General features: G+C 63.6%; 88 protein-coding genes, 1 tRNA gene and 6 pseudogenes (2 of these 95 cut by a window edge). 36 read left to right on the top strand and 59 right to left on the bottom strand.

All coding sequences use genetic code 11. The features are described from left to right. The 4 genes from IT549_RS05680 to IT549_RS05665 all read left to right on the top strand — a co-directional run. A protein-coding gene (locus tag IT549_RS05680) for a hypothetical protein (RefSeq protein WP_292970675.1) crosses the window boundary here: on the top strand, positions 1-68 show its end. It extends 1,321 nt beyond the left edge of the window; 68 of the gene's 1,389 nt are visible here — the last part of the coding sequence; its start codon lies beyond the left edge, outside the window; its stop codon occupies positions 66-68. A 34-nt stretch (positions 69-102) separates the two neighbouring features. Continuing rightward, positions 103-249 carry a hypothetical protein gene (locus IT549_RS05675; RefSeq protein WP_292970673.1) on the top strand — a complete coding sequence of 49 codons (147 nt, stop codon included), beginning with the start codon at positions 103-105 and terminating at the stop codon, positions 247-249. A gap of 135 nt (positions 250-384) precedes the next feature. Further along, positions 385-2,412, top strand: a complete 2,028-nt coding sequence (locus tag IT549_RS05670) for a M13 family metallopeptidase (protein ID WP_292970670.1) — start codon at positions 385-387, stop codon at positions 2,410-2,412. Positions 2,413-2,481: 69 nt separating this feature from the next. Further along, the gene (locus IT549_RS05665; RefSeq protein WP_292970667.1) at positions 2,482-4,659 is read left to right on the top strand and encodes a M3 family metallopeptidase; all 2,178 of its coding nucleotides are present in this window, start codon (positions 2,482-2,484) and stop codon (positions 4,657-4,659) included. A gap of 64 nt (positions 4,660-4,723) precedes the next feature. On the opposite strand, the gene IT549_RS05660 is transcribed toward IT549_RS05665, so the two are convergent. After that, positions 4,724-5,065: a hypothetical protein gene (locus tag IT549_RS05660; protein WP_292970664.1), complete on the bottom strand. Its 342-nt coding sequence runs from the start codon at positions 5,063-5,065 to the stop codon at positions 4,724-4,726. A gap of 66 nt (positions 5,066-5,131) precedes the next feature. Between IT549_RS05660 and IT549_RS05655 the strand changes: the two genes are divergently transcribed. Further along, positions 5,132-5,683 carry a TetR/AcrR family transcriptional regulator gene (locus tag IT549_RS05655; protein ID WP_292970662.1) on the top strand — a complete coding sequence of 184 codons (552 nt, stop codon included), beginning with the start codon at positions 5,132-5,134 and terminating at the stop codon, positions 5,681-5,683. Here the strand turns inward: IT549_RS05655 and IT549_RS05650 are convergent. The 15 genes from IT549_RS05650 to IT549_RS05580 form a co-directional block, all read right to left on the bottom strand. Further along, a complete protein-coding gene (locus IT549_RS05650) occupies positions 5,680-6,468 on the bottom strand; it encodes an enoyl-CoA hydratase-related protein (RefSeq protein ID WP_292970660.1) in 789 nt (262 codons plus the stop codon). The genes IT549_RS05655 and IT549_RS05650 overlap by 4 nt on opposite strands. Continuing rightward, on the bottom strand, positions 6,465-7,850 hold the full coding sequence (locus IT549_RS05645) for an FAD-binding oxidoreductase (protein ID WP_292970657.1): 1,386 nt from the start codon (positions 7,848-7,850) through the stop codon (positions 6,465-6,467). The genes IT549_RS05650 and IT549_RS05645 overlap by 4 nt, the downstream gene beginning before the upstream one ends. 190 nt (positions 7,851-8,040) lie before the next feature. After that, positions 8,041-9,297, bottom strand: a complete 1,257-nt coding sequence (locus IT549_RS05640; protein WP_292970654.1) for an acetyl-CoA C-acetyltransferase — start codon at positions 9,295-9,297, stop codon at positions 8,041-8,043. Between the two features lie 21 nt (positions 9,298-9,318). After that, positions 9,319-10,296, bottom strand: coding sequence for a nitronate monooxygenase family protein (locus IT549_RS05635; RefSeq protein WP_292970651.1), 978 nt, complete (start codon positions 10,294-10,296; stop codon positions 9,319-9,321). A 68-nt stretch (positions 10,297-10,364) separates the two neighbouring features. Continuing rightward, complete coding sequence (locus IT549_RS05630; RefSeq protein WP_292970649.1) at positions 10,365-11,414, bottom strand: hypothetical protein; 1,050 nt, start codon at positions 11,412-11,414, stop codon at positions 10,365-10,367. A 2-nt stretch (positions 11,415-11,416) separates the two neighbouring features. After that, complete coding sequence (locus tag IT549_RS05625; protein WP_292970646.1) at positions 11,417-11,572, bottom strand: hypothetical protein; 156 nt, start codon at positions 11,570-11,572, stop codon at positions 11,417-11,419. Further along, the gene (locus IT549_RS05620) at positions 11,569-12,642 is read right to left on the bottom strand and encodes an MBOAT family O-acyltransferase (protein ID WP_292970644.1); all 1,074 of its coding nucleotides are present in this window, start codon (positions 12,640-12,642) and stop codon (positions 11,569-11,571) included. Before IT549_RS05620 ends, IT549_RS05625 begins: the two co-directional genes overlap by 4 nt. Next, on the bottom strand, positions 12,639-13,451 hold the full coding sequence (locus tag IT549_RS05615) for an SGNH/GDSL hydrolase family protein (protein ID WP_292970641.1): 813 nt from the start codon (positions 13,449-13,451) through the stop codon (positions 12,639-12,641). Before IT549_RS05615 ends, IT549_RS05620 begins: the two co-directional genes overlap by 4 nt. Beyond that, on the bottom strand, positions 13,448-15,196 hold the full coding sequence (locus IT549_RS05610) for an AMP-binding protein (RefSeq protein ID WP_292970638.1): 1,749 nt from the start codon (positions 15,194-15,196) through the stop codon (positions 13,448-13,450). The genes IT549_RS05615 and IT549_RS05610 overlap by 4 nt, the downstream gene beginning before the upstream one ends. Continuing rightward, on the bottom strand, positions 15,193-15,840 hold the full coding sequence (locus IT549_RS05605) for an acetyltransferase (protein WP_292970636.1): 648 nt from the start codon (positions 15,838-15,840) through the stop codon (positions 15,193-15,195). The genes IT549_RS05610 and IT549_RS05605 overlap by 4 nt, the downstream gene beginning before the upstream one ends. 79 nt (positions 15,841-15,919) lie before the next feature. Beyond that, a complete protein-coding gene (locus tag IT549_RS05600; RefSeq protein WP_292970633.1) occupies positions 15,920-16,372 on the bottom strand; it encodes a MaoC family dehydratase in 453 nt (150 codons plus the stop codon). 1 nt (position 16,373) lies between these two features. Then, positions 16,374-18,293 carry an acetyl/propionyl/methylcrotonyl-CoA carboxylase subunit alpha gene (locus tag IT549_RS05595; protein WP_292970630.1) on the bottom strand — a complete coding sequence of 640 codons (1,920 nt, stop codon included), beginning with the start codon at positions 18,291-18,293 and terminating at the stop codon, positions 16,374-16,376. Further along, positions 18,290-18,775 carry a DUF559 domain-containing protein gene (locus IT549_RS05590; protein WP_292970627.1) on the bottom strand — a complete coding sequence of 162 codons (486 nt, stop codon included), beginning with the start codon at positions 18,773-18,775 and terminating at the stop codon, positions 18,290-18,292. The genes IT549_RS05595 and IT549_RS05590 overlap by 4 nt, the downstream gene beginning before the upstream one ends. Before the next feature lie 131 nt (positions 18,776-18,906). Further along, positions 18,907-20,508: a carboxyl transferase domain-containing protein gene (locus tag IT549_RS05585; protein ID WP_292970624.1), complete on the bottom strand. Its 1,602-nt coding sequence runs from the start codon at positions 20,506-20,508 to the stop codon at positions 18,907-18,909. Beyond that, positions 20,505-21,671: an isovaleryl-CoA dehydrogenase gene (locus IT549_RS05580; protein ID WP_292970622.1), complete on the bottom strand. Its 1,167-nt coding sequence runs from the start codon at positions 21,669-21,671 to the stop codon at positions 20,505-20,507. Before IT549_RS05580 ends, IT549_RS05585 begins: the two co-directional genes overlap by 4 nt. 118 nt (positions 21,672-21,789) lie before the next feature. Here IT549_RS05580 and IT549_RS05575 point away from each other — a divergent pair, with 118 nt between their 5' ends. The 4 genes from IT549_RS05575 to IT549_RS05560 all read left to right on the top strand — a co-directional run bounded on the left by IT549_RS05575 (position 21,790) and on the right by IT549_RS05560 (position 25,838). After that, positions 21,790-22,641 carry a LysR family transcriptional regulator gene (locus tag IT549_RS05575; RefSeq protein ID WP_292970620.1) on the top strand — a complete coding sequence of 284 codons (852 nt, stop codon included), beginning with the start codon at positions 21,790-21,792 and terminating at the stop codon, positions 22,639-22,641. A 66-nt stretch (positions 22,642-22,707) separates the two neighbouring features. Then, on the top strand, positions 22,708-23,151 hold the full coding sequence (locus IT549_RS05570; RefSeq protein WP_292970618.1) for a MarR family transcriptional regulator: 444 nt from the start codon (positions 22,708-22,710) through the stop codon (positions 23,149-23,151). After that, entirely contained in the window at positions 23,144-24,208 is a 1,065-nt protein-coding gene (locus IT549_RS05565) for an HlyD family secretion protein (RefSeq protein WP_292970616.1), read from the top strand. Before IT549_RS05570 ends, IT549_RS05565 begins: the two co-directional genes overlap by 8 nt. A gap of 10 nt (positions 24,209-24,218) precedes the next feature. Beyond that, complete coding sequence (locus IT549_RS05560) at positions 24,219-25,838, top strand: DHA2 family efflux MFS transporter permease subunit (RefSeq protein WP_292970614.1); 1,620 nt, start codon at positions 24,219-24,221, stop codon at positions 25,836-25,838. Positions 25,839-25,845: 7 nt separating this feature from the next. Here IT549_RS05560 and IT549_RS05555 read toward each other — a convergent pair whose 3' ends face one another. From IT549_RS05555 to IT549_RS05525, 7 genes are all read right to left on the bottom strand, one after another. Further along, positions 25,846-27,165 carry an ectonucleotide pyrophosphatase/phosphodiesterase gene (locus IT549_RS05555; protein ID WP_292970612.1) on the bottom strand — a complete coding sequence of 440 codons (1,320 nt, stop codon included), beginning with the start codon at positions 27,163-27,165 and terminating at the stop codon, positions 25,846-25,848. Positions 27,166-27,169: 4 nt separating this feature from the next. Next, positions 27,170-28,294 carry a heparan-alpha-glucosaminide N-acetyltransferase domain-containing protein gene (locus tag IT549_RS05550; protein ID WP_292970610.1) on the bottom strand — a complete coding sequence of 375 codons (1,125 nt, stop codon included), beginning with the start codon at positions 28,292-28,294 and terminating at the stop codon, positions 27,170-27,172. Then, positions 28,294-30,744 carry a family 20 glycosylhydrolase gene (locus tag IT549_RS05545; protein ID WP_292970608.1) on the bottom strand — a complete coding sequence of 817 codons (2,451 nt, stop codon included), beginning with the start codon at positions 30,742-30,744 and terminating at the stop codon, positions 28,294-28,296. The genes IT549_RS05550 and IT549_RS05545 overlap by 1 nt, the downstream gene beginning before the upstream one ends. Positions 30,745-30,746: 2 nt before the next feature. Further along, on the bottom strand, positions 30,747-33,407 hold the full coding sequence (locus tag IT549_RS05540; RefSeq protein ID WP_292970606.1) for a TonB-dependent receptor: 2,661 nt from the start codon (positions 33,405-33,407) through the stop codon (positions 30,747-30,749). Positions 33,408-33,589: 182 nt separating this feature from the next. Then, positions 33,590-34,759 carry an N-acetylglucosamine-6-phosphate deacetylase gene (nagA, locus tag IT549_RS05535; protein WP_292970604.1) on the bottom strand — a complete coding sequence of 390 codons (1,170 nt, stop codon included), beginning with the start codon at positions 34,757-34,759 and terminating at the stop codon, positions 33,590-33,592. Next, a complete protein-coding gene (locus IT549_RS05530) occupies positions 34,756-35,781 on the bottom strand; it encodes an SIS domain-containing protein (RefSeq protein WP_292970602.1) in 1,026 nt (341 codons plus the stop codon). Before IT549_RS05530 ends, nagA begins: the two co-directional genes overlap by 4 nt. Continuing rightward, entirely contained in the window at positions 35,782-36,519 is a 738-nt protein-coding gene (locus IT549_RS05525; RefSeq protein ID WP_292970600.1) for a GntR family transcriptional regulator, read from the bottom strand. A gap of 84 nt (positions 36,520-36,603) precedes the next feature. On the opposite strand from IT549_RS05525, the gene ptsP reads away from it, so the two are divergent. Both ptsP and nagE read left to right on the top strand, forming a co-directional pair. Beyond that, positions 36,604-39,180 (top strand): phosphoenolpyruvate--protein phosphotransferase, encoded by a 2,577-nt coding sequence (gene ptsP / locus IT549_RS05520; RefSeq protein ID WP_292970598.1) that lies wholly within the window; start codon positions 36,604-36,606, stop codon positions 39,178-39,180. Continuing rightward, on the top strand, positions 39,177-40,919 hold the full coding sequence (gene nagE, locus IT549_RS05515) for an N-acetylglucosamine-specific PTS transporter subunit IIBC (RefSeq protein ID WP_292970596.1): 1,743 nt from the start codon (positions 39,177-39,179) through the stop codon (positions 40,917-40,919). The genes ptsP and nagE overlap by 4 nt, the downstream gene beginning before the upstream one ends. A gap of 67 nt (positions 40,920-40,986) precedes the next feature. Here the strand turns inward: nagE and IT549_RS05510 are convergent, their stop codons facing one another. Further along, entirely contained in the window at positions 40,987-54,957 is a 13,971-nt protein-coding gene (locus IT549_RS05510; RefSeq protein WP_292970594.1) for an autotransporter outer membrane beta-barrel domain-containing protein, read from the bottom strand. 435 nt (positions 54,958-55,392) lie between these two features. After that, positions 55,393-55,743, bottom strand: coding sequence for a hypothetical protein (locus IT549_RS05505; RefSeq protein ID WP_292970592.1), 351 nt, complete (start codon positions 55,741-55,743; stop codon positions 55,393-55,395). 473 nt (positions 55,744-56,216) lie between these two features. On the opposite strand from IT549_RS05505, the gene IT549_RS05500 reads away from it, so the two are divergent. After that, positions 56,217-57,403, top strand: a protein-coding gene (locus IT549_RS05500; protein ID WP_292970590.1) for an IS3 family transposase whose coding sequence is annotated in 2 segments (ribosomal slippage) — positions 56,217-56,478 and positions 56,478-57,403 — 1,188 coding nt in all. Because the reading frame shifts where the segments join, the coding sequence is not laid out codon by codon here. A gap of 23 nt (positions 57,404-57,426) precedes the next feature. Here IT549_RS05500 and IT549_RS05495 read toward each other — a convergent pair. The 4 genes and pseudogenes from IT549_RS05495 to IT549_RS05480 form a co-directional block, all read right to left on the bottom strand. Further along, positions 57,427-57,621 (bottom strand): annotated as a pseudogene (locus tag IT549_RS05495) (transposase); the annotation flags it as partial. 633 nt (positions 57,622-58,254) lie between these two features. Next, positions 58,255-59,784, bottom strand: coding sequence for a DHA2 family efflux MFS transporter permease subunit (locus IT549_RS05490; protein ID WP_292970588.1), 1,530 nt, complete (start codon positions 59,782-59,784; stop codon positions 58,255-58,257). 6 nt (positions 59,785-59,790) lie between these two features. Continuing rightward, a complete protein-coding gene (locus tag IT549_RS05485; RefSeq protein ID WP_292970586.1) occupies positions 59,791-60,936 on the bottom strand; it encodes an EmrA/EmrK family multidrug efflux transporter periplasmic adaptor subunit in 1,146 nt (381 codons plus the stop codon). Beyond that, positions 60,933-62,339, bottom strand: a complete 1,407-nt coding sequence (locus IT549_RS05480; RefSeq protein WP_292971107.1) for an efflux transporter outer membrane subunit — start codon at positions 62,337-62,339, stop codon at positions 60,933-60,935. Before IT549_RS05480 ends, IT549_RS05485 begins: the two co-directional genes overlap by 4 nt. Before the next feature lie 173 nt (positions 62,340-62,512). Here IT549_RS05480 and IT549_RS05475 point away from each other — a divergent pair, with 173 nt between their 5' ends. After that, positions 62,513-62,977 carry a MarR family transcriptional regulator gene (locus tag IT549_RS05475; RefSeq protein ID WP_169495421.1) on the top strand — a complete coding sequence of 155 codons (465 nt, stop codon included), beginning with the start codon at positions 62,513-62,515 and terminating at the stop codon, positions 62,975-62,977. 28 nt (positions 62,978-63,005) lie between these two features. Here the strand turns inward: IT549_RS05475 and IT549_RS05470 are convergent, their stop codons facing one another. The 4 genes from IT549_RS05470 to IT549_RS05455 are packed head-to-tail and all read right to left on the bottom strand — an operon-like array spanning position 63,006 to position 65,888. Beyond that, the gene (locus tag IT549_RS05470; RefSeq protein WP_169495422.1) at positions 63,006-63,398 is read right to left on the bottom strand and encodes a PaaI family thioesterase; all 393 of its coding nucleotides are present in this window, start codon (positions 63,396-63,398) and stop codon (positions 63,006-63,008) included. Continuing rightward, positions 63,395-64,252, bottom strand: coding sequence for an alpha/beta hydrolase (locus tag IT549_RS05465; RefSeq protein WP_169495423.1), 858 nt, complete (start codon positions 64,250-64,252; stop codon positions 63,395-63,397). The genes IT549_RS05470 and IT549_RS05465 overlap by 4 nt, the downstream gene beginning before the upstream one ends. 10 nt (positions 64,253-64,262) lie before the next feature. Next, complete coding sequence (locus IT549_RS05460; protein WP_100868275.1) at positions 64,263-64,589, bottom strand: 2Fe-2S iron-sulfur cluster-binding protein; 327 nt, start codon at positions 64,587-64,589, stop codon at positions 64,263-64,265. 33 nt (positions 64,590-64,622) lie between these two features. Beyond that, positions 64,623-65,888 (bottom strand): cytochrome P450, encoded by a 1,266-nt coding sequence (locus tag IT549_RS05455; protein ID WP_169495424.1) that lies wholly within the window; start codon positions 65,886-65,888, stop codon positions 64,623-64,625. 210 nt (positions 65,889-66,098) lie between these two features. On the opposite strand from IT549_RS05455, the gene IT549_RS05450 reads away from it, so the two are divergent. The 11 genes from IT549_RS05450 (at position 66,099) to IT549_RS05400 (ending at position 79,796) form a co-directional block, all read left to right on the top strand. After that, a complete protein-coding gene (locus IT549_RS05450) occupies positions 66,099-66,866 on the top strand; it encodes an FCD domain-containing protein (protein WP_206069778.1) in 768 nt (255 codons plus the stop codon). Positions 66,867-66,888: 22 nt separating this feature from the next. Further along, positions 66,889-68,028, top strand: a complete 1,140-nt coding sequence (locus IT549_RS05445; RefSeq protein WP_169495426.1) for a nitronate monooxygenase — start codon at positions 66,889-66,891, stop codon at positions 68,026-68,028. A gap of 15 nt (positions 68,029-68,043) precedes the next feature. Continuing rightward, positions 68,044-68,841, top strand: a complete 798-nt coding sequence (locus tag IT549_RS05440; protein WP_240960231.1) for a ubiquinone biosynthesis protein COQ4 — start codon at positions 68,044-68,046, stop codon at positions 68,839-68,841. Further along, complete coding sequence (locus tag IT549_RS05435; protein WP_169495427.1) at positions 68,838-70,010, top strand: transporter; 1,173 nt, start codon at positions 68,838-68,840, stop codon at positions 70,008-70,010. The genes IT549_RS05440 and IT549_RS05435 overlap by 4 nt, the downstream gene beginning before the upstream one ends. Next, the gene (locus tag IT549_RS05430; protein WP_206379278.1) at positions 70,010-70,459 is read left to right on the top strand and encodes an OB-fold domain-containing protein; all 450 of its coding nucleotides are present in this window, start codon (positions 70,010-70,012) and stop codon (positions 70,457-70,459) included. The genes IT549_RS05435 and IT549_RS05430 overlap by 1 nt, the downstream gene beginning before the upstream one ends. Positions 70,460-70,473: 14 nt before the next feature. Next, entirely contained in the window at positions 70,474-71,697 is a 1,224-nt protein-coding gene (locus IT549_RS05425; RefSeq protein ID WP_169495428.1) for an acyl-CoA dehydrogenase family protein, read from the top strand. Beyond that, positions 71,697-72,791, top strand: coding sequence for an acyl-CoA dehydrogenase family protein (locus IT549_RS05420; RefSeq protein ID WP_169495429.1), 1,095 nt, complete (start codon positions 71,697-71,699; stop codon positions 72,789-72,791). Before IT549_RS05425 ends, IT549_RS05420 begins: the two co-directional genes overlap by 1 nt. A gap of 21 nt (positions 72,792-72,812) precedes the next feature. Next, on the top strand, positions 72,813-74,426 hold the full coding sequence (locus tag IT549_RS05415) for an acyl-CoA synthetase (RefSeq protein WP_169495430.1): 1,614 nt from the start codon (positions 72,813-72,815) through the stop codon (positions 74,424-74,426). Continuing rightward, on the top strand, positions 74,423-76,030 hold the full coding sequence (locus IT549_RS05410) for an NAD(P)/FAD-dependent oxidoreductase (RefSeq protein WP_292970569.1): 1,608 nt from the start codon (positions 74,423-74,425) through the stop codon (positions 76,028-76,030). The genes IT549_RS05415 and IT549_RS05410 overlap by 4 nt, the downstream gene beginning before the upstream one ends. Positions 76,031-76,051: 21 nt before the next feature. Beyond that, positions 76,052-77,026, top strand: coding sequence for an alpha/beta hydrolase (locus IT549_RS05405; RefSeq protein WP_169495432.1), 975 nt, complete (start codon positions 76,052-76,054; stop codon positions 77,024-77,026). Positions 77,027-77,189: 163 nt separating this feature from the next. Then, a complete protein-coding gene (locus tag IT549_RS05400) occupies positions 77,190-79,796 on the top strand; it encodes a TonB-dependent receptor (RefSeq protein ID WP_324476065.1) in 2,607 nt (868 codons plus the stop codon). A 91-nt stretch (positions 79,797-79,887) separates the two neighbouring features. On the opposite strand, the gene IT549_RS05395 is transcribed toward IT549_RS05400, so the two are convergent. Next, a complete protein-coding gene (locus IT549_RS05395; protein ID WP_169495434.1) occupies positions 79,888-80,661 on the bottom strand; it encodes an NUDIX hydrolase in 774 nt (257 codons plus the stop codon). 218 nt (positions 80,662-80,879) lie between these two features. Between IT549_RS05395 and IT549_RS05390 the strand changes: the two genes are divergently transcribed. From IT549_RS05390 to IT549_RS05380, 3 genes and pseudogenes are all read left to right on the top strand, one after another. Beyond that, positions 80,880-81,059, top strand: coding sequence for a transposase (locus IT549_RS05390; RefSeq protein WP_292970561.1), 180 nt, complete (start codon positions 80,880-80,882; stop codon positions 81,057-81,059). A gap of 445 nt (positions 81,060-81,504) precedes the next feature. Continuing rightward, positions 81,505-82,451, top strand: a protein-coding gene (locus tag IT549_RS05385; protein ID WP_292970559.1) for an IS630 family transposase whose coding sequence is annotated in 2 segments (ribosomal slippage) — positions 81,505-81,853 and positions 81,853-82,451 — 948 coding nt in all. Because the reading frame shifts where the segments join, the coding sequence is not laid out codon by codon here. A 16-nt stretch (positions 82,452-82,467) separates the two neighbouring features. Then, positions 82,468-83,483, top strand: a pseudogene (locus IT549_RS05380) (IS66 family transposase); the annotation flags it as partial. 490 nt (positions 83,484-83,973) lie between these two features. Here the strand turns inward: IT549_RS05380 and IT549_RS05375 are convergent. Further along, the gene (locus IT549_RS05375; RefSeq protein ID WP_292970557.1) at positions 83,974-86,907 is read right to left on the bottom strand and encodes a TonB-dependent receptor; all 2,934 of its coding nucleotides are present in this window, start codon (positions 86,905-86,907) and stop codon (positions 83,974-83,976) included. 236 nt (positions 86,908-87,143) lie between these two features. Here IT549_RS05375 and IT549_RS05370 point away from each other — a divergent pair, with 236 nt between their 5' ends. Next, a complete protein-coding gene (locus IT549_RS05370; protein ID WP_292970555.1) occupies positions 87,144-87,593 on the top strand; it encodes a MarR family transcriptional regulator in 450 nt (149 codons plus the stop codon). A gap of 135 nt (positions 87,594-87,728) precedes the next feature. Here IT549_RS05370 and IT549_RS05365 read toward each other — a convergent pair whose 3' ends face one another. From IT549_RS05365 to IT549_RS05330, 8 genes and pseudogenes are all read right to left on the bottom strand, one after another. Further along, complete coding sequence (locus IT549_RS05365; protein ID WP_292970553.1) at positions 87,729-87,986, bottom strand: hypothetical protein; 258 nt, start codon at positions 87,984-87,986, stop codon at positions 87,729-87,731. A gap of 148 nt (positions 87,987-88,134) precedes the next feature. Continuing rightward, positions 88,135-89,221 (bottom strand): annotated as a pseudogene (locus IT549_RS05360) (IS5 family transposase). Positions 89,222-89,300: 79 nt separating this feature from the next. Further along, positions 89,301-89,789, bottom strand: a pseudogene (locus tag IT549_RS16170) (chromosome partitioning protein ParB); the annotation flags it as partial. A gap of 75 nt (positions 89,790-89,864) precedes the next feature. After that, positions 89,865-90,172: pseudogene (locus IT549_RS05350) on the bottom strand (IS3 family transposase); the annotation flags it as partial. Positions 90,173-90,276: 104 nt separating this feature from the next. Beyond that, positions 90,277-90,405, bottom strand: a complete 129-nt coding sequence (locus IT549_RS05345; protein ID WP_292970549.1) for an AlpA family phage regulatory protein — start codon at positions 90,403-90,405, stop codon at positions 90,277-90,279. A gap of 32 nt (positions 90,406-90,437) precedes the next feature. Then, a complete protein-coding gene (gene mobF, locus IT549_RS05340) occupies positions 90,438-92,450 on the bottom strand; it encodes a MobF family relaxase (RefSeq protein ID WP_292970547.1) in 2,013 nt (670 codons plus the stop codon). Positions 92,451-92,486: 36 nt separating this feature from the next. Next, on the bottom strand, positions 92,487-94,823 hold the full coding sequence (locus IT549_RS05335; protein WP_292970545.1) for a type IV secretion system DNA-binding domain-containing protein: 2,337 nt from the start codon (positions 94,821-94,823) through the stop codon (positions 92,487-92,489). Continuing rightward, positions 94,820-95,146: a hypothetical protein gene (locus IT549_RS05330; RefSeq protein WP_292970543.1), complete on the bottom strand. Its 327-nt coding sequence runs from the start codon at positions 95,144-95,146 to the stop codon at positions 94,820-94,822. Before IT549_RS05330 ends, IT549_RS05335 begins: the two co-directional genes overlap by 4 nt. A gap of 609 nt (positions 95,147-95,755) precedes the next feature. Between IT549_RS05330 and IT549_RS05325 the strand changes: the two genes are divergently transcribed. Then, complete coding sequence (locus IT549_RS05325; protein WP_213177003.1) at positions 95,756-96,880, top strand: hypothetical protein; 1,125 nt, start codon at positions 95,756-95,758, stop codon at positions 96,878-96,880. Positions 96,881-96,993: 113 nt separating this feature from the next. Here IT549_RS05325 and IT549_RS05320 read toward each other — a convergent pair whose 3' ends face one another. The 6 genes and pseudogenes from IT549_RS05320 to IT549_RS05295 all read right to left on the bottom strand — a co-directional run bounded on the left by IT549_RS05320 (position 96,994) and on the right by IT549_RS05295 (position 100,028). Further along, on the bottom strand, positions 96,994-97,566 hold the full coding sequence (locus tag IT549_RS05320; protein ID WP_213177002.1) for a DUF1643 domain-containing protein: 573 nt from the start codon (positions 97,564-97,566) through the stop codon (positions 96,994-96,996). Positions 97,567-97,620: 54 nt separating this feature from the next. Further along, positions 97,621-97,950: a DNA-binding transcriptional regulator gene (locus IT549_RS05315; RefSeq protein WP_225899988.1), complete on the bottom strand. Its 330-nt coding sequence runs from the start codon at positions 97,948-97,950 to the stop codon at positions 97,621-97,623. After that, entirely contained in the window at positions 97,937-98,356 is a 420-nt protein-coding gene (locus IT549_RS05310) for a type II toxin-antitoxin system RelE/ParE family toxin (RefSeq protein ID WP_213177001.1), read from the bottom strand. Before IT549_RS05310 ends, IT549_RS05315 begins: the two co-directional genes overlap by 14 nt. Continuing rightward, positions 98,328-99,017: a site-specific integrase gene (locus IT549_RS05305; RefSeq protein WP_292970538.1), complete on the bottom strand. Its 690-nt coding sequence runs from the start codon at positions 99,015-99,017 to the stop codon at positions 98,328-98,330. The genes IT549_RS05310 and IT549_RS05305 overlap by 29 nt, the downstream gene beginning before the upstream one ends. A 539-nt stretch (positions 99,018-99,556) precedes the next feature. Beyond that, positions 99,557-99,754: pseudogene (locus IT549_RS05300) on the bottom strand (Arm DNA-binding domain-containing protein); the annotation flags it as partial. Positions 99,755-99,938: 184 nt separating this feature from the next. Continuing rightward, positions 99,939-100,028 (bottom strand) — tRNA-Ser (locus IT549_RS05295). Positions 100,029-100,185: 157 nt separating this feature from the next. Here IT549_RS05295 and hspQ point away from each other — a divergent pair. Then, positions 100,186-100,566 (top strand): heat shock protein HspQ, encoded by a 381-nt coding sequence (gene hspQ / locus IT549_RS05290; RefSeq protein ID WP_292970536.1) that lies wholly within the window; start codon positions 100,186-100,188, stop codon positions 100,564-100,566. 39 nt (positions 100,567-100,605) lie between these two features. Here hspQ and IT549_RS05285 read toward each other — a convergent pair whose 3' ends face one another. Further along, on the bottom strand, positions 100,606-101,625 hold the full coding sequence (locus IT549_RS05285) for a 1-aminocyclopropane-1-carboxylate deaminase (RefSeq protein ID WP_292970535.1): 1,020 nt from the start codon (positions 101,623-101,625) through the stop codon (positions 100,606-100,608). A 145-nt stretch (positions 101,626-101,770) separates the two neighbouring features. Between IT549_RS05285 and IT549_RS05280 the strand changes: the two genes are divergently transcribed. Then, complete coding sequence (locus tag IT549_RS05280) at positions 101,771-102,247, top strand: Lrp/AsnC ligand binding domain-containing protein (RefSeq protein ID WP_292970534.1); 477 nt, start codon at positions 101,771-101,773, stop codon at positions 102,245-102,247. Positions 102,248-102,308: 61 nt separating this feature from the next. Continuing rightward, entirely contained in the window at positions 102,309-103,340 is a 1,032-nt protein-coding gene (locus IT549_RS05275; protein WP_292970533.1) for a cupin-like domain-containing protein, read from the top strand. A gap of 1 nt (position 103,341) precedes the next feature. Here the strand turns inward: IT549_RS05275 and IT549_RS05270 are convergent, their stop codons facing one another. The 5 genes from IT549_RS05270 to IT549_RS05250 form a co-directional block, all read right to left on the bottom strand. Next, the gene (locus IT549_RS05270) at positions 103,342-104,295 is read right to left on the bottom strand and encodes a dipeptide epimerase (protein WP_292970532.1); all 954 of its coding nucleotides are present in this window, start codon (positions 104,293-104,295) and stop codon (positions 103,342-103,344) included. After that, positions 104,292-105,290, bottom strand: coding sequence for a DUF1611 domain-containing protein (locus tag IT549_RS05265; RefSeq protein ID WP_292970530.1), 999 nt, complete (start codon positions 105,288-105,290; stop codon positions 104,292-104,294). The genes IT549_RS05270 and IT549_RS05265 overlap by 4 nt, the downstream gene beginning before the upstream one ends. Before the next feature lie 89 nt (positions 105,291-105,379). After that, a complete protein-coding gene (locus tag IT549_RS05260; RefSeq protein WP_292970528.1) occupies positions 105,380-106,273 on the bottom strand; it encodes a hypothetical protein in 894 nt (297 codons plus the stop codon). Between the two features lie 107 nt (positions 106,274-106,380). Then, the gene (locus IT549_RS05255; RefSeq protein ID WP_292970526.1) at positions 106,381-106,854 is read right to left on the bottom strand and encodes an SAM-dependent methyltransferase; all 474 of its coding nucleotides are present in this window, start codon (positions 106,852-106,854) and stop codon (positions 106,381-106,383) included. A gap of 44 nt (positions 106,855-106,898) precedes the next feature. Next, on the bottom strand, positions 106,899-107,780 hold the full coding sequence (locus tag IT549_RS05250) for an ABC transporter permease (protein WP_292970524.1): 882 nt from the start codon (positions 107,778-107,780) through the stop codon (positions 106,899-106,901). Between the two features lie 77 nt (positions 107,781-107,857). Here IT549_RS05250 and IT549_RS05245 point away from each other — a divergent pair, with 77 nt between their 5' ends. The 4 genes from IT549_RS05245 to IT549_RS05230 are packed head-to-tail and all read left to right on the top strand — an operon-like array spanning position 107,858 to position 111,149. Next, positions 107,858-108,511 carry a GcrA family cell cycle regulator gene (locus tag IT549_RS05245; protein ID WP_292970522.1) on the top strand — a complete coding sequence of 218 codons (654 nt, stop codon included), beginning with the start codon at positions 107,858-107,860 and terminating at the stop codon, positions 108,509-108,511. A 2-nt stretch (positions 108,512-108,513) separates the two neighbouring features. Beyond that, positions 108,514-109,482, top strand: a complete 969-nt coding sequence (locus IT549_RS05240) for a S1/P1 nuclease (protein ID WP_292970520.1) — start codon at positions 108,514-108,516, stop codon at positions 109,480-109,482. A gap of 54 nt (positions 109,483-109,536) precedes the next feature. Further along, positions 109,537-109,935 carry a hypothetical protein gene (locus IT549_RS05235; RefSeq protein ID WP_292970519.1) on the top strand — a complete coding sequence of 133 codons (399 nt, stop codon included), beginning with the start codon at positions 109,537-109,539 and terminating at the stop codon, positions 109,933-109,935. Between the two features lie 56 nt (positions 109,936-109,991). Beyond that, positions 109,992-111,149, top strand: coding sequence for a GGDEF domain-containing protein (locus IT549_RS05230; protein ID WP_292970517.1), 1,158 nt, complete (start codon positions 109,992-109,994; stop codon positions 111,147-111,149). 3 nt (positions 111,150-111,152) lie between these two features. On the opposite strand, the gene IT549_RS05225 is transcribed toward IT549_RS05230, so the two are convergent. From IT549_RS05225 to truB, 4 genes are all read right to left on the bottom strand, one after another. Continuing rightward, the gene (locus IT549_RS05225) at positions 111,153-112,334 is read right to left on the bottom strand and encodes a hypothetical protein (RefSeq protein ID WP_292970515.1); all 1,182 of its coding nucleotides are present in this window, start codon (positions 112,332-112,334) and stop codon (positions 111,153-111,155) included. 129 nt (positions 112,335-112,463) lie between these two features. Next, positions 112,464-114,773: a polyribonucleotide nucleotidyltransferase gene (pnp, locus tag IT549_RS05220; protein WP_292970513.1), complete on the bottom strand. Its 2,310-nt coding sequence runs from the start codon at positions 114,771-114,773 to the stop codon at positions 112,464-112,466. 160 nt (positions 114,774-114,933) lie between these two features. Next, positions 114,934-115,203: a 30S ribosomal protein S15 gene (rpsO, locus tag IT549_RS05215; protein ID WP_292970511.1), complete on the bottom strand. Its 270-nt coding sequence runs from the start codon at positions 115,201-115,203 to the stop codon at positions 114,934-114,936. Between the two features lie 18 nt (positions 115,204-115,221). After that, on the bottom strand, positions 115,222-115,343 hold the end of the coding sequence (truB, locus tag IT549_RS05210) for a tRNA pseudouridine(55) synthase TruB (RefSeq protein ID WP_292970509.1). The gene runs 892 nt beyond the window's last position; only the last 122 of its 1,014 coding nucleotides appear in the window; its start codon lies off the right edge, out of view — the gene reads right to left on this strand; the stop codon is at positions 115,222-115,224.

The following is a 115,343-nucleotide window of genomic DNA, read 5'->3' as shown; positions in this document are numbered from 1 at the left end:
ACCTGATCGCCCAAATTGCCCTGTTGGAAACCGTACCAAGCGCCAGGGCCGACCTAGTGGACGACTGATCAATTCCAAGACCTTCAATAGGAGGAAATGAGCATGCAGACTATCGTCATCCCAAACGTAAAGCAGGATCGGCTCGATCACTACATGGCATGGGCAACTGTGCTGGGCGGAAAAATCGTCAGCGTTGCCAACGAGGACGATGGAGAATTCACCGTCGTCATCCTCGTAACCGGCACCTGACCTCCATCCACCAACGCCCCATGCCAATCGGCAAACGGCATTGACCTGACCTGCCCCGGCGCGCAAGGCGACCGTTGTCTTGCGCCTGGGGCGGGTTGACCCGTTGGGCGCCAATGCCAAAGGGGTTATGCCGAGATGAAGAGAGGTTTCCTGCTTGCCGGCGCTGCTGCCGCGCTGCTTGCCGCACCGTTTTCCGCCAGCCAGCTGATCGCCCAGGGCGCAGCCGCCACCGCCCGGGCCTCGATCGGAGCCTGGGGGGTCGATCTGACGGGCCGTGATACCATGGCCAAACCGGGCGATGACTTCTTCCAGTTTGCTTCGGGCAAGTGGTACGACAGCACCGAAATCCCTTCGGATCGCCCGTCCACCGGCACCTTCTATGATCTGCGCGATCGCACCACCACCCAGCTCAAGGATCTGGTGACCGGCGCGCCCGCGGGCAGCAAGTACGGCGCGCTCTATGCCAGCTTCATGGATGAAGCGCAGGTCGAAAAGGCCGGCCTGGCCCCGCTGATGAAGGACCTGGCCACGGTCAAGGCGATCAGGACCAAGAGCCAGTTCGCACGCCACATGGGCACCACCTTTGGCGTGTTCGGGTCTTCGATCTTCGATATGGGCATTGGCGCCGATACCACTGACCCAACCATGAACGTGATGTTCCTGGGCCAGGGCGGGATCGGCCTGCCCGAACGCGAATACTACTTCGCCGATCAGTTCAAGGCCAAGCGCGAGGCCTATCGCGCCTATATCGAACGCACGTTCAAGGCGCTGGGCCATGCCGACCCCAAGGGCGCGGCCGATGCGGTCTATAACTTCGAAACCAACCTGGCCTACAAGAGCTGGAAGATCGCCGACCGCCGCGATGTCGACAAGACCAACAATCCGATGAGCTCGGCCGAGCTGGCTAAATACGCCCCCGGGTTCGACTGGACCGCCTGGCTGGCCGGCATGAAGGTGCCCGCGCAAAAGCGGATCGTTGTGGGTGAAAAGTCGGCGGTCAAGGCGATTGCCGAGATCTATGCCGAAACGCCGCTCGAAACGCTCAAGCTGTGGCAGCAGTTCCACATTGCCGATCAGGCCTCGCCCTATCTGAACAAGGCGATGGTCGACAGCCGATTTGAATACACCAGCAAGCTGTCGGGCGTTTCCACCATGCGCCCGCGCTGGAAGCGGGCGACCGATCTGGTCGATGGCTCGCTGGGCGAACTGGTTGGCCAGGACTATATCGCCAAGCATTTCCCGGCCAGTTCGAAGGCCAAGATGGAAGTGCTGGTGGCCAACCTCAAGGTCGCCATGGCCGGGCGGATCAAGGGCAACGCCTGGATGAGCGAAGCCACCAAGACGGCGGCGCTGGAAAAGCTTGACCGGATGGACGTGATGGTCGGCTATCCCTACAAGTTCCGCTCCTATGCCGCGCTGACGATCAACCCCGGCGACCTGTATGGCAATGTCGTGCGGGCAGGCCGGTTCAACGCCGAATACCAGCGCAGCCAGCTGGGCAAGAAGGTCGATCGCCGCCTGTGGGGGATGAACCCGCAGACCGTGAACGCCTATAACGGCTTCACCGAAAACAAAATCGTCTTCCCGGCGGGTATCCTGCAGGCCCCGTTCTTCGATCCGAATGCCGACGACGCGGTCAACTATGGCGCGATCGGGGTGGTGATCGGCCACGAAATCAGCCACGGCTTTGACGATCAGGGCCGCAAGGTGGATGCTTCGGGCAAGGTCCGCGACTGGTGGAGCCCCGAGGATTCGAAGCGGTTCGAGGAACAGGCCAAGATCTTCGGTTCGCAGTACGCCAAGTTCGAGGCCGCCCCGGGGGCCTTCGTCAATCCTGACCTGACCATGGGCGAGAACATCGCCGATCTGGCCGGCGTGCTGGTGGCGCTTGACGCTTACCGCACATCGCTGGGCGGCAAGGAAGCACCGGTGATCGACGGCCTGACCGGCGAACAGCGCTTTTTCCTGGCCTATGCCCAGGTCTGGCGGGTCAAGATGCGCGAAGACGCGCTGCGCCAGCAGGTAGCAACCGATCCGCACAGCCCGGGCCGGTTCCGCACCATCGGCCCGGTGCGCAATGTCGACGACTGGTACAAGGCCTGGAATGTCCAGTCCGGTGAGAAACTGTATCTTGCGCCTGAACAGCGCGCCCGGATCTGGTAACATCGGTTCAGCCGAGACTCATGGGGGCAGCGGCAACGCTGCCCTCAATTGCATTGAAGGAGTGATTTCATGCGCAAGCTTCCCCTCGTTTCGCTGACCGCGCTGGTGCTGGCCGGCTGCGCCGCATCGAGCGCGACGACCGAGGCCACCCCGGCGGTCGAAGCCACCCCGGTGGCGGCCCTGCCCTATGCCCCGGTGATTCCCAAAGGCACCGGGATCTTTGCCGAAGCATCCACCCTGCCGTTCCAGGCCCCCGATTTCAGCAAGATCAAGGAAAGCGATTACGAACCCGCGATCGAGCAGGGGATCGCGATCCAGCTGGCTGAAGTCGATGCGATCGCCAACAACCCTGAAGCGCCCACTTTCGATAACACCATCGTCGCCTACGAAAAGTCGGGCCAGATGCTGAACCGGGTGTACTATGTTTTCGGTGCGCTGACCTCGGCCAACACCAATGACAACCTTGACGCGATCGACGGTCGCACCGCGCCCAAGCTGGCGGCGATGCGGGATTCGATCACGCTCAATCCCAAGTTCTTCCAGCGCGTGAAGACGCTGTATGACAATCGCGCCACGCTCAACCTGGATGCCGACCAGCTGCAGGTGCTGACGCTGACCTACAACAACATGGTCCACAACGGCGCCCTGCTTGATGATGCCGCCAAGGAACAGCTCAAGTCGATCAACGGCGAACTTTCCAGCCTGCAGACCGAATTCGGGCAGAAGCTGACCAAGGGCACCAAGGACGGTGCGCTGGTGGTAACCGACAAGCGCAAGCTGGCCGGGCTGGACGCTGCCAGCATCGCCGCGGCGGAAAAGGCTGCCGCCGATCGCGGTCTGCCCAAGGGCAGCTATGTCGTGTCGCTACAGAACACCACCCAGCAGCCGCTGCTGCCCAGCATGACCGATCGCGGCGCCCGCCAGGCGCTGTTCGACAAGAGCTGGAACCGCAGCGAAGGCGGCGATGCCAACGACACCCGCCCGCTGATCCTCAAGATCGCGGCGCTGCGGGCCCGCAAGGCCAAGCTGCTGGGGGCCGGCAACTATGCCGAATTCCAGCTGTACGATCAGATGGCGCAGACCCCCGCGAAGGCAATCGGCTTCCTGGAACAGATGCTGCCTGCGCTGGCCGCCGCGCAGCAACGCGATGCCAACGAGATCAACGCGATGATCAAGGCCGAAGGCGGCAAGTTCACCGTCACTCCGGCCGATTGGGACTTCTACGCGGAAAAGCTGCGCAAGAAGAAGTTCGCGCTCGATGCGAACGAGGTGAAGCCCTATCTTGAAATCACCAATGTGCTGGAAAACGGCGTGTTCTATGCCGCCAACCAGCTTTACGGCCTGACCTTCAAGAAGCGCACCGATATCCCGGTCTATCACCCGGATGTGACCGTCTATACCGTCTATGATCACGACGGCAGCGAACTGGCGCTGTTCTATTTCGATCCGTGGAAGCGCGACAACAAGTCCGGCGGGGCGTGGATGTCGAACTTCGTCGATCAGTCGGGCCTGCTGGGCACCAAGCCGGTGATCTTCAATGTGTCGAACTATACCAAGCCCGCCCCTGGCCAGCCTGCGCTGGTAACCTGGGACGATGCCAACACCATGTTCCACGAATTTGGCCATGCGCTGCACGGCATGCTTTCAAACCAGCGCTATCCCTCGATCGCGGGCACCAACACTGCGCGCGACTTTGTGGAGTTCCCCAGCCAGTTCAACGAAAACTGGATGACCGATCCCAAGGTGCTGGCGAACTTTGCCAAGCACTACAAGACCGGGGCACCGATGCCCGCCGCGCTGGTGGCCAAGCTGAAGAAGGCCAGCACGTTCAACCAGGGTTATGCCCTGGGCGAAGCCGTGACCGCGGCGCTGCTTGACCTCAAGTGGCACACGCTGGGCGCCGACGCCAATGTCACTGACGTCAATGCATTCGAGAACAAGGCGCTCGCCTCGCTGGGGCTGCATGTTGACAAGGTGCCGCCGCGTTATCGCACCAGCTATTTCCGCCATATCTGGTCGAACGGCTATGCCTCGGCCTATTATGCCTACAGCTGGACCGAAATGCTCAATCACGATGCCTTCGCCTGGTTCGAAGCCAATGGCGGGATGACCCGCGCCAATGGCCAGCGCTTCCGCGACATGGTGCTGAGCCGCGGCCATTCCCGCGAATATGCCGACATGTACCGCGATTGGGCCGGGCGTGACCCCAGCATCGAACCGATGCTCAAGGCCCGCGGTCTCAAGTAACAGACAGCCCTTCCCGCTCGTGGCCCGGCGCCACGGGCGGGTGGGTTGTTTTCAAGGTCGGAAGTCAGCCGGCCCGCGCTTCGCCCAGCAGCAGCGCCTTCATGTTCCCGCCGGTCCGGTGGCTGTGGACCAGCAGATAGATCGTCAGGAACAGCATCCCGCCGTTGAAGGCGAGCACTGCCAGCGCCAGCCCGCCGGCGCTGAACTGGTGCCGCCAGGCCACCCACAGCGCCGAGAGCATCAGGAAGCCCAGGAAATCGAGGTTGAACTGCCCCGGCCAGGCCATCGCGGCCATATCGCCAAAGAACTGCGGGAACAGGTTGATCCCGTGATTGGTGATCGTGACCGAAGTGTAGGCCACCAGCGCCAGCAGGAACACTCCAAGGAACAGGCGGAACAGGGTCATGACGCTCTCCTCTTGTAGCACTTGCTACAGACTAGCCTTATGTAGCATGTGCTACAAGAGCAAATCATGAGCATCCGCAACGAACAGCGCGAACGGGTGATCGCCCTCCTTTCGCAGCACCTGCTGACGACGGGTCTTGCCCAGACCAGCCTGCGCCAGCTCGCCAGGGCTGCCGGGGTCAGCGACCGGATGCTGCTGTACTATTTCACCGACAAGGCCGAAGTGCTCGCAGCGACGATGTCGGCGATCGCCGGTCAGCTGGTCTCCGGACTGGCCGCCGCCCTGCCCGAAGGAACCCGCTTGCCACCGCGCGACCTGGCGCTGCGCGCTGCCAGCCTGACCACCGGCCCCGAAATGCGCCGCTTCATGCGGCTGTGGGTAGAGATGGTGGCCGCAGCGGCCAAGAACGAGGAACCTTACAAGGCAATCGTCGCCCAGATCATGGCTGGCTTCCGCAGCTGGGTCGATGCACGGCTCGACCTGCCCGAGGGGACCGATCGCGCCGCCGTCGCGAGCGCGCTGATCGCACTGATCGACGGGCTGGCGCTGGTCGACATCTGCAGCGAGACGGACATGGCACCGCGCATGGCCGGCGCGCTGGAAGCGATCCTGACCTAGCGCCCCGTAAACGCCGCCGGGCGCTTTTCCAGGAACGATTTGACCCCTTCACCAAAATCGTCGCTGGCGAACAGCGGCAGCAATTGCAGATAGACGTGCTGGACGTGGGTTTCGAAGGTCTCTTCCAGCCCCATCCGCATCAGCCGCTTGCTGGCCCGCACTGCCAGCGGGGCGTTGGCGGCGATTTCCAGCGCCATCGCGCGGGCCGCCTCTGCAACCTCATCAGCCGGGACCACTGTGTTGACCAGCCCTTCGGCCAGGCACTCCGCCGCGCCCAGCGTGCGGCCGGTAAAGATGATCTCGGCTGCCTTGGCCCAGCCCAGCATGCGCGGCAGGAACCAGGTGCCGCCGCTTTCGGGCACCACCCCGCGCTTGACGAAGGCGGCGGCCAGCTTGGCATTGTCGGCCATGATCCGGATGTCGCAGCCCAGCGCCAGGTCCATGCCATAGCCCGCGGCCGAGCCGTTGAGCGCGCAGATCACCGGTTTGTCCATCGCGAACAGCACGGTCGGCGGGGTGTTGCGCAGGTCGATCGTTTCGGGCGGACGCCGGTCCTTGCCGCCGATCCCCGTGCCGCTGGACGCCTCGTTGAGATCGAGCCCGGCGCAGAACGCGCGGCCGGTGCCGGTCAGCACCACCACCCGCACGTCGCGATCCTCATTGGCGCGCACCAGCGTGCGGGTCAGCTCATCAAGCATGGCCGAGGAAATTGTGTTCATCCGCTCGGGCCGGGTGAGCGTGATCGTGGCGACGTGATCGGCCACGTCATAGGTCATATCGGTCATGGCAGGACTTTCCCCGGGTTGAGAATGTTCTTGGGATCCATCGCCGCCTTGAGCGCCTTCATCAGCGCCAGCTCCTCCGGCGTGCGGCTGAGGTGCAGCCACTGGCGCTTTTCAAGGCCGATCCCGTGTTCGGCACTGATCGAGCCGCCCAGCGCCTGCAGCGGGGTGAAGACCAGTTCCTCGATCCGGTGTTTCATATCCATCGTAAAGGGTTGAGCACCCAGCAGAATGTGCAGATTGCCATCGCCCATGTGGCCGAACACCACCAGCTTGGTGCTCTCGCCCAATTCGGCCCGGGCCCGGGCTTCGAGCGCTTCGACATAGCCCCCCATGTCGCGGATCGGCAGGCTGACATCGAAGGTCACGCTGGGCATGGCATAGTGGAACAGCGCTTCGATATCGTCGCGGATCGCCCAGATCTGCGCGGCCTGGGTCTGGCTGGCGGCCACCACCGCATCGGCGGCCACACCGCTTTCCAGCAGACTTGCCAGCACTTCCTCGAACTGGCTCGCATCGCGGTCGGGATCGGTGCCGCTCTGCTCGACAATCACATAGAAGTGGTGCCCGCCGGGCAGCGGCGGGGTGTGGCGCCCGGTGCCGATCGCGATCGGTTCGTAATAGTTCGCCCACATCACCTCGAACGCGGTGAGCCCGCTGCCCAGCCGCTTGCCCGCCTCGACGAACAGCGCCTGCACGGCGGCGAAATCTTCCAGCGCGACCAGCGCGGTCTGGGTTGAGAGCGGCGCGCTTTGCAGCTTCAGCACCGCGCGGGTGACGATCCCCAGCGTCCCCTCGCTGCCGATGAACAGGTGCTTCAGATCGTAGGCGGCGTTGTTCTTGATCAGCCGGTTCATCGCGCTGATCACGGTGCCATCGGCCAGCACGGCTTCCAGCCCCAGCACCGAATCCCGCATCATGCCATAACGGACCACCGAATTGCCGCCGGCGTTGGTGGAGATACCGCCGCCGATCGTGGCCGAACCGCGCGCACCCCAATCGACCGCGAACAGCAGCCCGTGCTCCGCCGCGGCGTCCTGCACCGCCTGGACCGGACAGCCGGCACCGACGGTCACGGTGCGGCCAACCGGGTCCACTTCCTCGATAGTCCGCATGCGTTCCAGTGACACCTGGATATCACTTGGGCTGCACACCACGCCCTGGACCAGCCCGGTATAGCCGCCCGCCGGCACCACCGCCTGCCCGGCGGCATGGCACAGCTTCATCACCGCGCTCAGTTCCGCAGTCGAGGCCGGGCGGACAATCGCCTGGGCCTGGACCCGGGTCAGCCCCATGAAGTCAGCCGCGCGGCCGGACACATCCTCGCCGGTCAGCAGGCCCTGCGGTCCGACGATTTCGGCGATTTGCCGGAGAAGGTCAGTCATGGAAGCCGCCTTTCAAAAGCAAGTTTCGTCCTGAGGAGCCGCAGGACTGAGCTTGTCGAAGGCCGTAGGCGTCTCGAAGGACCGCTGACACCGCAAGTGCTTCGAGACGGGGCCTTCGACAGGCTCAGTCCCCTCCTCAGCACGAACGGAAGAGGATGGGAGAGCTGTTTGCCCTATCTCGTTCGGCCGGTCACCCCTCAATGCGTTCGATGATCACCGCCGGGGCCATGCCGCCCGCAGCGCACATGGTGACCAGGCCATAGCGGCCACCCGAGCGCTCAAGCTCGTCCAGTGCGGTGCCGATCAGGATCGAGCCGGTCGCCCCGATCGGGTGGCCCAACGCGCAGGCGCCGCCGTTGATGTTGACCTTTTCGCGGTCGAGATCGAGATCGCGGATGAACTTTTCGGCGACCACCGCGAAGGCCTCGTTGATTTCCCAGACGTCGATGTCCTCAACCTTCAGCCCGGCCTTGGCCAGCACCTTCTTGGCCGCCGGGACCGGAGCGTTGAGCATCAGCGTGGGATCATCACCCTGGTTGGCATAGGCCACGATCCGCGCGCGCGGCTTGAGGCCGTGCTTCTGCGCATATTCGGGCGAGGTGATCAGGATCGCGGCCGCACCATCGACCACGCCCGAGCTGTTGCCGGCATGGTGGAAGTGCTCGATCTTGAGATCGGGATAGCGGCGATTGATCTGTTTGCGGAAGGTAAAGCCGCCGCCCATGTCGTAGTCCGCGATGCCTGTGAAGCTGGGCTTCAGCGCGGCCAGCCCTTCGGCGGTGGTTTCGGGGCGCGGGAACTCTTCATGATCGAGCGCAACCGAGCCGTCCTCGTTATAAACGGTGACCAGCGACTTGTCGAAACGGCCTTCGCGGATCGCCCGATCGGCGCGTTCCTGGCTGACCAGCGCCAGCGCGTCGAGCTCTTCGCGCTTGATCCCTTCCATCGTGGCAATCGCATCGCCGCAGACGCCCTGGTGGCTCTGCGGGTGCAGCGCGTCGAGTGCGTCGTTGCCCGAACCCATCAGCCGCGGCGGCAGCCCGGCATTGGCCTGTTCGGCGGCGAAGGCGGCGGTATAGCTCATCATTTCGGTGCCGCCGGCGATCACGCAGTCTTCCATCCCCGACATGACCGAGGCCGCCGCGAGGTTCACCGAGGTGATCCCGCCGCCGCAGAACCGGTCCAGCGTGGTGCCGCTGGCGCTGATGTCATAGCCCGCGGCCAGCGCCGACATGCGGCCCAGGTCACCGCCCTGCTTGCCGTTCTGGCTGGAGCACGACCACACGATGTCATCGACCGTCGCGGTATCGAGGTTGTTGCGCTCCTTGATCGCCTTCAGCACGGTCGCGGCCAGATGCTGCGGATGAAGATGCGACAGCGCGCCCTTGCCGGGCTTGCCAATCCCGCGCGGGGTGCGGACGGCGTCAATGATATAGGCTTCGGCCATTTCAGGTACTCCCTTGGTTGCTCAGGCCAGCATGCCGGCAAGGCGCTGGCGGATGATGCTTTCGGCGTCGGAGACAATCCGGCTGACCAGTTCCTGGCAAGTCGGAATATCATGGATCAGGCCCTGGATCATGCCCGCCGACCAGATGCCGTGGTTGGTATCGCCGGTGGTCAGCCCTTCGCGGCCGCGCACGCCCTTGACCAGATCGGCCACGGCGGCAAAATCCTTGCCTTCGCGTTCGGCGGCCACCACCTGCTGGCTGATCTCGTTCTTGGCGACCCGCGCGGTGTTGCGGAAGGTGCGGAAGATCAGGTCGGTCGAGCGTTCGTCCCCCGCGACCATCGCATCCTTGAACGCCTGGTGGATCGGGGCTTCGACCGTGGCGGTGAAGCGGGTGCCCATGTTGATCCCGTCGGCCCCCAGCGCCAGCGCGGCGGCCAGGCCACGCCCATCGCCGAACCCGCCGCTGGCCAGCATCGGGATCTTGACCTTGTCGGCCGCGGCCGGAATCAGGATCAGGCCGGGAATATCGTCTTCACCGGGGTGTCCGGCGCATTCGAACCCGTCGATCGAGATCACATCGACCCCGGCTTTTTCGGCTGAAACCGCGTGGCGCACCGCAGTGCACTTGTGCAGAATGGTCACGCCGGCCGGCTTCAGCATTTCCCACAGTTCGCGCACGGCCGGGGTTCCGGCGGTTTCAACGATCTTCACCCCGCTGTCGATGATCGCCTGGGTATAGGCCTTGTAATCGGGCGGGTTGATCGTGGGGAACACGGTCATGTTCACACCGAACGGCTTGCTGGTCATCCCCCGGCAGCGTTCGATTTCAGCGGCGAGTGCATCGGCGCTGGGCTGGGTCAGCCCGGTCAGGATGCCAAGCCCGCCGGCATTGGACACCGCGCTGGCCATTTCGGCCACCCCTACCCACTGCATCCCGCCCTGGACGATCGGGTGTTCGATGCCCAGAAGTTCGGTGATCCTGGTCTTGATCGCCATGTGGCCTGCTCCTCGCCAAATTGCCTGTCGCGAGTCGCGTTTAACCGATCGGTTAAAATTGGCAATCGTTAAGCTGCAGTGGCGATCCGTTTGGCATTACGCGCCAGCAGCAATTCGATCCGGTCAACGATCGGTTGCAGCGGCGCGGGATCGAACCCTTGCGCGGCCAGCAGGCGCAGCACCAGGAGGTCGATCCGCTCCACCTTGACCGCGCCATTATCCAGCGCGCGCGCCAGCGACGAGGGCCGCGTCAGCCCGCGTGCGGCCTGGGCATAGGCGGCGAAAGGCACCAGATCGGCCTCACGCGCGCCCAGCGATCGGGCCAGATCATGGACCAGATCGTACAGCGCCTGGCTGGCAGCCAGATCGGTGTGAACAGCATCGGCGATCGGGCGAATCCCCTGATCGGTCAGGCAGCGGCAATTGCCGGCAATCAGCATCGGCCATTTGGCCAGCGGCACGTGCAGCGAATGCTGGGCGAGCAGCTGCACCGGCGGTCGCTGCCCCAGGTGTTTCACTCCGGCCCAGTCGCGCGCAAGCTCTTCCAGCAGCGCCTGGTCCGCCGAGCGGGCAAAAGGCGCAGCCTTGAAGTTGGAGGCCAGCGTCACGGTCAGGGTTCCGGGCCGGGCCGGATCGAGCCGCACCGCCTGGGCATCGGGGCTGGCCAGCGCCAGCTGTTCGGGCGCAAAGCGATCCCACACCGCCGCGCTGGCATAGACCCCGTCCAGCAGGCCGGTATCAATCCCCAGCCGGGCCAGGAACGGCGGCGGCGGCAGATTCATGATCGACAGGCATGGCCGGTCCGCCGCAGCGATCCGCGCCATCAGTTCGGCCACGGCGGGATCGGCATAGTGCGGTTCCTGCATCGCCAGCATCACCAGATCGGCGGCCACGGGATCGGCTAGCAAGGGAGTGGTCAGCGCAATTCCCTGCCCCGGCACGACTTCCAGCACGATCGCCTCACCCGAACGGCGGGCCTGCAGTTCCAGCCGCAAGGGCTCACGCGCCATCGCCGCCACTTCATCGGCCCGGCCGACCACCGTGACGCTGTGGCCGGCCAGCGCCAGCCGCACTGCCGGCAACAGACCATAGCTGGCACCCAGGATCAGCACCCGCATGACTATTGCCCCCTTACGTCAATATAGATGATCTGCGCGGCATCGTTGCTGCTGGCGATCAACACGCAGATCAGCATCACCGCATAGGCGCAGGCCAGCGCCGGGCCGACCAGCCAGGCCGGCATCAGCCGGGCCAGATATTGCGCCAGCGGGGTCATCCCGCCATCCCAATCAACAGGTTGATCACCGGCCGGGCCAGTGCCAGCCAGGCCAGGATCGCCAGCGGGGCTAGCACGCGCCGCAAGCCCGCCGGGATCGGCGCGGCCAGCGGGGGCAGGATCGTTCGGCTGAGTACCACGCCCAGCGACTGCCAGATCGACCAGCCGACGTAATAGAACGAAATTTCATGCCACAGCCCGATTGCCAGCATCGCGGCGGCCAGACCGGCCAGCGTGCTGCGGGTCAGCGCCATGACTGGACGATAGACATAGTCGCGGCACCACTCGGTCAGGCTCATGTGCCAGCGCGACCAGAAATCGAGCAGGTCCTTCGCCCGCCAGGGCTGGTTGAAGTTTTCCTCCAGCCGGATCCCCATCATCAGCGCGATCCCCAGCGCAATCGCGGTCATCCCGGCGAAATTGAAGAACAGCAGCACCCAGTCGGTGGCCGACAGCGCCCAGTCGAGCAGGAAGGGATCGGCATGGCTCAGCCGGAAGGCCAGGTGCGCGCGCAGGTTGGCCACCACCACGTTGCCGACGAATTCGGCCGAGAAGGCCCCGATCAGCACACGTTCGGCTCCGGCCAGGAAGTCCGCCAGATCCCAGCGCCGGCGCGCGCACTGACGCTCGAATGCCGGCAGCCGGTGAACCGGGCCAACGAACATCGCGGGCAGGAACAGCTGATAGCGCAAATGCGCCGCCACCGATGGTGCGGCGATCCGTCCCATCCACCATTCGGCGATCACGTGCAGCTGGCGCAGCGTGAAGAAAGCACCGCCGATCCAGACGATCCCCGGCGCCAGCTGGGCATAGGCGAAGACCGCCAGCACCAGCACCGCCGCCGCTGCCGCCAGCCAGGATTGCAGCCCTTGCCGTTCAGCCAGCCGCATCGCCGGTGGCAGCAAGGCCCCCAGCCCCACCACCCAGACCGCGCTGAGCGGCGAGATCCAGGCCAGCACCAGCGCCGCCAGCAGGGCGACCAGCGCGATCCCTCGGTTCCCCCGGCCCAGCCAGGCCAGCGGCACCGCCAGCAGTGCGGCGAGCACGACCAGAGTGGACAGCGCGGTCATTCGAGCCCCACCAGCCAGACATCGAGATCGCGCAAGTAGCGTTCGCGCCCGCGCGCATTGAGGTGCGCGTGATCGGTGAACTCCTCGTTGGTCCAAAGCTTGGCAGCGGGCAGCAAGGGCACGCCCAGATCCGCCGCCATGGCCTCGGTCAACTGGCCAAGCCCGTCCGACTGCACCCGGCCCAGCCGCTCTTCGCCATAGGGTGAGCGCGGCAGCGCCAGCAGTTCGATCCGGGTCCCCTGGGCCTTTGCCCGGGTCACCAGTTCGCGCAGCCGTTCGCCCTCGCACGGCGCATGCAGCGTCAGCGGGTAGAAGGTCGCCATCACGGTCGGGTCGATTTCCTGCGGCCGGTCAAGCCGGCGCGGATCGGGCAGGCCATCCAGGCTGGTGCGCTGCCCGAACAGCCGTCGCAACCGATCGACCAGATCAACCTGCGCGCGGCGCAGCCCCTGACGCAGGCCCAGCGCCGGCGCGGTGCAACCGTGCTGCGGCTCAAACGCGAAGTCGGCCACGAACGGCGCGGCTTCCAGCAGCACCACCCGGGCGCGTTCGGCGATTGCTGACTCCACCAGTGTGAGCAACTGCCGCTCGCTGGGAACCGAAATGCCGATCCGGCGTACCCGTCGTCCATCGCTCAGCGCAAAGCTGGCGGGCATCGCATGCATGGTCAGCGAGGACCCGATCGCCACCACCGGCGCGCCATCGAACCGCCGCTCGGGCCCCGGCGCGATCCGCGCCGCCAGCGCCAGCGCGCCCAGCAGCACCAGCGGCCCCAGCAGCCAGGCCAGCAGGACCTGCCGCGGGGTCATCGCTGCTGCTGCCGGATCGCCTCGACCATGTCGGCAATGGTCACGATCTGCGCGACGCGCGATGCCGGGATCGCCACGGCAAAGCGTTCCTCGGCCGCCATCAGGAAATTGAGCTGCGAGAAGCTGTCCCAGCCGGGCACCTGGCCGGGGCGCGAATCGAGCGCAATCGTGGCCGGATCGACGCGGAACACCTCGCCCGCCAGCGCCAGCACCGCGCTGTCCAGATCATCGCCCGGTGCAGCCGGTTGCGGCGCATGCTGGCCGGTCGCGGCGGCCAGCAGGTCGCGCAGCTCGGCCAGCCGGGCCTTGCCGCTGTCACCGCGCGGGATTGCATCCAGCACCACGATCCGCTTGGGCACCTTCTGCCCTTCCAGATAGGCGCGGGCGTGGGCGGTCAGCTCTTCCTCGCTGGCCGGTTCGTGGCAGACCACTGCGGTCACCGGCACCTCGTCGAACATCGCGTCTTCGATCCCCACGGTCACGCTTTCGCGGACCTTGGGGTGGCGGAGCATCGCCTCGTCGATCTCGTCGGGGCGGATCAGGAACCCGCCCATCATGATCACCGACTTGATCCGCGCCAGCACTTCGAAGCTGCCATCGTCGCGCAGCCGCGCCAGATCGCCGGTCTTGAGCCAGCCGTCATCGGTAAAGCTGGCGCGGGTGCGTTCGGCATCCTGCCAGTACCCGGGGAAGATATGCGCGCCCTTCAGCTGCAGCTCGCCTTCGCTGCCGCTGGCCAGCGGATCGATCCGCGCTTCACAATCGACCGGCTTGCCGACCGTGCCGAACGCGCCCATTTCCGCCTGCGGTCCGGCATAGAGCGCCGAGGCGACGGTTTCGGTCAGGCCATACTGGTTGAACACCGGGCGGCCAAAGCGGCTTTCCAGCCGGGTCCACAGCGCCTCGGGCAGCTTCGCCGCGACCGACATCAGGTGGGTGCATTCGCGGGCATCGAAATAGTCATCATGCGCGGCATAGGCATCGATCATCGCCCAGATCGTCGGCACGGTGATCACGTGGCTGGCGCGCGCCAGCCGGACCCGGCCCAGCCACTTTTCCATCCCCGCAATCGTGAACCCGCCCGAGCGGATCACCGCGCAGCGATTGGCCAGCGCGATCACCGGGCCCTGGATCATCCCGTCGGCATGGGCCAGGATCATGTCGTTGAAAATCCGCGACTGCGCCCCATAGCCGAACAGCCGCGACAGGGTGGCAAGATTGGCGAACAGGTTGCCGCGGGTGATCTGCACCCCGCTGGGGCTCGACGTGGTGCCCGAGGTGAACAGCACATAGGCCAGCCCATCGGGATCAAGCGGCAGGCGCGGATCGCGGCCGGTTTCGGGCAGGCCGCCCAGCGGATCCAGCTTGCGGCTGAACCAGCCGCCGCCGGCTTCGGGCCTGATCTCGATCCCGGGCTGGCCAGCGGGCAGGTGATCGGCGGCAAAGCCTTTTGCGGCGACCACCTCGGCCACCGCCAGGGCGCGCAGATCGGGCGTATCGCCGGTCATCAGCACCGGCACCACCCCGTCGAGCAGCGCGGCGATGAAGCCGCTGGCCGCCACCACATCGCTGCCGGTGCGGATCAGCACCCGCTCACCCTCGGCGATGCCCGCCGCGTCGAACCAGCCGCACCAGCGCCGGACCATCTGCGCAAAGCCGGCAAAGTCGATCCGCCCATCGGGCAGCGCAATGAATTCGGCCTTGCCCCCGGCCAGGGCATTGGCCCACAGGCTGGCAGTGTTCATTCGCCGTCCTCGACATTGAGCGAGGAGACGCGCGGATTGAAGCGGCGTTCTTCGGCCGGGTTGCCGATCACCAGCACCCCGTCGCCGACGTGCTTCCTGACCACCGCGCCCGCCGAAACGATCGAGCCCGCGCCGATCCGGACATTGGGCAGCACCACCGCGCCCGCGCCGATCACGCTGCCCGCGCCGACATGGATATTGCCCGCCAGCGTTGCGCCCGGACCAACGCTGACCAGATCGCCCAGCACGGTGTGATGCCCCAGCGAGGCCGCGCGGTTGACCAGCACCCCCTCGCCCAGCATCGACAGCGCACCGATCACCACCCCGGCGTTGATGAAGCTGCCCGCTCCGATCCGGATCGCGCGCGGCAATATCGCAGTGGGATCGACCAGCGCCCTGGCCTTGGCCAGCCCCAGCGCCTCGGCCTGGGCGATCAGCTCGGCCCGGCGCATCGGCGCAAAAGCGGGGGCCAGGAATTCGGCGCCCGGCTGCGGCGCGAAATCCTCCAGCTCGACCAGCCGCGACCGGTCGAGCAGACGCGCCGCTCCGCTGATGCTGACCGCCGCGGTTACGGCTATGCCGCACCGCGCCAGCGTCTCTTCGTAATCAACGACTAGCGGTGATCTTGCCCCAAACAGAATCATCGCCTGTCAGGTTGCGGCAAGGCGGCCAAGACCGAAAGGGCCTTGGCAAACTAATCCACGATTGGCCCGCAAGTAACTGTCAAGTATCGCGTTTCTTGACCAGGGCAGAACGCAGGCAGCGGCACACAACCTCGCCGCGCTGGTTGATCAGCTCGTGCCGGAAGGTAACGATCCCGGCATTGGGGCGGCTTTTCGACGGCTTCAGCTCCACCACCTCACTGGTCGCGCGCATGGTGTCGCCGATGAACACCGGCTTGGGCATCACCAGCTGGTCATAGCCCAGGTTGGCGACCAGCGTGCCCAGCGTGGTATCGCCCACTGACAGGCCGACCATCAGCGCGAAAGTGAAGGTCCCGTTGACCAGGATCTGCCCGAACTCGCTGGCCCTGGCCGCCTCGGCATCAAGGTGCAGCGGCTGCGGGTTGTGGGTCATCACTGTGAACAGCAGGTTGTCGGTCTCGGTGACGGTGCGGGTCACCTCGTGCGCGATCTGCTCGCCCACCTGCCATTCGTCGAAATGCTTGCCTGCCATGTCAGTCGTCCTTCGCCTCGATCCGCGCCAGCAGCGCCTCGACCTGCACCTGCGCGCCGGGCACGGCGTTGAGCTCGGCCACCGTGCCATCGAACGGCGCGGTCAGCGTGTGCTCCATCTTCATCGCTTCCAGCGTGAGCAGCTTCTGCCCCTTGGTCACCGCCTGCCCCGCCGCGACTTCGACCGCGATCACCTTGCCCGGCATGGGCGAGAGGATATCGCCATCGTGGGCGCCGTGGTGACCGGTGCCGTCGAAGCGGGCCAATTTGAAAAGCCGCGTATCACCGTCAAGCCGGGCCAGCACGCCATCAGGGTGGCGTTCGAGCCACGCCGAGCTTGATTCGGGGCTTATGGCATATTCGAATGCGCCGTCGGTCAGGTGCATCAAGAATGGGCGTTGGTTTGCGTTGACGCGGAACCCGTTGGGCTGAGCCCAGACAGGCAGCCGATCCCGCAATTCATAATCGTAGTGGCTCTTGTCGCGCTTGTCTTGAAGGAACAGTTCCTCGGCGGCATCGGCCACCAATTCATCGCTTGCCCGCTCATCTGGAAGCAGTTCGTCGAGCTTCGTTGCGATCAAGCCGGTATCAATCCGCGCGTCGATGAAATCCGTGTCACGCAACACCCGCACAAGGAATGCGGCGTTGGTCTTGACGGGCCAACAGGTGACATTCCCGCAGCGCCGACCTAGCTCACGCATGGCTTCCTCACGATTGGCACGATGGACAATCAACTTTGCGATCATCGGGTCATAGTAGGGGGTAATTGCATCGCCTTCGCCGACGCCCGTCTCAACGCGCATCGGGCTGATGTGAGAAGAACTGGGAAGATAGAAAGACTCCAACTGCCCCACACTCGGCAAAAACCCCTTCGCCGGGTCTTCGGCATAGAGCCGCGCTTCCATGGCCCAACCGTTGATGCTCAGCTGGTCCTGCCGCAGCGGGATCGGCTCGCCGCTGGCCACGCGCAGTTGCCATTCGACCAGATCGACGCCGGTGATCTCTTCGGTCACCGGGTGTTCGACCTGCAGCCGGGTGTTCATTTCCATGAACCAGATCCGGTCGGCGCGCAGGCCTTCCGAAGCATCGGCGATGAATTCGATCGTGCCCGCGCCTTCATAGTTAACCGCCCTGGCGGCGCGCACGGCGGCCTGGCAGATCGCTTCGCGCGTTTCGGCATCCATCCCCGGCGCGGGGGCTTCCTCGATCACCTTCTGGTGGCGACGCTGAAGCGAGCAATCGCGTTCGAACAGGTGGACGACATTGCCGTGGCTGTCGCCGAACACCTGCACTTCGATATGGCGGGGCGAGAGTACGTATTTCTCGATCAGCACCACAGCATTGCCGAACGAGGCCGCCGCCTCACGCTGGCAAGAGGCGAGCGCATCGGCAAAGTCCGAAGCCGCATCCACCCGCCGCATCCCCTTGCCGCCGCCCCCGGCGACCGCCTTGATCAGCACCGGATAGCCGATCTCCGCCGCCCGCTCAGCCAGGAACGCCGGGTCCTGGTTCTCGCCCAGATAGCCCGGGGTGCAGGGTACACCCGCTTCCATCATCAGCGCCTTGGCCGCATCCTTCAGCCCCATCGCCTCGATCGAAGCGGGCTTGGGGCCGACCCAGACCAGCCCGGCATCGATCACCGCCTGCGCGAATTCGGCGTTTTCGGACAGGAACCCATAGCCCGGATGCACCGCCTCCGCCCCGGTCGCCTTGGCAGCGGCGATGATCTTTGCGCCCACCAGATAGCTCTCGCGCGCCGGTGAAGGCCCGATATGCACCGCCTCGTCCGCCTGCCGCACATGCAGCGCCTTGGCATCGGCGTCCGAATAGACCGCCACGGTGCGGATGCCCATTTCACGCGCAGTGCGGATGATCCGGCAAGCGATTTCGCCGCGGTTGGCGATGAGTAATGACTTGATCATGTGGCCCCTCCACCACTGCCTTTGGCGTGGTTCCCCTCCCCATTCCGGGGAGGTGTTTGGATTGCGCCCCTTAAGACCTCCCCGGAACGGGGAGGGGGACCGCCGGACGCAGTCCGGTGGTGGAGGGGTGATTGTTCAGAACAGAACGCAACGATCCCTTCAATCGCAGCATTCAGATCCTTGAGCACAAAGCTCGCCGGAATGCGCAGCACCGCAAATCCGCGCGAATGCAGGAAGGCATCGCGGCGAATGTCGCGCTCTGGCCGCTCGCCCATATCGTGGGCCTTGCCATCAATCTCGATCACCACGCGGCGTTCAAGACAGGCGAAATCCAGCACCAGTTCGCTGAAAGGATGATGGCGGCGGAACTTGAACCCGCCGGGCCGCTTGCGCAGTTCGCGCCAGACAAGGGCTTCGGGCAGGTTGCCCGAGCGGCGCTCACGCTTTGCGGTGCGGAAGGCCTGATCCGATGCGGACAGCACCCCTCCACCACCAGCCTGCGGCTGGCGGTCCCCCTCCCCGTTCCGGGGAGGTATTTGCTTCGAGGCCAGAACCTCCCCGGAACGGGGAGGGGGACCGCCGCGAAGCGGTGGTGGAGAGGTAACCGCCACCATCACATCCGGAACACCCCAAACGCCGGCCGCTCCGGTATCGGAGCCTCCAGCGCCGCCGCCAGCGCCAGCCCCAGCACGTCGCGGGTCTGCGCCGGGTCGATCACCCCATCATCCCACAGCCGCGCGGTGGCGTGGTAGGGGTTGCCTTCGTCCTCGTACTTCTGCCGGATCGGGGCCTTGAACGCTTCCGCCTGTTCGGGGGTCCATGTCTCCGCATCGCGGTGGACGGTGGCGAGAACGCTCGCGGCCTGCTCGCCGCCCATCACCGAAATCCGGCTGTTGGGCCACGAGAACAGGAAGCGGGGCGAGTAGGCGCGGCCGCACATGCCGTAATTGCCCGCGCCAAAGCTGCCGCCGATCAGCACGGTGATCTTGGGCACCGTGGCGGTGGCCACCGCCGTCACCAGCTTGGCGCCGTGCTTGGCGATCCCTTCCGCCTCATACTTGCCGCCGACCATGAAGCCCGAAATGTTCTGCAGGAACAGCAGCGGGATCTTGCGCTGGCAGGCCAGCTCAATGAAGTGTGCGCCCTTCTGCGCGCTTTCGGAAAACAGCACGCCGTTGTTGGCCAGGATCGCCACCGGCATGCCCCACAGGTGGGCAAAGCCGCAAACCAGCGTGCTGCCGTAATGCGCCTTGAATTCGTGAAACTCGCTGCCATCGACCAGCCGGGCGATCACTTCGTGCACATCATAGGGCGCGCGGACGTCTTCGGGGACCACGGCGTAGAGCTCTTCGGGGTCGAACTTCGGCGCGCGCGGGTCCTGCAGCGGCAGGCCGTGATCGTGACGCGGACCCAGGTGCGAAACGATATCGCGGACGATGGTCAGCGCGTGTTCGTCATTCTCGGCCAGGTGATCGACCACGCCGCTCTTGCGGGCGTGAAGGTCGCCGCCACCCAGATCCTCGGCACTGATCTCCTCACCGGTCGCGGCCTTGACCAGCGGCGGGCCGGCCAGAAAGATCGTGCCCTGTTCGCGCACGATCACCGTCTCGTCGCTCATCGCCGGGACATAGGCCCCGCCGGCGGTGCAGCTGCCCATCACGCAGGCGATCTGGGGAATGCCCTTGGCGCTCATGTTCGCCTGGTTGAAGAAGATCCGGCCGAAGTGGTCGCGATCCGGGAAGACTTCGCTCTGATGCGGCAGGTTGGCCCCGCCGCTATCGACCAGATAGATGCACGGCAGGTGGTTCGCCTCGGCAATTTCCTGCGCGCGCAGATGCTTCTTGACCGTCAGCGGGTAGTAAGTGCCGCCCTTCACCGTGGCATCGTTGGCCACGATCATGCACTGGCGGCCCGAAACCCGCCCGATCGCGGTAATGATCCCGGCACCGGGAATATCTTCGCCATAGACGCCATCTGCCGCCAGCTGGCCGATCTCGAGCAAGGGCGAGCCGGGATCGAGCAGCCGCTCCACCCGCTCACGCGGCAGCAGTTTGCCGCGCGCGGTATGCCGCTCACGGCTCTTCTCGTTCCCGCCCAGCGCGGCTTCGGCCACCCGCGCGCGCAGCTCGTCAGCCAGCGCCCGGTTATGCGCCGCGCGGGCCTGCGCCTGCGGGTCATCGAGGTTGAGGGTGGTGGTGAGAGTGGGCGCGCTCATGCCCCCGCCCCGATCAGCTCGCGCCCGATCAGCATCCGGCGGATCTCATTGGTCCCCGCGCCGATATCGAGCAGCTTGGCATCGCGCAGGAAGCGTTCGACCGGCCAGTCCTTGGTATAGCCTGCCCCGCCCAGTGCCTGCACCGCCTCACCCGCGGCGCGGAAGGCGTTTTCGCTGGCCAGCAGGATCGCGCCCGCCGCGTCGAAGCGGGTGGTCTGCCCGGCATCGCAGGCCTTGGCCACGGCATAGACATAGGCCCGTGCCGATTGCATCGCGACATACATGTCGGCGACCTTGGCCTGCATCAGCTGGAAGCTGCCGATCGGCTTGCCGAACTGCTTGCGTTCCCGAACATAGGGGATGACGACGTCGAGGCAGGCCTGGATGATCCCGATCTGCATGCCGGCCAGCACCACGCGTTCATAGTCCAGCCCGCTCATCAGCACGCCGACCCCGCCGTGCATCGGCCCCATCACCTGTTCTTCGGGGACGAAGCAATCGTCGAACACCAGTTCGCAGGTCGGGCTGCCGCGCAGGCCCATCTTGTCGATCTTCTGACCGATCGAGAAACCGGGCATGCCCTTCTCGATCAGGAAGGCGGTGATCCCGCGCGATCCTGCTTCGGGCGCGGTCTTGGCATAGACCACCAGGGTATCGGCATAGGTGCCGTTGGTGATCCAGAACTTGGTGCCGTTAAGCCGAAAACCGCCCGGCACCGTATCGGCCTTGAGCTTCATCGAGACGACGTCCGATCCGGCCCCGGCTTCGGACATGGCCAGGCTGCCGACGTGCTCACCGCTGATCAGCCCCGGCAGGTACTTCGCCTTCTGCTCGTCATTGCCCCAGCGACGGATCTGGTTGACGCACAGGTTGCTGTGCGCGCCATAGGACAGCCCGACCGCGCCCGAGGCCCGGCTGACTTCCTCAACCGCGATAACATGGTCGAGATAGCCCAGCCCCAGCCCGCCCCATTCCTCTTCCACGGTGATCCCGTGCAGGCCCAGTTCGCCCATCGGCTGCCACAGTTCGCGCGGGAAGCGGTCGTTGGCGTCGATCTCTGCCGCGAGCGGCAGGATCTGTTCGTCGGCAAAGCGGCCCGCCGCCTCGCGGATCATCTGGGCGCTTTCGGTCAGGCCGAAATCAAAGTCGGGGGTGGCGCGCATCGGTATTCCTCTCTCGGGCCTTTGACAGGCCGCTCACGGATCGTGACGGTGGCACGATAACCCGGCGACTGAAATTAGAAAAACTGGATTTAAGTGCAGAGTTGTATAGGATGATCCTATGTTAAGCCGCACCCAGCTTCGCCAGTTCCTGGCCGTGGTCGATACCGGCAATTTCACCCGCGCGGCCAATGCGCTCAATGTCGCGCAGCCATCGCTGTCGGGCGGGATTGCCGAGCTTGAGCGGCAGCTGGGCACGCGCCTGTTCGTGCGTGAGCGGCGGCGGATCCGGCTGACCCCGGCGGGCAATGCGCTGCTGCCGCTGGCGCGCGGGATCGAGGCCGGGTTTCACCAGGCCGAGGTGCAGGTCGGCAGCCTGCCCGCGCCGCTGCGCCCGATCCGGCTGGGGGTGCTTGATACTGTGCCTTTGGCCTGGCTGGAGGCCGCAATCGCCGCCTACGCCGGGTCCGAGCCGCTCGAACTGAGCGAGGGCGGCGAGCGCGAGCTGAATGCCGCGCTGGCCAACGGTTCGATCGATCTGGCGCTGACCCTGCTGGCCCCCGGCACGGGCGAAGTGCTGCTGGAAGAGGACTATTGCCTGGCCCTGCCCGCCGCGCATCCGCTGGCCGGGGCAGACAGCGTCAGCGCCAGTCAGGTTGCGGGTGAGACAATGATCGCGCGGCGATCGTGCGAAGTACTGGGCGAGACCAGCCGGTTCTTCACCGAACGCGGCGTGCGTCCGCGCTTTGCGCTGCGCTCCGCCAACGATCAGCGCGCGCTGGCGATGGTCCGTGCGGGGCTGGGCGTCACGGTCGCCCCGCGTTCGCTGGGCGGGCCGGGTTTGGCCATGGTGCCGCTTGACCAGTTCACGCTCAACCGCCGGGTCGGCCTGGCCTTTGGCGCGCACTGGGCGGCGCAGTTCGGCCCGGCCCATCCGGTGCTCCAGGCCTTGCGGGCGACCCGTCCGGGCTGATCCGGCCCAAAAATTCGATACCGGCCCACTTGTATTATAAGCATGGCTATTATATGTATCGAAGCCATGTCCATGACAGCTTATTTACTCAGCGATACCGCACGCCTGCTGCGCCGCGCCTTTGACGGGCGGATGCGGCTGCTGGGCATGACCAGCGCCCAGGCGCGGCTGCTGCTCAACCTGGCGATCAACGAGGGTGAGAACCAGGGCTTCTATGCCGAGCGGCTGGAAGTGGAGCCGATCACGCTGGGCCGGCTGGTTGACCGGATGGTCGAATCCGGCCTGATCGAGCGCCGCCCCGACCCGGCCGACCGCCGCGCCTGGCGGATCCACCTGACCGACCTGAGCCGGCAGAAGATCGACGAGGCCCGCGAAAGCCTGGACGGGCTGGAGGAGCAGATGCTGCAGGGCGTCACCGCTCCCCAGCGCGAAAATCTTGCCCAGTTGCTTGAAACAATCCGGACCAATTTTGCAGGCGGGCGCAGCCCGGGGGTGGCCGTCAATGGCTGAACGTGATCCACAAATTGAAATTCCCGTCGACGAGCCGGTGGTGCCCAAGCCGAAGAAACACTGGGGCCGGCTGGCGCTGATGCTTTCGCTGCCGATCGTCATGATCATCGGCGGCGTGACCTATTGGCGCAGCCTGCAGGGCCAGGTTTCGACCGACAATGCCTATGTCCATCTCGACAAGGTTTCGGTCAGCGGCGAAGTCAGCGGCAAGATCGTCGATGTGCTGGTGAAGGAAAACCAGCACGTGAAGGCCGGTGACCTGCTGTTCCGGATCGATCCCGAACCGTTCCAGCTGCAGATGGCGCAGGCCGATGCCTCGATCGCCAATGCCCAGGCGAGCGAGACCGCACTGGCCAATTCAACCGCGCTGTCGGGCGCGGATATTTCCGCCGCGCAGGAACAGATCGCCTTTGCCCGCTCCAACCTGCAACGCCAGGAAGCGCTGTGGAAGAAGGGCTTCACCACCAAGGCTGCCTATGAAGCCGCCCAGCACCAGGTGTCGATGGCGCAGGAGCAGCTGCGCATGGCCCAGGCCAAGCGCGACGAGGCCGCCGCCAAGCTATCGACCGGCACCCAGGTTCCGGGCGTCTATCCCCAGCTGGCCGCCGCACGGGCGCAGCGCAATGTCGCCGAACTCAGCCTGCGCCGCACCGAAGTGCGCGCGCCGGTCAGCGGGCTGGTCAGCCAGGCCGGACGCCTGCAACTGGGCCAGGATCTGATCACGGGGGTCCCGGCGCTGACCCTGGTGGCCGACGGATCGGCCTATATCGAGGCCAATTTCAAGGAAACCGATCTGGCCGACATGCGCCCCGGCCAACCGGCCGAGATCCGCTTTGACGCCTATCCCGGGCTGGTGCTGAAGGCGCACGTCGCCTCGATCGGCGCGGGAACGGGCAGCGAATTCTCGGTCCTCCCCGCCCAGAACGCGACCGGCAACTGGGTCAAGGTGACCCAGCGCGTGCCGGTGCGGATCGTGTTTGACGAACCCAGTCCGCGGGCGCTGATTTCGGGCCTGTCGGTGAAGGTCAAGGTCTTCACTGACGGGCGGCGGCGCTAAGGCGCGGCCGATGGCCAGCGCCGCGGCAGCTCCCGGCAAGGGGCGACCTGCCCCAGCAGCCTCGAACCAGCTGCGTCCCGAGGATGACGTGGCCTTGCTGCCAACCAGCAACCCCTTGCTGCTGGCGATCGGCACCATGCTCGCCTCGTTGTTGCAGATCCTCGATTCGACGATCGCCAACGTCGCGATCCCGCACATGCAATCGACCCTGGGCGCCACCAGCGACGAGATCAGCTGGGTGCTTACCAGCTATATCGTCGCCGTGGCGGTGGCCATGCCGATCACCGGCTGGCTGGCCGACCGGGTCGGTTCGCGGCGGCTGTTCATCTTCTCGGTTGCGGGCTTCGTGCTGTCCTCGATGCTTTGCGGCATGGCCCAGAACGTCACTCAGATGGTGCTGTTCCGCGCACTTCAGGGGGCGACCGGGGCGTTCATCTCACCGCTCAGCCAGGCCGCGATGGTCGATACCAACAAGCCTTCGCGCCAGTCACAGATGATGGCGGTCTGGGGAATGGGGATCATGGTCGGGCCAATCCTGGGGCCAATTCTGGGCGGCTGGCTGACCGAGAACTGGAACTGGCGTGCGGTGTTCTATGTCAACGTGCCGCTGGGGGCGGTTTCGCTGGCGATCCTCGCGGCCGAATTGCCTTCACGCCCGATCCTGCGCCGCCGGTTCGACCTGACCGGTTTTGCGCTGATCGCGGTGCTGCTCACCTCGGTCCAGCTGCTGCTTGATCGCGGCAATCACGTTGACTGGTTCGAAAGCGCCGAAATCTGGCTCTATGCCTGGCTGGCGGTTTCATGCCTGTGGATGGCCGCGATCCACTTCACCACCGCCAAGGAGCCGCTGTTCAACCGGCTGCTGTTTGCCGATCCCAACTTCCTGTTCGCGATGATCTTCAGCCTGATCATGGGGGTGGTGATGTTCGCCACCATGGCGCTGTTGCCGCCAATGGTACAGCACCTGTTCGGCTACAGCGTGATCCAGACCGGCGAAACGATGATGCCGCGCGGGGTTGGCACCCTGATCACCATGCAGCTGTCGGGGATCATCGTGCGCAAGGGCTTCGATCCGCGGCTGCTGATCGCGATGGGCTTTGCGATCTGCGGCTTTTCGCTGTGGGAAATGTCGGGCTGGAGCCTGGCGACCGACCGCTCGCATATCGCCTGGTCGGGCTTCATCCAGGGGATCGGGATGGGCATGGTCTTCATTCCGATGAACGCCAGCGCTTTTTCCACCCTCGCCCCGCACCTGCGCACCGATGGTTCAAGCCTGCTCAACCTGGCGCGCTCGATCGGCTCGTCGATCGGGATTTCGGTGGTGATCACCATGCTCAGCCGCAACCTGCAGATCAGCCACAGCGATCTGGCCGGCAAGATCACCGCCTCGTTCAGCTCGATCCTCGATTTCTCGACCATCGACCGCTTCCAGTCGCTGGGTGAGACCGCGCTGAGGGTGATCGATGCCGAGGTCAACCGTCAGGCCGCGATGATCGCCTACATCGACGATTTCTACATGATGATGTGGATGAGCTTTGCCGTAGTGCCGCTGACGATCTTCATGTCCAAGGCAGACCTGCGGGCCAAGGTTGTTGCCCCCAGCAACGACGCTGCCGACCTGCCACACTGATAGGGCTTTAGCGAACCGGAACGGCAATCCCGGGCAGTTCGGCATCGCGCAGCCTGGTGCCGATCGTCAACGCGACCAGCGGGGCAATTGCGCGCATGTCCACCTGGCCCAGCGCGCGATTGGCACCAATCCCCCGGCCCGACGCAATGAACAGCGCCTCCATCCCCGGGGTCTGCGGTAACTGACCGTGACTGCCCTTGAGCCAGGCCTCTTGCAGCAGGCCGCCAGAGGCATAGCCGCCGGTGATGTAGCCCGGCTTGAACACCACCCAGAAGGCGGCGCGCCCGGTTCCGCCTGCCGATCCGATCGCGTCCGGATCGAGGATCGCGGCAATGCCGCTGGCGGGATCCGCCGCCAGACCATCCAGCACCCGGCGCGTCCGGGCCCGGGTTTCGGCGTCAGCGGGATCGCGCAGGACGATCGCCGCCGATCCGCTCATCGGCCAGACCGCCGCCTGCCAGGCCGTTACCTCGCCTTCCGGGCCAGCAACCAGCAGCCCCGCATCGCGCAAGGCGGCGTCAAGGTTCACCGCCTTGGCAACCGGCAGAAAGCCGTGGTCGGACACAACGATCACCACCATCGCAGGATCGGTCCGCCGCGCAGTGCTGACCAGCCTGGCCACGACCCGGTCAAGCTTTGCCAGGGTCACCGCAGCTTCGGGTGAACCGGGGCCGAAATCGTGCAAGGCGTGATCAAGGCTTTCAAGGTGCACCGCCAGCAACGCCGGGCGATGGGCTTGCCACAGGGCCGCTGCATATTCGGCCCGCACGCCATCGGCAGCGGCCGAACCATCGCGCGAAAGCGGCATCGTTTTGCCAGTCTTGCGTTCCAGCCAGCCAACCAGGCCCGGCGATGCCAGCGCGGCGATCAGCTTGCTGTCTTCAGCTGTGCCGCTGCGCCAGTATTGCGGCAGATTCCAGTCGATCGGCGCGCCAACGGTGACCGGCCAGTTGATCGCGGCGGTCTTCAGTCCCCGCCGCCGGGCTGCGGTCCAGAGCGTATCGGCCTTGATATCGCTGAAGTACCACAGCCAGCCTTCCTGGTTGCGGCGCAGCGGATCGAAGGCTTCGTTGCCGCCGATCCCGTGCCGCGCCGGGCTGGCGCCGGTGACCAGCGTGGTGTGCGCGGGATAGGTCAGGCTGGGCATGGTCCCCAGCACCCGATCCGACCACATGCCCCCATGCGCCAACTGGCGCAGATTGGGGGCATGACCGCCCTCTGCCAGCGCATCGGCGGGGCGCAGGCCATCGATTGAAATCAGCAAGACGGCCCGGGCGTGAGCGACATCGCCCAAGGCCAGCAAAACCGCTGCCAGCCAGATGCGCACCAGCCTAGAGGCGAACATAGATACCGCGCCGATCCATCCATCGCCCGATCGCCCAGACCAGCAGCACCAGGGCAAAGCCATAGGCCAGCGAACCGGCCTTACCGGTGATCTGACCCAGGAACATCGTGTTGTAGATCGCCATGAACAGCGATTGCTCACCGACGCGGAAGGTCCAGGCCAGCGACATGAGCACTTCCGAAATCACATAGAGCGCCAGCGGGTTACGCCCGAAAGTTCCGAAGAACCCGGAACCGAAGGTCAATCTGCGCACGTCCAGCAGCCAGACACACAGCGCCAGCACCGCCAGATCCAGCCCGACGGTGAACAGCACGAATGATGAGGTCCACAGCTTCTTGTTGAGCGGCAGTCCCTGATGCCAGGCCAGCCCCGCCGCCAGCAGCAACACTCCGGCCAGCGCCAGCTTGCCCACCGCCGCCGCAGGCACGGGCGCGGCGCGGATTGCCCGCATGGCCAGATAGCCGGCCAGCATGTTGACCGTGGCGGGAATGGTCCCCAGCAGGCCTTCGGGATCGTAGGGCTGGCCCTCACCCTGATAGAGATGGGTCGGGCCGAACACCGCCAGATCAAGCTTGAGCGCGGCACTGCCTTCAAGTGTCAGGTCGCCGAAATGCTGCATCAGCCACCAGTTGAGCGGCACGGCCAGCACGGCAAAGGTCCGGGCACCGCGCGCTCCGGCCAGCCGGATCACCACCGCGCTCAGCAGATAGGCCAGCCCGATCCGCTGCAATACCCCCGGAATGCGAATGTTGGCCAATTGCGTCCAGGCCCAGGCACCGGCGTCGTTGAACCGGCCGAACGGGAAGTTCGAAACGAACCACCCCACTGCGATCAGCAACAGGCTGCGCCGCACAATCTTGCCCCAGCCGGGGCGCCGGTCCGCCGGTCGATCAAAAGCCAGCGCCATGGCATTGCCGACCACGAACAGGAAGGTCGGGAACACTGCGTCGGCCAGCGTGAAGCCATGCCAGACCGAGTGCAGCAGCACTCCGAATGATGCTTCGGGGCTGATTGCCATGTTGACCGTGATCATCAAGGCCACGGTGGCACCGCGCAGCACATCAACCGCGAGATAGCGCTGGTCTGCAACAGGCGAAACTGGATTGGACATCAGCGTGGCGGCTCGATCGTGGTGACGGGGCTCATCCGCCCATTGGCGGCAAAGGCGGCAAGGCGGACGCGGGAACTGGCGGCGACCGGGCCGGCGAAGACCGGGCTGCGCGGCCCCGGCTGGGCGTCGCCGCGTTCATAGCGCAGGGTTACCCCCGGCCAGGGATAGTTCGCCTCGATCATGCCATTTTCGATCCGCGCACCCGGTGCCGGCAGGCGATAGCGCAGCATGGGAAAGCGGGATTCGACATAGGGCAGCACTGTCTGACCAAGCTGGCGCGAAAACAGCGCCCAATCGGCGGCGCGGGCTGCGGTATTGCCGCTGTCCGCCCAGGCCGGTTGCGGTGCCCAGGCGCGTTCGGCCAGCGCCAGCACGCGCGGCATCAGCATGTGGTCCATCCGCCAGCCGTGAGTCACCGTCTCGGCGAACAGGGTGCCTTCGATGCCCTTGATATTGGCGCGGCCAGTGGCGGTCAGTTCGGGCACGCCCGCCAACCTGGTCAGCGGATCATAGCCGAACACCTCGGCCAGCGGCAGCACCGTTGCCCAGTCGTGCCCCGGCTCTTCGGGATCGGGCGCCTGGACCATATCCAGATAGAGCCGGTCAGCCGGGGCCAGCACCACCGGATAACCGGCATTGGCCAGCCGGTTGGGCAGGCTTTCGCTGCCGGGGAAGGTGTTCCAGACCTCAACCATCATGCCGCGCCCGGCAAAGCGGGGGTTGGTTTCGATCCCGGGCGCGCCAGAGACCAGCCCGAGTTCCTCCCAGCCCATCGCGGCAATGCCGTGGCGCTTGAGAATGCGATCGACCCGTTCGAACCAGTCGTTCCACAGCGCCGCCTTGCCGCCGCCACCAAGCCGGGCAATCCGGGCCTTGGCGGCAGGCGAACGCTCCCACGCGCCAGCCGCAACCTCGTCGGCACCGATGTGCATGACCTTCAGCGGCACGCCAGACGCGCGGTGCAGTCGGGCCAGTTCAGCCACCACCACTTCTACGAACCGGTCCGCTGAATCGAGCCCGGGATTGAGCGCGTTGTCGCCAAAGCCCTGCGCCGATTCATAGACCGACATATCAAGGGGATCCGCCAGCAGGTAGCGGCCCCGCTCGGCCAGGCGCCGCGCGTCGCGCGCCTTCATCGCCTGGATCGCGGCGCGCGAATGGCCCGGCATGTCCACTTCGGGAATGATCTCGATATTTCGGGCATGGGCATAGCGCAGCAGCGCCACATAATCGCCGCCGCTCAGATAGCCGCTGCCCGACGGGCGCCCTGCCAGCGGCCCCGACCCATGCGCCGGCGGCAGCCGATCGGACCAGCCGTCAGCATGGCCGCGCCGTGCGCCCACCTGGGTCAGTTCGGGCAAGGCCGGGATCTCGATCCGCCAGCCCTCATCGTCGGTCAGGTGCAGGTGCAGCCGGTTGAGCTTGAACCGCGCCATCAGATCGATCACCCCGCGCAGTTCCGCCGGTGTGCGGAAATTGCGCGCCACATCGATCAGCAGCCCGCGATAGCCAAAGCGCGGCGCATCGGCGATCTCAAGCGGCTGCAGGCGCAGCGAACCATCGCTCTGCCGCGCGGCGAACAATATCTGGTCGAGCGATTGCAGGCCATAGAACAGCCCGCCGGCCGATCCCGCAGTCAACTGTACCCCCGCCGCCGGATCAATCGTCAGCCGATAGGCCTCGGGCGATTGCGCGGCGAGTGCGGGGTCGATCGCCATGGCAAAGGGCAGGCCCCCCGCCCCGACGTCGGGCAAGTGCCGCACCAGCTGCGCGCTGGCGGCAAGATTGGCGGGAACCCGGGGTGCTGCCAGCCCCTTGGCCGCAAAGACCGCGCCAGTGCGCCGCCAGCTGGCCGGGCTGGGCAGGACCGGGGGCAACCGGTCCGGATCGGCGGTGGTCCAGGCCAGGTTCTGGGCATAGGCGCTGGCCGGATCGGTGAACTGCGCCGACACCGCTCCGGGTGTGTCGCGCCGAACGCCGGACAGGGCATAGCTGTCAAAAGCGATCCCTGCACCGGGATCACCCGGCAGCACCACATAGGGCGCGCTGGGCCCCTTGTCATCGCGCGGCACTTCGCCCGGATGGATCAAGGGCACTGTCAGGGTGGCACCGGGCGCCAGTTCGGGCAGGCCCGCCGCGCCGCCAACCGCAAACAGCGATCCGACCACGCGCCGCACGGGAAAGGCCGGATCGGCGGTGGCACTGCCGCCGATCGCGGTGAACCACAGGCTCCACCCGCGCGGCAGCGGCCGTGTTCCGGTATTGCGTACCACCAGCTGCGAGCGGGTGGCGATCCCGCCGCGCGCATCGCCCCGGTCGATCGCCCTGACCTGCCATTCGCCGGCCAGATGGATGGCCCCGGCAGAGGGGCGTGCATTCAGGCCGGCCCCCGCGCCTACCAGCACCAGCGCACCAAGCGCTGCCAGCCATCGGCGCGGGGACCCTGCCACGATCAGAACTTGTAGCTCAATCCCAGCAGGTACTGGCGACCGAACTGGTGGTATTCCTTCAGCACGGTCTGCCCGTTGGCAGTCTGGGTCACCACATAGGGTTCATCGAACACGTTGTTGACTTCGAACAGCACACCCAGCCCCTTCAGCGGACCACCCTGGAAGGTGTAGCCGGCCTGCAGGTCGGTGATCAATTCGGGACGGATCGTATCCATCACAAAGCGGAAGGCGTTGTGCCGGGTGGCGGTGAAGCCCGAACGATAGCGCTCACCGATCCGGAACTGGAAACCGGCCTTTTCGTAATAGAGCGTCGCGCTCGCCACATGGTGCGAGAGCCCTTCGAGGCTGGTGTTGAGATTGACCGTACCGTCCGAATTGGTGCCGGGCAGGTTGCTGTCGGTGATCGACCAGCTGGCATTGACGCCGAAGCCGTCGAGCGCCGAAGTCAGAGCCTTGCCATCAAGCGCCACGGTGAATTCCACACCGCGGACCCAGCCGCCATCGACATTGGTCGGCGTTGACAGGGTGCCGATCGGCGAAGACGGCGTGAACGGCGACGGGTTGGTGAAGCCGGTGAAATCGAACGCGACATCCTTGGTGATGATCGCGCGGCTGATTTCCTTGTCGAACACCGCGACCGACACATAGCTGCCCGCGCCGAAATAGTGTTCGAGCGACAGGTCGATATCTGTTGACAGCCAGGGCTTGAGCCGCGGGTTGCCGCCGCTGCCCGACCACCGCAGATCGCTGCCCACAGCGGCGCTGATCCCGCCGCGCATGTCAGACATGTTCGGGCGGGCCGCGGCGCGCGACACACCAAGGCGCAGCTTGGTGTTGGTGCCAAGATCGCCAACCAGGGTCAGCGAAGGCAGGAAGTCGGTGTACTTCGCACCGTCGCTGTAGGGATGCCGGGCGCCGTTGTAATCGACATAGAGGCCATTGCCGGCCTGATCGGCATGAACGACCTGCAGGCCCAGCGTGCCCTTCCAGTTGCTACCCAGGCCAAAGCCCAGTTTGGCAAAGCCGGTGAAGATCTTTTCGTTGACGTCCCAGTTCCAGGTCGGGCTGCGATTGCCGGTATAGGACAGGGTGTAGGGGGTCGATCCAGTAAGCGCCGACAGGATGTCGAAATGGAACGCCCCGCCCAGGCCATTGAACTGCATCGGCGCGGTGCCCAGCACCAGTCCGCTGGGCACGGCAAGGCACGAGCCCATGTTGCATCCGGTGCCTCCGACCAGGTCATAGTCGGCCCCCAGATAGGCCAGCGCCTTGCTGCGTTCGGCATAGGTCGCGCCAAGCTCGAAATAGCGCAGCGCGCCGTCGCCCCAGTCCTTGCGCAGCGACAGGCGGGCCGATTTGGTTTCGTCGCTGACATCGGCAACCGCGCGATAGGCGCCGCCGCCCCACCAGAAGGTGGACAGCGAGAACTGGCTGGGATCGGAGAAATCGAGCCCGGTCACCTGCATCGTTCCGAAGCTATTGAAATCCGACGGGAAGGTCACCGAATAGGAAACCGGGTTGCGGTTCGAGGCATAGCCTTCCGCAACAGTTTCAACGCGGTCCGCCTTTGACCAGGACAGATCGAAGCCCAGCGTCACGCTGTCCATCTCGACCTTGGTGTTCCAGTTCAGCGTATCGATCTTGTCGCGCCGGTCGTTGCCGCGGAAAGTCAGGCCCAGCGTGCCGTTATCGACATGCTCGACCAGGTCGGCACCCGGAACCACCGATGCCCAGGGCATCGTGCCCGGCGACCAGGCCGCGATCACGCCCAGCACTTCGGTGCCGCGCATGTGCTGGTTGAAGGTCGAATGCATGTAGTTGAAGGTCGAACGGACGCCGCCGTCGCTCTGGTAATCAAGCGAGCCGAAGAACGTATCGCGCGAGGTATCGATCGACTGGTTGCCGGTTTCGAACCCGCTGACCATGTTGGGATTGCCCGGCACCGGATCGCCAGCCGCGTTCGACAGGATCCACAGATCGTCGGCAGTGCCGAAATCCCAGGGGTTGAAGTACTTCTTCTCTACCGGGCTGCCGAGATGGGTGTAACCCAGCGCGATCCCGAAATGATCATCGGCGAACTGGTCGATGTAGGAAACGCTGATGCGTTCACCGTGGTTCGAAATCCCGGGCACCAGCTTGCCATAGGAATTGGCCTCACCGCGAACATTGACGGTGACCCGGCGGTCCTTGACGTCCAGCGGACGCAGCGTGCGGATATCGACCGTGCCAGCCAGGCCCTGGCTCGACAAGCTGACATCGCTGGTCTTGTAAACCAGCATCTGGCTGACCAGTTCGGGCGGCAGCTGGTCATACTGGAACGAACGGTCATCGCCGGTCGAAACCACTTCATTGCCATTGTAAAGCGTCACGCTGAACTTCGGACCCATGCCGCGGATCGAGAGATCCTGCGCCCGGCCATCGACGCGCTGGGCAGCAATGCCAGGCAGACGGGCCAGCGATTCCGCCACCGAAATGTCGGGCAGCTTGCCGATATCTTCGGCCACCACCGCTTCGACCACGCCTTCGCTGTTGCGCTTGAGGTTGGCAGCGGAAGAGAGCGAATAGCGGATACCCGAAACAACGAGCTCCTCACCCGAGGCCGCATCGCCTGCAGGCGCGTCCTGGGCCAGCGACGGACTGGCCAGCAAGGCCATTCCAACCATGCTTACCCCGGCCAGCAACCGCTTCCGGACGCTGTTGTTTGCAAAATTAGCGGATCCACCCATGCCGACCTCCCTCAAGATCTGGCGGCGGAAAGCACTGCTCGGCTCCCTCGTCCGCCTTTGCCAATCACTTGCCGAGGTTGCTCGCATGCGAGCACAGCCCTGTCAACAAAAAGGAACCTTTATAATACCAATTCCGATTCATCGCCCAAAAAGGCCGGATTTCCGTCGATCCAGGTCTGATCGATGGCAAGACCTGCTCGGGCCACCACCAGGTTTGCGCGCAAGCCCGGTGCAAGCTGGCCAAGCTGGTCTTCAAGCCCAAGGAAGGCGGCCGGCGCGCTGCTGGCCATGGCCACCGCCTGCGGCAGCGACAGACCAAGCTGGTCGATCGAATTGCGGACCGCGCTGGCCATATCAAGCGCCGATCCGGCCAGCACGCCATCCGGACTGCGCGGGCACCCCTGTTCGACCGTGATCGTCTCGCCATTGAAGGCAAAGGTCCCATCGGCATCGCCCACCAGCGCCATCGCATCGGTCACCAGCAGGAAGCGATCGAGCGGCCGGCAGGCCAGCGCGATCCGCAACACCAGGGGATCAACATGGAAGCCATCAACGATCAGGCCGCACCAGGCGTTCCGGTCGTTGAGCGCCGCGCCGACCGGCCCCGGGCTGCGGTTGAGCAGTGCCGGCATGGCATTGAACAAATGGGTAAAACCGCGCGCGCCTGCAGTCAGAGCAGCCTGGATCTGCATAGCGTCGGCTTCGGTATGCCCCAGGCTGACCAGCGCCCCGGCAGCACCCAGTTCGCGCACGAAATCGGTCCCGGTCACTTCCGGAGCCAGGGTGATCAGCGTCTTGCCGCCGCGCAGAGCGGTCAGCCGGCTGGCCGCTTCGGGACCGGGCCGGGCCAGCTGCTCGGCCGGGTGGATACCGCGCCGCGCCTCGCTCAGGTAGGGGCCTTCAAGATGGATCCCCAGCACCCCCGGCACCCCGGCTGCAATCGCCGCCTCGACCGCCTGGATCCCGGCATCGAACACCTCGATCCGGTCAGAGATCAGCGTCGGCAACAGGCCGGTCGTGCCAAAGCGGGCATGCGCCGCCACGATCGTGCGCAGGGTCGCAGTATCCTGGCTGTCGTTGAACAGCACTCCGCCCCCGCCATTGACCTGCACATCAATAAATCCGGGCAGCAGCATGCGCCCGGCCAGATCGACGCGCCGCGCCGCCGCAGGCGCATCGGCCACCGGCCCGATCCACGTGATCCGGCCATTGGCAACCGCCAGCGCAAGCCCTTCGGCCATCCGCTCGCCCTGCAGGATCGGGCCGCCATGAAACAGCGTATCGATCATAGCGTGCGCGTCACCTTGGCAAGATACGGCGGCGCATCGGGATCGAGCCCGCGCGCCAGTGCGATTGCATTGACCAGCTTGTAGCACCCCTGGATCGCCAGCACCGGGCCAACCATTGCATCACCGCTGCAGTCCGGCAGGGCGACCGCGCCGGGCAGGTCCAGTCCGCTGGCAAAGACGCGGGCACCGCGCGTAACGAACTCCTCGCCCAGGGTCTGGAGCCCCGGGCGGCTCGCATCGGCCTGCGACAGGATGATGACCGGGAACCCGGCCTCGACCAGCGCCATCGGCCCATGGCGCACTTCGGCACCGGAAAAGGCTTCGGCGTGGATCCGGCAGGTTTCCTTGAATTTCAGCGCCAGTTCCTGGGCAATACCCAGCCCCAGCCCGCGTCCGATCACGAACAGGCTGGATGCCTTGGCAAGTTCCTGAGCGGCTGCCTCCCAATCGTTTGCCCAGCTGGCGCTGAGTTCGCCGGGCAGCCCGGCCAGCCAGGCGTCATCACCGCGCCAGGCCGCCACCAGTTGCAGCAGCGTTGCCAGCGAAGCGATGAAGCTCTTGGTTGCCGCGACACTCGTTTCCGGGCCCGCGCGCAGCGGAATGACGCATTCGGCGGCACTGGCCAGCGGACTGTCGGCGACATTGACCAGCGCCACCACCAGCGATCCACACGCGCGCGCCTGGCGGGTCGCAGCGACGATGTCGGGGCTGCCCCCGGACTGCGAGATCGCCAGGAACAGCACATCCGGCCCGCCCAGCCCCTTGCCATAGAGCGATGCCAGCGACGGCGAGAACGAGACAACCGGCAAGCCAAGCTGCTGTTCGATCAGGTACTTGGCAAAAGTCGCCGCATGGTCTGAACTGCCGCGCGCACAGGTAACCACCAGGCGGGGCGGATTGGCGCGCAGGCGCTGGGCCAATGCCTGGACCTGATCGTGATTGGCGCGCAGCTGTGCCTGCAGCACATCGCCGGCCGATGCAGCCTCTTGCGCCATGCGGGTTGGGGCCAGCACGCCTGCCACCTATTCCGCCTTCAATTCCGCAACGAAATCATAGGTATCGCCGCGATAGAACGAGCGGGTGCTTTCGACCAGCTGCCCGTTGGCGGCGAACCCGCGGCGTTCGATCAGCAACCCGGCTGCGCCAGGTTCGACCCCCAGAATTTCGGACTGTTCGGCATTGAACTGGATCGCGCGCAGGCGTTGCAGCACGCGGGTTGGCTGGTTACCGTTGCGGGCCAGCGCTTCGTAAAGTGATCCTTCGACCGCCTCGGCGCTTTCCAGGAACATGCCGGGCACGGTGGCATATTCCAGCGCCATCGGTTCGCCATCGGCAAACCGCGCGCGGTTGAAGCGATAGACCCGTGCACCCGGGCTGAGCCCCAGCGTAATCGCCTCTTCGGGCGAAACGGTCGCCTCGGTCCGGCTGAGCCAGGTGCTGTGCGGCTTGAGCCCGCGCGCCAGCATGTCTTCGGTGAACGAGGTGAGCTTGGAAAAGTTCTTTTCGACCCGCTTGGTCACGAAAGTCCCCGCCCCCTGACGGCGAGCCAGAAAGCCGTCGGAAACCAGCGCATCCAGCGCCTTGCGCACGGTAATCCGCGAAACGCCAAGCTGGACCGCGACATCGCGTTCGGGCGGCAGGGCATCACCCGGCAGCACCTGGCGCGCCTCGATCGAACGGCGCAGCGCGATCTCAAGCTGGCGGTAAAGCGGCAGCGGGCTGGCGGCATCCAGCGGTCCGGTCAGATCGAGCACAGTCATGTGGTTCTCCCCGCCCCGCTTCAAAACGGCCATCGCTTACCAGGTTGTGTAGCCAGACCATGCCGATGTGTAAATGGTATTAAATTGGTTCTTTATTTCCGCAAATTTCTGGCCATAGTGCCGCTGCCCGAATTCGTGGGCTGGAGAGATCGCTGGATGGAACGCGAAGCGGCGGCAGATTGGCTTGAGGTGCGCTCCCCGATGCAGGGCTGGCTCTGGCCGCTGGCCAAGGTGCCGGACCCGGCCTTTGCCGAAGCGGTGCTGGGCCCCGGCATGGCGGTGGACCCGCTTGACCCGCTGGTCGTCTCGCCGATCGCCGGCAGCGTGGTCACCTTCCACCCGTCGCACCATGCCATCGTGGTCCGTCACGATTGCGGGATCGAGGTGCTGGTGCATGTCGGGATCGACACCGTAGAGCTTGACGGTGCCGGCTTCACCCCGCTGGTCAAGTTGGGCCAGCGCGTGGCGGCCTGCGATCCCTTGATCGAATGCGATCTCGATCTGATTGCTGCGCGCGGGCTCAGTCTTGCCAGTCCGGTGATCGCGGTTGCACCCGATGGCGTCAGGCTGCACCGGCTGGCTCCGGAAGGAGCGGTCGCACGCGGTGCCGTGCTGTTCGCGGTCGAACTGCCCGCCGATATCGACCACCGTCCGGTGGCGAGCGATGAAAGCGCCCAGGCCTCTGTTGCGATCGCCCTGCCGCACGGCATTCATGCCCGCCCGGCTGCTGCCCTGGCCCGCATGCTGCGCGAAGCCGGGCTGTCCGGCGAACTTTCGGCCGGTGACCGACACGCCGACCTGGCCAGCACGGTCGCCCTGATGCGCGGCAATTTCGCCAAGGACGAAACCGTCAGGGTCCGGATCCAGGGCGCCGGTGCGCAGGCTGCCTTGCAGCGGGTTGTCGAACTGCTTGGCGGCGACTTTGCCGAGGCGCCGCCGCACACCGCGCCCAGCGCGCCCGCCTCCAAGGCACCCGCACCCGAAGGCCAGTTGCGCGGTTTGCCGGGTTCTGCCGGGCTGGCCGCCGGCAACGCCTTTCACCACCGCCCCCCGCACTTTGAACCGCCCGAACAGGGAAAGGGCATCGCGACCGAGCAAGCCGCACTGGCCGCTGCGCTGGACAGCGTTTCGCGCGAACTGGAACAGGCCGGCAGCCACGGCGTTGTGGGCCAGGTCATGGCCGCGCACCGCGAACTGGCCGCCGATCCGGAACTGCGCCGCCTGGCCGAAGCCGGGATTGCCAACGGGCAATCCGCAGCCTTCGCCTGGCAGACCGCCAGCGACGAAGTTGCCGCGCTGTTTGCGAATGGCGATGCCCGGCTGGCCGAGCGCGCCGCCGACCTTGCCGACCTGTCGCGGCGCATTCTGTCACATTTGCTGGGCCAATCGCCCGAACCGTCGCCCGCACCGGCCGGATCCGTCGTTCTCGCCGCCGACCTGCTGCCGTCCGACCTGGCGCATTACGCCCGCTGCGGGGTCAGCGCGGTGGCTCTGTCCGGATCGAGCCCGACCGCCCACGTTGCGATCATCGCCGCCGGGCTGGGTCTGCCGCTGCTGACCGCGATTGGCACCAGTCTGGCAGAGGTGAGCGAAGGACAGGCACTGGTGGTCGATGCCGATGCCGGCCTGCTGGACCTCGCCCCTTCGGCGGCGCGGCTGGACGAGGTGGCAAAGGCCAGCGCCAGTCTGCGCAGCCGCGCCGATGCCGACCGGCAGGCGGCGCACGAACCCGCGGTAACCCGCGATGGGCTGACCGTGCCGGTGCTGGCCAACCTCGGCGGACTGGACGATGCCGAAAGCGCGGTCACCGCCGGTGCCGACGGCTGCGGGCTGCTGCGCACCGAATTCCTGTTCCTCAACCGCAGCCAGGCGCCGGACGAAGCCGAACAGGCGGAAACCTACGCGGCGATTGGCCAGGTTCTGGCGCCGCGCCCGATGACGATCCGCACGCTCGATATCGGGGGGGACAAGCCGGTGCCGTTCCTGCCGTCCGGGCATGAGGAAAACCCCGCCTTGGGCCTGCGGGGCCTGCGCGTTTCGCTGGCTCATCCCGACTTGCTCGACGCCCAGCTTGGGGCGGTGTTGCGCGCGGCGAGCAGCGGCAGCGGGCCGGTTCAGCTGATGGTCCCGATGGTTTCTGACCTTGAGGAATGGTGTCAACTGCGCTCCGCCGTGGACCGGCTGGGCGGGACCGGTGTGGTCCGGCTGGGGCTGATGGTGGAAACCCCGGCCGCCGTGCTGCTGGCTGACCAGCTGGCCGCCGAGGCCGATTTCCTCTCAATCGGCACCAATGACCTGACCCAATATGTGCTGGCGATGGACCGCACCAATCCGGCTCTGGCCGCCCAGGCCGATCCGCTGCACCCGGCGGTGCTGCGGGCGATCGGCCTGGTTTGTGCGCAGGCGGCGACGCACCAGTGCCCGGTATCGGTTTGCGGCGCACTGGCCGGCGATCCGCTGGGCATTCCCCTGCTGATCGGCCTGGGTGTCGGCAGCCTGTCGGTGGTGCCAACCCTTGTGGCGGCCACCAAGCGGATCGTGCGCGAAACCGATCGGGGCGAATGGTCAGGCCTGGTGCAAGAGGCCTGCGGCCTGTCCGATCCGGCGGCAGTCCGCCGGTTCGTCCAATCCCATCTTGCCGCGAAGGAAATCGGCCAATGAACCCGATCCAGCGCCTTTCCGCCACGTTCCAGAATCTGGGCCGTTCCCTGATGCTGCCGATCGCCGTCCTGCCGATCGCCGGACTGCTGCTGCGGCTGGGGCAGCCCGATGTGGCTGATCCGATTGCCGCCGTGGTGCCGTTCCTGCAGCTGCACTTCCTGGCGACTGCCGGCAATGCGATTTTCGATCACCTGGGGCTGCTGTTCGCGATCGGCGTGGCGGTGGGCTTTGCCAAGGAAAACCACGGCGCGGCCGGTCTGGCCGGGGTGATCGGCTATCTGGTCGCGACCGAAGGCGCGGCGGCAATGGTTGCCGTTCCCGCCGACAAGCTGGCCGGCCTCACGCCCGACCTGGCGAAACTGGCCGGCAACGCGTTCAAGGCCAAGGCGATCCACGATCTGTCGGTGCCGATCGGGATCGTCACCGGGATCGCTGCCGGGCAGGCCTACAACCGCTATCACGCGATCCGCCTGCCCGAATACCTGGCGTTCTTCGGCGGGCGGCGGTTCGTGCCGATTGCGATGGGGCTGTTCGGCGTGCTGTTCGCCCTGCTGCTTGGCGCGACCTACGATCCGCTGCACAATGCGATTACCGGGCTGTCCGAAGCTGTGGCCCGTGGCGGCGGGATCGGGCTGTTCCTTTATGGCATGCTCAACCGGCTGCTGATCGTTACCGGGCTGCACCATATCCTCAACAACGTCGCCTGGTTCATCCTGGGCGACTACAACGGCGCGACCGGTGACCTGCGCCGGTTCTTCGCCGGCGATCCGCAGGCCGGGGCGTTCATGGCCGGGTTCTTCCCGATCATGATGTTCGGCCTGCCGGCAGCGTGCCTCGCCATGTATCACACCGCCCGGCCCGATCGGCGCAAACAGGTCAGCGGCTTGCTGGGCTCGCAGGCGCTGACATCGTTCCTGACCGGGGTGACCGAACCGGTCGAGTTCAGCTTCATGTTCCTGGCACCGGCGCTCTACGCCGTGCACATGGTACTGACCGGGCTAGCCTTCGTAATCCTCCAGGCGCTCGACGTGAAACTGGGCTTCTCGTTCTCGGCAGGGCTGCTTGACTACCTGATCAACTACAGCCTGGCGACCAACCCGCTGCTGATGCTGCCGGTCGGGTTGGGCTTCGGACTGGTCTATTACGCGATCTTCCGCTGGGCGATCCTGCGCTTTGACCTGCCGACTCCCGGACGCGAGGTGGTTGAGGCCGATGTCCCCGCCGATCTTGAAACCAAGTCGCTCAGCGAAGGCCAGGCCTGGGTGGCCGCGCTGGGCGGCGCGGCCAACCTGGCCAGCCTGGGCGCCTGCACCACCCGGCTGCGCCTGCAACTGGCCGACCCGCAGGCAATCGATGAGGCCGCCCTCAAGCGGCTTGGTGCGCGCGGACTGGTGCGCCCCGCGCCTGACCGGCTGCAAGTGATCGTAGGGCCGCAGGCGGATCGCCTGCTCGATGAAATCCGCGGGGCGATGGCCCAGCGCGGACAGGCTCAGCCGCAGGCGGGCGCAACCAGCCAGCTGGAAACCGACGCCCAGGCGGGGATCTCCAGCCTGCCGGAAGCCCTGCTTGCCGCGCTGGGCGGCCAGGACAACATCAAGGCGCTGCATGAAAGCAAGACGCGCCTGATGATCGAACTGGTCGATCCGGCCAGGTTCGAGGCCGAACGCCTGCGCGAACAGGGTACGCCCTTTGCGCAATCCGGCACTGGCGCGATCCACCTTATCCTCGGAGCCGGCTGACCAGCGCGTCAATCAGGGCCAGTTCCGCAGACCGGGTCAGGCCTGCGGAACTGGCGTCCCGATTGGTTCAGAACTGGTAGCGCAGGTTGATATTCGCCGTCTGGCTTTCCATCCGCTGCCCCAGATAGGCGCGATAGCCGATGCTGAAACGCAGGCCGTTGGCGGCATCGTATCCGGCGTCCGCGCCGATGAAGAGCGAGTTCTTGTCAACCATTGTCCGGATGATCGCCGGGTCCGAAAGCGGACTGGCGCCCAGGAAGGTCATCGGCGCGCGGATCTGGTCGCGGTTGGCGAACACCCCGCCACCGGTCAGCGAGACATAGCCCCCGGTGAAGTTCGCGCCGAGGGTCAGCTTGGGCTCTGCGGTCAGGAACCAATCGCTTGATTTGCCTACCCGCATGCCAAGGCCGGCCAGCCCCTGCTCATCCAGATTGTTGATCGTCAGCCGCAGCGCGGTGAAGTCGATGCTTGGCCGGATGAACCCGTTGCCGACCGGGATGGAATAGCCGCCGCTGGCATCCGCAGCGATGTAGCGGCTCTTGACATCCGCAGTGCCCTGGGTGGGACCAAAGATGTTCTGGCGGCGAACCATCTTCTGGCTTTGCCACCCGGCGGCCAGATTGAGGCCAAATGTGCCGGCATCGTTAGCGCCATAGCGCTTCGCGACGCCCAGGCCGAGGTGCACGCCCCACCCGTCCTTGCCAACCGAACGATCCACGTCCACCCGCCGGTCGCCGAGCCCATCAAAGCCGATCGCGCCGCCGAGCGTCCAGCCGTCGGCCAGATCCTTCGCAGCGCCAACGCGCAGCCGCACACCGCTGCCGCCATCGATCCGGTATTCATTCGGATCACTGCGCGCCAGGCCATGATAGCTGACCAGGCTCCATCCGCAGACGCCCTTGCGGCCCTGGGCCGAAGGATCGCAGCCTATCACCTGCCGCACGAAATCGCGCCCGGCATCAAGGTTTTCGATTGCCGGGGCGAGAATCGATTCCGGATCGAGTTCGTCGAAGATCGCGCGATAGGCGTCTTCCTGCCCAGCCGTGAGATTGCCGAGCAGCGCCATCAGTCGGCCAATCCCGGCTGCCCCGCCCACGGTCAGCGCCGAATCCATGTGATGACCAAGCTGCTGTTCGTTGTGGTTGAGGAAGGGCTGGCCGAAGTCGCTGTCGTAGGCCAGCTGGATGCCGATCGGTCCCGCCAGGATGTGGTAATCCAGCGCGATCGTGCCAGGCGCAACCATGCCGTTGTTGGTTCCACCACCAGCAGCCGCGATCAGGGTCACCGGATTCTTGTCCTGCAGCCAGGTCAGCGTGATGTTGGCCGTGCCGTTCACCACCGCGTTGCCGGTGGCATTGATCCGGTCGGACGCATAGGGACCAAAGGCGACGTCGTAGAACATCTGCCCGGTTGCCGACTGGCGATAGTCGCCGTCCAGCGCAACCTGGCTGATAACCGGCACGCCATGGAGCAGTGCCGTCTTCGGGTCGGGATAGACCGGAACCACAAAGGTGGCCCCGTTCAGCAGATCGATCGGGAAGCGCGGTGCGCGCAGGCCCATTTCAACCGTACCGTCGTTGGAGAAGGTTCCGGTGCTGCCCAGCCCATCACGCAGGTCAAGCGTGATGATCGTGACGTATGTCGCGCCAAGATTGTTATGGATCAGGTTGGTGCCCGAACCCAGCAGGGCATTGCCGACAATGGTCCCGCGGTTTTCAACCACATCGTTGCCACTGGTGGCCTTGATGGCCAGGCCAGACACCGCCGAAATCGTTCCGCTGGTATCGATCAGGTTGTTGGCACCGCCATCGAAGCTGACGCCAATGCCCGTGCCGCTGCCGCCCCGCACATCGCCGGTCGAGACCAGCTGGATGTTGCCCCCGCCCAGCGAGCCGAGGCTTTGCGCCAGCACCGCGGTTGAGTTGAGGCCATGGGCAATGATCGACCCATCGACGCCAAGGTTGATTGCACCGCCGCGACCGGTGCCACCGGCCGTGCCGGCAAACACGCCATCGACATAGCCGCCACCGCCGCCCAGGCTTTGGGCGAACAGGGCGATCGAACGATTTCCGGTGGCCCCGATATCGCCGCTCTGGTTCAGCGTGATCAGTCCGCCATCGCCGGAATTGCCCGAGCTGAGGATGACATCGGCTCCGGTGAAGTCACCCAGCACGATGCCGCCGCCGCCGCCGATCGACTGCAGCATCACGCCGTAGCCGCCAAGACCCAGGGCCTCGATCGAACCCTGGTTGGTGAGGCTGACTGCACCGCCAGAGCCGTTTGCTCCCGCCGAACCGCCAAGGGTGACCTGCGGATGCGAGACGCCGGTGAGCATGACCGCACCGCCGCCCGCGCCGATCGACTGCAGCAGCAAGGCCGGCGAATGATCGCCTGCCGCAAAAGCACCGCTGGTCAGCGTTTCGTTGATTGCCGCGCCATTGTTGCCGCTGCCGCCGACCGCGCCGAAGGTAACCGAGGCCGAACTGGAAGTCGCGATCGGTGCCGCTGCCAGGGCGCTCTTCGCATCGGCAGTCTGGATTCCAGCCGTTGCCGCGGGCTGGCTGGGGCCAAAGTTGACGCTGGCGAACCCGCCGCCGCCGCCAATGCTCTGGATCAGGCCGCCGATCGAATAGTCGCCAAGCGCATAGATCGTCCCGTTCAGCACATGGCCAACGGCGCCGCCGGACGAATTGTTCTGGTTTGTGCCGCCAAGCACGACGCTCGATTCGCCCAGGCCGGAAAGATCTGCCGCGCCAAGGCTGGCGATCGTCCGGCCACCGCCGCCGCCGATCGACTGGACCATGAGGCCAAGGCTGTGATCACTTTCGACCATGACCCGGCCGGTCTGGGTGCCATTGATGGCACCGCCGGGATTGTTCGATCCGTTGAGCCCGCCAAGCGCGATATTGAAACCGGCGGGAAGCCCCGAAGCCGCCAATGCGCTATTCCGCGCTGCCGAAATGACCGGCGCGGCAATCGAGCCCTGCAGCACCATGCTGCCGCCGCCGCCGCCAATCGATTGAAGGTTGATCGCAACCCCGCCGGCACTGGCGACGCCGATCGTACCGGTCGAATTGACGGTCACCACGCCGCCGCCCATGCCGGTGCTGGACGTACCGCCGGCCCGCGCCGCAACCAGCGGGTCGGGTGCGGTCGCCGAAGTCGATCCGCCGTCGTCGAAAATCGCCGCAATCTGATCGAAATCGAGCGTCAGCGAGCCGCCGCCGCCGTTGATGCTTTGCGCGATGATCGCCTGGCTGCCTTCACCGAGCACGGTGATATCGCCGCTGTGGTTCACGGTGACATCGCCGCCGATCCCGCCCGTGCCGGTCATCACCGTCGCGCCCAGCGCGGCGGCGAGCGTATTGCCGACAATCAGCGAGCCGGGCTCGCCGGTGACTGCCAGCGCCACCCCGGCATTGCCGCCGCCGCCGCCGATCGACTGGGCAACGATGCCGTGGGCACCCGCGCCGGTGGTCAGGATCGAGCCCGAATTGGTCACCGTCACATTGCCGGCATCGCCGCCGTCACCGCCGCTGCCGCCAATCGACAGCAAGGGCGCCGCGAGCGGGTTGGTGACGTTGATGTTGCCCGAAAGCACCACCCCGCCATTGCCGCCACCGCCGCCGATCGACTGGGCCAGAATGCCGTGAGCCGCCGCGCCCTGGGTATAGACCAGCGCGCTGTTGTTGACCGACACGTTGCCGGCCAGGTTGCCGGTACCGCCGGCGTTGCCGAAGTTGAACCCGGCCGACATGCTGCCCGCCCCGCCATCGACCGAAATCGACAGGATCGAGGAGCTGTTGCCGCCGCTGCCACCCAGCGACTGGGCGAAGATGCCATAGGCACCCGCGCCCTCGGTCAGCAGGATGCCGCTGTTTTGCCCGCCGTTCGAACGGTTGATGACCGAAACATCGCCCGCGACAGCCCCGCTTCCACCGGTGCCGCCGATATTGGCCTTGAAGGTGTTCGACGTCGCCAGGCTGACCGACAGGTCAAGGATTGCACCGGCATCGCCGCCGCCGCCACCGATCGAGTTGGCGCTGATCGCTGCCGCATCGACGCCGGTGGTCCAGATCAGGCCTTCATTGGTCACGCTGACATCGCCAGCCGCGCTGCCATCGCCGCCGCTGCCACCGACGTTGAATTCGATCGAATTCGACGTGCCGGTCACCAGCAGCTTCTTCGAATCGATCGCCCCGCCGACACCGCCGCCGCCGCCGATCGACTGGGCCCGGATGCCGAAGCTCCGCACGCCAGAGGTGGTGATAATCCCGCTGTTGAACACGGTTACATCATTTGCAATCGCGCCGTTGCCGCCGCTGCCGCCAACTGCCACCGCCAAGGTATTGGAATCGGCTGATTCATACTGCAGATTCTGGGTGCCAGACGCCCCCCCCGCTCCGCCGCCGCCGCCAATTGACTGAGCCAGGACACCATCGGCTTCTTCGCCTTGCGTGTCGATCCGGCCGGTCTGGACCACATCGACCGTACCGGCGACGCTGCCACTGCCGCCTGCACCGCCGACCGAGATCGACATTTCGTTGCTGGCGTTTTCAAACCCGTTGGTGGCTTCACCGCCGGTCCCGCCGGAACCGCCGATCGACTGGGCAAAGATCCCGCGCGAACGGGTACCCACGGTGGTGATCTGGGCCGTGCTGGTAACACTGACGTTGCCAGCCAGGCCGCTTTCACCGCCATCGAGCCCAACCGCCATGGCCACACCCGCGCCCTGGCCGCTGCGCGATTCACCGCTGATGCTGGCGCTGATGGTGCCGCTCGCCCCGCCCGAGCCGCCGATCGATTGGGCATGGATACCGATCGAATCGATCCCCGAGGTGTGCAGGACACCGTTGGCATTGACGGTCACGTTGCCCGCGATCCCGCCCTTGCCGCCAACATCGCCGATGCCGACTGCGATCTCGTTCTTCGGACCGATCGGAATCGGCACGTCGATCGGCAGGTCAGCGGGGATAAAGGCCGTCAGATCTTCTTCTGACGACACGTCGCCGCCGCCCGAAGCGATCGACTGGGCACGGATCGCCGCGCTGTTGTCACCTTCGGTCACGATCAGGCCGGCATGGGTCACGCTGACCGCGCCGGAATTACCACCGTCGCCGCCCCTGCCGCCCACTGCGATGTTGACCGCCGAGCTGTCCTTCATCAGCGCGCCGGTGATATTCATTGCGCCGCTGCCGCCGCCGCCGCTGATCGATTGCGCCAGGATTCCGTTGCTGCCGCCGCCATGGGTGAAGATGTCACCCTGGTGCAGGACGGTGACATCGCTGCCGTTGCCCGAAGAGCCGCCATCGCCGCCGATCGTGAAGGTCGCGCCGAGTTGGGGGTTATTGGGCTTCGACTTGTTGGCCGCAATGACCAGGTTGAACCCGGCATTGCCGCCGCCGCCACCGATCGATTGCGCGACCAGGCCGTGCGAGCCCTGGCCATAGGTCAAGATCGTTGCCGGGCCATCCACGCCATAGCCGCGCGTCAGGGTAACCGTTCCGGCATCGCCGCCCACGCCGCCGGTCCCGCCAACGCCGATGGCGATGGGCTGGCCCTTGGGCGCGAAAGCGCCGGTCAGGTTCATGCCGCCCGCGCCGCCGCCGCCGCCGATCGACTGCGCCACCACGCCCGGTGCATAGATCGCGCCTTCAACGCCCGAGAAGGTCACTTCCCCGGTTCCGGGCGCCACGCTGACCAGGGTGTTGACGAAGACGTTCCCGTCACTGGCCAGCGAGACATTGCCGGCATTCGCGCCGGTGCCGCCATTGCCGCCAACCCCGGCCGAGATCGAGATCCCCTCGGTCTTCTTGGCCGCATTGCCCGCGCCGGTCACCGCTGCCGAGATATTCATCCCACCCGCGCCGCCGCCGCCGCCGATCGACTGGGCCAGCACGCCATAGGCGAACAGGCCATCGACCATCACCTGCCCGCGCTGTGCGGCAAGGACATTGCCGGCCGTGTTGCCCGCACCGCCAAAACCGCCCAGGCCGAAGGCGACCTGCGGTTCGGTGCCGCCGCTCGACTGGATACCGCCGGTGATGTTGATTGCACCCGCACCGCCGCCGCCGCCGACCGACTGGGCCAGGAAGCCGATGCTGTTGTTGCCCGACACGAACAGATCGGCATCGACCGAGGCCGTGACATTGCCCGCCGTACCACCGGCGCCGCCGAAGCCGCCGATCCCGATCGTCAGCTGGCCGGCGGTCGAAATGCCGCCGCTGATGTTCATCCCGCCCGAACCGCCGCCGCCGCCGATCGACTGCGCGGCAAAGGCCATCTGGTTATCGCCGATGCCCTGGACCTGGACCCGGCTTGTGCTGCCGGTCGGCGCCCCGAGTGTGGCGATCACGTTGCCGGCGTTGCCGCCCAAACCGCCGAAGCCGCCAATCCCGATCGCCGCAGTGCGCCCGGCCGAACCGGCCCCGCTCTTGGTCAGGCTGATCGAGCCTGCGATGTTGAGGCCGCCGTTGCCGCCGCCGCCGCCAACCGACTGCACCAGAACGCCGGTCGAGCCGCCACTCCTGACGCGGGTTTCGCCGATCAGCAGGTCCGAATAGTCGTCAACCGTCTGGGTGCCTTCAAGCAGCGAAAGGTCATAGACCGCCGTCGTGATGTCGGATTCGAGGCCCCTTGCCAGGACGTTGCCGGTGATCGTGGCGGTGACATCGCCGCCACTGCCGCCGTCGCCGCCAAAGCCGCCCAGCCCGAGTGAGACTGCGGTGGCATTGCCCTTGGTCGCCGCCAGGCTGCCCGAGATATTGATCCCGCCTGCGCCGCCGCCGCCGCCGACCGACTGGACGGTGATGCCGTTCGAACTGGCGCCATCGGTGAAGGTATCGCCGCTGCGCGCGAAGACAACGGTCGAACCGTCGCCCCCGTCGCCGCCGAAGCCGCCAACGCCAACCGCACCGCTGCCGGCCGTCCCGGTCGACAGGCTGGCCGAACCGGCCACGTTAAGCCCGCCTGCGCCGCCGCCGCCGCCCAGCGACTGGGCCAGCACGCCGTGGCTGTTCGCGCCGGTAGTGCGATAGGTGCCGTTGACCGTGGCATCGACGATGCCGGCATCGCCGCCGCCGCCGGCAAACCCGCCGATCCCGACCGAAGCCGCGATCGAGGTTCCGGCCCCGGCCGAGATCGCAAGATTGCCCGTGACATTGAAGCCGCCGGCCCCGCCGGCGCCGCCAAGGCTTTGGATTGTCGCCCCATACGCCTTGTCGCCATCGGTGGTGACATTTCCGGCCAGCGTCGCGGTGACGCTGCTGCCGACACCGCCTTCGCCGCCAAAGCCGCCAATGCCGACCCCGACCGAGCCGTTGCTGGCCCGGCTGAGCGACACGTTGCCGGTAACGCTGAAGCCGCCATTGCCGCCGCCGCCGCCCGCCGACTGGACCAGAATGCCATAGCTGTCATCGCCGCGCGTGGTGACATTGCCGGTCTGGGTCGCGGTAACGATCCCCCCGGCGCCGCCGTCGCCGCCAAAGCCGCCGATCCCGACGCCCAGGTTGCCGCTGGCCGAAGCGCCCATCGTTGCAGCCAGGTTGCCGGTCACGTTGAAGCCGCCATTGCCGCCGCCGCCGCCGACCGACTGGATGGTCGCGCCGCTGCTGCGGCTGGAGGTGAGCAGTACGCCGTTCTGATCGGCCGCCCCGGTGAAGATATCGCCGGTCATGGTCGATTCCACATCGCCTGCCGCGCCGCCCGATCCGCCGAATCCGCCGATCCCGACACCCAGGTTGGCCGCCGTGCCCTGCGCCGAAAGCGCGACATTGCCGGTGACGTTGAAGCCGCCGTTACCGCCGCCGCCGCCTTGCGACTGGACCAGCAGGGCATAGCTGTTGCTGCCGCGGGTGACGATGTCGCCGGTAATCGTGCTGGTCGCCTTGGCCGCTGCGCCGCCGTCTCCGCCAAAACCGCCGATACCGACACCAATGTTGCCGCTGGCCGCCGAAGTCGCTGAAATGCTCAGCAGGCCGGTTACGTTGAAGCCGCCGTTGCCGCCCCCGCCGCCCAGCGACTGAACGGTAACGCCGCTGCTGTCGTGGTCCATGGTGGTGACATTGCCGACCAGTGTCGACGTTGCCTCAAAGCCGGCGCCGCCCGAGCCGCCGAAGCCGCCGATGCCGACGCCGACATTGCCGCTGGCACCCTTGTTGATGCTGGCTCCGCCGGTGACGTTGAAGCCGCCGTTGCCGCCGCCGCCGCCAACCGACTGGACCAGCAGGCCGCTCGATTGCGCACCGCCGGCAAAGATGTTGCCGGCAATGGTCGATGTTGCACTGCCCGAGGCCCCGCCGCTGCCACCAAAGCCGCCGATGCCGATGCCAACCGAGCCCGAACTGCCGGCCGAAATGCTGAGCGAGCCGGTGACGTTGAAGCCGCCGTTGCCGCCGCCGCCGCCCAGCGACTGGACCACGATCGCATCCGAATCGATCCCGTCGGTCGAAGCCGCGATCAATGTGCCAGCGGGGTTCGACGTGCGCTGGTTCAGCAGCAGGCTTGCCGCGCCGCTCGCTCCACCCGAGCCGCCAAACCCGCCGATCCCGACGCCGACCTGGCCGCCGCCGCTCTTGGAAACGGCAATGCTGCCGGTGACGTTGAAGCCGCCGTTGCCGCCGCCTCCGCCAACCGACTGGACCAGCAAGGCCGCGCTGCCATCGCCCAGGGTGGCAATCGATCCGGTGATGTCGGCGCTGGCGTCGGCAGCGCTGCCGCCGTCACCGCCCATGCCGCCGATGCCGATGTTGGCGCCGCCGGTAAAGCCGCCCGAAGCGTTGATGCCGCCGGTGATATTGAAGCCGCCGTTGCCGCCGCCCCCGCCCAGGGATTGCGCGATCACGCCGATCGAGCGGTCGCCGCTGGTCATCGCCGCGACCAGATCGATGCTGGGTGCCGCAATCTGGTCATTGATGTTGAGCGTTACATTGCCAGCCGCACCGCCGCTGCCGCCGGCACCGCCGACCCCGACATTGATGCTGCCGGATCCTTCGACCGCAAACGACATGCCGGCGGCTACGTTGAAGCCGCCATTGCCGCCGCCGCCGCCAACCGACTGGGCCAGCACCGCGCCGCTGTCATCGCCGTAGGTGCGCGTATAGCCGGTGATATCGGCAATGACTGTGCCGGCTGAATTGCCGCTGCCGCCCGATCCGCCGATGCCGACGTTGACGCCGCCCGCGCCAGTGCCGCCAACGCTAAGCCCGCCGGTGACATTGAAGCCACCATTGCCGCCGCCGCCGCCGATCGACTGGGCGATGATACCCGCACTGTGGTGCTGCAAGGTGATCGCAGCAATGCGGCTTATATCATTGATAGTAATGCCATTATTAACATTCAGCGTCACCGCGCCGGCCGATCCGCCGCCGCCGCCATGGCCGCCGATCCCGATCCCGACCTGGCCCGCGCCGGTCCCCGCCCCGGCAATGCTGCCATTGACGTTGAAGCCGCCGCTGCCGCCGCCGCCGCCGATTGACTGGGCAACGATCGCATCGGAATAGGCCCCGCGATCACCGGCGCCGGTGCCTTCACCGGTCTGCGCTGCGCCGGTCAGGCTCAGCGTTACGGCCTGCGCGTTGCCGGCTGTGCCGCCGCTGCCACCCAGCCCGACGCTGACCGAGACCGCCCCGGTCCCCGCCGCGGCGATATCACCGCCGACATTGAAACCGCCCGCGCCGCCGCCGCCGCCAACCGATTGCGCCAGGATCGCACCCGACCCGTCGCCAATCGTCACGGTGTTGCCGACCAAGGTGGCATTGACCGTGTTGGCGCTGCCGCCACCGCCGCCCGAACCGCCCAGGCCGACCCCGATCGATCCCGATGCAGTACCGCTGAATGACATGCCGCCGGTGATATTGAAGCCGCCGGCACCGCCGCCGCCACCCACCGACTGGGCGATAAAGCCGGCGGCATCATCGCCGCTGGTGGAAATGTTCTTGGCATCGGCGATTACCACGCCGCCCGTGCCGCCGCTGCCGCCCGATCCGCCAAGGCCAACCCCGATCGAACCCGATGCTGTGCCGCCGATCGCCAGGTTGCCGCTGATATTGAACGCACCGCCGCCGCCGCCGCCGCCGGCCGATTGCACCAGCACACCGCGCGACTGGTTGCCGGTGGTGATGACATCGTTCTGGATATGCCCGGTCGCCGCCAGGCCGGCGCCGCCGCTGCCGCCCGATCCGCCCAGGCCGACCGAGATCCCGCCGCCCGCCGCGCCGCCCAGTGCGATGTTGCCGCTGACATTGAAAGCGCCGCTGCCGCCGCCGCCACCCAGCGACTGGATGACCACGCCGTCGGACTGCTCACCGCTGGTCTGGACCAGCCCGGTCACCGTGCCGGTGACTGCACCGCCAGCCCCGCCGCCCGCGCCCGACCCGCCAAGGCCCACCGAAATCCCGCCGGCAAACCCGCCCGAGCCAGTGATCGAGCCGCTGACATTGAAGCCGCCGCTACCGCCGCCGCCGCCAACCGACTGGATGGTCACGGCGTTCGAACGGTCACCGGTTGTGGTGACTGCGCCGACCCGGCCCGTAACCGATCCGCCAATCCCGCCGCCACCGCCATTGCCGCCCAGGCCAACCGAACCACCGATCGACCCTCCGCCCGAAAAGCCCAGCGTCGCGCTGACGTTGAAACCGCCGGTACCGCCGCCGCCGCCGACCGACTGGGCCACGAACCCGCCCGAGTTGGATCCGCTGCCATCGCTGTCACCGGTAGAGATGGTGCCATCGAAGGCCACATCGACCGTTCCACCGTTACCGCCGCCGCCGCCGGTCCCGCCGGCGCCGATCGCGCCCGAGACGGTGAAACCATCACTCGCCGCGCCCGCTACGCTGACATTGAAACCGCCCGCACCGCCGCCGCCGCCAACCGATTGCGCGAGGTAACCGGTCGAGAACATGCCCCTGGTGACGATGGTCCCGCCGCTGGTGCCGGTGACGGTCCCGCCGACACCGCCCGCGCCGCCCCGGCCGCCCAGCCCGACGGCCAGCGATCCACTGAAGCCGATCCCGGCAGACAGGGTCGCGGACACGCTGAAGCCGCCCGCACCGCCGCCTCCGCCGACCGACTGGATGAACACGCCCTGGCTGTTGTCACCGGTGGTCAGGACATTGGCATCGCCATTGAGCGAAACCGTGCCGCCCTGGCTGCCCGCGCCGCCCGAACCACCGATCGCGAAACTGGCCGAACCGAACAGGCCGACGCTGGTTTGCACCGCATAGCCGCCCGTGCCGCCGCCGCCGCCGACCGACTGCGCGAAAATCCCGCGCGAACGATCACCGGTTGTGCTGATAAAGGGCAGGATCTCGGTCGGGATACCGGCGATGTCGACTGTCCGGGAAGACAGGTTGACGTTGACCGTACCGCCCGCGCCCCCGGCGCCGCCCGATCCGCCGATCGCGACACCGACGAAGGCCGAAACCGAGGTTGATGATCCGCCGTTGCCACCGCCGCCGCCAACCGCCTGCGCAAACAGGCCGTGCGAATCGTTGCCGGTGGTCTGCATGCTGCCGGAAATGTTCGCCGTGACGGGTCCGGCATTGTTGCCGGCCCCCGCCGATCCACCGATGGTCAGCAGGACGCCGCCGGTCGAACCGCCATCGCCGCCGCCGCCGCCGATCGATTGCGCCTGGATCGCGGACGACATGTTGCCGCCGGTGGTTACCAGGCCCGAATTGGTCACGGTGACCACACCGCCGGCACCGCCGCCGCTGCCCGATCCGCCGATCGCCGCAAGGCCGCCGGCATCGCCGCCGCTTCCGCCGCCGCCACCAATCGATTGGGCGAACATGCCCTGGCTGAACGCGCCGCCGGTTTCGATCGTGCCGCTGTTGCCCAGCGTCACCGTGCCGCCGCTGCCACCAGCGCTCGACCCGCCGCCGATCGCAACCAGCGCGCCGCCATCGCCGCCGCTGCCGCCGCCGCCGCCCACCGACTGCGCGAACAGGCCGCGCGCCAGCCGCCCACCGGTGGTGATGCTGCCGGCATTGCTGACCGAGACCACCCCGCCGGCTCCGCCGACGCTGCCCGAGCCGCCCAGCGCAACCAGGCCGACCGAAGAGGCCCCCGAACCGCCGCCGCCGCCCACCGACTGCGCAAAGGCACCGTCCGCGCCCCTGCCGGACGTGGTGATCTCGCTACCCGTGCCCAGCGTAATGGTCACCTGTCCGCCATCGGCACCGCTGCCGCCGCTGCCGCCCAGCGAGACCAGGCCGCCCGAGGTATTCGCGCTGCCGCCGCCGCCGCCGACCGACTGGGCAAAGATGCCGCGGGCATCCTGGCTGTGGGTCAGGATCGTCGCCGAGCTGGTGACCGTAACGGCTCCGCCGGTCTTCCCCGTGCCGCCTGAACCGCCCATGGTGAAGACGCCGCCGGTGCCCCCGGCCGTGCCGCCGGTGCCGCCGATCGATTCAGCATAGATACCATAGGCACCGATGCCCCAGGTCTCGATGAACGAACCGTCGGCAGCGTTGACGATCGCCGATCCGCCATAGCCACCGTCACCGCCGCCAGAGCCGAACGAAGCCGCCCCGCCAACCGAACCGGTTGAGCCGCCGCCGCCGCCGATCGATTGCGCCAGAACGCCGTGCGACCAGTTGCCGGTCGTCAGGGTTTCGCTGGTGGCGCCAAGATCGACCTGCGCGGTGCCGCCGTGGCCACCGCCACCGCCGCTGCCACCGAACGCGACGATCCCGCCAGCATCGCCGCTGTTGCCACCGATCCCGCCGATCGACTGGGCCAGCACACCATAGGCCGACTGGCCATGGGTCAGGATATAACCGTTGTTGACCGCGTGTGCGGTGCCGCCGTTGCCGCCATAGCCGCCGCCGCCGGCATCGCCATAGATGCCATAGCTGGAGCCGCCGGTGCCGGCATTGCCGCCGCTGCTCTGGACGATCAGACCCGCCGCGCCGTTGCCCCAGGTGACGATCCGGTTTTCGTTGATGCCGGTTGCGGTGCCGCCGTTGCCCGGCGTGCCCGGTCCGCCGCCGGAACAGGCGATATAGCAGTTGCCGCCCGATCCTGCACGCCCGCCGACGCTTTGCACCAGCATGCCGAAGCTGTTGACGCCGAATGTTTCGACCGTGGTCTGGTTGATTGCCGTGACAACCCCGCCATCACCGCCGTTGCCGCCCCGCGCGGGCGGGATGTTGCCATAGCCGGTGCCGCCATCGCCGCCATCGCCGCCCTTGCTGACCACGACGATCCCGGGATTGTTGTCGCCGGTGGTGCTGATCGCGCCCCACGATACGGTGATCGTATCGGTGAAGCTGGGGCCGGTGCCCCCGGCGCCGCCATTGCCTGGCGCGTACTGGATACAACCGAGCGCACCGAAGCAGACCCCGCCGCCATCGCGTCCATCGCCGCCATTGCCGCCTGCGCGGATATCCCGATAGGGCGTTCCCGGGGTCGACGGCGTGGCATAGGTCACGCCCGAACCGGTGCCACCGCCCGCCGGCGGAGGACCGCTGTAGGTAGCCGTGGTGGCGATCGTCGATGACGTATTGGTGGTCAGGTTCTTGATCGTGACCGATGTGACGCGGCCAGACGTCAATGTTACAGCCGTCACCTCATAGGTGGTGACCGTCGCCGGAACGGTCGAATTGTCGGTGACCGTATAGCTATCGCCGACCGTCTGGGCGAGCAGGATGAAATTGCCGGCCGACGTCACCACGCCATAGTTTTCGACCAGCTGGGAAACCGTTTCGGCAGTACCCGTTGCGGGATTGGTGATCGTATCGCCGACATTGTAAACCAGCAGCGCGGCCATCGCCGGGGTGGCAGTGAAGCCGGTCAGTGCGCTTGCCGCCAGCGCCAGCGGCGCGACGGCGCGCAGAATCCGGCGCAGCCGCTGCGCGGCAGTCCGGTCGGTGCGCGGCTGCGAACCGCGACTTGTCGCAAGCGCACGCTCAAGCTTGGCAAGCGAATGATCGATCAGGGGCGAAGTGCGACCGATTGTGCCGCGCAGGCTGCCAATTTCGCTGAGCGCCGAGCTCCGGGTGGCATCGTCAATTGTCGCCGCATCGAATTTTGCCACGAACCGGTCAACGGTGCGCGCAACAACAACTGCAAGACGAACGCTCACTACGTCGGCCAAAGCGAATCTCCCCCAAGGCGGCCCGCTTGTGCGAGCCTTTCAAATACCTGCATTCCAACGTATTTTTTCTTGAATGCAGTTAACCTTGCGACCCGCTCTTATTGTCAAGAATCGGTACTCTGGATGCGAGGCTAGAGATGGATAGTGTTAAGCACAACGATTCAATCGGTATCGCGTCATCCCGGTACGGTCGCCAGTTCCTGAGACCGGCGAAAGCCGAAGGATCGATCCGCTGCGACAGCTCTTGCCGTCGGCAAACGGTATCAGCTTCCGCCGAGATTTCGGGGCAATCACGTTCCGAACGATGTCTGTTCTGGCGAGCTTTCAGACATCGCACCTCGAATATCATGTCCCGGCACTCATGTGATCCTCAGATCACCAGGCGAAAGACACCGACCCCAACTGCCCGAATTCGGCAATGATCGCCTTGCCTTTGACGAGATAAGGCGCGGATGTCAGGCCACCCGTCAGTATGATCGAGCCTGCGGGAAGGACAATTCCCGCCGCGACAAGTTCGCCACAAAGCCAAAGCAAGGCTTCAAGCGGGCCACCCATCGCGGCGGACGAATGCCCTGTGAACCGCTCACCACATTCGCCGCCAAGCGAAACTGCAAGACCTTCCGATTTGAGTACGCCGGGACAGTGCGGTTTCCCAAGGATGAAGCCGGCGGCCGAACTGTTGTCGGCAACATTGTCCTCAGCGTCATCTATCGCGCCGGCGAGCATTCGCAGCTGCTCGATGCCTTCCTCGATTCCGTGCGATCAGTTTCCGCGAATGCCTCGTCTGCCAGCTAGTTTTGACCTGCGGGTGACGGTCGATGTCTGAAGCCTGAGCCGCCCCTGGTGCCAAGTCCAGACACCACTCTCAGCGGCCTCCGCAGTGCGGATCCGATGCATCGTGAAACATGGTGTCTGGCGGAGAGGGTGTCCGCCCTGAATCTGTCATATAGTATTGATATTGCTCTGATAAAATGTTTCAAAAGCGCAATGGACCCACACTCAGACCCACACATCTAGATCGCTCAACATTGGTTTTGCGGACGAATTGAGCCGAAATCCATTTTATCATATGAAATATTATCATACCGAACGGTCTCCGCTAAATAGAAATGTCACTGTCGGGGACCCAGGGTGACGTGACCCCCTGATTTCCCTCCAAGATTGATTAGAGTCCGGCCCTTGAGAGAAGGAACGGACAGATGAAGCGACTACGATTTACAGAAGAGCAGATTATCGGGGTTCTGCGTGAGGCAGAGGCAGGCGCGAAGACGGCTGACCTGGCCCGCAAGCATGGCGTGTCGGAAGCGACGCTATACAACTGGAAGGCCAAGTATGGCGGCCTTGAGGTGTCGGAGGCGAAGCGGCTGCGGGCGCTCGAGGACGAGAACGGGCGGCTCAAGCGTCTGCTTGCCGACGCGATGCTGGACAACGCGGGTCTGAAGGATCTGCTGGCAAAAAAATGGTAACGCCTGCCGCCAAGCGGGAAGCGGTCGCGCATCTTCAGGCCCTGCTTGATGTCAGCGAGCGGCGGGCGTGCAGGGTCATCGATGCGGACCGGACAGTCATTCGCTACCAGTCGCGGCGCGATGATGGTGCTTTGCGCGAGAAGCTGCGGGAACTGGCGCATCAACGCCGCCGGTTCGGGTATCGGCGGTTGCACATCCTGCTGCGGCGCGAGGGGCTGACGATCAACCGCAAGAAGACCCAGCGGCTGTACCGCGAGGAAGGCTTGACCGTGCGGCGACGCAAAGGGCGCAAACGCGCGGTTGGTGCACGGGTGCCAGCTCCCGTTTCGGCGCTACCCAACCAGCGCTGGAGCCTGGACTTCGTGCATGATCAGATGATCACCGGTCGCCGGTTCCGGGTGCTCAACGTCGTCGATGATGTGACGCGCGAGTGCCTGGCGGCGGTTCCCGACACCTCGATCTCGGGCAAGCGGGTGGTGCGCGAACTGGCCGAGCTGATCGCGGTGCGGGGCAAGCCCGGTATGATCGTCAGCGACAACGGAACCGAGCTGACCTCGAACGCGGTGCTCGAATGGTGCGGCGATGCCAAGGTCGAATGGCATTACACGACGCCGGGCAAGCCGACCCAGAACGCGTTCGTCGAGAGATTTAACGGGCGGATGCGCGACGAGCTGCTCAATGAGACACTGTTCACTTCGCTGGCCCATGCCCGCGAGAAGATCACTGCATGGGCCGACGATTACAACACCGACCGACCGCACTCCTCACTCGGATACGCCACCCCGGCGGCCTTCGCCGCCGACCTCAAAAAGCAAGGGGCTGCTGCGCTCCGCATAGCCGGAGGCTACGCTACGCAGCCCCTTGCTTCACCCGCGCAACCGCGCAACAACGATGCCGAGGCTTTAATCGCAACTGGATGAAAGTTGGGGGTCACGTCACAGGTGTAATACAAGCTCTGCGCGATGCCTTCCTTGCGGCACAGCTCAGCAATGCTGTCCTCGCCGCGCAGCCCATCGAGCACGATGCGGATCTTGTCTTCGGCCGAGAAATGGCGACGGGTCTGCCGCCGAATGTCCTTCACGACCCGCTCAGCAGGAGCCTTTACCGGCGATTTTTTCAAGGAGTGTTGGGACTTCATCTTCGTTCCTTCGTCACTACGACGAAGCCCCAACACTCCTTAAATCACAACGTCAAATCTGTGCCATTGGTGCTGACGGGGGACACTGGCCACGTCTGCAACTGGCTCGGGGGGAAGCTCTAAGGGGCTTGGATCAGCTGCATTGCCGTCTTTCAGCCTAAGCTGGGAGAAGTCCTCGACGGCCACTTCACGTGCATGGGACTGAAGCCCGAGCACAGCGGTGGCTGCAAAAATTATGAAACGCTTCACGTCACGCCTTTCGATGGCGTGCTGTGCAGATGGGGTTGCGCGAAACCCAATTTAGGCGCGCCCCTTTACTACTGTCAATCCAGCCGACAAGCCGACGACTAACTACGCAATGGAAATCTACGACTACGGCCCATCAGTAACCGGTTGGGTGTGCGAACTGCAATCAGAAGCCGCATAATGGCCAAGCATGCAGACTCTCTACGTTAGCAGGACAGGGTTGCGAAAGTCTCCAAATTGACGGTTGCTTGCCTTGATACAATCGACATCGCGCTCTTGCACGATTGGCGTAGTTGGAACGCAGCGCTTTCGGCTCTGCCAAGGGGGAGTCTTCTGTCGGCTCTGGTGACGACCCTGGAACGGAAGACATTGCAGCCGCGCACTGGATCAGTGCCCCAGCGGCATCCCGCCCGATCTAGTCGGGCGTGGAGCGAGCCAGATGAGAGCGGCGGCGAAGAGCAGGATGGCGCTGGTGGCCCAGAAGGTATGGATGAGCGCCAGGGTTGTCGCTTCGAGATCGACCATGTTGCTGAGAATCTGCCGCACCTGATCGGGCGGAAACCCGAGTCCGGTCAAGCTATCCTGCACGGCTTCCGGTTGCATCGCTCCGACGGCATCGCTCCGCGCCAGGCGCTGCGTGTCGGCCCAGTAGGAGAGCGTTATCGAGGTCGCTACCGCCGTTGCGATGGTCCGCATAAAGCTCTGAAGGCCGGCAGCCGACGCCACTTCATTGTCATCGACGGTGTTGAGGGTGAGCGACATGAGCGGAAGCATCATGAAGGTCACCCCCAAGCCCTGAACCAACTGCAGAATGCTGAGAGTCCAGAAATCGGCGTCCGTCGTCCAGGTCGTTCGGACGAGCGTCGTCGCCGCAATCCAGGCGATACCGCCCGAGACCAACAGGCGGGGGTCGAGGCGACTCATCAAGAAGGCCGCCAGTGGCGCTGTAAACAGTGCGCCGGTGGCGGAGAAAGATGACGACAATCCCGCTGAAGTCGCCGGGAATCCGAGCCAGGCCTGTTGCCACTGGGGGACAATGACAAAACCCGCGAAATAGCCAGCAAATGCGAGCGACAGCACTGTCAGGCTGACGCTGAACCCCCGGTGTCTGAACACCCGCAAATCGACAATCGGGTGATCTTCGCCTAGCTCCCAGATAACGAAGAGCAGAAGACAGACAAAGGAGGTGATCGATAGCGCGACGATCATCGGATCGGCGAACCAGTCATGGTTGCGGCCAAGGTCCAGCACGAGTTGCAGGCAACCCACCCAAAGGACCAGCAGGGCGAGTCCGATGAAATCGATGGGCTGGGTCTGCCGATCGGTTTCGACGGGCTTCAGCAACACGATACCCACGCCAATACAAAGGATCGCAACGGGCACGTTGATCAGGAATATCCAATGCCAGCTGTAGTTCTCGGTAAGGTAGCCTCCGATCATCGGGCCAAGAGCTGGCCCCATCAACAGTGTGACAGCCCACATGCCCAAAGCCATGTTGCGCTTTTCCGGCGGAAAGACCTTCAGGAGCAGCGTCTGCGACAAGGGCATCAGGAACGCGCCGAAGATCCCCTGGCCGATCCGGCATGCAACCAGCATCCCCATTGTGATTGAAATACCGCACAAGAAGGAAAGAATGCCGAAGCCGACCATGCTGACGACGAAGGTGCGCACCGAACCGAAGCGTCCCGCGATCCACCCGGTCAAGGGAACGCAGATCGCTTCAGCTACCGCGTAAGAGGTGATGATCCAGGCCCCTTGCTCAAGCGTGATCCCGAGGCTGCCAGCGACATGCGGGATCGAGACATTGGCGATGGTCAGGTCGAGAATGACCATGAAATTGGCCAGCGCCAGCACCAGCCCGGCGGCCAATTGCCGCGACGGGGCAATGCCAGCGCTTTCGGGTTTGGCGCTACTCATCGTGCCTTACCTTCGAGAAACATCGATCTCGACTTCCATCGACAGCCCGACGCGCAAGGGATGTTTCCGTAGCTCGGCAGGATCGAGTTCGATCCGCACCGGGAGACGCTGGACAGTCTTGATCCAGTTGCCGGTGGCGTTCTGGGCCGGAATAACCGCCATTGACGATCCGGTTCCGCCAGCAAAGCCGGTGATCTTGCCATGATAAACAACGTCGCCACCGTAAAGGTCCGAGGTCAGAGTGACGGGCATGCCGATGCGGACGCGGCGCAGCTGGCTCTCCCTGAAGTTCGCATCGACATAGAGCTTGTCGACCGGGACGATGGTCATGATGATCTGTCCTGGGTTCAGTCGTTGCCCGACCTGAATTTGCAGACGGCTCACCACCCCCGAAACGGGCGCCCGGATTTCGGTGCGTTCAAGATCGAGCCGCGCCGAGTCGAGCCGCGCCGCGGCAGCTTGCACAGCGGGATCGGTGTCGATGTTTGAGCCGCGCACCAGTGCATCGTTGGCCGCGAACTGGCCCTGGGCAACGCGGCGGGCCGAACTGACCTCCGATATCCCACCGCGAGCGGCATCGAGTGCAGCGCTGGCGGTGGCAAAGGTCCTACGTGCTTGGGTGACTTCTTCGCCAGACACGGCTCCGCTGGCAACCAGTGTCTCGCGACGCTGAAGATCGATCCTGGCCTTGTCGAACTCGGCCTGGGCGCTGCGCAATCGCGCCTGCGCTTGGACAATAGCCGCGCTCGACGTGTCGATCTGCGCCGACAGGGCACCGTTGGTCGCAACCGCCTGACCGAAACGGCGGCGGGCAGCGGCGAGGTCGGCCTGGGCCTGCGCTACGGCAATCTTCGCATTGGCCTGGTCGAGCCGGACCAGCACGTCCCCTGCCTTCACCTGCTGCGTATCTTCTACTAGAACCTCGATCGCCGATCCCGCGACCAGCGGCGTGACCTGTGCGATCTGTGCATTCACATAGGCGTTATCGGTGCCGACATGGTTTCGCGTAACCAGCAGGTACCATGCAGCCCAGGCAAGACCCACCACTCCAAGAGCGATCGCCAGCCGCTTTAGCCACTTTCTGCGCGTTCCCTTGCGCGCAGCGGAGAGTTCGGGATCGATCGCTGGCAATTCGGTTGCTGGTTCGGTCATTGGCCTGTCTGTCCTGTTGGCCGGGCGGCGGCGGTATCGAAGCCGCCACCCAACGCCCGGATCATCGCGAGCGTCGCGCCCCTTTCGTATGTCTCAAGCCCAATCACCACGAGCCGCAGGTCATGGACGCTGCGTTCGTTGGCGAGTACGTCGAGATAGCTGGAAAGGCCCGCCTCGTAGCGACGACGGACCAATGCCAGGGCGTCCTCGCTGGCGGTCAGCGCAGTTCGGGCAGCTGCAAGCCTCTTGTCCGCGGCGTCGCGCTGGGTGACAGCATCAGCGACCTGCTGAAAAGCGGTGACCACCGTCTGGTTGTAGTTCGCGACTGCCTCGTCATAGGCCGCCCAGGCGCCGCCGTATTGCGCCTTGAGGGCACCGCCCTGAAAGATTGGCAGGCTGATTGCGGGGCCGACGTTGCCGAACAGCGACCCGGAATCGACCAGATTGCCGAGCCCCAGCGCCTGCAAGCCGACCAGCGCCCTGAGGTTGATCGAAGGAAAGAAGCCGGCGCGCGCGACCTTTACCTTGCTTGCCGCCGCTTCGACCCGTTCGCGCGCCGCGACGATGTCGGGACGGCGGCCCAGCAGATCGGTATTGATGCCCGCCGGAACTCCAGAAGGAGTGGAGGGTGCAAGCGGCGGGCGGGTGATCGATTGACCGCGGTCCGGCCCGGCACCGACCAGCGCGGCAAGCTGGTTGCGGCGGAAACCGATGTTCTCGGAGATCGCCGCGAGGTCCTGTTCGGCGAGGGCGACTTCGGCATCGGCGCGGCGCAGGCTCGCCAGGTTGTCGAGCCCGCTGCCGTGGCGCTGGGCGACAAGGTCTCGCGTCGACCGGCGATTGGCGAGTATCGACGCAGCATTGTCGTATTCGCGGTAGAATCGGCCCAGTTCGGCATAGGCGGCGGTGATCGCGACCGACAGCACGAGCCGGGCTTGCGCGGCATCGACCACCGCCGCGCGGGCCTCCGAGGTCGCCGCTGCATGGGCGGCGCGGTTGCGCCCCCACAGGTCTAGGTCGAATCCGAATGTCAGCGAGGCCTGACCGTAGTCTTTCCAGCCATCGGGCAGGAATTGCGCGGGGAGGCCGTTGTTACCGCTTTGACGCCGCAAGCCCCCTTCCGCCTCGGCACCAAGCGATGGCAGTCGTGCGGCTCCAGCCCTTTGCGCTTCGGATTCGGCCCGCTTGATCCGGGCTACGGCCACAGCGACCTGGGGCGAGTTGGCAAGACCTTCCTCGATCAGCGCGGTCAACTGCGGATCGCCGGCCAGACGCCACCATTGATCTGGCGGCCAGGCGGTGTTGCCGCGCGCGGCGAGTGTCTGCGATACCTCGATTGTATCGGGGGTGTGCATCGCGGGCCGAACCCCAGCATCGGGGACCGCAACGCAGGCGACCAGCATCAACGGCAGAGCGATGCCAGCCACGCGCATGGTATGGCTTGTCTTCGACTTGGGTTTTGGTTGCTCGGTAGATAGGGTCACGGCGCGTCGATAGCAGGTAGTAAAAATATTTACAATCTGTCTTGCAACAATAATGCTTTAAACGATCACGTAGATGCGCTATCAGATGTCGCATGTCTGACGCGGCGCAGCACGAACGGTTTGTTACCGAAGCGGATGAGTTGATATTCCTGATCGAGGAGGTTCCCCGCCGACTCAGGCGCATGTTTACGGTTTCGATGGCCGCGTTCGACATGACCACTCCGCAATGGCGGGCGCTGTCGTATATCATGCGCACGCCCGGCTTGAACCAGACCATGCTCGCGCGACAACTGGATCTCGAACGGGCTTCAGTGGGCCATATCGTCGATCAGCTCGAAGCGGCAGGCCTTGCTGAACGTCGCGCGGCCGGGGGAGACCGGCGGGTTTGGACCTTGCACCCCTTGCCGAAAGCAATCGAAATCCTCCCCTCGGTGCGTAAGGCCGCCGATCGACTATATCTGGAATTGCTCCGCAACGTCCCCCTTGAGGACATCGACCAAATGCGCTCCACGCTCTCCAGGATGGTAGCCAATATCAGTGGTCTAGACCCGGACTGAAGTCGGTTTGGGCTGGCAACAATGCCCGTTACATATTGTAGGCCCCGCGACCGCTGGCGACCAGCGTCCCGGCCTCGTCGTGAATGCGCACGTCGGCAACGCTTAGCGATTTCCCGGCCTTGATCAGCCGCCCTTCGGCATGAAGCGTCTGGCGGCTCGCTGCCCGATGGTAATCGACCCTCAGGTCGGCTGTGGATTTGCACATGTTTCCTGAGGCCAGGACTGCATAGAATCCCGTCAGATCGATCAACGAGGCGAGAATTCCACCGTGCATCGACGGGAGCGTGGGGTTGGAGATCATCTCGTCCCGCCATGGCATTTCGATCAGGATGTGCTCTGCGTCAGCTTCGACCATCCGCAAGTTCAGCCAGCGGTGAAACGGCGCGACCAGCAGGGCGCGGTTGAGCTCTTCCAGCGTCATGCAATCGTCTCCGGTTCGGACTGGCTTTCGAGGAATTCGATGATGGCCCTGCTGAACACGTCGTTGTCGTCGCCGACAACCATATGTCCAGCGCCCGAGACGTCGGTGAAGCGCGCGCCAGGCACCATCGCGCAGAACCGCTTCGCAGCCTCCATGGAAATCAGGTCGCTCGATCCGCCCCGCACCAGGTGGACCGGTAGCGAGAGGACGCTTGCCGCCGCCTGGGCTTGGGCATAGTCCTGTTCGCGCCGCCCGGTCATCCCGCTCAGAAAGCCGGGATCCCAATGCCAACGATAACGCTGGTCCGGGTCGAGACGGAGATAGCTCTTCAGGCCCTCGCTGGCGCCGCGCTTCTCGCGGTTCGGCATATAGTCCGCGATCGCCTCTGCGGCTTCGTCGTATGACGCGAAGCCGCGCTCCACATGGGCGTTCATGAAGCCGACAATTCGTGAAACACCCTCCGGGTCCATATCCGGAGTGACATCGACCAGCGTCAGCGACGCAAAGCTACCCGGTCGCACCGCCCCTTCCGCCACCAGCGCCGCCAATCCGCCAAGCGATGCGCCGATGACATGCGGCCGCTGGTTCAGCTTGTCGCAGACCGCGAGGATATCCTTGCCGAAATCGGCAAAGCGGTATCTACCGGGGGTGGCCCAGCCACTCTCGCCATGACCGCGCATGTCGATCGCCACCGAGCGATAGCCGTGCTCCGCCAATTGCTGCATCGTCTTGCGCCAGGTGCGCCGGGTTTGCCCTCCGCCATGCGCCAGTAATACGGACGGCCGACCATGACCATCGCCGACAAGGCTTGCCGCGATGGAGATGCCGCCGCTTCCGTCAAACGTCATGTGCATGGCGTCTTGCTCAGTGCTGAAGCTCGGGCAGATGCAGCACCAGCCCATCGAGTTCGGGGACCATCGGAATCTGGCACGCGAGGCGGCTGGTTTCGGTCGTTCCCTCGGCAAACTGGATCAGATCGCTCTCCATGCCGCCTTCTTCCGGCGGCCCGACCCGATCCATCCAGGCCTGATCGACATGGACATGGCACGTGGCGCAGGCACAGACCCCGCCGCAATCGCCATCGATCCCCGGTACACTGTTGAACAGGGCGGCTTCACGGGCGCTGAGGCCCTCGTCTATTTCAACCGACCGACGTGTGCCGTCGGCGGAAACAAAAGTTACGTTGATCATATGGAAGTTCCGTATTTGTAACGAGCCAAGCCTTCAGTGCGCGTGAAGTTTCACCGGCAGCCGGGTAATCCCGCGCACCAGATTGGACAGCAGCCGCTCCGGCTCGCCAACAACTTCGACGAAGCGAAAGCGCTTGAGGATCTCTTCCCAGATGATCCGCAGTTGCAATTCGGCCAGACGGTTGCCCATGCAGCGGTGGATGCCGAACCCGAAGGAGAGGTGGTGGCGCGGATTTTCGCGATCGATGATGAATTGGTCGGCCCGGTCGATCACGGTTTCGTCGCGGTTGCCCGAGAGATACCACATCACCACCTTGTCGCCTTTCCTGATCTGCTTTCCGCCAATTTCGGCGTCTTCCAGCGCGGTACGGCGCATGTGCGTCAGCGGGGTCTGCCAGCGGATGATCTCGGGAATCATGCTGGAAACGAGCGCCGGATTGTCCCGCAATTTCTGATATTCGCCCGGGTTCTGGTTGAGCGCCAGGACCCCGCCACTGATCGAATTGCGGGTGGTGTCGTTGCCGCCGACAATCAGCAGCAGCAGGTTGCCGAGAAATTCGAGGAACGGCATGTCGCGGGTTGCGGGCGAATGCGCCATCATCGAGATCAGGTCATTGCCGCCGGGCTTGTCGATCCGTTCGTCCCACAGGCCCTTGAAATACATCGCACACTGGATGAGTTCCTCGCGGCGCTGTTCGAACGATTCGACGATGCCGGTTTCCGGTGACGCGGTGGTGACGTCCGACCAGCGGGTCAGCTTGGCGCGCTCGTCCCAGGGGAAATCGAAGATCGTCGCAAGCGTCATGGTGGTAAGTTCGACCGACACCAGCTTTACCCAGTCGATCTCCTCGCCGACCGGCAGCGAATCGAGGATCGCGCCCGCCCGTTCGCGGATGATCGGCTCAAGCAGAAGCAGGTTCGATGGTGCAACCACCGGGCTTACCGCCTTGCGCTGCTGGTCGTGCTTGGGCTGATCCATCGCGATGAACATTTCGAGCTCGAGCGCGCCCTCGACGCTGTGCATGTCCTGGACCGAAATCCCACCGAGCTTGGCTTCCGACGAGAAGACCTTGTGGTTGGTGTCGACCGCTATGATGTCGTTGAACTTGGTCACCGACCAATAGGGCCCGAACCGGCTTTCTGCACAGTAGTGGACCGGATCCTCGCGCCGAAGCCGGGTGAAATATTCCCCCACGGTGTCATTCTGGAAGAGGTAGGGATTGGCGACATTGATCTCGTGCAGCGGGATCGAATCGACGGAAGCGTAGAGGACTTTTTCCTGAGTTGCCGAAGTTGCCATGGAACAGACCTTTCTCAATGGCGTCACCTAGGGCCGAAAGGGCCATTCTGTCAATAAAGATTATCAGCTTTAATCCGCCAACTCGGGGAGGTGCCAGGTCGGGATCGCTTACGATTACCGAAATGCCGAGTTTTCGACAGGTTTCAGGGCGCCAACGTTTTTCCGCAGGAGATGCTAGACACGGTGATCGATTAATGCTTATACGTTTTTATGGCTTCTGTTCCACATCGATCTCCGGACGACAACGCGGTGCCCGCAGGCAAGGCAAAGCGCGCCTTGCAGGTCGCGCAGGCCATCGTGTCCGATATCCAGCTCAACGCCCGTGAGGCCGGAGACCGCCTCCCGCAAGAGGAGGATATGCTGGCGCGTTACGAAGTCGCGCGCGCAACCTTGCGCGAGGCGCTCAGGTTTCTTGAGCTGCAGGGGGTGATCCAGTTGCAACTGGGCCGCGGCGGCGGACCGGTTGTGTCGCGGCCGCAGACGCGCGATTTTGCCAGCTCTCTGTCGCTCATCCTGCAATTCATGGATACCGATCTGCGGGCCCTGCTCGAACTGCGCGAAGCGATCGCGCCCGATATGGCGGCCAAGGCTGCGGCGCGGGCGACCAACGCAGATCTCGCCGCATTGAGCGATTGCTACGCCCAACTCGAACGCGACCGCGAAACCGCTGGGTTCGAGGAAACCAACCGGCGCTTTCACGATTTGCTGGGCTGGGCCAGCGGCAACCCGACCTTCGGATTGCTTACATCGGCACTGCATTTGCTGACCCGCGATCTTGCCATGGAATTGGGTTATTCCGCGCAGGAACGGGCCGGCCAATTGCGCTGCCTCGCGCGGGTACTGAACGCGGTGCGCCTGCGCGATGCCGATGGTGCACGCCGACACATGGAGCGGCTGGTCAAGGGATCGTCCGAATATCTCGCGGCTCGCAGCCCCGAGCTCGTTACGCAAAAGGTCAGATGGGGAGACCCAGGCTAGGCCGGCACTTCTGGAGAGGACGATGGCACTGAACAGCCGAATTTGCGGGATGCTCAAGATCGAGCATCCGATCCTGCTGGCCGGTATGGGCGGCGCGAGCGTGCCCCGGCTGGCCGCTGCGGTTTCCAACGCCGGTGGGCTAGGTGTGCTGGGCGCGGCGGCATGCTCGCCCGAACGCTTGCGCAGCTGGATTCGCGAGACCCGCGCGCTAACCGACAAGCCGTTCGGGGTCGATACCTTACTGCCCGCTTCTGTCCGCCGGGGCAAGGCACCTGAAACCGGGGCGGCTCCTACGGATCCGATGGCGGTGTTCGGCGAGTATCAACAATTCGCCCGCGATTTCATGGCACGTGAAGGACTGGGCGAAGTCGATTCCGCTGCGGCGATGCGCGCCGCCGCCGGGGCGGAAAGCGAAGGTGGTCCGCCGCTGTTCTCGAAGGAGTTCTTCGAAGCGCAGATGGAGGTGGTGATCGAGGAAAAGGTGCCCGTCTATGCGGCCGGACTGGGCAATCCCGGACCGTGGATGGATCGCCTGCACGCCAACGGCACGATCGTGATGGCGGTGGTGGGCAAGGTCAAACACGCCTTGCAGGTGGTAGAGTCCGGGATCGATATGATCGTCGCCCAGGGTCACGATGGCGGCGGCCACAATTCGCCGATCGGGACGATTTCGCTGATTCCCCAGGTGGTCGACGCCGTGGGGGACCGGGTCCCGGTGCTGGGTGCCGGCGGCATCAGCGACGGGCGCGGAGTGGCAGCGGTCTTCATGCTCGGTGCCGAGGGTGCCTGGGTGGGAACGGCCTTCCTCGCGACCGAAGAAGCCGGAATCGAGGATTTCCAGAAGCAAGCCATTGCCGAGGGCGGTGACGGCGACACGGTGGTCAGTCGCTCGATCACCGGCAAGCCAGCCCGGATGATCGCCAACAAATGGGCCAGTGCATGGATCGAAGCGGGCAAGGAGCCGCTGCCCATGCCTTACCAGTCGATGATTGCTGGCCCGGTCATGGCGGCGGCGATCCGCGACAAGCGGATGGATGTGCTTCCCGGGTTTGCGGGACAGGGCATCGGTTTGATCAAGTCGGTTCGCCCCGCCGCCGCGGTGATGCGCGATCTGGTGGCCGACGCCGAAAAGGCCTTGGCCGGAGCCAAGCGATTTGGGTGAGGAAGCCGCATCGAAATGGCAAGCGAGGCGAAGATGAAGGGACAGGAACTGAAGCGCCGCATCCGCCCAGGAGAAGCGCTCTCGGCGGTAAAGGTTCTACTCCGCGACAAGGAAGATACCGCACAGGTATTCAGGATTGTCGAGGCCTTGGCTGGAAACAGCTATTATCGCCATTTCAGGCGGTTTGCGGGATCCGAAGGCGGGAGGCGCATCCTGGCCAGCCGGAGCAATCTGCTCGATCGCCTGCGCGACCGCGAACGGTTGGCGCGCTGCCCGAAGGGGAGCCTGGGACAGCAATATCTGGCCTTTGTCTATGGCGAAGGCCTGAGCGCTGAAGGGCTGGTTGAGGCGAGCGAGGAGGGTGGTGTCCGGACCTTTGTCGATCCCGATGTCGCCCTGTTCCGCAACCGGATGAGGGATTCGCACGATCTCTATCACGTTGTCACCGGTTACGGGCGAGATGGGCTGGGCGAAATTTGCGTGCTGACCTTTGGCAACGCCCAGTTCCACAACCACGGCATCGGCTTTCTGCTGCTGCTCGGACTGCTCAAATCAAGACGTGAGCATCCCGGATTACCGGTACTGGGCCCGATGATCGAGGCTTGGCGGCGCGGGCGTGCGGCCAAGAACTTTCCCGAAATACAGTGGGAAGAACTGCTGGATCGTCCGCTCGAAGAGGTTCGCGCGTCGCTCAGTTTGGCTCCCGCGCCGCGATACAGAAGGGCCGAACCCGAGTCCAAACGGATCGAGGTCGAATTCCAGGTCCGCCGCGAACTCGCCATGCAACGACAAAGAGACCTGGAACCGGCATGACCTTTTCCGACAAGACAGCTATCACCGGGGTTGGCGAGACTGATTTCGTCAAGGGCACTGAACGCACCGCCGTCGACATGATGCTGGAGGCTGCGCGCAAGGCGATTGCCGATGCCGGGCTCAAGCCTTCGGACATCGACGGCATGGTGCCGCCGCCGATCTATACCACCAGCGAGGAGCTGGCCGCCAATCTCGGGATCGACGTGCTGCGCTATGCGGCGACGGTGCACATGGGCGGCGCCAGCCCGACCACCGCGCTGCAGAACGCCGCGATGGCGATATCCGCCGGGCTGTGCGATCACGTGCTGGTCACGCTGGGTTGGAACGGCTTTTCGGCGCTGCGGCCCAAACCGGGCGCGCCGCCGACCCGGTCGATGAACATGAACACCCTGACAAACACCATCCAGGGGTACTACATTCCTTACGGCGTATTCCTGCCGGTGCAGATGTACGCCTGGCTGGCGATGCGGCATTCGCAGCTTTATGGGGTGGGGCCGGAAGCAACCGCCGCCATCGCCCTGGCTTGCCGCAAGCACGCCCAGCTCAATCCCAAGGCGTTCACCTACGGGAAGCCGCTGGACCGTGAGACCTATCATGCGGCGCGGTGGATTTCGGAACCGTTCCGGCTTTACGATTGCTGTCTCGAAACCGACGGGGCCTGTGCGGTGGTGGTCTCACGGCTCGATCGCGCGCGCGACCTGCGGCACGTTCCGGTGACGATCGCGGGCGCTGCCGAAGGCCATCCTTATCCCGCCGATGATATTCCGTCCCGGCCCGATCCGTTCAAGATCGGCCTGTCCTATGCCGCGCCCAAGGCTTTCGAGATGGCCGGGGTGTCGCGTAGCAACATGGATTTCCTCCAGGTCTACGATTGCTTTACCTACGTGGTGCTGCTCCAGCTTGAGGCGATGGGCTATTGCGAGCCGGGCGGCGCGCTCGATTTCGTCAAGGATGGCCAGATCGAGCTTGGCGGGAACTTTCCGCTCAACACGCACGGCGGCCTGCTCAGCGAAGCCCACGTCTGGGGGCTCAACCACGTGGTCGAAGCGGTGCGCCAGCTGCGGCACGACTGCGGCGAGCGGCAGGTCGAAGGGGCGCAGACCGGGCTGGTCACCGGCTGGGGCGATCTGGGTGACGGCAGTGTTGCCATCTTGCGGAGGTTTGGCTGATGGACGAAGATCTTTCTCCCAAGGCGCGCGCCGCGGCCGCCGCTGCGCCGGCCAAGCCGCGGCCTCGCCCGCAAGACCCGGTCGAGCAGGAATTCTGGAAGCGGTGCCAGGATGGGCACCTCTACTTCCAGAAATGCGGGGGTTGCGGTTCGTGGCGGCACTTGCCGCGCTACATGTGCGCGCGTTGCGGCTCGCCTGACTTTGCGTGGGAACAAAGCTCGGGCAAGGGCACGGTGTTTTCGTGGACCGTGGTGCATCAGGCGCTGCACCCCGCCTTCGCGGCGGACATTCCCTATGTCGCCGCAGTGGTCGAGCTCGACGAGGGGGTCCGCATGGCCACGCGGCTGATCGATTGCCCGATCGACGCTGTCCGGCTCGACCTGCCGGTGGCACTCGCGTTCGAAACCATCGGGGAAGACTTTCGCTTGCCCGTCTTCCGGCCGGCCTGAAAGGACGCTGTGCAATGGACCTGAGTTATGGCCCCGAGTATGAGACGTTCCGCGAAGAGGTGCGCGACTTCATCGCCGTCAATCGCCATCTCGCACCAAAGAATGCCGGTCGTGCGGCCCGCCCGTCGAATGAAGGCGTGGCCTGGCAGAAGCTGCTGATCGAGCATGGCTACACCGCGCGCACCATTCCGCGCGAATACGGCGGGTTCGGGGCCGAGCCCGACATTCTCAAGTCCCGGATCATCGCCGAGGAGTTTGCGCGCGCCGGTGTGCCCGGCGGACTCGCCAACCAGGGCATTTCGATGCTGGTGCCGACCTTGCTCGAACTTGGCACCGAAGAGCAGAAGAGGCGCTGGATCGAACCGACTTTGGCCGGCGATGTGGTGTGGTGCCAGGGCTATTCCGAACCCGGATCGGGATCGGACCTCGCCAGTCTCAAGACCAGCGCCCGGGTTGAAGGCGGCGACTTCGTCGTCAACGGCCAGAAGATCTGGACCAGCACCGCCAAGGAAGCGGACATGATCTTCTGCCTGGTGCGGACCGAAGGGGACGCAGCCAAGCACCAGGGGATCAGCTATCTGATCTTCCCGATGACCACGCCGGGGATCGAAGTCCGCCCGCTCAGGACCATGACCGGCCATGCCGAATTCAACGAAACCTTCTTCACCGATGTGCGCGTGCCGGTCGATCAGATCGTCGGCCAGCGCGGGCAAGGCTGGTTCGTCGCCAACGCCACGCTCGGGCACGAACGCGGGATGCTGGGCGATCCCGACGCACTCGAAAACCGGCTGCTCGCGCTGATCGAACTGATGAAGGTGGAACAGGTCGGCGGTGCACGGGTGATCGACCTTCCGGCCCTTCGCGACCGGCTGGTGGCGCTCCAGGCCGAAGTCGCGGCGATGAAGTACAACGGGATGCGGATCCTATCGAACCAGATCAAGGGCGAGCCGGGCGGCATGGCCAAGCTGATCGTCAAGCTCCAGGCCTGCGAGCTGGCCCACCAGATTTCCGCTTTGGCGATCGACGCGCTGGGCGAATTGGGAATCCTCTACAACGGCAGCGCCCACGAGCGCGCAAACGGCAGCTGGCAATGGAACTACATGTTCCAGCTTGGCCTGATCATCGGCGGCGGAACCGCCCAGATCCAGAAGAACATCATTTCGGAGCGCGGCCTCAACATGCCGCGCGAGCCGCGCCTGGACCTGCCCAAAGGCCCGTCCGCGCAAGGAGGGCAGTGATGGATTTCGGACTTTCGCAGGAACAGCAGATGCTGGCAGAAAGCGTTACGCGGCTGCTGCGCGAACTCTCTCCGCTCGATCATGTCAGGCAAGTGGCCGAAGCCGGCAGCGCGGTTAGCGCGCAAAGCCAGGCCGCGCTGGCCGAATTGGGGCTACCCGGGCTGGTGGTGCCGGAGGCCCATGGCGGCCTTGGCATGGGACTGCTCGATGCAACGGTCGTTGCTACGGCGCTGGGGGAAGCGGTGGCGCCGGTGCCGTTCGCCGCTCGCAACGTGATGGCGCCGCTCGCGCTGATCGCGGCCGGATCCGAGGCGCAGCAGGCCCAATGGTTGCCGCGCATTGCAGCTGGCGAGGTGCGTTTCGGCGTCGGGGTGAATGAGCAGGTCTCCCGCCGCGATGGTTCGGGCGTGCGTTGCACCGGTGGCGCGCTGACTGGCACGGCGCTGTTCGTGCTCGATTGCGAGGAGGCCGATCACTTCATGATCGCCGACGAAGCCGGTCGGCTGCACATCGTATCGGCGCAGGCAGACGGGTTGGAGCTGATTGCCCTCAAGACGATCGACGCGACGCGCTCGGTCGGCGAACTGCGGCTTGCGTCGACCCCGGCGGAAGCCCTGGCCGACGACGGCGGTGCGGCGGCGCGGCGACTGATTGCCGCAGGCCGCATCCTGCTCGCGGCGGACAGCCTAGGTGCGGCGGATGCGATGATCGCCCAGGCGGTTGCCTATGCCGGGCAGCGCGAGCAGTTCGGGCGGGTGATCGGCAGCTTCCAGGCGGTCAAGCACATGTGCGCTGAAATGGCCGCGAAGAACGAGCCGTGCCGGTCGCTGGTGTGGTATGCGGCCCATGCGTTTGACGCGGTCCCAGCCGAAGCGGAACTGGTCGCTTGCCATGCCAAGTCGCACACCGGCGAAGTAGGCCGGTTTGTCGCCCGGACCGCAACCGAGGTGCACGGCGGCATGGGCTTCACCGACCTGTTAGGGCTGCATTACTGGTTCAAGCGGATCGGTTTCGACCGGCAGGTACTGGGCGGACCCGAAACGGTCCGGGAAGAGGCGGCGATACTGCAAGGCTGGACCGCAAGAGGGGTCTGACTAAGCGAGAGGACAGTTCCAATGGCAAAGTGGAATCTTGGCGACATACTGGACGCGATCGAGCCTGCCCTTCCCGCAGATACACCGGCCCTGATCCACGGCACGCGTGTCGTCACCTGGGCGGAAATGGGCGCGCGGTCGAACAATATCGCGCGCTTCCTTACGGCGAACGGCATTTTGCCCGGAACCAAGGTCGCGTTCTACATGCGCAACCGCCCTGAATACGGCGAACTGATGGCGGCTTGCTTCAAAGGCCGGTTCACCCATGTGAACATCAACTATCGCTACCGCCCCGAGGAGGTGTTCTACATCTTCGACGATTCCGACAGCGAGGCCATTTTCTACAGCGCCGAATTCCGCGATTGCATAGTCGAACTGAAGGACCGGCTGACCAAGGCCAAGCTTTTCGTCGAAATCGGCGATGCGGCGGCAAAGGCCCCGCTTGCGCTTGCCTATGAAGATCTCGCGGCATCGGGCGACGGTTCGCCGCTGGGGATCGAGCGGTCGCCGCACGATGAACTGTTCATCTACACCGGCGGGACGACCGGCATGCCCAAGGGTGTGGTCTGGCGCCACACCGATATGCGCGAAGCCCAGCTCGATGCGCAGCGCATGCTCGCGCCTGTGCCGGACAGCCTCGACGAAGCCGTCGCCATGATCCGCGCCGAAGGCCCGGGTCGGATGACTCTGCCAGCCTGCCCGATGATGCACGGGACGGGCTTCATCACGGCGATCGGGACGCTCGCCTCGGGTGGTTGCCTTGTCACGCTGGACAATCCCTCGCTCGACGCGGTCGAGTTGTGGGAAGCGGTCGAACGCAACAAGGTGCAGTCGATCGCGATCGTCGGCGATGCCTTCGCCAAACCGATGCTCAAAGCCCTCGATGATAACCCTGGCGGTTTCGATACCTCAAGCCTGATCACCATCGTCTCGTCGGGGGTGATGTGGAGCAAGGAGGTCAAGCAGGGCTTGATTGGGCATATTCCGCAAGTGGCCCTGATGGACAGCTTCGGCGCTTCGGAAGGGCTTGGTTTCGGGCGCTCGATTACGACTGCCGCCGGGACCACCGAGACGGCGAAGTTCACCATCGGCGGTTTCTGTGACGTGTTCGACGAGAACGACCAACTGGTCCGCCCAGGCACCGGCACACCGGGTTTTATCGCCCTCAAGGGGCCGATCCCACTGGCCTATTACAAGGATCCCGAAAAATCGGCACGGACTTTCAAGACCATCAACGGAGTCCGCTACTCGATCCCCGGGGACTGGTGCACGGTCGAGGCCGATGGCAGCCTGACCCTGCTCGGCCGGGGCAGCGTATGCATCAACACCGCTGGCGAAAAGGTCTATCCCGAAGAGGTCGAGGAAGTACTCAAGACTCATCCGGCTATCGAGGATGCGCTGGTCGTGGGGGTCGCCGATGAGAAGTGGGGCCAGGCGGTGACCGCAGTGGTTCACCTTACCGCGGGCGAGACGCTCGATGAACCGGCCGTCAAGGAGCATGTCCGCAGCAAACTGGCGGGCTACAAGACCCCCAAGGCCGTGTTCGCTACCGCGATGGCGTTGCGTGCGCCCAACGGCAAGGCCGACTACAAGGGCGCGGCAGACCTTGCCGCCAAGCTGAGCGCCGCCCAATGAGCGCACCCGATCCAGACTGCGACGCACTGATCATCGGGGCGGGATTCAGCGGAATCTATCTGCTCCACCGGCTGCGTCAGGCCGGGTTTCGCACAAGGTTGATCGACGCCGCCGCCGAACCCGGCGGGATCTGGTACTGGAACTGTTATCCCGGTGCCCGGGTCGATTCGCACGTCCCGATCTACGAATTCTCGCTGCCCGAGTTGTGGCGGGACTGGACCTGGAGCGAACGGTTTCCCGGCGGCGGAGAGCTGCGACGATATTTCCGCTACGTGTGCGAAAAGCTGGAGCTCTGGCCCGACATGGACATGGGGACGCGGGTGTCTGGTGCCCGCTTCGATGCCGAAAGCGATGTCTGGCGTGTCGATACGGCGCAAGGCCAGCAGATCAGCGCCCGCTTCCTGCTGCCTTGTGCCGGTTTTGCCGCCAAATGCTATACTCCGGACATTGCCGGCCTGGAAACGTTTGCGGGTGAACGGCACCATACCGCGCATTGGCCTCAGGACGGCCTTCCGTTGGCCGGGAAGCGGGTGGCGATCATCGGCACCGGGGCGAGCGGCGTGCAAGTTGCGCAGGAAGCCGCGCGCGACGCCGCGCAGCTGACCCTGTTCCAGCGCACCCCGATCCTGGCTCTGCCGATGCAGCAGCAGCCGCTGAGCCTTGAGCAGCAAGCGCAGGAAAAGGCTGCCTATCCCACGATCTTTGCCAGACGGCAGACCTCGAACGGCGGCTTCGATGCCGATCGAATGGAAATCAGCGCGCTCGACGTCGATGCAGTCGAACGTATCGCAACTTTCGAACGTCTATGGCGAGCCGGCGGCCTGCGGTTCTGGTACAACAATTTCGCCGATCTGCTGACCGACGAACGCGCCAACCGCTTCGCCTACGATTTCTGGCGCGAGAAGGTCCGCGCGCGGATTGCCGATCCCTTGCTTCACGAGGCATTGGCGCCGATGGAACCTCCGCATCCCTTCGGCACGAAACGACCCTCGCTCGAACAGAACTATTACGAGATATTCGCACAGGACAATGTGTCGCTGGTCGATCTCAAGCGCGATCCGATCGAACGTGTGGTCCCCAGCGGTATCGAGACCGCAAGCGGCCTGATCGAATGCGACATCATCGTATTCGCCACGGGGTTCGATGCCGGCAGCGGCGGGCTGATCGACATGAATCTGCTCGGCACCGAAGGCTTTAACCTGGGTGACGCGTGGAAGGACGGGGTCCGCGCCTATCTGGGCAATTCCGTTTCCGGGTTCCCCAATATGCTGTTCCACTACGGCCCGCTGAGTCCATCCGGCTTTTCCAATGGTCCGACCGCGGCCGAGCTGCAGGGCGACTGGACGACTGATTTCCTGGCTCACCTGAGGAGCGAGGGGATAACACGGTTCGAGCCCGATCCGGCAGCGGAGCGCGAATGGACCGACATGGTCGAACAGATCGGTGCGATGACGCTCTTTCCCAAAGCCAAGTCCTGGTACATGGGCGATAACATTCCAGGCAAGAAGCGCCAGCTGATCAACTTCCCGAGCGTATCAACCTACGCCCAGATCTGTGCCGACGTTGCCGCAAATGGCTATCGCGGCTTCGGTCTCGTTTCTTGAACATTCTGATCGGAAAATACCTTGTCGAGTGACATAACGAACGGTCTTGGCGATATCGATCCGGAATGGGCACCGAACCCTGAAGAACTGCCCCGCTGGTTTGTCGATGCCCTTGCCGTTCCGCGCGAGGAAGGCTTCGTTGAGGTTGATGGCACGGGGATCCACTATTTCCGGTGGGGGCAGCGCGGTAAGCCACCCGTGCTGATGACTCACGGCTTCCTCGCCCACGCCCGCTGCTTTGCCTTCATCGCGCCATTCCTTGCGAACGATTACGACGTCGTAGCCTACGACCTGTCCGCAATGGGCGACAGCGCGGTGCGCGAAAATTGCGACATGGCCGCGCGCGGCCGGGAAATGATCGGAGTGGCGCGGGCGCTGGGCTTGTTCGATGCTGACCGGAAACCGGCGATCGTCGCGCACAGCTTCGGTGCCAGTGTCGCGCTGGAGGCGCTTGAACAATTGCCTGGCGGCTTTGCCGGTGCAGCCACTTGCGACATGATGACCCTGCGCCCCGCCATGCTCGAAGCATTCTGGGCAGGCGGCCACACCAGCCCGGGTTCAGGCAATCCCGACAAGCCGCAGCGCATCTACCCGGACTTTGCGACTGCCCGCAGCCGCTACAAGCTCTCGCCGCCGCAGCAAGTGGGGGAACCGTTCCTGATGGACTATATGGCCTATCATTCCTTGCGCCGGGTCGAAGGCGGCTGGAGCTGGAAGTTCTCGCCTGCGGTGTTCAATCGCGACAATTCGCGTGCCGATTGGCTAGCGATCGGCCCTAAACTGGTTTCGGCACCGGGGCGAAAGGCGATCGTGCATGGCGAGGAAAGCCTGTTGTTCACGCGAGACTCGCGGAATTTCGTGCACGAGCTTGGCGGAACCGACATCCCGATCATCGCGATACCCAATTCACGACACCATTTGATGCTGGATCAGCCCTTGGCATTTCTTGCCGCGATCCGATCGGTGCTAGGATGCTGGCTTTGGCCGCCCGGTTGATCGGCAGCTAGAAATCAACGTGAGTTCAAGATTCTAAAAAAGTGAGGAGGATTATATGTTGAGATCTAATGGTTTTCATTTGATGGCGTTGTCGGGATCATGCAGCCTATTAGCGATAGCGAGTCCTGCTCTGGCCCAGCAAACCGCCGGGGGTGAGGCAAATGTGAGCGAGCAGGTCGAGCAGCAAGCGCCGGGTGGAGAAATCGTGGTCACCGCAACCCGCCGTTCGGAAACCCTCTCCAAGGTTCCGCTGGCGGTTACCGCCGTTAATGCTCAATCGTTGCAGAATTCCGGCGCAAGCGATATTCGGCAACTTGGCCAGCTCGCACCTTCCTTGATGGTCTCTTCGACAGGAACCGAAGCTAACGGCTCGGCGCGCGTTCGCGGCGTGGGGACAGTCGGGGACAATCCGGGCCTTGAAAGTTCGGTCGCGGTATTCATTGATGGCGTCTACCGGTCTCGGTCCGGCGTTGCCTTGTCGGAACTTGGCGAGGTCGAGCGGATCGAAGTGCTGCGCGGACCGCAGGGCACACTGTTTGGCCGGAATGCGTCGGCTGGCTTGATTCATGTGATCAGCAAGAAGCCATCCTTCACCTTCGGAGCGAACGCCGAGGCCAGCTATGGCAATTATGATTATTGGCGCCTGGCTGGTTCGATAACCGGCCCTTTGACCGATACACTCGCGGCAAAGATTGAGGGCGTATACGCCAAGCGCGACGGCTTTTATGACGATGTGAACACAGGAACGACAGTTAACAACCGTGATCGCTATTTCGTGCGCGGGCAATTTCTGTTCGAACCGACGGATGCAACCAGCGTCAGGTTGATCGGCGATTACACGCACCGCGAAGAAGCATGTTGCGGAGCAGCATATATCGATGCGGCCTTCAATCCGCTGATCGGGGGCCTCAACGATCCGGCTCAGAACAACATCGTCAAGGTTCTGCTCGATCTCGGCCAACAGTCCCAGGCATTCAGCGATCCGTTCAGCCGAAAGATCTGGACATCCACCGCCCATCCGATGGGCGGGACCATCAACGATGGTGGCGTTTCGCTTGAGATCAATCACGATTTCGGCGCGGCAAAGCTCACCTCCATCACGGGCTATCGCGAGTTCAAGAGCGAACAGGAAGGTGATAGCGATTATTCCACGGTTGATCTGCTCTACAGGGCTCCTGGCTCTTTCCGGCAGTTCAAGACCTTCACCCAGGAATTGCGCCTTCAGGGTTCAGCCTTCGACGATAAGCTGGATTGGCTGGTTGGGGGCTATTTCGCGGACGAAAAGCTGAATGTCGACGATGCGCTGCGCTTTGGCAGCCAATACGGACGCTTCGCCGCCTGCCGGATCGTTTCGGGCGGAGGCCTCGCGGGCTTCTACGATCCTGCAAGCACCGGTTGCCTCAGTGCAACCGGCCGGACTGTCGTGGGAAGTTTTGGCGCTGACATTATCAATGGCTTTGATCGCCTCGATTCGATCCGCAACGTCGGTACGACGATGGATTCGTACCACCAGCATTCCAAGAATTATGCGATGTTCACGCACAACATCATCACACTTGCCGATGAATTGAAGTTGACGCTTGGCGCGCGTTACACGTGGGAAGACAAGAGCCTCGACGCCACCTTTGGCAACAACAACACGATTTGTCCGGCATTGCAGGGAACCTTGATCGATGATCTTTCCAGCGCCAACGCCACGGTTCGCACGCTAGCCGGATCGCTCCTCAGCCTGGGCTGCCAGGGGAACTCGACATCCGAGGTGAACAGGGTCTCGATCAACGGCAAGCGCAGTGAAAGTGAATTCACCTATACGGCGGGCCTCTCCTATCAGGTCCGCCCAGAGGTAATGATCTATGCCAACTATTCAAAGGGATACAAGGCGGGTGGATTCAATCTCGATCGATCTGCCCTTAAGTCGCCAATCATGCCATTTGCGGCAGGTGGCGGCGCGCAGGCCTATGTCCACAACCTCATGTTCGATCCGGAATATGTCAAAGCCTATGAGGTGGGTCTGAAGTACAGCTCGCGGGAATTCAGCCTGTCCGTGACAGGATTTCGGCAGGAGTTCAGCAACTTCCAGTTGAACACTTTCGCCGGCGCGGTTTACATCGTTCAAACGGTCAACGGTTGCAAGGCTAGCCTGGGCGGTGCGGACAGGGACGCTGATCCAGCTACCGGCTCCTGTGCTTCCGGCGATGTTGGCTACGGTGTCCTCAGCCAGGGTGTGGAGATCGAGGGTTCCTTGCGCCCTGTGCGCAATCTGACCTTTAACCTTGGTGTCACTTACGCCAGCACAAAATACCGCGACAACCTGGTCGGAAACAGCCAAGGTGCTCCGCTTGACCCGGCATTGCGCGTGCTGCCTGGCAAGCAGATCTCGAATTCCGCACCGTGGGTGGTCACCAGTTCGGCCTCCTGGACACCCGAAATCGGCAGTTCGGGATTGCATGCGCTGTTTTACGTCGATGCCCGGCTCAGCTCGGATTATAATACAGGGTCGGACCTCTATCCGCAAAAGAGTCAAGATAGCTTCGTGGTCGTCAATGGACGCATTGGTTTGCGTGGTCAGGATGAGCGTTGGGGAGTGGAGTTCTGGGTCCAGAATCTCTTCAACCAGGACTACACTCAGGTAACCTTCAACACGCCTTATCAGGCAGGCGGAAGTTCAGCCAGTTACGGCTATCCCCAGTTTCCGGGCGGACGGCAAATCTTCTCGTCATTCCTCGCCGAGCCACGTACCTACGGTGTCACGGTGCGCGGCAAGTTCTGATTAGTCATCATCAGCTTCCGGGATGCTTCATTGTGTCCCGGAGGCTGCCTTGACTTGGCGTTATTAGTTTTTCAACCCTGATTAGTAATAGCTATCCGACAACTTCGACTACGGAACCATAACCGGCATTATCGGGAATCACGAGGAGACGTTTGCCATCGCGTTCTTCCAGCGCGGGGATAACGGTAACCAAGGTTCGCTCCTCCGCGCGCTTGATACAATCCGCCGCATCATTGGCTTCGGCCAGCAGTTGCACGTTCATCCGAGTCGGGAAGATAACCGTGCGCTCGCCGCATTTGGCCAGGCGCAAGACATCGCTTGGTGAGATCCATTCGGCATCGACGGTCTCGTGCCCATCGCAGGCAGCGACCTGGTTGGCGGGGGCGTGGACCACATAGAAAAAGGTGTCGAACCGCTTTGGCATGATCAGCGGCGTGATCCAACGGGCAAAAATGCTGAGCGCATCAAGCCGCAAAAGCACACCCAATTCACGCACCACGTCGATGAAGGCAATTTCGCCACGTTCGACGGAGGCACGCACATCTGGATCAGAAGCGGCCTCGAACAGGTCGCTGCCAGGATAGCGCGCCAGCAGAATGCCGGCCTCTTCGAAGACCTCACGGATTGCAGCTATGCGAAGGGAACGCTGAACAACGTCAAACTGATCCCATCCAGCGCAATGCTCCACCCAGGCCGGGTTCGAATCGCCTCGATGTAACTTTCCGCCGGGAAAAACGAGCGCACCGGAGGCAAAATCGACTTGCTGGTGGCGTCTAACCATCAGCACCTGGAATTCGGGATCATCGCGCAGCAACATGATCGTTGCTGCCGGTTTGGGCTCATGTGCTCCTTTATCATGGCGCATCTCGTCTTTCCTTTTGCTATCTAGCCAGCCAGTTTAATCATGCCGTTTGCGCCATGCAAACGCCAGCTTTAGAACCTAGCCGACATAGACACCCCGGCCACTCGCCAACAATTGGCCGTTGCCATCTTCGATCCGTAACCGCTGTTCGGCCCCCACCTTGCGCGGGTAATGTCCAACGTTGAGCTTGCGGGCCTGATTTGGGCTGAGGCGCTACTCCTATGATAATCCCGTGTGATGATCCTGTGAGCAAGGGCGCGCAGCGGTTCGAGATATTCACCGGTGCGGGCAAACGGCGCGATTGGCCACCGGAGGTCAAGGCATCGATTGTGGCGGAGTGCTATGCGGGCAACAGAGGTGTCGGCGCCGTTGCCCGTCGCCATGGTCTTGACCCTTCGTAGGTCTATGCTTGGCGGAAGGATTTGCACAAGTAACTGGCGGTCAAGGACCGGCACCTTTGCCGGCAGAACCGGCTACCACGGCGTTCGTGCCCGCAGTGGTCGAGTTGAGCCCACTGCCGGATCCGGCATCTGCGCGTCGAGCCCGGCACAGGCGGCGTGCTTCAACGGCTGCGGTGGAACTGGAGATTGACTGCGTAGCGGTAAAGATTGCGCGCGGTGCCAATGCCAGCGTGATTACCGCGGTGATAGAAGCACTCAAGGCCACCCGATGATCGGACCCGGCCCTGGCGCGCGCGTGATGGTGCCAACGCGACCGGTGGATTTCCGCAAAGGGCCCGACGCATTGGCGGCGCTAGAGCGTTTTCCACAGCTGCTGAATCGACGGGGATTCCTGTTCGGCTGAAAATCTGATTCATCCTGCCTGCTGGGCAGGAGGCCAGCATTGATGGCCAGAGCGTTATCTCAGGATTTGCGGGATCGAGTGGTTGCTGCGGTGGAGGGCGGCATGAGTTGCCGAGCCGTCGCAGCGCGTTTCGGTATCGGCGTGGCTACGGCGGTCCGCTGGCGTCAGATGGGGCTTGCGCATGGTCGGGCAGTTGCTGGCAAGCCGGGTGGTGACCAGCGTTCCTCCAAGACCGATGCTCACGCTGGGCTGATAATGACGATGCTCGACGACAATGGCGGCATTACCCTTGCCGAGCTCCGTTCCGGACTTGCCGCCCAGGGAGTCCTGGTCGGCATTGGTACGCTGTGGCGGTTCTTCGATCGTCGCGGAATTACGAGGAAAAAAAGACCGGCCACGCGATCGAGCAAGACCGCCCCGACGTCCTGAGCCAGCGCCGGCGCTGGTTCAACGGCGAAATCGATCTGGAGCCGGAGCGCCTCGTGTTCATCGACGAGACATGGACCGCCACCAACATGACCCGAAGCCACGGCCGCTGCGCCAAGCGTGAGCGACTGCGGATGGGCTTCCCGCATGGTCATCGCAAAACGACCACGTTCGTCGCCGGCCTGCGTATGAACGGCATGGTGGCACCAATGGTGCTTGATTGCCCGATCAACGGAGACTGGTTCGAAGCCTACGTGACTCAAGTGCTCGTGCCGGAACTGCGACCGGGAGACATCGTCATCATGGACAACCTGTCGAGCCACAAGCGAGCATCGGCGCAAGAAGCCATCGAGACAGCAGGCGCAACCCTGCGCTTCCTTCCCCCCTATAGCCCAGACTTCAATCCCATCGAGAAGGCATTCTCCCGGCTGAAGGCAATGCTGCGCAAAGAAGGCGAGCGAACCGTAAGTGGCCTGTGGGACCTGATCGGCAAGCTTGTCGACATCTTCCAACCCGACGAATGCGCCAACTACTTCAGCTCATGCGGGTATGATCCAGCATGATCGGAAAACGCTCTAGGCCCCGGCACCAGCGCGGATCGTCGAAGGCGGCATTCCCACCGAAACGCTGATCGCGCAGGTGCTGGTCGCTAAGTATGCCGATCACCTGCCATTGTACCGTCAGGCGCAGATCTATGCTCGGCAGGGTATCCAGCTTGATCGATCGACGCTGGCGGATTGGGTCGGCCGGGCCGCTGGTACCTTCGTCCGTTGCGCGACCACATTCTCGAGCGATTGCGACGATCCGAACGGCTGTTTGCCGACGAGACCACCGCGCCAGTACTTGATCAGGGCGCGGGCCGGACCAAGACTGGCCAGCTGTGGGCCTATGCCCGCGATGACCGGCCCTGGGGTGGCAATGATCCGCCGATGGTTGCCTATGTCTACGCCGCCGACCGTAAATCGGAACGCGCTGAAGCGCATCCGGGCGACTTCGCCGGCATCCTGCAAGTTGACGGCTATGGCGGCTACGCTGCGCTGGCAAAGCGTCGGCAGCAAATCCAACTCGCATTTTGTTGGTCGCAAGTGCGCCGGAAGTTTTTCGAGCTGGCGGACAAGTCGCCCGTCGCCACCGAGGTCCTGCGCCGCATCGCCATGTTCTACGCCATCGAGGACGAGGTGCGCGGCTCCATGGCCGAGCAGCGCCGGGCCCTGCGCGTCGAACGCTCACGCATCGTCATCTACGACCTGCGCCTTTATCTAGATGCCCGGCTTCGCCAGGTCAGCGCCAAGAGCAAGCTCGCCGAGGCGATCCGCTACGCGCTGAGCCGTTGGGATGGCCTAACCGTGTTCCTCGACGATGGCCGCGTCGAACTCGACTCCAACACCGTCGAGCGATCGATCCGGCCGCTTGCATTGAATCGCAAAAATGCGCTGTTCGCCGGCTCCGACGTGGGCGGCGATAACTGGGTGGTCATCGCCACGCTCGAGAACTGCAAGATCACCGGCATCAACCCACACACCTGGCTGACCACAACACTCACCGCGCTCGCCAACGGTCACCCCGCCAACCGCGTCGACGAACTTATGCGTTGGACCGCAGTGGCCTGTGAACACCGGTTACGCCCCAACGCGAGCTGCCGCGTGACAGCTCAAGCCGCCGTCAATTGCGGCAGCTACCCTGTCCCGAAGGTCCTGTGAAAGAGTTCGCGCCATCCATGCTGGCTTCCTGCCACCAACAGGAAGTCTGAATCACATCGAAGCCGCAAAGGGAATCTCCATCGATCCATTTCGTGTGGAAACTGCTCTAGCGCAACTGACGTATGGAAAATTCCCCGATCGAAAAAAAGGGCCGTGCTCGCGCACGACCCAAGTTTTTGAGAGTGGGCTGATGAGGCCCGATTACCTCTTTCCACAAAACAAACATAAAATAAAGAACTAAATTTCAACTCTTCGCTACTTTTTGTCAATAGTCAATATTTGAGCAGTCTAGATGACTCTCAGATTAGATATTTTAATCAATATTGTAGTTTATTATTAGAACAGAAATTGTCCTGTAATTTATTTACATTACCCGTAATATGAATCAGAACTTAAATCCTGCAGAAATTCCGTAAGTTCTTGGGTCGAGCGTATAAATATTGGTGAACAGGCCGGATGAAGGATCGGTGACATATTTGCCAGTAATCGCCTGCGAATTGAACACGTTCGACACAAATGCCCGCGCGAAAAAGCGATCTTCGGGAGCGGTCAGCGTCACCTGAGCATTGACGATTTCGTAAGCCGAAATCTTGTCGCGGATCGTGTTGAAATTGCTGCCCCAGGATTCTCCTGTGAAATGCACGTCTACTCGGGGTGAAATGGTCCATCCCCCCGCAAGCTCGGCGTCATACTGTGCACCGACCGAGAATTTCCAATTGGGCGAATTTGCAAGCTCGTTGCCTTTAAGGTTCCGTTCCACGCCGCCAGGGAGGAAGAAACCCCCGCCCGCACCGGCATCGAAGAGATACGTGCCAGCAGGCGTGTTGGCACGCAGGAACGATCCCAGCGCGCCGCAAAGTGAGAAGGCGCCATAGGAGTTCGTCCCAGGAACCTGAACCGCCGGACGGATCAGACCCCCGCCTGCCGCTGCATTGAATCCGTTGACCAGCGCAAGCGTGTTGGCAATCGGCACACTACCTTCGACGCTTGGCGCAACAACGCAGTTTGCGGCGCTCTGCAAATCCTTGATGATAACTACGTCGGACCGCCCATTTGACGGGTTGCGAGTGTCAACTGTGCTGAAGTCCGAAATTTCCGTGCTGAGATAGGACATGCTTGCGTTGACGGTGAAATTTCGAGATGGCTTAACAATCGCCTCGACTTCCACCCCGTAGATCTTCGCATTCGTGTTGTCGTTGAAAGATGTCCGGTTGATGATTCGACTGACCTGGAAGTCCTTGTACTTATAGTAAAATGCCGTCGCGTTCAGCTGAAGCTCGCCGCCCAGAAAAGTGTTCTTCGTGCCGATTTCGAATGCATCGATTGTTTCGCCCTTGAAGGTGAGCGGGATCGGCGGGAACAAGTTGGGATCATAAGGCGGATTGAAGCCTCCCGGCTTGTTGCCGCGGGTGTAGCTGGCATAGACCAGCGTATCTCGCGTAAAACTCAGCTCGGGCTTCCAGTCGAGAACCACACGGCCCGTGACCGCGTCAAAGGTTCCCCTTTGTTCGGCGAAAGTCTGCTGCCCAGGCGTGGAACTATCACCGTCAAAATTTAGGAGCAGAGCATTCACATCGCTGGTCCCGAACGGAACCAAGACATTCAGGAATGGCTGACGCGCCCTGATGTATTTCTTGTCGTTCGAATATCGCAGGCCGCCAGTGAGCTTAAGGTTGTCGGAAAACTTGAAATAGACTTCACCGAAGAAACCGTAGGTCTTCAGCTCTGAGCGATCGGTGTCGCTGTGAAAAAACGGAGGCCCCATGCCGAAATTCAACGAGGGCGAGCCCGCGCCAAAAGCGGTTACTGTGCCGAGGAACGCCGACATGTAGTCGAACCCCGAAGCCAGCACTGCATAGTCGTTGTCTCGCCCCTTGGCATTGAGATAGAGACCGCCCAGCAGGAAGTTGAACGGCCCGTCGAAGTCAGACGCAATGCGTGCTTCCACAGACCATTGTTCATTGTGGCCTCCTGAGTAGTCATTCTCATTGGTATTGTCGCCGCACTGGGAAATTCGTCCTGCCAGGTATCCAGCGTGCAGCGGATCGAATTGCGATGAGCAGATCTGGTTACCGCGAAACACACCTGAATTGAGGATTGCGTTGGCGATCGGATTGCCCCCTGCACCAGCAGCCCGCAGGGCAACTAGGCCCGGGTTGTTCAGGATGCTGCGGGTTGTGGTCAGATTGTAATCGAGCGTAGAGCTATAGTCACTGCGCGAATACCCGCCATTTATCGTGGCCGTGAAGCTGCCGAATTTTTGCTGCAGTTCCGCCTGCGCGGTAATTTGCTCGGATTTCCAGGTCGGCTCATAGTCAATGGCAACCTTGCGGACATCCGAAGGATTGATCGAGGTATCGTAAGCGTTCCCATCGTCTGCGTAAACACTGCCAAGTGCGAAAGCAGCAAGCGGGCCAAATCCTGCAACGGTCAGGAACTCGCGGCTCGCCAATGTGCCCACCGCAGTCGCATCGCCGTTGATCGCTCCGAAAGCCTCCTGATCCGGACGGCAGCCGAGAATCGCGGTTGGATCGGTCGCGCAAAGCTGCTTCTGCCCCCTCGATCGGTTGCTATCCTCCTTGAAGTATTGCGCCGATACGGTGAAGCGCGTGCTGTCGCTGGGCTCGATCTTGAAAGACCCGCGCAGTGAGTAATAGTCGCGACCATCGATCTTGTGGCCGGTGTTGAGATTCGTCGTGTAACCATCGCGTTTCAGATACATGCCGGCCAGGCGCACGCCAGCGATATCGCCGATCGGCAAATTGACCATGCCCTTGGCCCGGATTGCATTGTAGTTGCCGTAAGAGGCTTCACCAGACGCCTTGAAACCGGAAAGATCCGGCTTCGCAGTGATGATGTTTAACACGCCGGCCGTGGCGTTTCGCCCGAACAGGGTGCCTTGCGGTCCGCGCAGCACCTCGAGCCGTTCGATATCGTAGAATTCCGAATCAAAAATGCGGCTTGAGATCAGTGGCATGTCATTGAAATGGATCGCGACGCCGGCATCACCAGATGCGGCCACCACCGGGGAGCCGATGCCACGGATAGTGATATTGGTCCCGGAGAAATTGCCATAAGTCAGCGTGGTGCTGGGCAAGGCAAGTTGCAACTCCAATGGGTTATCGATCTGTTGCCGTTCAAGAGAATCGTTTGAAAACGCGGAGACCGCCACAGGAACGTCCTGAAGCCGCTCGCTGGTGCGCTGGGCCGTAACGATAATTTCATTCGGATCCGACGGATCCGCCGCTTCTTGTGCATGCACCGGCAGCGCAATTGATGCGCTGCATACGGAAATCAACAACGCCAACTTGCGGCTCATCATTATACCCCTCTCTCCTGACTTCCAAATCTCGACGGCCACCTCACTCATCAGGAAAGAGCTATAACACATTGTTAAACAACCATTTTCTGTGAGCAAATCGCTTGATGCGCATGCCGCGCTTACAGTTTCACTACGCATACCTTATCGTAAGGTGATTTACTGTCAAGTGTCATCGGGCATTATCTCCTTTTCTGTCTGGTCGATTCGAAGTTTCGCCGCTAATGCACCGTGCCATGAGTGAGCAGATTTTGGAGCGTGACTTTGTCACTGAGTTAGACAACCTGGTCTTCCTCGTTGAGGAAGTGCCTCGTAAGCTTCGCAGGGTTTTCGATAAATCGAGCGCAAAGCTCAGATTAAGCCGCTCGCAATGGCGCGCACTTGCCTACATCTTCCGCAGCCCCGGCCTCTCGCAGACTGAGCTAGCAAGATTCCTGGAACTCGAGCGCGCCGGCGTTGGTAACGTCATCGACCATCTCGAAATGGAGGGCTACGTCGAGCGCAGACCTGTAGAGGGCAATCGCCGAGTATGGACCCTGCACCCCCTGCATAAAGCGATTGAGATATTACCTCTACTTAGAGTTGACGCCGATATTATTTATTCCCGGCTATTTTTTGGCATTTCAGAAGTCGAAAAAGCCGAATTAAGACGTCTTTTGAAATGCATGTCGGAAAATATCGCCTAATGAATCATGCGAGATATCTATCTTGATGCTTATTGATCAGTAATCCGATATTTAGGCAATGAGGTTCTTCAGACGAGCAAGAAGTAATATCTCTGCATGAAGGAAGCGACCCCTCGCGATGGCCTAGGAGCCGCTTCAGAGATACGAGCGGCTTTGCCTGTCAGGAGGAGGTAAGGCGGCCAGATCGCAGAGGGTCAGGTTATCGTCGGTTGCACCGACTTCCGGCGCAGCGACCGGGACATCCGGTGCGGCTTCGATCTCGTCGGTCGGGACCGGACCGAAGCGCATAAACTCAGGTACCCAACCAAGCGCGCGTTCGCGAATCTCGACCTCGGTGATGTAGGTCCCGGCGTTGAGCCGCTCGGCACTCATTGAAAGATCGCCCTTCTTCACCGAAGCGAGCCGCGAAGAGAGATGGGCACCTCCTTCAACTCGGTGATCTGAGCGATAGCGGCCGGCGGCGCTGGATTTTGGTGCGAGTGTGTGCCTTAAGCGGCCCTATTCCGCCCTTTTTCGGCCGTTTTCCTGTTTGCGGTCGCACCTATCCCTTCGCTGCTCGTCGCTCGTGGAAGATCAGGCGGTGCATGTTGTAGGCCAGGTTGGCGAGCGTGATCTTGGCCTTGGCGCGCTTGATGCCGATGGTGCGGATGGTGCGGATGAACAGCCCCATCTTGGCCTTTTGCTGAGCGAAGACGTGCTCGACGCGGGCCCGGACTGTGGATTTGGCGGCGTTGGCCTTCGCGGTCCGCTCGGGCATCGGCCTGCCCCGCGGCTTCCTGCGATGGATGCGGCTGACCCGGCCCTGGCGCCTGAGCCATCGCTCGTTGGCTTGGCTGCGATAGGCGGTATCGGCCCAGACGTCGGAGGCGGTGTTGTCGTTGGTGATGACGTCGCGAAGCATGCGCCCGTCAAAGCGCGCGCCGTCGGTGACCTTGCATTTGCGGATGAACCCGAAGGCGCGGCAGATCGAGATGCTGCTCTTGTAGCCAAAACTGGGGATGGCAATGTCGATCCCCGGCTTACCATCAGCGGTGGGCCTGGCCTTGGCGAACTTCAGCGTCCAGCGCGCGTCGGTATCCTTCTGTGCTGCCCTGGCGGGCTCATCTGGCCATATCTCGCCGGCCGTCTTGCCTGCCCTTGATCGCATCCTTCTCGGGCGCGGTGTTGCGTTGCTTGGGTGCCGCCACCAGTGTTGCATCGACAATCTGGCCGCCCATGGCGAGATAGCCCCGCTCCTTGAGTTGCCGGTCGAAATCAGCAAACAGCGCGTCTAGTGCGCCGACCTCGGTCAGCTTCTCGCGGAACAGCCGGATCGTGTTGGCATCCGGCGTCGCGGCGCCCAAGTCGAAGCCAAGGAACCGCAGCCCGCTCAGCCGGTCGCGGATCAAATATTCCATCCGCGCGTCGCTGACGTTGTTCTGGGCAGCCAGGATCAGCACCTTGAGCATCGCCACCGGGTCGTAAGGCGGGCGACCGCCCTTGGCTCTGTCACCATAGGCCAGCGCCGCGCCAAGCGTCGGGCGAAACGCCTCGAAGTCGATGATCCTGTTCAACTCTTCGAGCGGATCGCCGTGAGCCGACAGTCGCTTCAAATGCTCCGACAGCCCGAACAATCCCGCCTCACGCATCGCCGCCTCCCGTCAGGCGGAGTGAATCAAATTATGCGCCGATTGGCGAGCGGTTTTTGGAGGTGCCCAGGTTGGTGCTCCCGACCGTGGTCAGGGCATCGAGGATCACCTGCTTCGAGACGCGGTCGGTCGCCACCAAGCCGCCATGTCGATCCCGATCAAGGCACCGAGATGTCCTGGAACAGGCTCTCGAGTTCACCGGCCACCTTGAGGCTAGCCTCGAGCGTCCGAGCAACTACGTGACCGACCGAGCCGGGCCACGCGGGCATGTTCCGAAAGCGCCTGGTCGAGATCGAAGCGCGACGTTGCGTCTTCACCTCGCCGGCCAGGTCTCATCAAGCCCCGACCTGAGTTCGGCAAGGGCTGCGCTCGCGGGCGCATCCTTGGCTTCGAACCCGATGATCGGACCAGAAGAGACCGGCCCTCGCAGCGTCGTCGCCGCGCGGGCGCGCCAGTCGAACATGTCGGCATCAGCGAGCGTAAAGACCATGACATCGAGGCCGAGACTCGGGTCGGAGGCGAGATGCAATGCAAGTAAGTCGCGGTGCTGTATCGCCATTTCGTCGATGAACACCGACGGCTTGGCGCGGATGTCCTGACTTTCGCGTTCGATCGCTTTGGACTTGTAACGGTCTTGCGCCGGTCACCTATCTGAGTATGCCACCTTTGCTTCGAACGCGAGCGGGCTAATGCCGCCCAGATATGAATGCCGCCTGCGGGTGTTGCAGAACTCGTTGATGCACTGGAAGGTGTCGACCTCTGCTTATCGCCGTGTTGGCCATTTCTGTCGCCAGATCAGTTCCGCCTTCAGTGATTTGAATAAAAAATGCAGCCCGGCGGCGGATTGCTTAGGCGCACCGCTATGTCCAGTGCCCGGATCGCTAGTTCTTTGTCCATTTTGTCGCTGACGGTCAAGCCCGCAACGCGGCGCCTATGGAGATGAAGGATGACAGTCACCTCATGGCGTCGCACAATCGCAATCCAGGAAAATCTGCTCAGCTAGATACCGAAAATCATCAAAATTTAGAACTTCATTATCCGTGAATAATTCTGCATTATTCTATTATCGAGTCGATCCATTTTTGAATTTCAAGCTCAGACCACACAACGATATACCCTTCAATCGGAAACGATTTGGGGAACTTCCCTACCTTCATCCAGCGATAGATCGTCGAAGTCGACATCCCTGTCCGTCGTTTCACTTCGGCAAGACGGATCAACCGGATTGGCTTGGCTTCGTCACCGGGAGTACGAGATTCGAGAGACATGGTTGGTGACCGTAAAGATATTTTGAGGGTGACTGCGCGGCATATTGCGCATGGCGCAGGGTCTCGTCGCGCGCCCTGGTATTGAGGTTCATCGCGGCGGTCTGCAAACCTGCCTTCTGGAGCACGTCGAACGGCTTGCCGGCATCGACCGCGCCTAGCTGCTTGCGGTCACCGACCAGCGCGAAACGCTGCACTTCGAGCCGATTGGCAAGCCGGGCGAGCTTGTCGAGATCGACATTGCCGACCATCGATGCCTCGTCGAGCAGGATCACGCTGCCGCGCCATTCCTTGCGCGCTGCGCCAAGTGCCCCGGTGTCTGGCCCCGGTCCCAACAATGCGCGATGCTCGCGCAGGAACCGCGCGACGGTCATCGAGGTGATCCCGGTGTCGCGCTCTAGCATCTGGACCAGCGTGTTCTGGACCGCGAGCCCGACTACCTTGCGTCCCTCTTCGCGCAGCAGTTCGGCGAGCGGTCGCAGCAGTGTCGACTTGCCCGATCCGGCGATGCCCTGCACCGCGACGATGCGGTTCGAAGACCCGAGGATCAGCCGCCCGGCCGCTTCCTGCCCGCCATTGAGAGTGAGGCCGGAATTGGCCTCGGACAGCGCCTGGAGCCGTTCGGCAGCAAGGTCGGGGGCCATGACGGGCGCAACGCTTCCCCGCCCTGCCCGGACCTCCCCAACGATGCGCTGCTCCATTTGCAGGGCACCCAGCGTGGTTACCATGCCGCTTGCGCTGCCACGACCCTTGAGCAGCACCTTTCTCGCAAGCAGCCGGTCAACCTGCCGCTCGATCGGGTCCACAGTGGTCGGCAAGCCGAAATCGAGCGCGGATTTGAGCACATCGGTCCGGGCAAAGGCCGCTTCACGCTCGGACAGGTGCCGAACGGCGGAAGCAACCGCCAGCGCTGCGGCACTATCCTCGCGCGCACCGCGTTCGGGGCGCGGGGGCAACAGCGGATCTGAGGGTGCGAGCCTCAGACGCTCTGCCAGACCGGAAAACCACTCACGGACCTGCTCGCGGGTCTCGCCCAGTCTGGTGCCGATTGATCCGACCAGGCCAATGTTGTGCGAGGCGCGCGCATTGGCGCGTTCCATCACCGAGGCCAGGTCAATGCCCTCCCCGCGCGCGAGATCCTGCCATTCGCTGGTAAGCGCTTCGCGGTCCTCGATTCCGGCCTTGGGAGCGCGCGACATCAAGGCCGCTGTAATGCCGACCTTGAGCCCGCGATGGTCGAGCTTAGCTGCTGCCGCAAGGACCTCCTGGCGGCGGGTGCTGAAGGCCATAACAGCTTCCCGCGAGACACCAAGCGCCTCGAAGTTTCCATGCTTGAGGGTTGGGCCAGGTTCGTAGCCGAGCGCGACCACGCGCTCGCGAAAGCGCGCCATCGTCATCGAATTGAGTAGGGTATTGAGGCTCCAAAGTTTGTCGTTGCGCAGTGCGCGCCAGGATCCATCGGGCAACTGGGTGACATTGGCAACGACCGCATGGAAGTGGGCATTGGGCTCCTGATTGCGGTTGGTATCGTGCTGGAACAGGGCGATCGCGAGATTGCCAGTCTGCACCAGGCGTTCCTTGCCGCCGCGCTCGAACCGTGCCTGGGCGGCATTGCGTTCGGCCCATTGCAGGGTCTCGACCACCGCCGCCTTGTAGGCGTCGAGGATCCGGGAATCGCCCCCAACGAGGGCCAGCAGTGACCAGCTCTTGGGGAGCGAAAAGGTGAGATCGACCCCGGCGCGGTGCAGCTGTCCGGGGCGTCCGACGCTGCTGCCATCGGGCAGATCACCCCTGAGCAGCGCTTCGAAGGACTTGGGATCGATTGACCCCGACAGGCCTAGCTTTTCGGCTGCCTTGCCGAGCCATTGTCCCGAGCGGTCGGCGTCGGCCCGGGTATAGTAGTTGTCGGCTGCGAAGTAGTTCGCAGCGCCGCCCGCTGAGCGTACAAGCGCGACCGACAACATGGGTTAAGGTCTCCTGGAATAGACGCTGGGGTCAGATCAACCAGGCCCGAAATCACCGAGATCGGGGCCGCGATCCTTCTCCGGTTCGGACGACCCGTCGATCTCACGCTGGATCGCAGCGCGGCGCTGACCGGAGCGCTTCGATGCGGCCGCGCTGCGCTTCAGACCGTCAGACTGCGCGCGCGCCTTGCCCTGCCTTTCGCCGGTTTCGCCTGCCTTGTCAGGCTCGGCCGTGGGCAGTCCGGGATCGCTGCGCGCCTGGTCACCAGACGGATCCTGCGCCGTTCCAGTGGGACCGGTCACTGCTCCTTCGGAAGGCAACGGCAGTCGCTGGTCAAGATCGAGCATAGCTTGTCGGCCTTGTTCACGGGGGCCAGCCTGGCGCGGCTTTCGCGGACGGTCGAGATCTCGTTCCTTGGCGCCGGCCGGGCGTGCTTCGGCAAGCTTGCCGCTTTCATCGCTGGCCGATCCATCGCCGCCACCGGTATCCGACTCGTCGTCCGCATCGTCCCAGTCGCGGGCATCAGATTCATGCCGACCCACAAATGTCTTGCTGCCCCGGACCAGTTCGAAATCACCCCGCGCGACAAAGCCGGGCGCGATCCTCGGTCGCATTCTGTACGTCAAATGGACCGGCGCCGGAGGCAGGCTTCCGGGCAGGCAGATGTAACCGTGGAGCGGATCGAGATCGCCGATCTCCTCGGGCATGACGATCCGCACCTCGCGCTTTTCGGGACTGAGGTTCACCGAGTCCCGCGACTTGCTGTAACCAAAACTGTAGCCTGTATTCATGTCCTGAACCTCGGCATTGCCGATCACTTCCGAACACCACTTCGCGGTGTCGGGATCGGGGTTGCCAAGGATCAGCTTGGTCTTGGCGAGCGAAGACAGCTCGTGCGCTGCCTCGACGCCGTAGACCTCGTGCAGCTTGGCCTGGGTGTGCACACCGGTAACAAAGGCCCCGCCAAAATTACGCGCGGTACGCATTCCGGATTCGAGCGCGGGCATCCGGTGCAATGCGCCGAGCTCGTCGATCAGGAACCACATCTTGGGCGCGCGCGAGGGCTCTTCCGCCATCAGCGTATTGACCGCAGAGTTGAGCCACAGGGTCAGCAACTGCCGGCAAACAGGCAGGTCGACATAGCGCGACGAGATGAACAGGATCGCGCCGTCCTGCTTGCCTTCCCGGACCCAGTTTCGGATCGAGAACTGCGGTCCATCCTTGGGCAGGTAGAGCAGCGCCTGGGCATTGGCGTTGAACACCGCGCGGACCGAGTCCGCGAGTTTGGGGGAGTCGGGCGAAGACATGGCCGCGGCTGGCGTGTCCTTGACGAACTGATAGACGGTCTCGACGTCGGCGGTCATCAGCTTGGTCGCAAGGTTTTCGTTGGTCGCCATGTCGTGCTCGACAAGCGAGTTACACATATTGGTGAAGAGCATGCGTGCGCCCTGCACCCAGAACTGCCCTTCCCCGCCGCCATCGCTCGGGATCAGCGCCTCGGATGCGGCCATGAATTCGGCAGGGTTGCTGCACTCGTCGAAGATCGACCAGCGCGGGCAGCGCGCATCGAGCGGGTGGAGGATCGTATCGCGCGCGGGGTCGTAATAGGCGGAGACATAGGCCCCGGTGAGGTCGAAGACGACCGCTCGATGACCCCGAGTGCGGACCTGATCGAGCAGGTCCATCAGTGCCACAGTCTTGCCGGTGCCGGTCGAACCAACCAGCATCGCGTGGGTCTGCTCTTCGCGCCACGGCCAGGGTATCCCGGCGAGCGAGAACGGGCGGAAATCGAGGCCAGCACTCGCGAGTTCCTTGCGGCTGGCAAAGCGCCAGGCCTTGCCGAGCACCGTGCGCAGCTCCTCGGCGCGGCGCGCGACGTTGACCGCCTTGACCATGCGCAGCAGTTCGCGAGTGGAGACAAGCCGCCGCCCGCGCTGGTGTTTGCGTTCCTTGGATCTCCGGCCAAAGCGCGCCGCGATCCACACGAACGCTGCGGTTGCGGGGACTGCGATGAGCACGCTGAGCCAGGCCGAACGGACGAGGATGGCGGTAAATGCACCCCAGGCCCGGACCACCGAAGGAAAGTCTTCGACCCGCGAAATCGCAATCAGGAACGAGCCGCCAAAGGCCGATTTTAGGGTCACCAATTTTTGCGGATCGAACTCCATGAAGCGCCAACCAGCGGCGTAGATCTTCATCGCAATAAGCACGAATTGATCATCGCTGAGCAGGGTTTGAAGCTGATACCAGACCAGCCAGGAATAGAGCACGAGAGCGCAGAGCAGCGGGACCTTGAAGCCCACTGCGAACATCTGCGTGAAGTGCGCGATGAGCTGACTGCCGGTGTTGAAGTCGGTGATGTTGCGTTTCATTTCACCGCTCCTTCCACGCTCTGGAGGGTGGTGCGGCGACGCTCTTCCTTGCGCGCAAAGGCCTCATGGACACGTTCACGCAAGTCCGGATCGGCATGTCCGGCGAGCAGCGCATCTAGCGCCACGGCAGCGAAGTTGAGGTCGCTCGAAATCCACTCGAGGTGGCGCTCGATGCGGTTGGTCGCGAGCCCGGTGGCGCAGGCCTCGAGCACCAGTGTGCGGATAAATTCGCTCACCGGCTGACAGTGATTTTGACAATGGGATTTGACCTGCTCCGCGATCTCTTGCGGAAGCCAGGCCTGGACTGGAACTAGGTGTTTCATGGACGACTCCTCTGGTCCGGGAGCCTGATCCACACTGCGAAAGTAGCTATGTTCTATATTTGTTCTGATGTGCCGTCAATGCGGATATTTTGATCGTTAGTTCAAATGGTTAGCCCAGTTTGCAGGGTGGGCGCATTGTCAAAACCTGGCGCATTGTCGGCGCATGAGAAACGACATTTCCTGTTTTGTCCATTATACCAATAAGATAGATACCGGCCTAGCCGGGTACGGTGTGCGCGAAGTTGTTCCCTATCTGGACCGTTGTGATCGACCGCTTCCCCGCTCGTATTCTGACGGCAAAGGCCTTGGTTTCACGCGGATTTTGTAGCCCATCCGGCGCTTGACGGATAGTCTCTAAGAAGACCTTCGCGATCGCTGAAACCGCGAATTTGTAGCACCTGGCCATTTTCAGGCTGCGATCTTTGACCAACAGACCCAAAGCCCGCGAAGGGCATCATAGCTCACGGCCATATCAGTTTGATGAACGCCGGCAAGAATTTGCCGGGCGTCGTGGTCAGATCAAATTACGTAAACGCCGCGCGTCTTCAGCACTAGACTTGCAGCTCTTTGCTAGCATAGACCGGCGATTATCAACCAAGAGGGCACAGGATGGACGAGAGCGAAGACCTTATCGCACAGTTGGTGGAAATGCACCGAAAGGGCATCCTCACAGACGAAGAGTTGTCCTCCAAAATCGCATCTATTAGAAATAAAACTACCACGGTCCATCAAGTAATTACGAGTAAAAAAATTAAACATCCAGCAAGCGTAAATAAGTTAAAAAGTTATGCGTTATTTATAGTTTTGATGATTATATGCATACCATCAGTTATGTACTTTAAAGAAAACTTAAAAAATTCACTATTTAATACCTCTGGGACCGATGATGACGGCTTTTCTGAGCTCTGCCTACTTGCCGGCGACCCGAAAAATCCCACAAGTCTAGGTCATCGCGTCTCATTCCTCGTAAATTCAATGCAGGATCACGGAGCAAAAACCTCTTGGGAGAAGGAGGACAAAGGAATTATTTTTCGGGCGCGTTCCACAGAGAACGGAGAAGATCGCGACATGAGGTTAGAGCTTAGCCGCACCGCGAACGCCACCCCATTGAGTGACTGTAAGGACGCGAAGGAGGGTGCATTGGCCACTCGCCTGACCGCAGGGCCCGAGGAAGCCACTGGCAGAACCCTTCTGTTCTTGATGCAGCAAATGATAGAGAGTCTTACCTTAATTGACGCAGCCGAAAAACAAAACTCTTTTGAATCAGCGGGCAGCCAATCAGATGAATCACAACAAAAAGTAAATAAAACTGTTTCCATGTGCTATCATTCTGACATCTGTGGTTTAGTGAAGATCATCGAATTTAATGTTGTAAAATCTAATGGATCTGAAAAACTTGTTAAGTCTTTGGATCAATTCAGTGAGCCTCAAGCTGTTGAAAATGAAAAAGACTTGAAAAATATCGTGTGGAATGACTCAAAGATAGTTTATGCCGTTTGTTCGACATCAAGGCCAACACTCATTTTCCAAACCGAAGGAAATAAGTGGGTGGGCGAAGAGTTGGATGTTGCGACTGGTCTCGGCGTTCAAGCGGATCATATCAATCTGTATATGAATCTATGCCACCCCAATAATCCCGATATTGATCCAAATTCTTATGGATACAAACCATTGGATGACGATAGCGATAATGACATATCTGTGACATCGCCAGAATCATACTTTGGCTATTGAGTAATTCAGGTGGGCATCAATGGCTCGTCAAACCACAAGGAAAACTACAATCGAGCGTCCCACAAGCAGGCATTTCATGCCCTCCTAAAGGGGGCAATATACTCGAGTCCATTTCACGCCGCCCTCCAAAGGATTGCGGGAGTGAAAGGGTCTATACGATGCTTGCCGCGAGCCATCGGGTGTATGGGGGCTCCGTGCATAGTTTTTCCCCAGCACCATAAGTCTGGCCCAGGCCCTTCTTCGCACTGGATTGCTTCGACAACCGCCTCAATCAGTTTATCGTCGCGCGCAATTGCGCCCCAACACACAAAGACCTTGTGAGCCTTTTTCGCTGCTCGGCCTACAGCGCTGATATTGCGATGAAGCTCGTCTCGATCATCCCAATTAGGCCCCGTCCATGCGTTTTCGGCGATGCGATGAGCTTCCGCAGGATCGGACGTGATGAACGGATTGAGGTTCATCGCATCATAGGCGCCGTAGCCCCAATGCATGAACCAGCGGTTCCACCAATGCGATGTGTTGTCCTCGCTATCCTTACCAGCGGTAGAGGGGTTATTTCCGATCACCAATGCCCGGGGCAGGTTGGTGTCCCATTCGCGGGTAAGAACATGCCGGACACGCGGTCCATTAAAGACCGCCGATCGACTTATCAGCGGATCACCAAAGAGATCAGCTTCAGGAGGCATCTATAAAGTTCCCTTCTTGTGGGACGCCAATGCTTTCAAATGGGGATAAACCTGTTACGCCACCGCATCCAGCCCGCTTCGCTGGATGATCGACAGCAATCGCAATGCCGGACCTCCCGGCTTCTTCGCACCTCGCTCCCAGTCTGACACAAGGTTCTTCGACACGTTGAGATAGCGCGCGAACACTGGCTGCGAGACATGTTCGGCCTCGCGGATGGCCTTGATCTCGTCAGGCGACAGAATCGGCGCAGGCGCAAGGCACGCCTCGTCAAACTCGCGCATGGTGCGCTTATCGATGCTACCCGCGTCGTGGAGGCCTTCCATCATCTCGTGGACGGAGGCCATCGCCTCGCTCTTGTAGGTCTTTGCCTTAGCCTTGCTCATCGTCTTTCACCTCGACCAATCGGCCTGCTTCAACTTCCGTTTCGATCTGGTCCTCGCCAAGCTCCAGCATGATGCTGGCCGCCTTGCGATAGACCTTCAGTTCCGCCGCATTCAGGTTCGCCTTGTCGCTCTTGGCGAAGGCAAACACGAATATGGCCCGTTCGCCCGAGCGGAAGATCAGGATCGAGCGATACCCGCCCGATTTGCCTCCGCCCTGGCGCGCAATGCGTTGCTTGATGAGGCCGCTGCCAAGATCGGCATCGATCAGGCCGGATTCGGCCCGATGCACGGCATCAGCAAGCGTGGCATCGCTGATCTTTTCCTTTGCCGCGAACTTGGCGAACCAGCGGTTGGCGTAGATGCGGATGCGCGGGCTCTTAGTCATGCAGCAATGGCCCACTATCATACCTAGTGTTACGGCTCAATGAATATGAGCCGCTCATGTTTTGCTCGATCAGGTCGCCGATGCGCTGCGCTGCCTGAATGACATGGCCATCGTCAAGGTGGGCATAGCGGGTCGTGGTCCGCACATCGGCATGGCCAAGCAGCTTGCCGATCATCGGCAGCGTTTCCGAATGGGCGGCGGCGTGGCTGGCAAAGCTGTGCCGCAGATCGTGGATGCGAACGCCGGGTAGGCCTGCTTCGTCGCGCAGCTTGCTCCACAAGTTGCCGATGTCGGTAATCGGGCGCTGGGTGGCCGGGTTCCAGAAGACATAGCGTTGCTTCTCCCGGCGCGGCATGGCGTGAAGGATCGTTGCAGCCGCTTCGGCCAGCCAGACCGTGCGCGGGCCGGTCTTGCTGTCGGTCAGCAGCAAGCGCCTTCCCCGCACTTCGCTCCATTGGAGGCAGGTAATCTCCGATTTGCGGCAACCTGTCAGGATCAGCAAGCTGATCGCCGCGCAGTGCAGCGGGAAGGTTTTGCCATGCCGGTCGAGCACTTCGCCGATGCGCCGGAACTCCTGATCGGACAGGAAGCGCTCGCACTTCCGCCCCTTGTTCTTGCGGATGTAGAGGCAGGGGTTCGAACCTTCGGGCCGAACGCCCCATTGCTCGGCCTTGTTGAACATGGCGCGCAGGATTTCACCGCAACGATTGGCAGCACCGGGACCGCCGGTGTTGGTAACTCGAGCGCGAGGCGCCCAATGGAAACGCGGCTCCGAAGTTCCGCGATGAAGTCGGGCACCTCTTCGTATGGCATGGCCTCAAAATGCCCCCGCTTCTTCGGTTGACGGGGCAAACCCTTAGCGAGAGACCGAATGGGCGCTTCCGAAGCGCGATACCCCTTCGAATAGGCCCAATCGAGCACAGCGCCAATTCGTTGGCGGACTCGCCGCGCCGTCTCAGGCTTCGTCAACCAAATCGGCGCAAGCACATCTCTAATCGCAGGGCCTTCAATATCCGAAACAAGCACCTTTCCAATTTTCGGAAAAGCGTAAGTCTCGAGCGTGTTCATCCACTGTTGCTGGTGCTTGCCATTCTTCCAGCCGGCCTTGTGCTCCTCGTGAACGAGCTCGGCTGCGGCCTTGAAGGTTGGGACCTCTTCACGCTCCTTCTTGCGTTCGACGACAATGTTGACCCCATTTTTCATGTCACGCCTGATACCCCGGGCAGCTTCACGAGCCTCGGCGAGGCCCACTTCTGCCAGCGTACCAAGGCCAATATCGCGCCTCTTTCCATCTGCTTGAACACGCACAATCCAGCTTCCGCGACCAGAACCAAAAAACTTGAGGATCAGACCTTCGCCATCGGAGTATCGGCCCGGCTCGCGTAGATTTCTTACCTGAACTGCAGTTAGCTTTCCCATATCAACACCTCTTGCGGCGTTCAGCCAGACCCACACTCTCACCAAAGTCAGACCCACACCCGGACCCACACTCGATGGGAGATGGTATGGAACATATAGAGAACTTCTGAGAGTGTCTCAATAGCCGAAACGCAGACTTTCTGCGGCTTTTGGGAATATATGCGATGGTCTGGGAATGGTAGTCTGGCGGAGAGGGTGGGATTCGAACCCACGTTACGGTTGCCCGTAAACCGCATTTCGAGTGCGGCGCATTCGACCTCTCTGCCACCTCTCCGCAGAAGTGATCGGGAAGCCGCACGGCGGGTTCCGGTCGAGGAAGCGCGCGGTTAGCCGATGGCGCGGCGCTTGCCAAGCCCCCCTGTCGGCAAAAATAGGGGACGCGAAAGGCTTGTACATTGTCTGGCAAGGCCGGGATGCCTATATTGCCGTTCATGGACCGCGCTTCCTTCTTCTCTCCCCAGGCCGGACGTCTGATCGACGCGCCGGCCAAATCGCGCGCGCGCTTCACGATTGGCGATGTCGTGCGGCACAAGGTGTTCGATTTCCGCGGGGTGGTGTTCGATATCGATCCGGTCTTCGCCAACAGCGACGAATGGTACGACGCGATCCCGGCCGAAGTCCGCCCGATCCGCGAGCAGCCGTTCTATCACCTGCTCGCCGAAAACGGGGATTCGAGCTATGTCGCCTATGTCAGCCAGCAGAACCTGCTGGAAGATGGCGACGCCGGCCCGGTCGATCACCCCTCGGTGTCCGAACTGTTCGATGACTTCGCCAAGGGGCGCTACCAGCTGCGCCGGTCGATGACCCACTGATCGCACGCAAGGTGCACTTCAGGTGTACCCCGGCGTCACTCAACCGTCCTTGTAATAGTACGAATAGCCGTTGATCGCCGGTGCGCCGCCAAGGTGCGCATAAAGCACGCGGCTGCCCTCGGGGAAGAAGCCCTTGCGGGTCAGGTCGATCATCCCCTGCATCGATTTGCCTTCATAGACCGGGTCGGTGATCATCGCCTCGGTCCGCGCGGCAAGCCGTATCGCTGCGTTGGTTTCCTCTGACGGAACGCCATAGGCGGGATAGGCATAGTCCGGGTTGATGACGATCTCGTCCTCGCGCACCGTGCGGCCCAGACCGACCAGCTGGGCGGTGTTGTCGACGATCGAGCGGACCTGCGCGCGGGTCTGGTCAAGCGTGCCCGAGGCGTCGATCCCGATCACCCGATCGGCCCGGTCCTGCGCCGCGAAGCCCACGATCATCCCGCCCTGGGTCGATCCGGTGACCACGCAGACCACCACATAGTCGAACCGGAAGCCCAGCTGCGCTTCCTGCTCAGCCACTTCCTCGGCGAAGCCGACATAGCCGAGCGCGCCGTACTTGTGGACCGAGGCCCCGGCGGGAATCGCATAGGGTTTGCCGCCGGCGTCGATCACCGACTGGATCGCATCCTCCCAGCTCTGGCGGATGCCGATATCGAACCCGTCATCGACCAGCCGGCTGTCCGCCCCCATCAGGCGGGTGAGCAGGATATTGCCGACCCGGTCATAGACCGCATCGTAATGCGGCACCCATTTTTCCTGCACCACCACGCATTTCATGCCCAGCTTGGCGGCGGTGGCGGCGACCATCCGGGTGTGGTTCGATTGCACCCCGCCGATCGAAACCAGCGTATCGGCCCCGCTCGCGATTGCATCAGGGACGATATATTCGAGCTTGCGCAGCTTGTTGCCGCCAAAGGCCAGTCCGGAATTACAATCGTCGCGCTTGGCCCAGATCTCGACCTTGCCGCCCAGCGCTTCCGACAGGCGCGGCAGGTGCTCGATCGGGGTCGGGCCATAGGTCAGCGGATAGCGTTCAAACTGGGCGAGCAGGGACATGGGGCAGCTCCGGATGCACGGTTGATTCGCTGCAAGGCTAACCGGAACCGCCTGAAAGGTGCTTTCTATTTTAACTGATGATTTCGGATCATTGATGCTTCAATAGCGCTTCAAATCCCATATACTTCCAGATATGCTCACATAGATGGAAGATTCCTCACAACCCGAACTCGACCGGATCGATCGCAATCTGCTGCGTCTGCTGCAAGCCGACGGGCGGCGCAGCAACCATGAGCTGGCCCAGGCCGCCAACATCAGTCCGGCCACTTGCCACCGCCGGGTCCAGCGGCTGGTCGAATGCGGGGCGATTGCCGGCTACCGCGCCAGCGTCGATCCGGCTGCAGTCGGCCTTGGCACGCTGGTGATGGTCGGCGTGGTGCTCGATCGCTCAACCCCCGAAAGCTTTGCCGAATTCGAAGGCGCGGTGGGGCAGCTCAGCCAGGTGCTCGATTGCATGCTGGTGGCGGGCGATTTCGATTACCTGCTCAAGATCCGGGTGCGCGACATTGCCGATTTCAACGCGCTGCACGGCGCGCGGCTGCTGACCCTGCCCGGCGTGCGCCAGACCCGCACTTTCTTCGTGATGAAGGAAGTGAAGGAGAACGCCCCCCTCGATTTCTAGCCAAGGCGCGCCACCCTTTGCAGCCATTGCCAGCACTGCAAGCCGGTGGCACACCATGGCCATGAAAGCGCTTCCATCCCGCAGCGATGTGACCCCGGAGATCTTCGCGGCAGAGATCCGCCCGGCTGGCCAGCCGGTGATCATGAAGGGGCTGGTGGGCGAATGGCCGATTGTCCGCGCGGCGCGCAGTGGGGACGAAGCCTTGGTCGCCGCGATCAGCGCCAATGCCACGCCCGAGCCGGTGATGTTCGCCGCTCTGCCGCCCGAAGCCGGCGGGCTGTTTCACTACACTGAAGATGCCAGCCAGCTCAATTTCACCCGGCACGAGGCGCCGCTGGCGCAGTTCCTGCACTTCCTGCAGACCGAGAACCGCCTGCCGCAGCCCCGCACGCTGGCCGCGCAGGGCGTGCAGGCCGGGCGCTTCGTCCCCGGCTTTGACCATGCCCACCCCTTGCCGCTGGTGCCGCGCGGCACCACGGCGCGGCTGTGGATCGGCAACCGCGCCTGTGTGGCGACCCAGGGCGACGATCTGGAGAATGTCGCCTGCGTGGTCGCCGGGCGCCGCCGCTTCACGCTGTTTCCGCCCGAGCAGCTGGCCAATCTCTATCTGGGTCCGTTCGAGCTGACCCCCGGCGGCACCCCGATCAGCATGGTCCACCTGACCCGGCCCGATCTTAATCGCTACCCGCGCTTTGCCACGGCACTGGAGGCGGCGGTCTATGCCGATCTGGAACCCGGCGATGCGCTCTATGTGCCCTACCAGTGGTATCACCACGTCCAGGCGTTCGAGACGATCAATGTGCTGGTCAATTACTGGTGGAGCCCGGCGCGCGAGGATCTCGCCTCGCCATGGGATGCCATGCTGCTGGGCATGCTGGCGCTGCGCGAGCTGCCGGCCGACCAGCGCCAGGCCTGGCGCGCGCTGTTCGATCACTATGTGTTCAAGACCGAGGGCGATCCCGGCGCGCACCTGCCCGAGGCGGTTCGCGGTGTGCTGGGCGAACTGACCAGCCGCCAGATTGCCGAACTGCTGGCCGATCTGCGCGCCAATCTCGATCCGGCCAGCACCCAGAAGCGCGGGCCATTGAAGTAGGTTAACCCCACAGCTCCTGCGGCGGGGGCAAGGCGCATCCCCCTTCGAACCGCATCGCGGACGTGCGATCGCGGCTGAGCAGCAGCGGCCCGTCAAGGTCGGCCCAGCGCGCCTGCTGCGCCACCACGAAGGCCGGGGCCATGCCCAGCGAGGTGCCGCACATGTTGCCGACCATCAGGTCAAGCCCGGCCGCGCGCGCCGCCTCGGCCAGCGCCAGCGCCTCGGTCAGCCCGCCGGTCTTGTCGAGCTTGATGTTGACCGCCTGATAGCGCCCCAGCAGGGCGGGCAGGCTGCTGCGGGTCGTGCAGCTTTCATCGGCGCACAGCGGAATCGGGCTGGCGAACCCGGCCAGCGCCGCATCGGCCCCGCGCGGCAGGGGCTGCTCGACCATTTCGACCCCCAGTTCGGCCAGCTCGGGCAGCACCTGGCGCAGCAGCGCCAGGTCCCAGCCCTCGTTGGCGTCGATCACGATCCGCGCGTCGCCGCGCACCTCGCGCACCCAGCGCACTGCAGCAACGTGCCGCGTGGCATCGACCTTGATCTTGACCAGCGCATGCGGGCGCGACAGCGCAGCGCCCTCCTGCATCTCGGCGCGGGTCCCCAGCCCCACGGTATAGCAGGTCTCAACCGGCGGCAGGCCGGCGCAGACCGCGCGCCCCTCGCGCTTGGCCGCAAGGTCCCACCAGGCGCAATCGAGCGCATTGCGCGCCCCGCCTGCGGGCAAGGCATCGATGGCCGCGCGGGTGATCTCTGGCCCCAGCGCCGCGATCTGCGCGGCCATGCCGGCGGGTGTTTCGCCGTCGTAGTCGATCCCGACCGCTTCGGCCTGTCCCGCATGGCCCAGCGCATCCAGCAGCCGCACATGGATCATCGGCACATCCAGCTGCACTTCGCGCGCCACTTCGAAGGGCCGTGCCAATGGCCAGCTCTCCAGCGTCACTTCGGCGCGGATCACAGCGCGTCCACCACCCGGTCCACGCCAAAGCGCATGGCATCCATTGCCGGCACCCCGTGCGCATCTTCCAGTGCGGCCAGCGCCTTCATGGCCTCGGCCTCATCCAGATGGTTGGTCGCGACCGAAATGCCCGCGATCCGCACCGCCGGGTTGGTCAGCCGCGCGGCTTCGATCGTTCGGGCAAAGCCTTCGGCCACGCTGGGCATGGCAAAGCCGGGCATGTCGTCCAGCTCGGTGCGGGTCAGCGAATGGCACCAGACCACCGCATCCGGCTGCGCGCCGTGGATCAGCCCCAGCGTGACCCCGGCATAGCTCGGATGGAACAGCGATCCCTGCCCCTCGATCACATCCCAGTGATCGGGTGCGGCGGCCGGGCTCAGCGCCTCGATCGCGCCGGCCAGGAAATCGGCCACCACGGCATCGAGCGGCACCCCGCCCCCGGCGATCATGATCCCGGTCTGCCCGGTGGCGCGAAAGGTTGCGGCCATTCCGCGCCGTTGCAGTTCGCGGGTCAGCGCCAGCGCGGTGTATTTCTTGCCCAGCGCGCAATCCGCCCCCACCGTCAGCAGCCGCTTGCCCGGCCGCTTCTGCCCGGTGCCGACCGGCAGGTTGGCTGGCGGCGTGCGGACATCGACCAGCCGCGCCCCGCCCTCTTCAGCGGCGGCGACCAGTTCTGGCCGGCTGACCAGCTTCGAATGGAGCCCGCTGACCACGTCGATCCCGGCGCGCGCCGCCTCGGCCAGAGCGGCCGCCCAGTGCGAGGGCAAGCGCCCGCCCGCCGGCGCCGCACCGACGATCACCGAGCGCACCCCGGCGGCGGCCGCGGCCTCGGCATCCATGTCGGGCAGGCCCAGATCGACCGTATCGGACGAAGTGCGCCATTGCCCGGCCACCTTGTCACCCGCCCAGTCGCGCAGGCCGCAGGCAGTCTTGGCGGTGACCATATCGGCCACATCGCCCAGGAACAGCAGATAGGGGGTTTTCAGTTCGATCATCAATTTCTCGGTGTGACGGATTAGCCTGCGCCGGATTAGCCTAAGCGCTTCGACAGCACACCTTGAAAAATCTACCTATGCCAACCTAGCTAAGGCCTAAGTAGCCCAAAAGCGTCCAGTATGGATAGCGCGCTTGGTAATACAGCCCAGTAAATTCCAATAAAATGAGCAACAGATATCGCAATCATAGCAGTAGGAACTTGCCAACCAGAAACAAATGATTCAGCTTTTAGCAATGCCAAATTCATTCTCATGTCTCTATCAATTTGCCTATGCTGACGAGCGATATCTGAAATTTCTCCTGAAATTCTCCTAAAACCCTCAATATATGCTTTGAATTCACTATTGAGTATATCTATGCTCGGAAAAATGGAATTTTTTACCTGATTCGCTGAATATGCATACGCCTTTGAGGCTATTTTTTCGATAAATTGATGAATTCTTTGCGAAAAACCCGTGCGCCATCGTTCTGCATGTTGCTGATTTTCAATCTCGGACAAGGCTGGATTCGCACTGGGCTGAGGAAAATTCGGATCCGAAATCGCATTTGAAATTTCGTAAATTTCCTCTCCGAACAACCCAACTACAGCTTCGGGTAAGAATTGAGAGCTTTGGCTAATCGGAATATTTTTCAACTGCATCAATGTATTGTCAATTTTGGCCAAACATTCTGCATTTCCGATATTTATTTCACTCATGTGCTGTTGGATTTTTTCCAGCATTCTTGAATAATTTTCCCGATCTCCACCCAATTGATTTGTGGTCAATTCGAAATTATCTCGCAATTGCCGGCGTCCATTTGCTATATACACGGAAAATGTGTAGACTGCCACGACGAGCAAGCAAATTTGTACAAAATGACCCGCATCCTGTATTTGCCAAAATTGCATTTTATCAATGCTTATCACCTTGGCGCTTGTCAAAAACAGCAGTGACGATGCAATCAGAGAATTTCTATGCAAATTCCAATAGTTATCAGTCAATGCCATAACAACAAGCCTCAGCGACCTTGCTTCACCCAAGGTTACCCAATTTTCAAGCACATTAAAGCAAATCAACACTCAATTCGAGCACGGGGTCTTCAGTTCGATCATTCGCCCTTGTCCCAATATTCGGCCATCAGTTCATCCACCCAGGCTGGCTGGCGCAGTTCACCGCGCGGCTGGAATTCGCGCATCACCGGCTTGATGTCGATCACCGGCGTGCCGTCGATCGCGTCGAGCCCTTCGACTTCCAATGCGGTGCCGCTCACCGCCACGATCCGGCAGGTGGTCAGCCCCAGCCGGTTGGGCCGGTTCTTGCCGCGCTGGGCGAAGATCCCGACCAGCGGCCAGTCCTGCCGACCACGCGGATGACGGGCACCGGTCTCGATCTTGTCGGGCGGGACCTGATCGAACAGGAACACCACTTCCGCGTGGCTGAAATCGGCCAGACCCGCCAGCGCTTCGGGTCCGAAGCGCGCGGCATCAAGCGCGATGGTTGCCCGGCTTGCCCCCCAGTCATCGTCGATCGCCTCGGCGCGGCCGCCGCGAACATGGCCGATCGGGGTAATGGTGTAGTCCATCGGGGGCCTCCAAATTCAACGATCCGGTTTGTCGCCCCGGCAATTCAGCTCTTGAGCTTCCACCCGCTTTTCAGCAGCACATACAGCGCACCAAGCAGTACCAGGTTGAGCACGCCCACATAGATCGCGCCGTTCAGCACCGCCATGTTGCTGTCACCGATGTCGCTTTGCCCCAGGAAGCCGAAGCGGAAGCCGCTGATCACGTAGAAGAACGGGTTGACCCGGCTGATCGCCTGGAACGTCGGCGAAAGGTTGTGGATCACATAGAAAGTGCCCGAAAGCATGGTCAGCGGGGTGATCACGAAATTGGTAATCATCGCCGCGTGATCGAACTTTTCAGCCCAGACCGAAGTGATCAGCCCGATGGTCGCCAGCATCGCCGAACCCATCAGCCCGAACCACACCACCGCCCAGGGGTGCGCCACCGCCAGGCTGACGCCGGGCCACAGCAGCATGGCCGCGGCGATCGCCAGGCCGACCAGCACCGCGCGGGTTACCGCCGCGCCGATCAGCCCGGTGATCAGTTCGCCGTTCGACAGCGGCGGCATCAGGTAATCGACGATCGTGCCCTGGATCTTGCCGGCCAGGAAATTGAAGCTGGTGTTGGCAAAGGCATTGCCCATCATCCCCATCACGATCAGCCCGGGCGCGATGAAGCTGGCGAACGAGACGCCCAGCACTTCGCGGCCATCGCGGCCCAGCGCCACGGTGAAGATCATCAGGTACAGCAGCGTGGTCATCGCCGGGGCCCAGATCGTCTGGGTCTGGACCTTGAAAAATCGGCGGACTTCCTTCATATAGAGCGTCCACAGCCCCAGCCGGTTGACCGAGCTGAAGATGGGCACTCCCCGCTCTGGAAAACCGGGAGCCAGCGCACCAACGCGGGCGGCGGCATTTTCGGATGCGGGAACTGGTTGATCGGCCATGGCTAGGCGACTATCGCCGCTGCGGCCACCTTGCAATAGCGCGGCGTCAAGCCGCTGTAGAAAGAGAAACGGGCACCATGAGCTGGACCGACGAACGGATCGAAAAGCTGACCAAGATGTGGGAAGGCGGCGCCACCGCCAGCCAGATCGCTGACGAGCTGGGCGGGGTTAGCCGCAATGCCGTGATCGGCAAGGCCCACCGCCTGGGGTTGAAGGCCCGGCCCAGCCCGGTCAAGCCGAACGAAAAGGAAGCCGCTGCCCCCGCGCCCAAGCCGCCCAAGGCCGAGGCTGCGCCCCGCGCCGCCGCGCCCCGCCCCGCGCCGCCGCCGCGTGCCGCCGCCCCTGTGCAGCAGGCCGCTGCACCTGCTGACGGCACTCCGCCGCCCGCGCCGATGCCGCGGATCGTCTCGGTTGGTCCCGGCGGGTTCCTGCGCCAGGGCCCCGGTGACCAGCAGGCGCCGATCCCGCCCGCGCCGCCGCGCCGCCTGGTTCCGGCCAAGCCCAGCCCGGAAATGGCCGACAAGACCAGCCTGCTTGAGCTGAATGACCGGATCTGCCGCTGGCCGATGGGCCATCCGGGCGAACCCGATTTCCATTTCTGCGGCGAAAAGGTGAACCCCGGCTTCCCCTATTGCGTCGAACATTGCGGCCGCGCCTATCAGGCCCAGCTGCCGCGCGGCCATCGCCGTCCGCCGCCGCCGCTGCCGTTCGGCGGCCCGCGGGTGCGCTGATCGTGCGGCGCCTGCGCCGGGCCTTGGCGAGTGCTGCGGCGCTCGGCCTGGCGCTCGTCGCGGGTTCGGGGCCGGCCTTGGGCTGGTCCCAGCCAACCCATCAGGTTACCGGGGCGATCGCCTGGCAGGATCTGCGGCAGAACCATCCGGCGGAACTGGCCGAATTGCTCAGCCTGATCCGTCAACATCAGGACTATCCCCGGTTCGAACGGCATTTCGCCGCACTCGCCCCCGAAGCCCAGCAGCGCGCGCTGTTCGAAGTGCTGGGGCGCTGGCCCGACGATATCCGCGGCGGCCCCGAAGATCATCCGGACTGGCACTATCAGCTGCGGGTCGTGTCCGGGCGGACCTGGCTGTGGCGGTTCGAAAACGGCAACGCCGCCTTCGGGTTCGGCCATAACTACACCAAGCTGGCCAATCCCTGCGCTTCGGCGGCAGAGCGCGCCAAGGCGATCGGTTGGCTGATCCACATCATCGGCGATGTGCAGCAGCCGCTCCACGCCGGCCACCAGATGACCAGTGTCTATTCGGCAACCGACCGGTCCGGCCAGCTCGCCTTCGTCAAGCGGCCCAACGGAAAGGTGACCGACCTGCACCAGTTCTGGGATGGCACGCTGGAAGACAGCGGCGTCACGCTGCCAACCGGCGAGACGAACTGGGCCGACGCGCTGACCAAGGCCTGGCCGCGCACACGCCTGCCGCATGAACTGACCCGGCGCGGCGAGACCCGAATGCAGTTCTACAGCTTCCTTGATGAAAGCGCGATCCTGGCGCGGCTGGTCGCCTATCAGGGCACCTACCTGCAAGGTTCACCCGATCCGGCCAGGGCGCCAATGGTCAGCCAGGCCGAGCAGGACCGGGCGATCACCATCGCCCAGCGGCGGATCGCTACCGGCGGCTATCGCATTGCCGATTTGCTGGCCCAGGCCATCAAGGACGCCAAGGCCGTAACCTGGACCTGTCCGGCCTGAATCCATCACGCTGTTTTAACGCAGTTTTAATCACACAGGCCCTAGGCGACCGGCATGATCAAGGGTCGCATCTTGCTGGGAATTGCCGTGCTGGCGCTGGGCGCCTGCGGCAAGAAGTCCGTCTCGGTCGAGGAATTCGAAGGCCCGATCGACGCGCGGGTCGAATTCATCGCCGATGGGGTCAACAAGATCGTCCCGCGCGGGATGGGCAAGGGCCTGAAGCTGGTCCGGGCCGAAGCGCAAGGCCGCGTGCTGGTGCTGGCGCTCGAAACCACGCTGCAAGGCGAACTCGACAAGAGCGAGACCGCGCTGATCACGCTGTTCCGGCCCCAGGTCTGCAGCAATCCGGGTTACCGTTCGGTGGTTGACCACGGCGGGCTGGTGCGGTTCCGCATCGCCCGGACCAAGACCGGCGAGACCCTGCCCGAATTCACTATCGCCGCCTGCGGCTGACCGGGAAATTTGCTGCCAGCCCTTAACGGCGGCCCGCGCCTGCCGTTAACCATGGCATGACTGCGCATGATCCATCATTGGGCCGAACCAGCGGCGGCCTGCTGGGCTGGCTGGGCCTTGGCCCGCGCCACCCTCACCAACCAGCCGAAACGCCCGGGGGCGAAAGCCATCTCGACCGCCGGGATGGCCTGCGGCAGCGCCAGCTGGACGAAGTCGTCAGGTTCCTGACCGCCCATCAACTTGAAGTCAGCACGGTAACGCTGACTATCGCCTGGAATTACCTGACCGGGGCCGACAGCCAACTGGTGCGGTCAATCGATCGCCAGGTTCAAGCGCGCAAGCCGGTGACGCTGGAATGGATCGATCAGGAACTGGGCCGCCAGGATCGCGTTGACGAGATGGCCGTGCTGGCTGATCTGATGCAGCGGCTTGAAACGTCGATCGACGAATTCGGCAAGGCCAGCCGCGACGCCCATGTGGCGACCAGCGAGTACCATTCGGCGCTGGAAGGCCATGTCAACGAGCTGGAGCAGGTCACCCGCGCCGGCGAGGTGATTTCCGAACTGGCCAATATCGCCAAGGTCATGCTGCGCCGCACCCGCGAGATCGAAAAGCAGATGCTGCGCAGCGAAGCGCAGACCCGCGCGCTGCGCCGGCGGCTGGATGAGGCGCGCCGCAGCGCCGAGGAAGACCACCTGACCGGCCTGCCCAACCGCCGCGCTTTCGAGGCCGTTTTCGAGGAGGAATTCCGCCTGGCCCGGGCCAGCGCCGAAACGCTGTGCGTCGCCTTCTGCGACATCGACCATTTCAAGAAGATCAACGACGAGCACGGCCATGAAGCTGGCGACCGCGTGCTCAAGCTAGTGGCCGATGCCTTTGCCCGAATTTCGAACGACCATTGCCATGTCGCACGGCACGGCGGCGAGGAATTCGTGCTGCTGCTGCGCGGCGAGACGCTTGAGCAGGCCTGCGCGCAGCTCGATCACCTGCGCGAACAGCTCGCCTCGCGCCGGCTGGTCAACCGCGCGAACGATCGCCCGTTCGGTCAGGTGACCTTCTCGGCCGGGGTGGCGGACGTGTTCCGCTGCGGCGATCCGCGCTCAGCCCTGCGGGCGGCGGACAGCGCGCTCTACCGGGCCAAGCAGGAAGGCCGCAACCGGGTGGCCGCCGCGTCCGAAGCCGATTGCCAGCCGCCCGAACTCAAGGTCGCCTGAAGCCTACTGCCATTCGGCGCGGCAATACTGGTAGTTGCCGTTGATAACGATCCGGTAGTTGTCGAGCGCGTTCTGCATCGGCTGGCGGACCGAGCCCGGGCAGTCCATGTTCTGCAGCGTCTTCCAGGTCGAGGCAATCTGGCGGCAGCCACGTTCGAAGTCTTCCCAGGCATAATTGGTGCCGGCACGCCGGGTCTGTTCCCACATCAGGTTCATCCGGTTCGCCGCCTTCAGTGAAGAGAGCGCGCTTTCAAGCCCGGAGGTTGCAGCCTGCTGGCAGCGCGCCATCAGTTCGCGTTCCGGTCGCTCGGCCTCCTCGCGCTCACGCTCGGCGGCAAGGCGCCGTTCCTGCTCTTGGCGCTGCGCGGCCAGCCGGGATTCACGCTGGCGGCGCAGTTCATCGCGCGCGGCCATATGCGTGGCATAGCGCGCCTCGCCCATCAGCTTGCGGCGGTAGGGATTGACCTCGATTGCGGCACCGGCCTGCGACTTCTTGCACAGTTCGCCCACCTCACGCTGTTCGTCCTTCGTCAGGGTGGACATGAAATGCGTCATGCGCGCCTTGTACATCTGATCGTCCAGCTTGGGCGCTTCAGAGTGATTGCGGGCGTTGTTGTAGACCTTCATCCAGTCGGCGAATTCGGGCTTGCCATCGGTGTAGGCCGCCATCGCAATGCCTGCGAGATTGCAATCGATCAGCGCTTCCTCGAGGTAGCTGCGGGTCGGGTATAGCTCGCTGGCGGTGTAGGGAACCATCGGGCCCAGCTTGGGTTCGGGCCTGGTCATCCCGGCAACGGCCAGATCGACATATCTGGTCAGGCTGACGCTGGCATCGCCCCGATAGATTTTCATGCAATCGGCATAACCGGCATCACGGGTGGCGCTCGGCAGCTTGGCCTCGAACTGGTCAAGGCTCAGCTTGTACCATGGCTCGCCGCGCTTCTGGGTGCCCTTGTTGTAAAACCACGTCATCGCCTCGCCGGAAACATGGCTGGGATCGCTCATCTTCGCGGCGCGAAACTTGCCGCCGGTCAGCAGCACGCAAGTGTAGATTTCCTCAGGCGTATAGTTCGATGGAACGTCCTGGAGCGACTGGGCCAGCGCCATCCCGCCAAAGGTGCCCGAAACCAGCAGACCCGCCCCGGCCACTGCCTGGGCAACCCGCGAACCAAACATCAATTTCATAAATGCCGTCTCCGGCGCGCCCGCTGGCTGAATAGCCAAAGCCGATCCGGCTGCAAGCCCCCAATGCAACGAAAAAGGGGCCCGCCGCTGGCGAGCCCCCAATTCATGTGTCGCTGATCGCGCCGGGGATCAGTCGTCGCCCTTGAGGAACGCCGGGACGTGATCCGGAGCCGGACCATCGTCACGATCGCTGCGCTCACGGCGGGGGCCGCGATCGTCACGGCGCGGACCGCGGTCACGGTCACGGCCACCACGATCGTTGCCGCGCGGGCCACGACGGTCGCCGCGATCGCCGCGATCACCACGGTCACCGCGCGGTTCGCGCGGCGGGCGGGTGTCTTCCAGCTCGGCACCGGTTTCCTGATCGACGACGCGCATCGACAGGCGAACCTTGCCGCGCTGGTCGATCTCGAGCACCTTGACCTTCACGGCCTGGCCTTCGGACACGACGTCGGTCGGCTTTTCAACGCGTTCGTTCTTCATTTCGCTGACATGGACCAGACCGTCCTTGCCGCCCATGAAGTTCACGAATGCACCGAAATCGACGATGGTGACGACCTTGCCGTCATAGACCTTGCCGACTTCCGGTTCCTCGACGATGCCCAGGATCCAGTTCTTGGCGGCTTCGATCTGCGACAGGTCCGAAGACGAGATCTTGATCAGGCCTTCATCGTCGATGTCCACCTTGGCGCCGGTTTCGGCGACGATCTCGCGGATCACCTTGCCGCCGGTGCCGATCACGTCACGAATCTTCGACTTGTCGATCTGGATCGTTTCGATGCGCGGAGCATGGGCCGACAGTTCAGTGCGGGCCGAACCCAGCGCCTTGGTCATTTCGCCCAGGATGTGCGCACGGCCGCCCTTGGCCTGCTTCAGCGCGGCTTCGAAGATTTCCTTCGTGATCCCGGCCACCTTGATGTCCATCTGCATCGTGGTGATGCCTTCGCTGGTGCCGGCCACCTTGAAGTCCATGTCGCCCAGGTGATCTTCGTCACCCAGGATGTCGGACAGCACGGTGAAATCGTCACCTTCAAGGATCAGGCCCATGGCGATGCCCGACACCGGACGGGTGATCGGAACGCCCGCGTCCATCATCGACAGCGCGCCGCCGCAGACGGTGGCCATCGACGACGAACCGTTGGACTCGGTGATGTCCGAGACCACGCGGATCGTATAGGGGAACTCTTCCTTGGTCGGCAGCACCGCGCGCAGCGCCCGCCAGGCCAGCTTGCCGTGGCCGGTATCGCGGCGGCTGGGCGCACCGAAGCGGCCCACTTCACCGACCGAATAGGGCGGGAAGTTGTAGTGCAGCATGAAGTTCGAGTAGCTCAGGCCTTCCAGCCCGTCGATCATCTGCTCGGCGTCCTTGGTGCCCAGCGTGGTGGTGCAGATCGACTGCGTTTCACCGCGGGTGAACAGCGCCGAACCGTGGGCGCGCGGCAGCAGGCCGACGATCGATTCGATCGGGCGGACCTGATCGACCTTGCGGCCGTCGATGCGGGTGCCGTCCTTGAGGATCGCACCGCGCACGATGTCGGCTTCGACCTTCTTCATGGTCTTGATCGCGACCATCTGGGTCTGGGCGTCTTCGCCCGCGAAGGCTTCCTTGGCCTTGTCGCGCGCGGCGTTGAGCGCGTTCGAGCGGGCCGACTTGTCGGTCAGCTTGTAGGCCGCGGCAACGTCCTTGCCGATCAGCTTCTTGAGCTGGTCCTTGATCGCCGAGTTGTCCGAAACAACGATGTTCCAGGGTTCCTTGGCGGCCTTTTCGGCCAGATCGATGATCAGGTTGGCAACCTTCTTGCACTCGTCATGTGCGAACATGACGGCGCCCAGCATGACCTCTTCCGAAAGCTCCTTGGCTTCGGATTCAACCATCATCACGGCATTGCCGGTGGCGGCCACGACCAGGTCGAGCAGGCCTTCGCCGATCGCAACGTCCTGCTTGGGGTTGAGGAGGTATTCGCCATCCTTGTAACCCACGCGGCAGGCGCCGATCGGGCCCATGAACGGCACGCCCGAAATGGTCAGCGCGGCCGAAGCGGCGATCATCGCCAGCACGTCAGGCTCACACTCACCGTCGAACGACAGGACCTGCGCGATCACGTTGATTTCGTTGTAGAAACCTTCGGGGAACAACGGACGGACCGGACGGTCGATCAGGCGGCTGACCAGCGTTTCCTTTTCGGTCGCGCCACGTTCACGCTTGAAGAAGCCACCCGGGATGCGCCCGGCGGCAAAGAACTTTTCCTGATAGTGGACGGTCAGCGGGAAGAAGTCCTGACCTTCCTTGACGCTCTTGGCGGCGGTAACGGCGCAGAGCACAACGGTTTCGCCATAGGTGGCGAGGACCGCGCCGTCAGCCTGACGGGCAATGCGGCCGGTTTCCAGGGTGAGGGTCTTTCCGCCCCACTCCATCGATACGGTTTTGACGTCGAACATTTCGTTTCCTTCAGCCCGCAGGCCCTATTGCGTGCGGGTTTTGCTTGCCGGGTGTACCGTCCCGGTCCGGGTTGGGGCTCGTTATAGCCCCCAGGCGTCCCGCCGAATTGCGGGAGTGCCCAGATGCAAGAAGCGGCCCGCTGGGGGCCGCTCCGCGTTGTTACTTACGAAGACCAAGCTTGGCGATCAGCGCGTTGTACCGATCGACATCCTTGCGCTTGAGATAGGCCAGCAGGCTGCGACGCTTGTTGACCATGGTCAGCAGGCCGCGGCGCGAGTGGTTGTCCTTGTGGTGATCCTTGAAGTGGCCCTGCAGCGTGTTGATGCGCGAGGTCAGGATCGCAACCTGGACTTCCGGCGAACCGGTGTCACCCTTGGCACGGGCGTTGTCCGCGATGATTTCAGCCTTCTTTTCGGGGCTAACCGACATATCTTCTACTCCGCGACATCATGTGAGGTTGAACCCCCGGACAACCCGGCATTCTCCGCCGGAAAGCTCCACCAAAGCGAGCGGGACCGATCCCTCTCGCGCAAAGTGCAGCCCATCGCCCTGGGGCAGCCCGGTCAGAA

The organism is Novosphingobium sp. (assembly GCF_020852455.1).
In the GTDB taxonomy this organism is placed as follows: Bacteria; Pseudomonadota; Alphaproteobacteria; order Sphingomonadales; family Sphingomonadaceae; genus Novosphingobium.
This window is presented reverse-complemented; position numbering and strand designations above follow the sequence as displayed.

Coding starts and splice junctions, on each gene's coding strand:
- IT549_RS05675 (WP_292970673.1), top strand. CDS start 103: ATGCAGACTATCGTCATCCCAAACGTAAAGCAGGATCGGCTCGATCAC.
- IT549_RS05670 (WP_292970670.1), top strand. CDS start 385: ATGAAGAGAGGTTTCCTGCTTGCCGGCGCTGCTGCCGCGCTGCTTGCC.
- IT549_RS05665 (WP_292970667.1), top strand. CDS start 2,482: ATGCGCAAGCTTCCCCTCGTTTCGCTGACCGCGCTGGTGCTGGCCGGC.
- IT549_RS05660 (WP_292970664.1), bottom strand. CDS start 5,065: ATGACCCTGTTCCGCCTGTTCCTTGGAGTGTTCCTGCTGGCGCTGGTG.
- IT549_RS05655 (WP_292970662.1), top strand. CDS start 5,132: ATGAGCATCCGCAACGAACAGCGCGAACGGGTGATCGCCCTCCTTTCG.
- IT549_RS05650 (WP_292970660.1), bottom strand. CDS start 6,468: ATGACCGATATGACCTATGACGTGGCCGATCACGTCGCCACGATCACG.
- IT549_RS05645 (WP_292970657.1), bottom strand. CDS start 7,850: ATGACTGACCTTCTCCGGCAAATCGCCGAAATCGTCGGACCGCAGGGC.
- IT549_RS05640 (WP_292970654.1), bottom strand. CDS start 9,297: ATGGCCGAAGCCTATATCATTGACGCCGTCCGCACCCCGCGCGGGATT.
- IT549_RS05635 (WP_292970651.1), bottom strand. CDS start 10,296: ATGGCGATCAAGACCAGGATCACCGAACTTCTGGGCATCGAACACCCG.
- IT549_RS05630 (WP_292970649.1), bottom strand. CDS start 11,414: ATGCGGGTGCTGATCCTGGGTGCCAGCTATGGTCTGTTGCCGGCAGTG.
- IT549_RS05625 (WP_292970646.1), bottom strand. CDS start 11,572: ATGACCCCGCTGGCGCAATATCTGGCCCGGCTGATGCCGGCCTGGCTG.
- IT549_RS05620 (WP_292970644.1), bottom strand. CDS start 12,642: ATGACCGCGCTGTCCACTCTGGTCGTGCTCGCCGCACTGCTGGCGGTG.
- IT549_RS05615 (WP_292970641.1), bottom strand. CDS start 13,451: ATGACCCCGCGGCAGGTCCTGCTGGCCTGGCTGCTGGGGCCGCTGGTG.
- IT549_RS05610 (WP_292970638.1), bottom strand. CDS start 15,196: ATGAACACTGCCAGCCTGTGGGCCAATGCCCTGGCCGGGGGCAAGGCC.
- IT549_RS05605 (WP_292970636.1), bottom strand. CDS start 15,840: ATGATTCTGTTTGGGGCAAGATCACCGCTAGTCGTTGATTACGAAGAG.
- IT549_RS05600 (WP_292970633.1), bottom strand. CDS start 16,372: ATGGCAGGCAAGCATTTCGACGAATGGCAGGTGGGCGAGCAGATCGCG.
- IT549_RS05595 (WP_292970630.1), bottom strand. CDS start 18,293: ATGATCAAGTCATTACTCATCGCCAACCGCGGCGAAATCGCTTGCCGG.
- IT549_RS05585 (WP_292970624.1), bottom strand. CDS start 20,508: ATGAGCGCGCCCACTCTCACCACCACCCTCAACCTCGATGACCCGCAG.
- IT549_RS05580 (WP_292970622.1), bottom strand. CDS start 21,671: ATGCGCGCCACCCCCGACTTTGATTTCGGCCTGACCGAAAGCGCCCAG.
- IT549_RS05575 (WP_292970620.1), top strand. CDS start 21,790: ATGTTAAGCCGCACCCAGCTTCGCCAGTTCCTGGCCGTGGTCGATACC.
- IT549_RS05570 (WP_292970618.1), top strand. CDS start 22,708: ATGTCCATGACAGCTTATTTACTCAGCGATACCGCACGCCTGCTGCGC.
- IT549_RS05565 (WP_292970616.1), top strand. CDS start 23,144: ATGGCTGAACGTGATCCACAAATTGAAATTCCCGTCGACGAGCCGGTG.
- IT549_RS05560 (WP_292970614.1), top strand. CDS start 24,219: ATGGCCAGCGCCGCGGCAGCTCCCGGCAAGGGGCGACCTGCCCCAGCA.
- IT549_RS05550 (WP_292970610.1), bottom strand. CDS start 28,294: ATGTCCAATCCAGTTTCGCCTGTTGCAGACCAGCGCTATCTCGCGGTT.
- IT549_RS05540 (WP_292970606.1), bottom strand. CDS start 33,407: ATGGTTGGAATGGCCTTGCTGGCCAGTCCGTCGCTGGCCCAGGACGCG.
- nagA (WP_292970604.1), bottom strand. CDS start 34,759: ATGATCGATACGCTGTTTCATGGCGGCCCGATCCTGCAGGGCGAGCGG.
- IT549_RS05525 (WP_292970600.1), bottom strand. CDS start 36,519: ATGACTGTGCTCGATCTGACCGGACCGCTGGATGCCGCCAGCCCGCTG.
- nagE (WP_292970596.1), top strand. CDS start 39,177: ATGAACCCGATCCAGCGCCTTTCCGCCACGTTCCAGAATCTGGGCCGT.
- IT549_RS05505 (WP_292970592.1), bottom strand. CDS start 55,743: ATGCTCGCCGGCGCGATAGATGACGCTGAGGACAATGTTGCCGACAAC.
- IT549_RS05490 (WP_292970588.1), bottom strand. CDS start 59,784: ATGAGTAGCGCCAAACCCGAAAGCGCTGGCATTGCCCCGTCGCGGCAA.
- IT549_RS05485 (WP_292970586.1), bottom strand. CDS start 60,936: ATGACCGAACCAGCAACCGAATTGCCAGCGATCGATCCCGAACTCTCC.
- IT549_RS05480 (WP_292971107.1), bottom strand. CDS start 62,339: ATGCTGGTCGCCTGCGTTGCGGTCCCCGATGCTGGGGTTCGGCCCGCG.
- IT549_RS05475 (WP_169495421.1), top strand. CDS start 62,513: ATGTCTGACGCGGCGCAGCACGAACGGTTTGTTACCGAAGCGGATGAG.
- IT549_RS05470 (WP_169495422.1), bottom strand. CDS start 63,398: ATGACGCTGGAAGAGCTCAACCGCGCCCTGCTGGTCGCGCCGTTTCAC.
- IT549_RS05465 (WP_169495423.1), bottom strand. CDS start 64,252: ATGCACATGACGTTTGACGGAAGCGGCGGCATCTCCATCGCGGCAAGC.
- IT549_RS05460 (WP_100868275.1), bottom strand. CDS start 64,589: ATGATCAACGTAACTTTTGTTTCCGCCGACGGCACACGTCGGTCGGTT.
- IT549_RS05455 (WP_169495424.1), bottom strand. CDS start 65,888: ATGGCAACTTCGGCAACTCAGGAAAAAGTCCTCTACGCTTCCGTCGAT.
- IT549_RS05450 (WP_206069778.1), top strand. CDS start 66,099: ATGGCTTCTGTTCCACATCGATCTCCGGACGACAACGCGGTGCCCGCA.
- IT549_RS05445 (WP_169495426.1), top strand. CDS start 66,889: ATGGCACTGAACAGCCGAATTTGCGGGATGCTCAAGATCGAGCATCCG.
- IT549_RS05440 (WP_240960231.1), top strand. CDS start 68,044: ATGGCAAGCGAGGCGAAGATGAAGGGACAGGAACTGAAGCGCCGCATC.
- IT549_RS05435 (WP_169495427.1), top strand. CDS start 68,838: ATGACCTTTTCCGACAAGACAGCTATCACCGGGGTTGGCGAGACTGAT.
- IT549_RS05430 (WP_206379278.1), top strand. CDS start 70,010: ATGGACGAAGATCTTTCTCCCAAGGCGCGCGCCGCGGCCGCCGCTGCG.
- IT549_RS05425 (WP_169495428.1), top strand. CDS start 70,474: ATGGACCTGAGTTATGGCCCCGAGTATGAGACGTTCCGCGAAGAGGTG.
- IT549_RS05420 (WP_169495429.1), top strand. CDS start 71,697: ATGGATTTCGGACTTTCGCAGGAACAGCAGATGCTGGCAGAAAGCGTT.
- IT549_RS05415 (WP_169495430.1), top strand. CDS start 72,813: ATGGCAAAGTGGAATCTTGGCGACATACTGGACGCGATCGAGCCTGCC.
- IT549_RS05410 (WP_292970569.1), top strand. CDS start 74,423: ATGAGCGCACCCGATCCAGACTGCGACGCACTGATCATCGGGGCGGGA.
- IT549_RS05395 (WP_169495434.1), bottom strand. CDS start 80,661: ATGCGCCATGATAAAGGAGCACATGAGCCCAAACCGGCAGCAACGATC.
- IT549_RS05390 (WP_292970561.1), top strand. CDS start 80,880: ATGATAATCCCGTGTGATGATCCTGTGAGCAAGGGCGCGCAGCGGTTC.
- IT549_RS05375 (WP_292970557.1), bottom strand. CDS start 86,907: ATGAGCCGCAAGTTGGCGTTGTTGATTTCCGTATGCAGCGCATCAATT.
- IT549_RS05370 (WP_292970555.1), top strand. CDS start 87,144: ATGAGTGAGCAGATTTTGGAGCGTGACTTTGTCACTGAGTTAGACAAC.
- IT549_RS05345 (WP_292970549.1), bottom strand. CDS start 90,405: ATGTCGACTTCGACGATCTATCGCTGGATGAAGGTAGGGAAGTTCCCC.
- mobF (WP_292970547.1), bottom strand. CDS start 92,450: ATGTTGTCGGTCGCGCTTGTACGCTCAGCGGGCGGCGCTGCGAACTAC.
- IT549_RS05335 (WP_292970545.1), bottom strand. CDS start 94,823: ATGAAACGCAACATCACCGACTTCAACACCGGCAGTCAGCTCATCGCG.
- IT549_RS05330 (WP_292970543.1), bottom strand. CDS start 95,146: ATGAAACACCTAGTTCCAGTCCAGGCCTGGCTTCCGCAAGAGATCGCG.
- IT549_RS05325 (WP_213177003.1), top strand. CDS start 95,756: ATGGACGAGAGCGAAGACCTTATCGCACAGTTGGTGGAAATGCACCGA.
- IT549_RS05320 (WP_213177002.1), bottom strand. CDS start 97,566: ATGCCTCCTGAAGCTGATCTCTTTGGTGATCCGCTGATAAGTCGATCG.
- IT549_RS05315 (WP_225899988.1), bottom strand. CDS start 97,950: ATGAGCAAGGCTAAGGCAAAGACCTACAAGAGCGAGGCGATGGCCTCC.
- IT549_RS05310 (WP_213177001.1), bottom strand. CDS start 98,356: ATGATAGTGGGCCATTGCTGCATGACTAAGAGCCCGCGCATCCGCATC.
- IT549_RS05305 (WP_292970538.1), bottom strand. CDS start 99,017: ATGTTCAACAAGGCCGAGCAATGGGGCGTTCGGCCCGAAGGTTCGAAC.
- hspQ (WP_292970536.1), top strand. CDS start 100,186: ATGGACCGCGCTTCCTTCTTCTCTCCCCAGGCCGGACGTCTGATCGAC.
- IT549_RS05285 (WP_292970535.1), bottom strand. CDS start 101,625: ATGTCCCTGCTCGCCCAGTTTGAACGCTATCCGCTGACCTATGGCCCG.
- IT549_RS05280 (WP_292970534.1), top strand. CDS start 101,771: ATGGAAGATTCCTCACAACCCGAACTCGACCGGATCGATCGCAATCTG.
- IT549_RS05275 (WP_292970533.1), top strand. CDS start 102,309: ATGAAAGCGCTTCCATCCCGCAGCGATGTGACCCCGGAGATCTTCGCG.
- IT549_RS05265 (WP_292970530.1), bottom strand. CDS start 105,290: ATGATCGAACTGAAAACCCCCTATCTGCTGTTCCTGGGCGATGTGGCC.
- IT549_RS05255 (WP_292970526.1), bottom strand. CDS start 106,854: ATGGACTACACCATTACCCCGATCGGCCATGTTCGCGGCGGCCGCGCC.
- IT549_RS05250 (WP_292970524.1), bottom strand. CDS start 107,780: ATGGCCGATCAACCAGTTCCCGCATCCGAAAATGCCGCCGCCCGCGTT.
- IT549_RS05245 (WP_292970522.1), top strand. CDS start 107,858: ATGAGCTGGACCGACGAACGGATCGAAAAGCTGACCAAGATGTGGGAA.
- IT549_RS05235 (WP_292970519.1), top strand. CDS start 109,537: ATGATCAAGGGTCGCATCTTGCTGGGAATTGCCGTGCTGGCGCTGGGC.
- IT549_RS05230 (WP_292970517.1), top strand. CDS start 109,992: ATGACTGCGCATGATCCATCATTGGGCCGAACCAGCGGCGGCCTGCTG.
- IT549_RS05225 (WP_292970515.1), bottom strand. CDS start 112,334: ATGAAATTGATGTTTGGTTCGCGGGTTGCCCAGGCAGTGGCCGGGGCG.
- pnp (WP_292970513.1), bottom strand. CDS start 114,773: ATGTTCGACGTCAAAACCGTATCGATGGAGTGGGGCGGAAAGACCCTC.
- rpsO (WP_292970511.1), bottom strand. CDS start 115,203: ATGTCGGTTAGCCCCGAAAAGAAGGCTGAAATCATCGCGGACAACGCC.